100 protein-coding genes and 13 pseudogenes are annotated in these 103,435 nt (G+C 60.5%); 67 read left to right on the top strand and 46 right to left on the bottom strand.

Translation table 11 applies throughout. The annotated features are described in order from the left end of the window. Positions 1-540: 540 nt before the first annotated feature. From P3T25_RS34795 to P3T25_RS34815, 5 genes are all read left to right on the top strand, one after another. Positions 541-819 (top strand): HU family DNA-binding protein, encoded by a 279-nt coding sequence (locus P3T25_RS34795; RefSeq protein WP_429361539.1) that lies wholly within the window; start codon positions 541-543, stop codon positions 817-819. 212 nt (positions 820-1,031) lie between these two features. After that, positions 1,032-1,229 carry a hypothetical protein gene (locus P3T25_RS34800; RefSeq protein WP_429361541.1) on the top strand — a complete coding sequence of 66 codons (198 nt, stop codon included), beginning with the start codon at positions 1,032-1,034 and terminating at the stop codon, positions 1,227-1,229. Positions 1,230-1,481: 252 nt separating this feature from the next. Next, on the top strand, positions 1,482-1,922 hold the full coding sequence (locus P3T25_RS34805; protein WP_429361543.1) for an SET domain-containing protein: 441 nt from the start codon (positions 1,482-1,484) through the stop codon (positions 1,920-1,922). A gap of 20 nt (positions 1,923-1,942) precedes the next feature. Then, positions 1,943-2,137 carry a hypothetical protein gene (locus tag P3T25_RS34810; RefSeq protein WP_429361545.1) on the top strand — a complete coding sequence of 65 codons (195 nt, stop codon included), beginning with the start codon at positions 1,943-1,945 and terminating at the stop codon, positions 2,135-2,137. A gap of 533 nt (positions 2,138-2,670) precedes the next feature. Further along, positions 2,671-2,949, top strand: coding sequence for a hypothetical protein (locus tag P3T25_RS34815; protein WP_429361733.1), 279 nt, complete (start codon positions 2,671-2,673; stop codon positions 2,947-2,949). On the opposite strand, the gene P3T25_RS34820 is transcribed toward P3T25_RS34815, so the two are convergent. Both P3T25_RS34820 and P3T25_RS34825 read right to left on the bottom strand, forming a co-directional pair. After that, positions 2,865-3,164 carry a DUF4148 domain-containing protein gene (locus tag P3T25_RS34820; RefSeq protein ID WP_429361547.1) on the bottom strand — a complete coding sequence of 100 codons (300 nt, stop codon included), beginning with the start codon at positions 3,162-3,164 and terminating at the stop codon, positions 2,865-2,867. The genes P3T25_RS34815 and P3T25_RS34820 overlap by 85 nt on opposite strands. A gap of 196 nt (positions 3,165-3,360) precedes the next feature. Then, positions 3,361-3,477 (bottom strand): annotated as a pseudogene (locus P3T25_RS34825) (IS6 family transposase); the annotation flags it as partial. Positions 3,478-3,621: 144 nt separating this feature from the next. Between P3T25_RS34825 and P3T25_RS34830 the strand changes: the two are divergent. Then, complete coding sequence (locus P3T25_RS34830; protein WP_429361723.1) at positions 3,622-4,422, top strand: alpha-hydroxy-acid oxidizing protein; 801 nt, start codon at positions 3,622-3,624, stop codon at positions 4,420-4,422. A 44-nt stretch (positions 4,423-4,466) separates the two neighbouring features. On the opposite strand, the gene P3T25_RS34835 is transcribed toward P3T25_RS34830, so the two are convergent. From P3T25_RS34835 to mdlC, 4 genes are all read right to left on the bottom strand, one after another. Then, positions 4,467-4,937 carry a cupin domain-containing protein gene (locus P3T25_RS34835; protein ID WP_429361549.1) on the bottom strand — a complete coding sequence of 157 codons (471 nt, stop codon included), beginning with the start codon at positions 4,935-4,937 and terminating at the stop codon, positions 4,467-4,469. A gap of 106 nt (positions 4,938-5,043) precedes the next feature. Beyond that, positions 5,044-6,123, bottom strand: a complete 1,080-nt coding sequence (locus tag P3T25_RS34840) for an enolase C-terminal domain-like protein (RefSeq protein WP_429361551.1) — start codon at positions 6,121-6,123, stop codon at positions 5,044-5,046. After that, the gene (locus P3T25_RS34845) at positions 6,120-7,307 is read right to left on the bottom strand and encodes an alpha-hydroxy-acid oxidizing protein (protein ID WP_429361553.1); all 1,188 of its coding nucleotides are present in this window, start codon (positions 7,305-7,307) and stop codon (positions 6,120-6,122) included. The genes P3T25_RS34840 and P3T25_RS34845 overlap by 4 nt, the downstream gene beginning before the upstream one ends. Positions 7,308-7,329: 22 nt before the next feature. Further along, entirely contained in the window at positions 7,330-8,907 is a 1,578-nt protein-coding gene (gene mdlC / locus P3T25_RS34850) for a benzoylformate decarboxylase (protein ID WP_429361555.1), read from the bottom strand. A gap of 106 nt (positions 8,908-9,013) precedes the next feature. On the opposite strand from mdlC, the gene P3T25_RS34855 reads away from it, so the two are divergent. Then, on the top strand, positions 9,014-9,907 hold the full coding sequence (locus P3T25_RS34855) for a LysR family transcriptional regulator (RefSeq protein WP_429361557.1): 894 nt from the start codon (positions 9,014-9,016) through the stop codon (positions 9,905-9,907). 1 nt (position 9,908) lies between these two features. Here the strand turns inward: P3T25_RS34855 and P3T25_RS34860 are convergent, their stop codons facing one another. Continuing rightward, complete coding sequence (locus P3T25_RS34860) at positions 9,909-10,709, bottom strand: FadR/GntR family transcriptional regulator (protein WP_429361559.1); 801 nt, start codon at positions 10,707-10,709, stop codon at positions 9,909-9,911. A gap of 91 nt (positions 10,710-10,800) precedes the next feature. Between P3T25_RS34860 and P3T25_RS34865 the strand changes: the two genes are divergently transcribed. Continuing rightward, on the top strand, positions 10,801-11,229 hold the full coding sequence (locus P3T25_RS34865) for a nuclear transport factor 2 family protein (RefSeq protein WP_429361561.1): 429 nt from the start codon (positions 10,801-10,803) through the stop codon (positions 11,227-11,229). Between the two features lie 39 nt (positions 11,230-11,268). Here P3T25_RS34865 and P3T25_RS34870 read toward each other — a convergent pair whose 3' ends face one another. The 5 genes from P3T25_RS34870 to P3T25_RS34890 are packed head-to-tail and all read right to left on the bottom strand — an operon-like array spanning position 11,269 to position 15,705. Next, positions 11,269-11,700: a GlcG/HbpS family heme-binding protein gene (locus P3T25_RS34870; protein WP_429361563.1), complete on the bottom strand. Its 432-nt coding sequence runs from the start codon at positions 11,698-11,700 to the stop codon at positions 11,269-11,271. A gap of 28 nt (positions 11,701-11,728) precedes the next feature. Further along, positions 11,729-13,144, bottom strand: a complete 1,416-nt coding sequence (locus P3T25_RS34875; protein WP_429361565.1) for an MFS transporter — start codon at positions 13,142-13,144, stop codon at positions 11,729-11,731. Between the two features lie 38 nt (positions 13,145-13,182). Further along, positions 13,183-14,115, bottom strand: coding sequence for a SphA family protein (locus tag P3T25_RS34880; protein ID WP_429361567.1), 933 nt, complete (start codon positions 14,113-14,115; stop codon positions 13,183-13,185). Beyond that, positions 14,064-14,813: a cupin domain-containing protein gene (locus tag P3T25_RS34885; protein ID WP_429361569.1), complete on the bottom strand. Its 750-nt coding sequence runs from the start codon at positions 14,811-14,813 to the stop codon at positions 14,064-14,066. The genes P3T25_RS34880 and P3T25_RS34885 overlap by 52 nt, the downstream gene beginning before the upstream one ends. Before the next feature lie 52 nt (positions 14,814-14,865). Next, positions 14,866-15,705 (bottom strand): HpcH/HpaI aldolase family protein, encoded by an 840-nt coding sequence (locus P3T25_RS34890; protein ID WP_429361571.1) that lies wholly within the window; start codon positions 15,703-15,705, stop codon positions 14,866-14,868. A gap of 572 nt (positions 15,706-16,277) precedes the next feature. Between P3T25_RS34890 and P3T25_RS34895 the strand changes: the two genes are divergently transcribed. From P3T25_RS34895 to P3T25_RS34905, 3 genes are all read left to right on the top strand, one after another. After that, positions 16,278-16,775, top strand: coding sequence for a DUF305 domain-containing protein (locus P3T25_RS34895; RefSeq protein ID WP_429361725.1), 498 nt, complete (start codon positions 16,278-16,280; stop codon positions 16,773-16,775). Further along, positions 16,772-18,259, top strand: coding sequence for a YncE family protein (locus P3T25_RS34900; protein WP_429361573.1), 1,488 nt, complete (start codon positions 16,772-16,774; stop codon positions 18,257-18,259). The genes P3T25_RS34895 and P3T25_RS34900 overlap by 4 nt, the downstream gene beginning before the upstream one ends. 303 nt (positions 18,260-18,562) lie before the next feature. Further along, complete coding sequence (locus P3T25_RS34905; protein WP_429361575.1) at positions 18,563-18,868, top strand: hypothetical protein; 306 nt, start codon at positions 18,563-18,565, stop codon at positions 18,866-18,868. 91 nt (positions 18,869-18,959) lie between these two features. Here the strand turns inward: P3T25_RS34905 and P3T25_RS34910 are convergent, their stop codons facing one another. The 3 genes from P3T25_RS34910 to P3T25_RS34920 all read right to left on the bottom strand — a co-directional run bounded on the left by P3T25_RS34910 (position 18,960) and on the right by P3T25_RS34920 (position 20,474). Next, on the bottom strand, positions 18,960-19,169 hold the full coding sequence (locus P3T25_RS34910; protein WP_429361577.1) for a hypothetical protein: 210 nt from the start codon (positions 19,167-19,169) through the stop codon (positions 18,960-18,962). Positions 19,170-19,203: 34 nt separating this feature from the next. Next, complete coding sequence (locus P3T25_RS34915; protein ID WP_429361579.1) at positions 19,204-19,335, bottom strand: hypothetical protein; 132 nt, start codon at positions 19,333-19,335, stop codon at positions 19,204-19,206. Positions 19,336-19,628: 293 nt separating this feature from the next. After that, positions 19,629-20,474, bottom strand: a complete 846-nt coding sequence (locus tag P3T25_RS34920; protein WP_429361581.1) for an IclR family transcriptional regulator — start codon at positions 20,472-20,474, stop codon at positions 19,629-19,631. Between the two features lie 114 nt (positions 20,475-20,588). On the opposite strand from P3T25_RS34920, the gene P3T25_RS34925 reads away from it, so the two are divergent. The 4 genes from P3T25_RS34925 (at position 20,589) to P3T25_RS34940 (ending at position 25,216) form a co-directional block, all read left to right on the top strand. Continuing rightward, complete coding sequence (locus P3T25_RS34925) at positions 20,589-22,940, top strand: cytochrome P450/oxidoreductase (RefSeq protein ID WP_429361583.1); 2,352 nt, start codon at positions 20,589-20,591, stop codon at positions 22,938-22,940. Between the two features lie 103 nt (positions 22,941-23,043). Beyond that, positions 23,044-23,700 carry a hypothetical protein gene (locus P3T25_RS34930; protein WP_429361585.1) on the top strand — a complete coding sequence of 219 codons (657 nt, stop codon included), beginning with the start codon at positions 23,044-23,046 and terminating at the stop codon, positions 23,698-23,700. Positions 23,701-23,711: 11 nt separating this feature from the next. Then, positions 23,712-24,626, top strand: a complete 915-nt coding sequence (locus tag P3T25_RS34935) for an NAD(P)-dependent oxidoreductase (protein ID WP_429361727.1) — start codon at positions 23,712-23,714, stop codon at positions 24,624-24,626. Next, complete coding sequence (locus P3T25_RS34940) at positions 24,623-25,216, top strand: HD domain-containing protein (protein WP_429361587.1); 594 nt, start codon at positions 24,623-24,625, stop codon at positions 25,214-25,216. The genes P3T25_RS34935 and P3T25_RS34940 overlap by 4 nt, the downstream gene beginning before the upstream one ends. Here the strand turns inward: P3T25_RS34940 and P3T25_RS34945 are convergent. Then, complete coding sequence (locus P3T25_RS34945) at positions 25,210-26,130, bottom strand: LysR substrate-binding domain-containing protein (protein WP_429361589.1); 921 nt, start codon at positions 26,128-26,130, stop codon at positions 25,210-25,212. The two genes, P3T25_RS34940 and P3T25_RS34945, sit on opposite strands and share 7 nt — an antisense overlap. Before the next feature lie 292 nt (positions 26,131-26,422). Here P3T25_RS34945 and P3T25_RS34950 point away from each other — a divergent pair. The 7 genes and pseudogenes from P3T25_RS34950 to P3T25_RS34980 all read left to right on the top strand — a co-directional run. Continuing rightward, a pseudogene (locus P3T25_RS34950) lies at positions 26,423-26,755 on the top strand (cytochrome c oxidase subunit 3); the annotation flags it as partial. Beyond that, complete coding sequence (cyoD, locus tag P3T25_RS34955) at positions 26,756-27,088, top strand: cytochrome o ubiquinol oxidase subunit IV (protein ID WP_429361591.1); 333 nt, start codon at positions 26,756-26,758, stop codon at positions 27,086-27,088. 76 nt (positions 27,089-27,164) lie between these two features. Then, on the top strand, positions 27,165-27,623 hold the full coding sequence (locus P3T25_RS34960) for a MarR family winged helix-turn-helix transcriptional regulator (protein WP_429361593.1): 459 nt from the start codon (positions 27,165-27,167) through the stop codon (positions 27,621-27,623). Positions 27,624-27,684: 61 nt separating this feature from the next. Next, entirely contained in the window at positions 27,685-28,620 is a 936-nt protein-coding gene (locus tag P3T25_RS34965) for a LysR family transcriptional regulator (RefSeq protein ID WP_429361729.1), read from the top strand. 175 nt (positions 28,621-28,795) lie between these two features. Further along, positions 28,796-30,406, top strand: coding sequence for an MFS transporter (locus P3T25_RS34970; protein WP_429361595.1), 1,611 nt, complete (start codon positions 28,796-28,798; stop codon positions 30,404-30,406). Positions 30,407-30,550: 144 nt separating this feature from the next. Continuing rightward, positions 30,551-31,495, top strand: a complete 945-nt coding sequence (locus P3T25_RS34975; protein WP_429361597.1) for an efflux RND transporter periplasmic adaptor subunit — start codon at positions 30,551-30,553, stop codon at positions 31,493-31,495. Continuing rightward, positions 31,492-33,000, top strand: coding sequence for an efflux transporter outer membrane subunit (locus tag P3T25_RS34980; RefSeq protein WP_429361599.1), 1,509 nt, complete (start codon positions 31,492-31,494; stop codon positions 32,998-33,000). The genes P3T25_RS34975 and P3T25_RS34980 overlap by 4 nt, the downstream gene beginning before the upstream one ends. A gap of 157 nt (positions 33,001-33,157) precedes the next feature. On the opposite strand, the pseudogene P3T25_RS34985 reads toward P3T25_RS34980, so the two are convergent. Beyond that, a pseudogene (locus tag P3T25_RS34985) lies at positions 33,158-33,334 on the bottom strand (TolC family protein); the annotation flags it as partial. A gap of 300 nt (positions 33,335-33,634) precedes the next feature. On the opposite strand from P3T25_RS34985, the gene P3T25_RS34990 reads away from it, so the two are divergent. The 7 genes from P3T25_RS34990 to P3T25_RS35020 all read left to right on the top strand — a co-directional run bounded on the left by P3T25_RS34990 (position 33,635) and on the right by P3T25_RS35020 (position 44,775). Next, positions 33,635-35,164, top strand: coding sequence for an efflux transporter outer membrane subunit (locus tag P3T25_RS34990; RefSeq protein WP_429361601.1), 1,530 nt, complete (start codon positions 33,635-33,637; stop codon positions 35,162-35,164). 117 nt (positions 35,165-35,281) lie between these two features. Continuing rightward, positions 35,282-36,451, top strand: coding sequence for an efflux RND transporter periplasmic adaptor subunit (locus tag P3T25_RS34995; protein WP_429361603.1), 1,170 nt, complete (start codon positions 35,282-35,284; stop codon positions 36,449-36,451). Between the two features lie 9 nt (positions 36,452-36,460). After that, positions 36,461-39,727 (top strand): efflux RND transporter permease subunit, encoded by a 3,267-nt coding sequence (locus P3T25_RS35000; RefSeq protein WP_429361605.1) that lies wholly within the window; start codon positions 36,461-36,463, stop codon positions 39,725-39,727. Positions 39,728-39,739: 12 nt separating this feature from the next. After that, positions 39,740-40,357, top strand: coding sequence for a TetR family transcriptional regulator (locus tag P3T25_RS35005; RefSeq protein ID WP_429361607.1), 618 nt, complete (start codon positions 39,740-39,742; stop codon positions 40,355-40,357). Positions 40,358-40,477: 120 nt separating this feature from the next. Next, positions 40,478-41,566 (top strand): HlyD family secretion protein, encoded by a 1,089-nt coding sequence (locus tag P3T25_RS35010; RefSeq protein WP_429361609.1) that lies wholly within the window; start codon positions 40,478-40,480, stop codon positions 41,564-41,566. Then, positions 41,563-43,143, top strand: a complete 1,581-nt coding sequence (locus P3T25_RS35015; RefSeq protein WP_429361611.1) for a DHA2 family efflux MFS transporter permease subunit — start codon at positions 41,563-41,565, stop codon at positions 43,141-43,143. Before P3T25_RS35010 ends, P3T25_RS35015 begins: the two co-directional genes overlap by 4 nt. 30 nt (positions 43,144-43,173) lie before the next feature. Next, complete coding sequence (locus tag P3T25_RS35020) at positions 43,174-44,775, top strand: efflux transporter outer membrane subunit (RefSeq protein WP_429361613.1); 1,602 nt, start codon at positions 43,174-43,176, stop codon at positions 44,773-44,775. 670 nt (positions 44,776-45,445) lie between these two features. Here P3T25_RS35020 and P3T25_RS35025 read toward each other — a convergent pair. Both P3T25_RS35025 and P3T25_RS35030 read right to left on the bottom strand, forming a co-directional pair. After that, a complete protein-coding gene (locus P3T25_RS35025) occupies positions 45,446-46,639 on the bottom strand; it encodes an IS91 family transposase (protein ID WP_429361615.1) in 1,194 nt (397 codons plus the stop codon). 7 nt (positions 46,640-46,646) lie between these two features. Next, positions 46,647-47,525 (bottom strand): site-specific integrase, encoded by an 879-nt coding sequence (locus P3T25_RS35030; protein ID WP_429361617.1) that lies wholly within the window; start codon positions 47,523-47,525, stop codon positions 46,647-46,649. 1,232 nt (positions 47,526-48,757) lie between these two features. Here P3T25_RS35030 and P3T25_RS35035 point away from each other — a divergent pair. From P3T25_RS35035 to P3T25_RS35065, 7 genes are all read left to right on the top strand, one after another. Further along, on the top strand, positions 48,758-49,036 hold the full coding sequence (locus P3T25_RS35035) for an HU family DNA-binding protein (RefSeq protein WP_110406412.1): 279 nt from the start codon (positions 48,758-48,760) through the stop codon (positions 49,034-49,036). A gap of 203 nt (positions 49,037-49,239) precedes the next feature. Then, on the top strand, positions 49,240-49,446 hold the full coding sequence (locus tag P3T25_RS35040) for a hypothetical protein (RefSeq protein WP_429361619.1): 207 nt from the start codon (positions 49,240-49,242) through the stop codon (positions 49,444-49,446). 184 nt (positions 49,447-49,630) lie between these two features. Further along, on the top strand, positions 49,631-50,128 hold the full coding sequence (locus P3T25_RS35045) for an SET domain-containing protein (protein ID WP_429361621.1): 498 nt from the start codon (positions 49,631-49,633) through the stop codon (positions 50,126-50,128). A gap of 332 nt (positions 50,129-50,460) precedes the next feature. Continuing rightward, entirely contained in the window at positions 50,461-51,270 is an 810-nt protein-coding gene (locus P3T25_RS35050; RefSeq protein ID WP_429361623.1) for a DNA adenine methylase, read from the top strand. An 8-nt stretch (positions 51,271-51,278) separates the two neighbouring features. Beyond that, positions 51,279-52,538, top strand: a complete 1,260-nt coding sequence (locus P3T25_RS35055; RefSeq protein WP_429361625.1) for a metallophosphoesterase family protein — start codon at positions 51,279-51,281, stop codon at positions 52,536-52,538. Beyond that, positions 52,535-54,493: a hypothetical protein gene (locus P3T25_RS35060; protein WP_429361627.1), complete on the top strand. Its 1,959-nt coding sequence runs from the start codon at positions 52,535-52,537 to the stop codon at positions 54,491-54,493. The genes P3T25_RS35055 and P3T25_RS35060 overlap by 4 nt, the downstream gene beginning before the upstream one ends. Further along, on the top strand, positions 54,490-55,422 hold the full coding sequence (locus P3T25_RS35065; protein WP_429361629.1) for a hypothetical protein: 933 nt from the start codon (positions 54,490-54,492) through the stop codon (positions 55,420-55,422). Before P3T25_RS35060 ends, P3T25_RS35065 begins: the two co-directional genes overlap by 4 nt. A 167-nt stretch (positions 55,423-55,589) precedes the next feature. On the opposite strand, the pseudogene P3T25_RS35070 reads toward P3T25_RS35065, so the two are convergent. Beyond that, positions 55,590-55,901 (bottom strand): annotated as a pseudogene (locus tag P3T25_RS35070) (DUF4148 domain-containing protein). Positions 55,902-56,233: 332 nt separating this feature from the next. Continuing rightward, a complete protein-coding gene (locus P3T25_RS35075) occupies positions 56,234-57,502 on the bottom strand; it encodes an ISKra4 family transposase (RefSeq protein ID WP_429361631.1) in 1,269 nt (422 codons plus the stop codon). Between the two features lie 650 nt (positions 57,503-58,152). Here P3T25_RS35075 and hfq point away from each other — a divergent pair. Then, positions 58,153-58,422: an RNA chaperone Hfq gene (gene hfq, locus P3T25_RS35080; RefSeq protein WP_429361633.1), complete on the top strand. Its 270-nt coding sequence runs from the start codon at positions 58,153-58,155 to the stop codon at positions 58,420-58,422. Positions 58,423-58,605: 183 nt separating this feature from the next. Continuing rightward, positions 58,606-58,683: pseudogene (locus P3T25_RS35085) on the top strand (NAD(P)(+) transhydrogenase (Re/Si-specific) subunit beta); the annotation flags it as partial. A gap of 55 nt (positions 58,684-58,738) precedes the next feature. Here P3T25_RS35085 and P3T25_RS35090 read toward each other — a convergent pair. After that, a complete protein-coding gene (locus P3T25_RS35090) occupies positions 58,739-59,260 on the bottom strand; it encodes a hypothetical protein (RefSeq protein WP_429361635.1) in 522 nt (173 codons plus the stop codon). 838 nt (positions 59,261-60,098) lie between these two features. On the opposite strand from P3T25_RS35090, the gene P3T25_RS35095 reads away from it, so the two are divergent. Then, positions 60,099-60,704 carry a hypothetical protein gene (locus tag P3T25_RS35095; RefSeq protein ID WP_429361637.1) on the top strand — a complete coding sequence of 202 codons (606 nt, stop codon included), beginning with the start codon at positions 60,099-60,101 and terminating at the stop codon, positions 60,702-60,704. Between the two features lie 283 nt (positions 60,705-60,987). Continuing rightward, positions 60,988-61,323, top strand: coding sequence for a PepSY domain-containing protein (locus P3T25_RS35100; protein WP_429361639.1), 336 nt, complete (start codon positions 60,988-60,990; stop codon positions 61,321-61,323). A 175-nt stretch (positions 61,324-61,498) separates the two neighbouring features. Here the strand turns inward: P3T25_RS35100 and P3T25_RS35105 are convergent, their stop codons facing one another. Then, positions 61,499-63,241, bottom strand: a complete 1,743-nt coding sequence (locus P3T25_RS35105; protein WP_429361641.1) for a pyrrolo-quinoline quinone — start codon at positions 63,239-63,241, stop codon at positions 61,499-61,501. 309 nt (positions 63,242-63,550) lie between these two features. On the opposite strand from P3T25_RS35105, the pseudogene P3T25_RS35110 reads away from it, so the two are divergent. From P3T25_RS35110 to P3T25_RS35130, 5 genes and pseudogenes are all read left to right on the top strand, one after another. After that, positions 63,551-63,976: pseudogene (locus tag P3T25_RS35110) on the top strand (YhjD/YihY/BrkB family envelope integrity protein); the annotation flags it as partial. 100 nt (positions 63,977-64,076) lie between these two features. After that, positions 64,077-64,259, top strand: coding sequence for a hypothetical protein (locus tag P3T25_RS35115; RefSeq protein ID WP_429361643.1), 183 nt, complete (start codon positions 64,077-64,079; stop codon positions 64,257-64,259). A 392-nt stretch (positions 64,260-64,651) separates the two neighbouring features. After that, positions 64,652-66,142: a DUF4331 domain-containing protein gene (locus P3T25_RS35120; protein ID WP_429361645.1), complete on the top strand. Its 1,491-nt coding sequence runs from the start codon at positions 64,652-64,654 to the stop codon at positions 66,140-66,142. A 268-nt stretch (positions 66,143-66,410) separates the two neighbouring features. After that, positions 66,411-67,541: a hypothetical protein gene (locus tag P3T25_RS35125; RefSeq protein ID WP_429361647.1), complete on the top strand. Its 1,131-nt coding sequence runs from the start codon at positions 66,411-66,413 to the stop codon at positions 67,539-67,541. A gap of 53 nt (positions 67,542-67,594) precedes the next feature. Beyond that, positions 67,595-68,671, top strand: coding sequence for a HupE/UreJ family protein (locus P3T25_RS35130; RefSeq protein ID WP_429361649.1), 1,077 nt, complete (start codon positions 67,595-67,597; stop codon positions 68,669-68,671). Between the two features lie 26 nt (positions 68,672-68,697). Here P3T25_RS35130 and P3T25_RS35135 read toward each other — a convergent pair whose 3' ends face one another. The 6 genes from P3T25_RS35135 to P3T25_RS35160 all read right to left on the bottom strand — a co-directional run bounded on the left by P3T25_RS35135 (position 68,698) and on the right by P3T25_RS35160 (position 72,965). Further along, positions 68,698-69,324 (bottom strand): HupE/UreJ family protein, encoded by a 627-nt coding sequence (locus tag P3T25_RS35135; protein WP_429361651.1) that lies wholly within the window; start codon positions 69,322-69,324, stop codon positions 68,698-68,700. A 3-nt stretch (positions 69,325-69,327) separates the two neighbouring features. Further along, positions 69,328-69,930, bottom strand: coding sequence for a HupE/UreJ family protein (locus P3T25_RS35140; RefSeq protein ID WP_429361653.1), 603 nt, complete (start codon positions 69,928-69,930; stop codon positions 69,328-69,330). A gap of 367 nt (positions 69,931-70,297) precedes the next feature. Next, the gene (locus P3T25_RS35145; RefSeq protein WP_429361655.1) at positions 70,298-70,858 is read right to left on the bottom strand and encodes a c-type cytochrome; all 561 of its coding nucleotides are present in this window, start codon (positions 70,856-70,858) and stop codon (positions 70,298-70,300) included. Beyond that, the gene (locus P3T25_RS35150; RefSeq protein WP_429361657.1) at positions 70,765-70,983 is read right to left on the bottom strand and encodes a c-type cytochrome; all 219 of its coding nucleotides are present in this window, start codon (positions 70,981-70,983) and stop codon (positions 70,765-70,767) included. The genes P3T25_RS35145 and P3T25_RS35150 overlap by 94 nt, the downstream gene beginning before the upstream one ends. A 392-nt stretch (positions 70,984-71,375) precedes the next feature. Next, positions 71,376-71,879, bottom strand: coding sequence for a hypothetical protein (locus P3T25_RS35155; protein ID WP_429361659.1), 504 nt, complete (start codon positions 71,877-71,879; stop codon positions 71,376-71,378). Positions 71,880-72,386: 507 nt separating this feature from the next. Next, positions 72,387-72,965: a hypothetical protein gene (locus P3T25_RS35160; RefSeq protein ID WP_429361661.1), complete on the bottom strand. Its 579-nt coding sequence runs from the start codon at positions 72,963-72,965 to the stop codon at positions 72,387-72,389. Between the two features lie 1,052 nt (positions 72,966-74,017). On the opposite strand from P3T25_RS35160, the gene P3T25_RS35165 reads away from it, so the two are divergent. Continuing rightward, the gene (locus tag P3T25_RS35165; RefSeq protein ID WP_429361663.1) at positions 74,018-75,055 is read left to right on the top strand and encodes a hypothetical protein; all 1,038 of its coding nucleotides are present in this window, start codon (positions 74,018-74,020) and stop codon (positions 75,053-75,055) included. A gap of 621 nt (positions 75,056-75,676) precedes the next feature. Here P3T25_RS35165 and P3T25_RS35170 read toward each other — a convergent pair. From P3T25_RS35170 to P3T25_RS35200, 7 genes and pseudogenes are all read right to left on the bottom strand, one after another. Continuing rightward, a complete protein-coding gene (locus P3T25_RS35170; RefSeq protein ID WP_429361665.1) occupies positions 75,677-77,212 on the bottom strand; it encodes a sialidase family protein in 1,536 nt (511 codons plus the stop codon). 243 nt (positions 77,213-77,455) lie between these two features. Further along, on the bottom strand, positions 77,456-79,780 hold the full coding sequence (locus P3T25_RS35175; RefSeq protein WP_429361667.1) for a sialidase family protein: 2,325 nt from the start codon (positions 79,778-79,780) through the stop codon (positions 77,456-77,458). Between the two features lie 307 nt (positions 79,781-80,087). Further along, a complete protein-coding gene (locus P3T25_RS35180; protein WP_429361669.1) occupies positions 80,088-80,669 on the bottom strand; it encodes a BPSL1445 family SYLF domain-containing lipoprotein in 582 nt (193 codons plus the stop codon). Between the two features lie 237 nt (positions 80,670-80,906). Continuing rightward, positions 80,907-82,230 (bottom strand): annotated as a pseudogene (locus tag P3T25_RS35185) (cation:proton antiporter). A gap of 135 nt (positions 82,231-82,365) precedes the next feature. Beyond that, positions 82,366-82,764, bottom strand: coding sequence for a DUF3175 domain-containing protein (locus P3T25_RS35190; protein WP_429361671.1), 399 nt, complete (start codon positions 82,762-82,764; stop codon positions 82,366-82,368). 161 nt (positions 82,765-82,925) lie between these two features. Beyond that, positions 82,926-83,444: a PRC-barrel domain-containing protein gene (locus P3T25_RS35195; protein WP_429361673.1), complete on the bottom strand. Its 519-nt coding sequence runs from the start codon at positions 83,442-83,444 to the stop codon at positions 82,926-82,928. A gap of 233 nt (positions 83,445-83,677) precedes the next feature. Next, a complete protein-coding gene (locus P3T25_RS35200; RefSeq protein WP_429361675.1) occupies positions 83,678-83,827 on the bottom strand; it encodes a hypothetical protein in 150 nt (49 codons plus the stop codon). A gap of 186 nt (positions 83,828-84,013) precedes the next feature. On the opposite strand from P3T25_RS35200, the gene P3T25_RS35205 reads away from it, so the two are divergent. The 6 genes from P3T25_RS35205 (at position 84,014) to P3T25_RS35230 (ending at position 87,158) form a co-directional block, all read left to right on the top strand. Further along, positions 84,014-84,247, top strand: coding sequence for a hypothetical protein (locus tag P3T25_RS35205; protein ID WP_429361677.1), 234 nt, complete (start codon positions 84,014-84,016; stop codon positions 84,245-84,247). A 208-nt stretch (positions 84,248-84,455) separates the two neighbouring features. Then, complete coding sequence (locus P3T25_RS35210) at positions 84,456-84,752, top strand: hypothetical protein (RefSeq protein WP_429361679.1); 297 nt, start codon at positions 84,456-84,458, stop codon at positions 84,750-84,752. A gap of 167 nt (positions 84,753-84,919) precedes the next feature. After that, positions 84,920-85,468: a DUF4142 domain-containing protein gene (locus P3T25_RS35215; protein WP_429361681.1), complete on the top strand. Its 549-nt coding sequence runs from the start codon at positions 84,920-84,922 to the stop codon at positions 85,466-85,468. A 38-nt stretch (positions 85,469-85,506) separates the two neighbouring features. Next, positions 85,507-85,809, top strand: a complete 303-nt coding sequence (locus P3T25_RS35220) for a DUF1488 domain-containing protein (RefSeq protein ID WP_429361683.1) — start codon at positions 85,507-85,509, stop codon at positions 85,807-85,809. 90 nt (positions 85,810-85,899) lie between these two features. Next, positions 85,900-86,481 (top strand): hypothetical protein, encoded by a 582-nt coding sequence (locus tag P3T25_RS35225; RefSeq protein ID WP_429361685.1) that lies wholly within the window; start codon positions 85,900-85,902, stop codon positions 86,479-86,481. Positions 86,482-86,705: 224 nt separating this feature from the next. Continuing rightward, the gene (locus P3T25_RS35230) at positions 86,706-87,158 is read left to right on the top strand and encodes a PA2169 family four-helix-bundle protein (RefSeq protein ID WP_429361687.1); all 453 of its coding nucleotides are present in this window, start codon (positions 86,706-86,708) and stop codon (positions 87,156-87,158) included. 213 nt (positions 87,159-87,371) lie between these two features. On the opposite strand, the pseudogene P3T25_RS35235 reads toward P3T25_RS35230, so the two are convergent. Together P3T25_RS35235 and P3T25_RS35240 are read right to left on the bottom strand one after the other, a co-directional pair. Continuing rightward, positions 87,372-87,602, bottom strand: a pseudogene (locus P3T25_RS35235) (thiamine pyrophosphate-binding protein); the annotation flags it as partial. A 112-nt stretch (positions 87,603-87,714) separates the two neighbouring features. Continuing rightward, positions 87,715-88,611, bottom strand: coding sequence for a YihY/virulence factor BrkB family protein (locus tag P3T25_RS35240; RefSeq protein ID WP_429361689.1), 897 nt, complete (start codon positions 88,609-88,611; stop codon positions 87,715-87,717). A 143-nt stretch (positions 88,612-88,754) separates the two neighbouring features. Between P3T25_RS35240 and P3T25_RS35245 the strand changes: the two are divergent. Further along, positions 88,755-88,987: pseudogene (locus tag P3T25_RS35245) on the top strand (glycogen debranching protein GlgX); the annotation flags it as partial. 8 nt (positions 88,988-88,995) lie between these two features. Here the strand turns inward: P3T25_RS35245 and P3T25_RS35250 are convergent. Beyond that, positions 88,996-89,142 (bottom strand): DUF3096 domain-containing protein, encoded by a 147-nt coding sequence (locus P3T25_RS35250; RefSeq protein ID WP_429361691.1) that lies wholly within the window; start codon positions 89,140-89,142, stop codon positions 88,996-88,998. A 155-nt stretch (positions 89,143-89,297) separates the two neighbouring features. Further along, a pseudogene (locus tag P3T25_RS35255) lies at positions 89,298-89,375 on the bottom strand (IS6 family transposase); the annotation flags it as partial. Here P3T25_RS35255 and P3T25_RS35260 point away from each other — a divergent pair. From P3T25_RS35260 to P3T25_RS35285, 6 genes and pseudogenes are all read left to right on the top strand, one after another. After that, positions 89,343-89,741 (top strand): hypothetical protein, encoded by a 399-nt coding sequence (locus tag P3T25_RS35260; protein WP_429361735.1) that lies wholly within the window; start codon positions 89,343-89,345, stop codon positions 89,739-89,741. The pseudogene P3T25_RS35255 and the gene P3T25_RS35260 sit on opposite strands and share 33 nt — an antisense overlap. Positions 89,742-89,912: 171 nt before the next feature. Next, positions 89,913-90,281 carry an SMR family transporter gene (locus P3T25_RS35265; protein ID WP_429361693.1) on the top strand — a complete coding sequence of 123 codons (369 nt, stop codon included), beginning with the start codon at positions 89,913-89,915 and terminating at the stop codon, positions 90,279-90,281. Positions 90,282-90,632: 351 nt separating this feature from the next. Further along, a pseudogene (locus P3T25_RS35270) lies at positions 90,633-90,896 on the top strand (transposase); the annotation flags it as partial. A gap of 2 nt (positions 90,897-90,898) precedes the next feature. Beyond that, positions 90,899-91,183, top strand: a pseudogene (locus P3T25_RS35275) (DUF3597 domain-containing protein); the annotation flags it as partial. A 1-nt stretch (position 91,184) separates the two neighbouring features. After that, positions 91,185-91,348: pseudogene (locus P3T25_RS35280) on the top strand (mechanosensitive ion channel); the annotation flags it as partial. A gap of 225 nt (positions 91,349-91,573) precedes the next feature. After that, positions 91,574-91,828, top strand: a complete 255-nt coding sequence (locus P3T25_RS35285; RefSeq protein WP_429361695.1) for a hypothetical protein — start codon at positions 91,574-91,576, stop codon at positions 91,826-91,828. A gap of 49 nt (positions 91,829-91,877) precedes the next feature. Here P3T25_RS35285 and P3T25_RS35290 read toward each other — a convergent pair whose 3' ends face one another. Further along, positions 91,878-92,048 carry a hypothetical protein gene (locus P3T25_RS35290; protein WP_429361697.1) on the bottom strand — a complete coding sequence of 57 codons (171 nt, stop codon included), beginning with the start codon at positions 92,046-92,048 and terminating at the stop codon, positions 91,878-91,880. Between the two features lie 151 nt (positions 92,049-92,199). Beyond that, positions 92,200-94,125 (bottom strand): SulP family inorganic anion transporter, encoded by a 1,926-nt coding sequence (locus P3T25_RS35295; protein ID WP_429361699.1) that lies wholly within the window; start codon positions 94,123-94,125, stop codon positions 92,200-92,202. A gap of 211 nt (positions 94,126-94,336) precedes the next feature. Between P3T25_RS35295 and P3T25_RS35300 the strand changes: the two genes are divergently transcribed. From P3T25_RS35300 to P3T25_RS35315, 4 genes are all read left to right on the top strand, one after another. Further along, positions 94,337-95,521 carry an acyltransferase family protein gene (locus P3T25_RS35300; RefSeq protein WP_429361701.1) on the top strand — a complete coding sequence of 395 codons (1,185 nt, stop codon included), beginning with the start codon at positions 94,337-94,339 and terminating at the stop codon, positions 95,519-95,521. 140 nt (positions 95,522-95,661) lie between these two features. Further along, a complete protein-coding gene (locus tag P3T25_RS35305) occupies positions 95,662-95,853 on the top strand; it encodes a DUF3008 family protein (protein ID WP_429361703.1) in 192 nt (63 codons plus the stop codon). A gap of 160 nt (positions 95,854-96,013) precedes the next feature. Beyond that, the gene (locus P3T25_RS35310) at positions 96,014-96,679 is read left to right on the top strand and encodes a protein-L-isoaspartate(D-aspartate) O-methyltransferase (protein WP_429361705.1); all 666 of its coding nucleotides are present in this window, start codon (positions 96,014-96,016) and stop codon (positions 96,677-96,679) included. A 473-nt stretch (positions 96,680-97,152) separates the two neighbouring features. Beyond that, entirely contained in the window at positions 97,153-97,518 is a 366-nt protein-coding gene (locus P3T25_RS35315) for a hypothetical protein (RefSeq protein ID WP_429361707.1), read from the top strand. Between the two features lie 437 nt (positions 97,519-97,955). Here the strand turns inward: P3T25_RS35315 and P3T25_RS35320 are convergent, their stop codons facing one another. Next, on the bottom strand, positions 97,956-98,675 hold the full coding sequence (locus tag P3T25_RS35320) for a hypothetical protein (RefSeq protein WP_429361709.1): 720 nt from the start codon (positions 98,673-98,675) through the stop codon (positions 97,956-97,958). A gap of 626 nt (positions 98,676-99,301) precedes the next feature. Further along, the gene (locus P3T25_RS35325; protein ID WP_429361711.1) at positions 99,302-99,436 is read right to left on the bottom strand and encodes an entericidin A/B family lipoprotein; all 135 of its coding nucleotides are present in this window, start codon (positions 99,434-99,436) and stop codon (positions 99,302-99,304) included. Between the two features lie 176 nt (positions 99,437-99,612). Between P3T25_RS35325 and P3T25_RS35330 the strand changes: the two genes are divergently transcribed. Further along, a complete protein-coding gene (locus P3T25_RS35330; protein ID WP_429361713.1) occupies positions 99,613-99,924 on the top strand; it encodes a hypothetical protein in 312 nt (103 codons plus the stop codon). Positions 99,925-100,175: 251 nt separating this feature from the next. Here P3T25_RS35330 and P3T25_RS35335 read toward each other — a convergent pair whose 3' ends face one another. Both P3T25_RS35335 and P3T25_RS35340 read right to left on the bottom strand, forming a co-directional pair. Further along, on the bottom strand, positions 100,176-100,373 hold the full coding sequence (locus tag P3T25_RS35335; RefSeq protein WP_429361715.1) for a hypothetical protein: 198 nt from the start codon (positions 100,371-100,373) through the stop codon (positions 100,176-100,178). Positions 100,374-101,078: 705 nt separating this feature from the next. Beyond that, the gene (locus tag P3T25_RS35340) at positions 101,079-101,264 is read right to left on the bottom strand and encodes a hypothetical protein (protein ID WP_429361717.1); all 186 of its coding nucleotides are present in this window, start codon (positions 101,262-101,264) and stop codon (positions 101,079-101,081) included. Positions 101,265-101,786: 522 nt separating this feature from the next. Between P3T25_RS35340 and P3T25_RS35345 the strand changes: the two genes are divergently transcribed. The 3 genes from P3T25_RS35345 to P3T25_RS35355 form a co-directional block, all read left to right on the top strand. Continuing rightward, positions 101,787-102,350 carry a TetR/AcrR family transcriptional regulator gene (locus P3T25_RS35345; protein ID WP_429361719.1) on the top strand — a complete coding sequence of 188 codons (564 nt, stop codon included), beginning with the start codon at positions 101,787-101,789 and terminating at the stop codon, positions 102,348-102,350. 228 nt (positions 102,351-102,578) lie between these two features. Continuing rightward, a complete protein-coding gene (locus tag P3T25_RS35350; RefSeq protein ID WP_429361721.1) occupies positions 102,579-103,181 on the top strand; it encodes a short chain dehydrogenase in 603 nt (200 codons plus the stop codon). A 105-nt stretch (positions 103,182-103,286) separates the two neighbouring features. Then, on the top strand, positions 103,287-103,435 hold a 149-nt coding region (locus P3T25_RS35355; protein ID WP_429361731.1), incomplete at its 3' end, for an SDR family NAD(P)-dependent oxidoreductase.

The raw sequence follows: 103,435 nt of genomic DNA on the forward strand, positions 1-103,435 counted from the left end.
CGGGCTTCCGTGCCAATTTCGACTTTCGCTAACCGGCCGCTTACAAGGGGTATCGGGCAGCAATCACTCAAGAAATTGCCCGCTAGTGCCACGCGGTCTGCAAATGCCGCGGAATCAGGGCTGAGCCGCGCTCCGAACGGGTAGCCGACGTCCACACAACCTGGCGGCCGCGATGCGGCCCGGAGCCCGAACAGGACGCAGGGCCCTGAGAGAACAAGGCGCCGACCGGCAGAGGACGTTCGTTAGATGTGGTCGTCAACTAGCGTAATGACGCAAACACCCACCGCATCGGCACGCCGGTGTGTCTCCGGAAAGGTCTGCGGCCGACTACTTGTCAAATCAATGTCGCTGATACGGCCGATCGACAGCAGGTGAGACCCTGTGCGCTGACCCGGCTTCATGGCGGCGTCTTGAGGCGGCCACGCTTCGACGTGCGCGCCTTGTCTGTGTCGTGATCGAGTTCGAGGGCGTGCCGATTGCGCAAGGGCACGCCGATCGGGTAGTGTGACGACATCTCCACAACCTCAACGAGGAAAAGCAATGAACAAACAGGAACTGGTAGATGCAGTGGCCGCTAAGACGGGCGAGAGCAAGGCGGCAACCGGTGAGGCGATCGATGCTGTGATCACGGCGATCACCGGCGCGGTGACGAAGGGCGACACCGTCCAGCTGATCGGCTTCGGATCGTTTTCGACGGGCGCGCGCGCTGCGCGGGTGGGCCGCAATCCGTCGACCGGCGCCGAAATCCAGATCCCTGCCGCGAAGACGGTGAAATTCACGGCGGGCAAGGCGTTCAAGGATGCCGTGAACGGGCACTGACAGCGAGCTTCAGCGCTGCCGGCAGCACATTGCCGGCAGCCTGACATTGCGAGACCGTCGCCTTGCCGCCGGTTGCCAACGCGCGCCAGGGTGATGGATTGCTCCGGAATGGGCCTGGACTCGCCGCAGTCGAACCTGGTAGCATCAGGTCCAGCGATGCCGCAGACGTATTGCGGTCCTGCAACTGGCTGGATGCCTACATAGATTGTGGTATGGAAAATAAACGATCACGGAGTCGCCGGGAAGCGTTGTGTCCGCCGATCGGGGCGCTGCTGCGCTACCGGGTGCGCGTCGTCGCCGAAGCGCGGGGACAACGGGCGATGATCGAATCGCTCGACACCACCGGTCGGACATTTGTCAGCACCGTCAAGTGGGACGGCCTGCGCGAGCTCGGCGCCCAGCTTTTCTGATCCCGGACGCCTTCGCGCGGCGACCTGAAACCGAAGCTGCGTTGTTGCGACGGGAAATGTCTTGTCGAAGTCCCTCGCCAAAGTAACCGGCAGTGATCATCCGAACAGTCACGGGTGGTCCCGGCGCACGACCTCTCCAACTTCAACCTCGCGAGCGGGACCGCTAACCTGGCTATGACTCGCACGTACGAAGCAGTGGATGCAAAAATTTGCCGCTTCTATACTGATGCGGATATCAGTCAAGGGAACAGCATGCGGCGCGTGATTGTCCGGCGGTCTTCAGTTCACGGAAAGGGTGTATTTGCGATGCGACCGCTCGCAGCGGGCGAGCGCGTGCTTGAGTACAGGGGTGAATTAACGAGCTGGCGGGAAGCGGTGCGCCGGCACCGGCGTGAAGGCGTCGTGGGACACACGTTTCTTTTTGGTCTGTCGGACGGGCGCGTCATCGACGGCAGCCGCGGTGGCAACAGCGCACGATGGCTGAACCACGCGTGCGCGCCCAACTGCGAGACCATCGAAGACGCTGGGCGCATCTTCATCCACACGCTTAGGCCGATCGAGGCCGGTGAAGAACTGTTTATCGAATATCTGCTGGCCACTGACGATCCTCTGGATGAAGACGTTCGGGCGCAGTACGCATGCCGGTGCGCCGCGGCGGACTGTCGTCACTCGATGCTGGCGGACGCTGCGTGAGCAGGGTGGCGGAGGAGGTAGTGGGCAGCATCGCTATCCCGAAAAGCGCCGATGGCTCGAAGCGGGGGAATGATGGATTTGTCCGGATCGGCGTGGATGTGGTTTTTCATCCCGACGTGCTGAAGCCACCGTTGCCAAAGGGCGATGCATCCGACCGTGGTCCTGGCGCAAGCACGAGGAAACAGATGTCGCTGGATCCTGACGATTTGTGGTGACGTCGACGCCTGCGCGTATCGTCGACAGATACAGGGGAGTGGCCTTATGCAGAAGCGGAAGTTCGCACGAAAGAGCGCAGGGGAAGTGAATCTGCCGGAACTGCTGGACCGGCTTGAACTGGCACTGACTGGGACGCCCGCGCGCACGTCCGTCTGTCGAGCGCTGTCGGATCTGAACCGGCGGCTCGGCTCGACCAGCGAGAAAATTGCTGCACGGCCCGGTCGATCCCCGTCCCCGCGACGTAGGCGCCAAACCGCCGTCGAATCCCTGTCGCTGTTTTCGTGAGTCTGTGAGGAGCCGCGACCTGCTGGTTTTATCTTTTTCGTCCAAACAGGGGAGGGAAATGCGCGGCGCGCCGCCTGATCAGTTCACGGAGCGTTTCTCGGTGCAGCGCGTCTTCGCGATTTGGTTGTCTGTCAGTGCGCTCATGTCCGTCTTTGCTCGTTAGAGTGGGCAAGTTCCATCACGCGGCCGAAAAAGATGGGGCATGCTCTCATGCCAGGGTTCCTCGAATACCCCGAGAGAGACCTTCATGGCCAGCCACAATTTCTCGTACAAGAAAGTCAACTATAGCGTTTACGTGACCCAACAAAAGGATGGAAGGTGGGACGGTACCTTCGCACGTATTCGCGCAACTATGCAGCATCCGCGCCAGCGAACCGACTATGAAACGGTCGGCTGGAGTTTGCGGTCAGCATACCTGCGCCTTGTAGCCAGCCTGGCGATTCAATTACCGAAGAAAACGGGCTTCATGCCGGAAGTGCTTGTGGGGCGTCCAACCTGGGACGATCCACTGGACGCCGGGCCGTAACCAGTGTCTTGCCCAACCACTTGCCCTCCGGAAGCGACATTCGTCGGGAAGTCAACCGAGTTCGCATTTGCCGGATTGAAGCCAGCCTTCTCGAGTTGGACGATTTCGTCCTGCACTTGCGCACGGGTTAGGGGCGTGTCCGCTTGTTGAGCGAACGATACAACCGGTACACCGAGCACACCGGCAACGATAACTGCGCGAATAAGGGATTTCATGTTGCCTACCTCCGGAACCTGTTTCCCCTGCTGCGAACAACCTTGTTCGTAGCCAGTAACTGACAACCTTGTTCGTAGCCAGTAACTGCAGTCTAGATAGGGAGGCCGTCCTGGACTAGTGTCGATTTGCGTGAAACATTATTGCGATTTTTGAAAGTAAGATGGGCTGAAGCACGATGCAAGGGTTCTGGCGCAAATACTGACCCTTGCAAATGCGATGCATCAACTCGATGCATGAAATCGTGGTCGCGGCACTCCTGAACCGTTTGAAGCCGAGCATCAGGTTCGTCCTGGAGTTGATGTGGCGATGGTCATGGCCGGGTAACCGGCACGTCTTTGAGCACATTCGATTCCAGCCGCATCGCTTGGTTGACGTCAGCAAGCGGGATATCTCCATAGGGCTGCTTGAAAAAAACAGTCGGCGCCTCTTGTCATTGCGCCAACGGGCCTCAACGGTATTTTCTGGCCGCAGGGTGACATCATGCTCGCCCGCGCTGCCGCGAAATTTGGCATTCCATTTGTACTTTCGACTGCGTCGACTAGTTCAATTGAGGAGGTTGCGCGGGAGAGTGAGGGTGAACTGTGGTTTCAGCTCTATGTTGCGAATCGAAGGCTCGCTGAGCTGTTTGTGAAGCGTGCCCTGAATTCCGGCTACACAACGCTGATTTTGACCACCGACGTCGACGTAAACGGAAAGCGCGAACGTGACATACGCAACGGCTTCGGGCTACCCATGAAGTACACCCTGGGTACCATCATGGACGGAGCCCTCCATCCCGGTTGGTCGCTTGACCTGCTCCGCCACGGCGCCCCACAACTCGCAAACTTTGCCAGTAACCAAGTGCAGGATACGGAGTTACAGGCCGCGCTGATGAGCCGCCAGATGGATGCGAGCTTCTCGTTTGATGACCTCGCGTGGCTGAGAAGCTTATGGCCTCACAAACTGCTCATCAAGGGAATTAGCCGACCAGCCGATGCTGAACGATGCATCAAACTCGGTGCGGACGGGGTGATCATGTTCAATCATGGCGGTCGTCAGTTGGACAGCGCCATTTGGAAGAATCTCCAGGCCATTCTCGCTGATATCAACAGGCAGGATTTGAACCAGGCCGACGGACTGGCCGCACGCATCAAGCAGGCGAGGGAGGCAGCGCTAGCCGATCCAGAAGGACGCAAGCTTGCTCAGGCGTTGGGGTTGCCTGTGCCGGAACCAGCGTTCAAGCCGATTAATTTTGTTCGCAACAAGCGCGCGGCATAGGCGCTGCGAAATCTTGAGCATGACGTCATGGGAGCGACATCGGCTTATTCTGTGCGATCGTTGCCAAGGTCTATTAGAACCTTATTGCGACCGGACACGTATAGCCTCTTGCCTTTGCGGGGGTAATCACAAACGTCGTGCTCCAATCTCTGACCGGCGAGGATAAAGACCAGAGGGTTCTTGCCAGTGTTCGTCAGAGTGTGGGCGGCGCCTTTGCGGGCGAACCCCATGAAATCCCCCGATGCGACTTCATACACCTCGTCGTCAATGGTTGTTTCGCCGATTCCTGAAAGGATGTAGATACATTCTTCTTCATAGAGATGCCGATGATATTCGGTCGACTCGTGCCCGGGCATGAGCGTTACCAAATGAAAGCCGAACTGCGTGATCCCCGTGATGTCCCCAAGCGACTTTTTGAAGCGAACGGCCCTCTCATTCAACGAATGGACAGAACGTTGGGGCGTCATTGCGTCGATATCGGCAGACTTCAGCAACGCGCGTGGTTTTTTCGACATTGTTCTGATGTTGACTTCAAAAATGTTTTTTGCGGATCACGTTGCACCTGCTGATCTGCGAGACGGATCAACTTGATTCGCCCGCGTTGGTCCACGCGGACGACGGTCAAACCAGGAAACGGTCGACCTCCTTCTCCCGCCAGATGATTCCCGCGCCGGGCGCGTCTCCGAAATGCGCATCGCCGTTCTTGAACTGCAGAACTGGCTCAACGATCGGGCCGGCGAGATCCATGCGTTCGAGCAAGTGGCACGTCGGGCTGACCGCCAGCAGATGCGCGCTGAATTCCTGAAAGATGTGGCTGGACATCGGCAGGCCATGTTGCTCGGCCAGAGCGCTTGCCCGCAGCCATCCGCTCACTCCGCCGATCTTCATCAAGTCGGGCATGCACAGATCGCAGGCGCGTGCCGCGATCGCCTTGGTCATATCCTCGGGACCGAACCAGTTTTCGCCTAGCTGAACGGGAATCTGCAATGCGTCGCGTAGGGTCGAATGTCCCACGTAATCGTGTTGCAGCGTCGGCTCCTCGATCCAGGCGACGCCTTCCTGTTCGAGCGCCTTGCCGCGCCGCACCGCGTCGGGCACCGTCAACCCCTGGTTGTAGTCGACCATGATCTGAACCGCGTCGCCAACCACCTCGCGTATGGAACGGACGACTTTGAGGTCGTGCTCGAGCGTTGGATAGCCGATCTTCGTCTTGATCGCCTTGAAGCCGGACGCGACTGCGTCGGCCGCCCGCTTCTGGGCGAGCTCGACGCCGTCCATGCTGTGGCTGTCGTACGCGGCAAGCGGCCGTGCCGTGCCGCCAAGCAGTTCGACGAGCGGCAAACCGTGCAATTTGGCCTGGGCGTCCCACACGGCCATATCGATGCCCGCTGTCGCCATTCGGACGAGGCCCGTATGGCCGATCAGCCGGAATCGGGACTGCATCAGCTGGTCGATCGCGTAGGGCGCGAGCGGCATGTCTTTGACGACCGCCGCGAGTTCCTCGACCATCTGCCGAACGGGTTTGAGCGCGAGCGGCGTGTAGGTGAATAGGTAGGATGTGCCAGTGACGTTCGCATTCGTCTGCAGGTCGATCAGCACGAGCGGCGACGTCGCCACCGTGCCGACTGCGGTCTTGACCGGATATTGCAGTGGAACGTTGACGGCCCGCGCGCGCAGGCCGGTGATGCGGATGTCGGTCATGATGCCTCGAAAAGGTGAGTGAGCGGCGACGGCGCAGGCGCGCCGCCATCTGCGTTTGGCCCGAGTGGCCAGAGGAAGTCCCGCGACAGTTGGCCGATGTCAGGGCAGCCAATCTGCGCGAGTGTGGTGTCGATCTCGCTCTTCAGCATCGACAGCACGGCTTCGACGCCGCGCTCGCCGTCGGCGGCGAGGCCATACAGCGTCGCGCGGCCGAGCAGCACCGCTTTCGCGCCCATCGCGATCGCCTTCACGACGTCGGCACCGCGGCGAATGCCGCTGTCGATCAGCACGGGCGCCGCGATCCGCGACGCCGTCGCACCGAGCGCTTCGAACGGCGCGACTGCGCTATCGAGTTGGCGGCCGCCGTGGTTCGACAGGATGACGCCGTCTGCACCCAGCGCTATGCAGCGCTCGGCGTCGTCGGCACGGCTGATGCCTTTGACGAGCAGCCGGTGCGGCCAAAGATCGCGCAGCCATTGCAGTCCTTCCCACGAAAAGCTTGCGTCCATCTGCCGGCTCATCAGCGCGGCCTGAAGTTCGGTATCCGTAGCATCGGTGCTCGCGAAGTTCGCGAGCTGTGGCATCCCGTGCCGCACGAGGTCGAGCGACCAGCGAGGGTGCAGTATGCCGTCGAGCAGCGTGCGCGGGCTGTACCGCATCGGCATTCCGAAGCCGTTGCGCAGGTCGCGTTCACGTTTGCCGTTGACGCCGACGTCGGTGGTCAGAATCAGCGTCGTGTAGCCGGCGCTCAGCGCGCGCTTCACCAGCGATTCCGCAAGCTTGCGGTGGAGGACGTAAAGCTGGAACCAGATCTCGCCGGTCGCGGCCCTGCCGACGGCTTCGATCGACGTGGTCGATGCGGTCGACAGCGTGAACGGAATGCCGAACTTTCCGGCCGCGCGCGCGAGCACCAGGTCGCCGTCCGGCCACAGGATGCCGTTGAGGCCGGTTGGCGCGATGACGAGTGGCGCCGACAGCGGTTTGCCGAACGGCGACGTCCGGATATCGCGCCGGCTGACGTCGACGAGACGGCGAGGCTGAAACTTCACATCGTCGAAAACGCGGCGGTTGTGGTGCAGACCGATTTCGTCCTCCGCGCCGCCATCCAGATAGTCGAACACGATTCGCGGAAGACGCTTGCGGGCAAGTGCGCGGAATTCCGCGACATTGACGGGGTGGTTCATCTCTGTCTCCTTGCGCATGCGCTCAAGCGCGCGTCTCGACTTCGATGAGGAAAGGTTTGTTGCTGCCAAGCGCCTGCTCGAGCGCCGCCTTCAACGACGCGCCGGAATTCGCATGCAGTGCATCGACGCCGTAGCCGCGCGCGAGTGCGCAAAAGTCGAGACCCGGCACGTCGAGGCCCGGGACGTCTTCGACCTGCAGGACGCCAGCGAACCAGCGCAATGCGCCGTATGTGCCGTTCTTCATGATGATGAAGATCGCGGGAATGCCGTATTGTGCCGCGGTCCACAGCGCTTGGATGCCATAGTTCGCAGACCCGTCGCCGATCACACCGATGACCTGACGTTCCGGCTTCGCGAGCTGGATGCCGACCGCCGCGGGCAGTGCGAATCCCAATCCACCTGCGGCGGCGAAGTAGTAGCTGCCGGGCTCGGTCATGCGCAGCCGCTGCCATAGGAGGTTCGTCGTCGACGTCGATTCGTTCACGTAGATCGCGTCGCGCGGCGCGATGGCGTCGAGGATATCGAACACACGCTCGGGCGCGAGCGGGCCGGGCAAATCCGGCGCGGAATCAGGACGCGATAGTGTGTTGGGCATCGGCCGCGCGCTCGGCGCCACGGCTTCACTCAATGCCTGCAGCGTGGCGGCGATGTCGGCGATGATGGCATCGCCCATCGGCGCGCGCGTCGCTTCGTTGATGTCGCACGTGATCGAAATCAGCCGGGCGCCCTTGGGGAGATAGTCGCCGGGCTCGTACTGGTGATAGCGGAACACGGGCGCGCCGACAACCAGAATCAGGTCATGGCCGTCGAGTAACCTGCTGATGCCGGCGATGCTCGCGGGGAGCAGTCCGCGGAAGCACGGATGGGTCGTTGGAAACGCGCAGCGCGGCGGCGACGGGGCCATCCACACCGGCATCGCAAGCTTCTCGGCGAGCGCAACGCCAAAGCTGTTCGCATTGGCGGCATCGACGTCGGGCCCGACGACGAGCACCGGGTTTTCGGCCTGCTCGAGCGCGTGCGCGAGCGAAGCCAGTGTTTGCGCGGACGGCAGTCCGGCCAGCTCGACGCGGCGGCGGGCGAGATGCTCGACGCCGCGTCCGGCTTCCTGCTGCCAGTCATCGTACGGCACGGACAGATAGACGGGCCCGGCTGCAGGCGTCGCCGCCGTGTGAATCGCGCGGCTGAGCGCGAGCGGAACCTCCTGTGCGCTGGCGGGCTCGCTGCTCCACTTGACGAGCGGGCGCGGGAGATTGGTCGCGTCGATGTTGGTCAGCAACGCTTCGACGCCGATCATCGAACGCACCTGCTGCCCGGCCGTGACGACGAGCGGCGTATGCGAGTTCCACGCGTTCGCGAGTGCGCCCATCGCGTTGCCGGTGCCGGCGGCGGAGTGCAGATTCACGAGTGTGGGCCGGCCGGTCGCCTGCGCGAAACCGTCGGCCATGCCGACGACAGCGCCCTCATGAAGGCCGAGGATGTACCGGAAATCGGCCGGAAAATTCTTCAGGAACGGCAGTTCGTTCGAGCCCGGATTGCCGAAGAGGGTAGTCAAGCCTTGCGCGCGAAGAATGTCGTGGCATGCCTGGTGAACGGTCGTCATTGCAAATCTCCTAGTCAACGCGTTCATCCTAGGAGTCGGCGAAAAATAAATCCAATCACCATTTTTTTGTTGTAAAAATAGATGTTGTCTATATTTTGATGCCGGCATGACGACCGACCTGAACCTGATCCGAACCTTTGTGGCCATCTACGAGACGCGCAGCGTGAGCGCCGCGGCGAAGCGGCTGAACATTACGCAGCCGTCCGTGAGTTACTCGCTGAACCGGCTGCGCGACTTGCTGCAGGATCCGCTGTTTACGCGCACGCGTGGTGGCATGGTGCCGACATTCAACGCGACGCAACTGTTCGATGCGTTCAAGCGCGCGCTCGACGACATACATGCGGCTATCGTGGCGACACGGCAGTTCGACCCGCGGCAATCGAGCCGCAGTTTCCGTCTCGCGTTATCGGACCTGGGCGAGCTGCAGTTCTTGCCTTCGCTCGTTCGCGAATTGCAGGCGAGTGCGCCGTCGGTCGGATTGGAGATCGTTCAACTCGACAGCGAGCGCATCGCCGGATGGCTGCAAACCGGCAGCGTCGATGCAGCAGTCGGAAACCTGCGGTCCGTCGGGGGGCAGACGCGCAAAAGGGCGCTGTTCACCGAAAGCTATTCATGCCTGCTCAGCGCGTCGCACCCGTCGATCCGCGACGCGCTGCCGCTCGACGACTACGTGTCGGCCAATCACGTGGTCGTAGCGCCGTTCACCGGTCACCACCTCGTCGAGGACGTACTGTCGGAGATGGGGCTGACGCGGCGGATCACGCTGCGCGTGCCGCACTTCACGAGCCTGGTGGCGGTGATCGAGTCGACCGATCTGCTGCTGACGCTGCCGACCCGCATCGCGCGCGCGTTCGCAAGCGACGGCAGGATGCGCGTCTTGCCGCTACCGTTTCCGACGCCGACCTTCGAGGTCAATCTGTACTGGTATCCGCACACGGAAGACTCGGCCGCCCAGCAATGGTTCTGCGACACGGTCGCGCGTACATTGAGCCGTGTCTGAGCTAGTCCCTTTGCAACATCGACCCCAGAAGTCTCGCCAGAGCGGGTTCGGACAGCATCTTCTCGCCTGCGTCCGGCAGCGATGAAATCACCTTGGCGGATTGTTCGATATGCGAGCGGGCAGCCTCGCGCGCAGCAGCGGTGTCGCGGCTCGCAATGGCGTCAACCAGATGTTGACGATGTTTGGCCATGCGTTTCGTGATCTTTCGCCAGGTCTCGTATGAGTCGCCAGTGAGTTCTCTTGCGAAGCCGATTTGAACACTGGAGAGAAATCTGCAAAGCGCGGCAAGCAGTACATTGCCCGACGCTTTGGCGAGCGTGTCGATAAAGAGCCGCAGACCTTCCGCCACCGCTTCGGAATCTGTTCCTTCGTTGATCTGACGCAGTGCCTCTCGCATCGCCTCAAGGTCCTCCTCGGTGGCTCGCCTGGCGGCAAGTTCCGCGGCATAGCCGTTGAGCGCACCCATCACGCCCAACACCTCCGCAATGCCGACGCGTTCGAGTTGCATCATCGAAAGAAGCGATACGCCAATGAGCTGGTCGGCGTCAGCCGTCACATACGCGCCGCTGCCATGCCGTACTTCGACCAGTTGCGCCGTTGTCAAGCCGCGAATGGCTTCCCGGATCGTCGGGCCGCTCACGCCATAACCTTCCGCGAGCTGCTTCTCGGTTGGCAGCTTCGTGCCGCGGGTGAGTTCGCCGTCGAGAATCCGGCTTCGCAAGTCTTCGAGAATCTGTTCGGCGGCATTGCCGCGGGCAAGTCGACGTGTTGGCTGCCAGGAGGGTTCAGTTGGTGTTTGCATGGGTGCTTTCCTTTTTTGCTGGACCTGCGTCTGGCATTACTATACTCTACAAGTCACCTTGTGACTTTGTTAATGTCGGTGCGAACGAACAATGAGCGGCCTTGTCACCCAGAACGAACTGCAATCTATCGAGCGGCTTTTCAGCGATTTCGCCTGGTTTGCCGACCGGTGCGACTCCGAAGCGCTGGCGAACCTGTTTGTGCCGAGCGGCGTGTTGTCCGTGGGCGGCCGCGAGTCGGCGGGCAGCGACAACATTGCTGCCGACTGCCGCGAACGCTTTGCCGTGTCCGATCGCAAAACCCGCCACATGTGGTCGAATCTGCGTGTGGAGATGCCGACCGCCGACACTGCGAGAACCACGGCTATCCAGTTGACATTCGAAACCTCCAGCGATGATACGCCGGCCCGCTTGCGCGTGAATGATGTCATCGACGAACTGCGCAAAGGCGCGTCCGGCGAATGGCGGTTTGTCAGCCGCCATATTCGTTGTGAAATGGCGCTGGCGTTGCAGCACCAATAGCCGGCCGACAAGAGAAGCAGTCTGGCCGGCCGGACCGCTTTATCCGACATCCGCCTTCAAACCCGCACGGGCGATGCCCGCCACTGCGCAGACTTCATCTTTCTCCGGGTGATCGCCGCTGACTCCCACCGCGCCGATCACATGGCCGTCAGCGTCGCGAATCAGCACACCCCCGGCAGCCGGAACGATCCGGCCCGCGGAGATGTCCGTTAGCGCGGCGAAGAACGCTGGAGCCGCTTCAGCGCGCTGCGCGAGAGCGCGGCTGCCGATCCCCATGCCGAGCGCGCCCCACGCTTTGGCCTGGGCAATTTGCGGCCGGAGGATGCCGCTGTTGTCTTCCCGTTTGAAAGCGACCAGATGGCCGCCAGCATCGAGCACCGCAACGGACAGCGGCGCGCAAGCGGATTCGCGCGCCGTGGCGAGCGCAGCATCTACAATCGTGGTGGCCTGATGCAGCGACAGGGTTTCCATGAATCTTCTCCTTGTTGAAACATGTGGATCAGTGGGGGAATGCCTCGCTACCGGACGCGCGTTTGAGCGGTCCTCGCGTGACGGAGTGTGAGAGCGTGTCCTCATGAACGCCGTCGTGCGGCTGCAGGTTCCTCGTGCACCGTTGTATCAGTCGTCCCAGCACGAGTACGGCCAGTGCGGCGCCCACCGAGGTTGCACCTGCGATCGCAAAGAGAATCGGCGGCGCGACACCGGCGCCGAGTAACACGCCGCCCAGGACGGGTCCGGCAATCGCCCCGGTGCGGCCGATACCCATTGCCCAGCCGATGCCAGTAGCGCGCAGGCCGGTTTCATAGAACACCGCGCACAGGGCCACCGTACACATCTGCGCGCCGATGCTGAAAGCACCGGCGACAAAGCTCGTCAGATACAAAAGCCCAGGCGACCATCCGACGAGGCCGATTGCCGAGATGGCCATGGCGCCAGCAAGATAGGCGCAACCGATTACGCGCGTCGGCCCGAAGCGGTCGGCGAGACGACCGAGCATGATGCATCCGGCGACCGCGCCGAGATTGAGCATCGCGACGGCCAGCACGGCCTTACCGATGTCTAGCCCATTCGTGCGCGCGACAACCGGGATCCAGTTGATCAGGAAGTACGTCAAAAGCAGGCTCAGGAAGAACGCGATCCATAGCAGGAACGTCGCGGTAGCGCGTCCTTGCGTGAAGAGGCTGGACACGGGTGAATGTGGCATTGCCGCGCGATAGTCCGATTCGCCGTTCCACAGCGACTCGGCATCCAGCCGCCGCAGAATCCGCGCGATGGCGGCGTGGTCGTTTTGCAGCGCGAGGTAGCGCACCGATTCCGGCACCAGCAAGATGAACACAGGGAGAATGATCAGTGGCAGCATGCCGCCCGCGATGAACACGCTCTTCCACCCGAACGCCGGAATCAGCAGGGCCGAACCGCCGCCGCCCAGCACTGCACCGAGCGGAAAACCGCAGAACATTGCGCCTACCAGTGTGCTTCTGAGCCGCTTGGGTGCATATTCCGAGGTCAGTGAAATGAAACTCGGCAGTGCGCCGCCGAGGCCTATGCCTGTGATGAACCGCAATATCGAAAGCGCCGCGGTGGAATGAGCGAACGGAGTGAGCAGGGCGGCGACGGAAAAGACGAGCACGGCGCATGACAAGGTGACCTTACGTCCGAAGCGATCACCGGCCGCGCCGAATGCCAGCGCCCCGAGCAATCCACCGAGCAGTCCCGCGCCAAACACGGGACCGAACGCCGATGGCGCCGCGCCCCAGGCGGCCATGATTTCAGGCGCTACAAATGCGATCGCCTGGGTGTCGAATCCGTCCACCATCGCCACCAGTCCGCACAGTAGAAAAATGATGATCTGCAGACCCGTCACCCGCCCTTCGTCGATGATGGATTCGAGATCCAGTTTGCCTGTCGGTTGCATGTATTACTCCATAAACGGACGACATCCGGTCGTGGACATCAGAAGCGGAAGTTCAGATTGGCGAATACTTTGTATCCCTTCGGAATCGTTGCGCGATTCGGCCCAGGATTGCCGCCCGACGCGCTGGCGCTTACGTCTTTGGTCGCCCAGAGATTCAGCACGACCGGCCCGAAGTCGTAGCCGACCAGGCCGCCCACCGCGAAAAGGCTGTAGCTGCTCACGTTGATCGCGTTGTGATAGAACGCGCTCGACGTATCGTTGGTCACCTGGCCGACATACGACGCGACCGGACCGACCCGCCATTTCCCGAAGGCTTTCGTGGCGACGAAATCCGCGTGAAGAATATCGCCGGTGCGGTATTCGGTTTTCGTATTCGGCGTGTTAATTTCAAGCGAGAAATTGGCCGTCAGATTCCACCCGTCTTTCAGATATGAGAACGCGAGCAGGGGCTGTACGATCCACCAGGGCGCACCCGGATCACTGAGCCCGTTGGGCCCGGAGATGGTGCCGTCCGGAACGGTGACGCCAATACCAGTCTTCACGAAGAGCCCGGTATTGCCCAGTGCCCAGCTCAATTGCACAGGCGCGATGAAAGTGTTGCGCACGCCACCGCTTTGCACGTTCAATGGAGCGCCGGCGTCGGCCATTGTGAACGGCTGCACAATCAGGGCTTCGTAGCGGGCGCCGAAAAAGGTCCAGCCAGGCGTCCAGAGGACGCCCGTGACCGCTGACGCCACGCGGATCGGCGTCGCACTGCTGGGATCGCCAGGACCGTAACGGTGTGCCTGGGCTGTATAGACTTCGTTGAAGCTGTAGAAGCCGGGCGCGGGCGTGGCGGCGGTCATGCCCAGAACCACTCCGGGTGGCATCGACCAGCCAGGGTAGCCGGCTTCGTAGGCGTGCGCTGCCTTGCCGCCCATCATGGCGGCCCCTGCGAGCGCAACGCACCAGGCATATTGACGTGATTGCATGAATGTCTCCTCCGTATCGGCCTGCTTCTTATCGAGCGGCTTCTTGTCTCGCGCCGACTTGCCGTGCGGCGGGTGCGGTGTCGGTATCGCTGGCGCGACCCGGCGCCGGCATCGGGGCCGACGCGGGCCTCGTGCGTATGAATGGCTGTGTTAGCGGATCTGCTTCGCTGCGTGGCGTCGATCATGCAACCGCACAACAGACACGGTTCGTTCGAACGATTGCTCCACGCGTGATTGGTGCCGCGGATCACGACGGTGTCGCCTGGCTGCATCAGTACTTCGTCGACGTCCGTCACCAGGTAGATCTCACCCTTGATGCAGGTGAGGCAGTCGAGGGTGTCGGTGCGGTGCATGCTCGGGTGGCGAGCCAGGTCTTCCGCGCTCGGCTGATGTTTCTGCTGCACCTCGAGGTTCAGCTTCCTGAGTTGCTCGACGTGATGTGCCTTATCCGCGGTATCGGGCGGAATCTCGAGCGCGCGAAACAGCAGGCCGCCAGGGAAAGGCTCACGCGTTGTCACCTCGTTTGCGCGGTCCCGTTCAATGCTGTTGTCCACCGGGACCTCGCGCGCGCTCCACAGCGTTGCACGATAGAAAATCCCCGGGTTGTGCTGGACATTGGTGGCTTCGTCCAGCAGCACGGCTGATTTGCCGTCCGCATTCGGACCTACGACATAACGCTTCCAGTTCCATTTGGTCATTCAGGTTCTCCTTGATCGGGTCTGTGCCGGGATGCAACCGGCGGTGCTGGTATCAGTCGGGAAAGGCGCTGACCGGCGCAGGCGGACGTGTGAAAGCCGACCCTTCAATGCCGACATTGAGCGAGGCGACGGTCTGCTCGCAGAAGCGCCGGAACCCAAGCGTGTCGAGGCCGAGGCAGAAAATTCGCACCCCGTCGTCGAGCGACTTGCGGCAGGCCGCGGGCGAAGGATCGAGAACCGGTCCGCCGATCACCGCGACACCGTGCTTTTGCGTCGACCGCAGCACTGTCCGGTAGGCCTCCTGAACGCGCGGGCTTTTCATCATCAACGTGCCTTCGTTCATCGCGTAGGCAAGATCGCCCGCGCCGAAGACGATGATCTTCACTGCGTCGAGCGCGCAGATTTCGTCGATGTTCGCCACCGCCTCCGGATGCTCGATCATCGGAATAAGCGCGACTTCCGCGTTGTTCCATGCGGTGTACTCGTCGAAGTTCCTGAACGCGTAACGGGCCGCGCGGGTTGCCGGGCAAATGCCGCGCTCGCCGATCGGAGGGAAAAAGGCGAACTTCGCGGCATCCTTGACGTCTTCCGCCGAGCGAACCATCGGCAAAAAGATACCCATGGCGCCGGCCTCCAGAGCACGACGAATGCCGGTTTCGTCGGAACGGTCCGGCACGCGCACGAAGGGCGCGAGGCCCGCGCGCTCGGCAATGCGCACGCTGTTTTCCAGCGCACGCACGTCATTACCCGAGTGCTCACCGTCGATCATGACGAAGTCGAAGCCAGTCAGGCCCATCACTTCGATAAGCGCCGGATCGCCCGTAAAACACTGCATGCCGAGCGGGATCTCATTGCGCTCCAGCATTTCCAACAGACGGTTTCGCATGAACATCAGATATCTCCTGCGTAATTTGAAGGTGTAAATGGGCTGGCGGTGCTTTGTCTAAAAACCAAGTCACCAGGTGACTATATCACCCAAGAACAGGAATTAAACGACGGATGGGGTAAACGATGAATTGCGGAGGACGATGCGATTGCGGGTGTCGTCCGACCAGCGACGTGCGAGAAGCCAACACGGTCGTGCGATTTTTTTGCAGGGCTTTGTTCAGTTGCGTGAACACACCAACGGCACGGCGACTTGTGTCGGGAACCGGTGGCACGCGGGCACTTGCGTCGCAGGCTGGGGATAAACCGATCTCACCCAGCTCTAGAATCTGGCCGACTAACGCGCTGGCTTCGCTCGGGCGAGCTTGCGGTTAGAGCGGCGTGGGGCGAGCGCATTGTTTTTTGCTTCTGGAGGGGGGCGCTGGAGGGGTAGGTGAAATGTCGCTCCTGGCGGCATGCGTAGTCTGACGAAAAATTTGCTGAACAACAAAATTAGTTCTCGACGTTCGGAATAAGGCGGCGCCCGATGGGTTCACTCCATTGAAGCATGTGCCAACACGAAAAAGGAGGGACACCCTTATGCCAGTCTCGATACGTTTGTCTGTCCCAGTGGTACTGAGGGCGGCCGTTGCACTTGCCATGTCTGGAGTTGGAATACTCCCGTCGTTCGCCGCTGGACCGCAGGCCGCAAGCTCAGACGAGGCGCCGTTTCTTCAAGAGAATGACGCCGCGATGACGAAGATGATGGCCGACATGTCGATCAGGCCAACGGGCGATGTTGACCGGGATTTCGTCGCGATGATGGTGCCTCACCACCAGGGCGCCATTGACATGGCACAGGCCGAATTGCGCTATGGACGCAGCGAGCAATTGCGTCGCATCGCGCAGGAAATCGTCGTCGAGCAACAGCAGGAGATTGTTGCGATGCACCTCGCGCTGGGTCAGCCCCTGCCGCCGTCGACACCCGCACCAGACCAGCAAGAGCCTGCTTCCTCATCCAAGGGGGACGCACACGCGATGTCCCACCACGGCATGCAGATGAACATGCTGAACCACACGCAAATGGAGCCGCAATGAAACACACGTCCCTTCTTACTTCGGCGCTGACCATGGCAGCACTGAGCGCAGCCCAGTTCGCATGGGCTGGACAGGCCCCCGGTTCGTCGTCCGACCCGGATATTCCCGTCAGCCACCATGACCGCGTCTATGCCGCCGAGCAATTCTCGAATACCGTCTCCGTTATCGATCCGGCGGACAACAGGGTGGTCGGGGTGATTCGTCTGGGAGACCCGTCGCCAGGCAATTTCAGCCCGTTGTACAAGGGCCAGTTGCTCGTGCACGGCATGGGGTATTCGCCCGATCACCGCACCATTGCCGTGGTGTCCATCGGCTCGAACTCGGTCTCCTTCATCGATACGCAGACGAATGCAGTCAAGCACGTCACATACGTTGGCCGCTCGCCTCACGAAGCCTTCTTTACGCCCGACGGCAAGGAGGTTTGGGTGACTGTGCGCGGCGAAAACTATGTGGCCGTGCTTGACGGTACAACGTATGAAGAAAAATCCCGGATCACCGTGCCGGCCGGCCCGGGCATGCAGATCTTCTCGCCAGACGGGAAGTATGGCTACGTGTGTTCATCGTTCAATCCCGAAACGGAGGTCATCTCGGTTGCTGACCACAAGATTGTCGGCACGGTGAAGCAGGCAAGCCCCTTCTGCCCGGACATCGCTGCGACCCCGGATGGCAAGCAGATATGGTTTACGCTCAAGGATGTGGGCAAGACCGAGGTGTTCGACGCGCGGCCGCCATTCGGGCTGATCAGGACACTCGACACGGGCCCGATTACGAATCATGTGAACATCGTGCATAACGCCAACGGTACGTTCGCCTATGTGACCGTCGGAGGCCTGAACCAGGTCAAGGTGTTCCGAACCGACGACTTCTCGCAGGTCTCGACGATTTCCGTCGGCAACCTGCCGCATGGGCTATGGCCGTCCGGTGACGGCAGCCGTATCTACGTCGGCCTTGAAAATGCCGACGCGATGACCGCCATCGATACGCTGACGAACAGGGTAATCGCGACCGTGCCCATCGGCCAGGCGCCGCAGGCTGTCACCTATGTACCGAATGCGGTCCCGGAAGGAGACGGCACGCAAAATACGCAGCCGCTCGGTCTCGCTGGGCAGAGCACGCACTTGGTCCTGGTTCCCGTGGGCTCGGGCAAGTCCGTGGACGTCGCTAGCGCACCCACGACTGTCGCATTGTTCGACCAGGGTCTCGTGCAGGTCCTGCAGGCGGCCGTCACTGGCCTGCAGCCAAAGCAACCGTATGTGCTGGGCCTCGCAGACAACGCTGACGGCACCGGCAACATAGAAGCGCTGGCGAACTTCATGACCAATCCAGCCGGCTCCGCGATTGTGAATGCGCTCGGGCAGATCCGCCAGTTGGTCACGCCCGGCGTGGGCACTGCCGGCGACAGGCACCGTTACCTCGTGATTGCGCCGCAAGTTTCAGGCAAGCCGGGAGTCCCGGTACAGGTCCAGGCGCTGCTCGCGTCGTAGGTCAATCTCGCTGCGTGCGTCACCGGCCCAGGCGGAGTTCGGTGACAGTTGAGTTTTGCAGCAGCGTGTCGGTTGCTCTCTGGTGGCCCGAAACGACCCGCTGGTACCTAAGCTCCCGCAATCCGCCAAACAGCCCGCCGAATACCCCTCGCTTCGCCCAATTGATTTCCACGTCCCGCGCTACACTTGTTTCCACAGACGAAACAGACTCGAATTTGACCGCCATTTCGTCGAAGTCGCAGGCAACGCCGGGGCAGTTTAGTCCGAGGCCCTTTCGGTTCCCCCATTCTGACGGATGTCAATATGATTCCACTCGGTGCAGCATCCACGCTACTCAGCGGCGTGAGCAGCGTCATCCGTTCCGGGCTGTCGGCGCTGACGGGCCAAAGCTCCGCAAGTGAATCAAGCCAGTCGAGTTTTGCGGCACACCTCAAGACCGCAACGTCACAAACCAGTCTTGGAAAAAGCGAGCATCACCATCACGCATCTGGCGCACGGAGCGCGATAAACGCATTGGCAAATTCCTCGCCATCGCCGTTACAAGGCGCGCCTGGTGCCGGTATGAAACCGGGTGTCGCGACCGGCTCCGTCATCAATATCAGTGCCTGAACGGGCACCGAAGGGCGACTGGATGGCGCATTGGCAAAAAGCGTTGCCCTTAAAGGAGCCGCGCAAAAATCGTCGCCTCCTGGTAACTCGTTCAATGAATCAAGCCCCGGGTGCTGAAGAGACTATGCGAGTCCATCCAGTCGTACGATCCACTGCTGTGGGCCCACGCCCAGTTCCTTGCCGCTTCACGTTTTTTGCCGACTGCCTGTGCGACCTCTTCGGAGGACGAACCTTCGTCATACTTGTCGTTCGTGCGCTCAGCGCGGCCGATGTTTCTTGAGTTCGATGAGTCGTAGTTCATTGCGATTCCTGATTGAGATTGCTGTCAACGCGCATCAATCCTGCTCCACCAGCTCGTCGTGCATCGACGCAGCGAGAAGCTCGGCGAAGCGCTCAAGCGCCGCGACTGAGCCGTGCACTGTGCGGTACTCCTGACGTCCAATCTTCGCGTCAAGAACCACTGTCATTCCCGATTTCCGAGCCAGGTCAAGGATGTCCATCTACTGCTCCACATCGTTGAATCATGTGATTCAGTTAGCACTCTGATGCGCGTGAACGGTTTGTCCACACAATCCATTCTAAGCACTATGCGCTGGACATCAACGCAGCCACGGTGAATTCACAGTTTTCAAAACGACAACAATAGAGACCGCAGCCGGATGCGGCGAGGTCCGATCCGCATTCCGAACCGTTGGGTCGTGCGCGACCGAGAAAAAGATCTGCACGTCGGGGGGCAGTCCAGGTCCAATATGGACGCGTATCAGACGCAACCAGAAAATGCCTTGGCGTGATCCGGCACATAGCCGAGCGCAGCACTGATCGTTTCAGCTTCCTTGCGCAAGGCTGTCGCAATCGGACCGTCAATCGAGGAGTCGAACCCACCCGTCGCCCCCAGCGCAGTGAGCGACGCGCAAAGGTGCCCGTTGGCATCGAAAAGCGGCGCGGCGACTGCGCTTATTCCCTTCAGATTCGTATCTTTGACCGTGGCGCAGCCCACTGCACGAACCTCGCGTTGCAGCTGTCCTATCGGATCGGTTGGATCGAGTAGCGCGCGCAAGTCGGCGGGGGCGCGCGCGAGTTCTTCTTTCGCCAGTTTTCGAACTCGCGACTCATCGAGCAAGGCGAGAAAGAGTCGCCCTGTCGCGGACCAGAGTAACGACATGACCGAGCCCGCGCGCACATTCACCGTGACAGGTAACCCCGGCTCCTCGAAGCGGATGATCGTCGGTCCGTGATTGCCCATTACGGCAATGAAGCACGTCACTTCCAGGCTCTCGCGTAAGCGCACCAACGACGGTTCGGACAAGCGAATGGGGTCCGCCACGCGCATTGCTGCAAGTCCGATGGAAATGCACTGGGGTCCCAGGCAGTACTGCTGCGTTGCCGCGTCCTGAGTAACGAAAGACTCTTCCATCAGGCTCGCCAGGTAGCGATGGACTTTCGCCGGATTCTCGTCCAGGTGGGCGGCGAGAGCGGTCAGCGTTGCACGTCCTCCAAGGGCGGCCAGCTCTTTGAGTACGAGCATCCCGATGGACGCAGACTGCACGCGTTGCCGGCGGTCCCGCGCAACGCGTTCACCAGCCTGCTTTTGAGAATTATTTTCCATTTCGTCATCTTAGCCGATCGGGAGCGGCAGCCGATATGGCAAGGTTTACCCGTATCTCTTGATTACGCATTGCGTATTATAGTTACGCAAATGACATCACATCTGGAGAAGAGCATGGCCGCAGTCGCACCTGATCTCGGTGTATCGAAGTGTCCTTTCCATGGCGCGGCGCCTGACGCCGGGCTTTCCCCCGGCGGTTGCCCGGTGAGCGCACGCGCCGCCGCATTCGATCCGTTTGAGGACGGCTATCAGCAGGACCCGCCCGAATACGTGCGCTGGGCCCGTGAGCAGGAGCCGGTTTTTTACAGCCCAAAGCTCGGCTATTGGGTCGTCACGCGCTACGACGACATCAAGACGATCTTTCGCGACAACATCACTTTCAGCCCGTCGATCGCGCTCGAGAAAATCACGCCCACCGGCCCCGAAGCGAACGCGGTTCTGGAGTCATATGGCTATGCGATGAACCGCACGCTTGTGAACGAAGACGAGCCAGCACACATGCCGCGCCGTCGTGCGTTGATGGATCCGTTCACACCGGAGGCGCTTAAGCACCATGAACCGATGGTGCGCGAGCTCGCGCGCGAGTACGTAGACCGGTTCATCAACGACGGCCGCGCCGACCTTGTCGACCAGATGCTGTGGGAAGTCCCGCTCACGGTTGCGCTGCATTTTCTTGGCGTGCCGGAAGAGGACATGGACACGTTGCGCGAATATTCGATCGCGCATACGGTGAACACGTGGGGCCGCCCGAGGCCGGAGGAGCAGGTCGAGGTCGCGCATGCGGTCGGCAAGTTCTGGCAGTTCGCGGGCAAGGTGCTGGACAAGATGCGCGAAGACCCGTCCGGCCCGGGCTGGATGCAGTACGGCATCCGCAAGCAGAAGGAACTGCCCGACGTGGTGACGGATTCATATCTGCACTCGATGATGATGGCGGGCATCGTCGCCGCGCATGAGACGACGGCCAACGCGACCGCCAATGCGATGAAACTGCTCTTGCAGCACCCGCAGGCATGGCGTGACCTCTGCGAGGACCCGAGCCTCATTCCCAACGCCGTCGAGGAATGTCTGCGCCACAACGGATCGGTCGCCGCGTGGCGTCGGCTGGCGACGAAAGACGTCACCGTCGGCGGAATCGACATCCCGGCGGGCTCGAAGCTGCTCATCGTGACGTCGTCGGCCAATCATGATGAGAATCAGTTCGCGGATGCCGACCTCTTCGATATCCGCCGCGAGAACGCCAGCGATCAGTTCACCTTCGGTTATGGCTCGCATCAGTGTATGGGCAAGAACCTTGCGCGCATGGAGATGCAGGTCTTTCTCGACGAGTTCACACGCCGGCTGCCACACATGCGGCTTGCCGAACAACGCTTCACGTACGTGCCGAACACGTCGTTTCGCGGGCCGGAGCATCTCTATGTGGAATGGGATCCTGCACAGAATCCCGAGCGCCTCGATCCGTCCGTGCTGAAGCCGTGCGCAACGGTGCGAATCGGTGAGCCATCGTCGCATGCGGTGAGCCGCGCGGTGCTAGTGGAACGCGTGTCGGCGTGCGCGGATCGTATCGTGCGTGTGAGGCTCGTATCCCCCGACGGCAAGCCATTGCCGCGCTGGGCGCCGGGTTCGCATATCGATGTCATCTGCGGCGACACCGGACTCTCGCGCCAGTATTCGCTTTGTGGCGATCCGCGGGATCGCAATGCCCTCGAGATCGCGGTGCTGCGAGAGCCGGAGAGCCGCGGCGGATCGGCCTGGATCCATGCCAACGTCAAGGCGGGCGATGTACTGAAGATTCGCGGCCCGCGCAATCACTTCCATTTCGCTGCGGATGCGCGCAGAGCGATCTTCATCGCGGGCGGCATTGGCATCACACCGATCAGCGCGATGGCGCGAGAAGCAAAGGCTCGGGGTATCGACTACACGATTCATTACAGCGGGCGGCGCCGCGCATCGATGGCGATGTTCGACGAACTGGTCGCGTTGCACGGCGAACGCTTCCATGTGCACGTATTGGAAGAAGGCTCACTCAACGATTTCGCGTCACTCTTCGCGCAACCGGACGAGCACACGCACATTTATGCATGCGGCCCGGCGGGGATGCTCGAAGCGGTGGAGGCGAGCTGCGCGCATTGGCCGGAAGACGCGCTGCGCGTAGAGCATTTCGTATCGACGAAGACCACCCTCGACCCTTCGAAGGAACATGCGTTTGAGATCGAACTGAAAGACTCCGGCCTTGTGATTCCGGTCGCCGCGGATCAGACGGTGCTCGCGGCGCTGCAGCAGGCAAACATCGACGTACAGAGTGACTGCCGGGAAGGCCTGTGCGGGTCGTGCGAGGTACGGGTGCTGGCAGGCAAAGTGGACCATCGCGACATGGTGCTCACACGCGCCGAGCGCGAAGCGCACAACCGCATGATGACCTGCTGCTCGCGCTCGTGCGGCGGTGAGCGGCTCGTGCTCGAACTGTAAAACGCGCAGCCGGTTTAAGACTGCCGGCGCATACGGGCGAGCCCCGCGATCTGGCAATCTCAGTTCCGGGGGAACGCTCACAACTATTGGTAAGGATGCCGTAATGTATAAACTGATGAAATGGGCCGATCAACTGCTTCCCGGCGCGAAGACGATTCCGGAGGTACCCGCACAACACTCGATGGTCTATATCGCGTCGGGCTCGGCTCTCGTCAATGGCGTGGAACTAGCCGCGGGCAAGGCCTGCTATGCCGAGGAAATCCTGACCGTCGAAGCGAGCAACATGGGTGCGGAATTGTGGCGATGGGGGCTGGTTCACGAGGACGGCGGCCTCGGGTTGTTGAGCGGTACGGGTGTGTTGTCCAGGCTGCGAATGGCACGCCGCGTAAAAATGTTCGAGATGATGCCTACCTCGAAATGGCTATTCCGACTCGATTGCATCGTCGGGTTCGAAGGCACAACCGGACTGCACTCCCATCCCGGTTCGGGAATTCGCTGCTTGATCGAAGGCGATCTTCGGACCGAATCGGAAAAAGGGGAGAACACGGTCAACACCAGACGAGGGGATGTCTGGTACGAGGAAGGTGCCTATCCGCTTGTTTCGACGGTGCGGGACGGGGCGAAAACCACCTTTTTGCGCGGAATGATTCTTCCTCCGGAGTATTTGATCTACGGCGAGACGGCGACATGGATTGAAGGGGCCAAGGCCAAATATGCCGAGTGGAAGCCGTTGGAGCAGCGGGTCGTCAGTCTGCGATAGGGGCATTGAAAATGAACACTATCCAACACGTCGGCTTCATCGGCCTCGGGCGCATGGGCCAAGCGATCGTGCCGCGGCTTCTGGGTGCCGGTTTCAGTGTCACGGTATGGAATCGTACCGCCTCGCGGTGTGAGTCTGCTATTTCGGCGGGCGCCACGCTTGCGGAAACCCCCGAAGCGCTCGTACGCACCAGCGATCTCGTGTTCACCATGCTTCACGATGACGCAAGCGTGGTCGACCTCTATGCGCGCCTCGCACCTGTGGCGGATGGCCGTCGATTTCTCGAAATGAGCACGGTGCGGCCAAGCACGCACCGCCAGGTAGCGGGTATCGTCGCGCGACATGGGGGCGTTTATACCGACGCGCCCGTTATTGGAACCGTCGGGCCGGCTCGGGCCGGCCAGTTGGTCAGTATGGTTGGTGCGCCGGCGAGTGACGAGCCGTTACTGGGACCGGTTCTCAAGGCCTTCTCCCGCAAACAGTGGTGGCTGGGATCGGTAGGGTTGGGCGCGGCGATGAAGTTGTCGCTGAACTTGATTCTTTGCAGCTACTGGCAGTTGCTTGGCGAGAGTTTGGCGTTGGCCGAGCGTAGTGGCCTGCCGCGCGAACTCATGCTCGAGGCAGTGATCGACAGCCCGGCCGCGCTTGCCATGTTGCCGGCCAAAAAAGAGGTCGTCCTGAGAGGGAATTCGACCGCGGCATTCGACGTGGCCGGCCTCTACAAGGATATGCACGCGATTGCCGCCGAAGCTGCGGCCCTTGACGTGCCGATTCCCGGGATGCAGGCGGCCATGGCTCAGGTCATGCAGGCGATAGGCCAAGGCTACGCGTCGCGAGATGTGGCGTCTCTGACGCCTTACTTCATCGAGGCGGTGAATGCCGCCGGGCAGCAGCCCAAATCTGAATCTTCGCGGAAGGCATCATGATCACCGACCATCAGCCCACATTTACACACATCGGCCATTCCACGGCCGAAGACTGGCGCGCCCTGATGGCGCATTACAACGATCACGTCTCCCGATTGCCCGATCGGATCATGGCGCACATGCGGTTGATGGCGGGTGACTTCGGCGGCTTTCCCGAGGACCGCCTTACCCACTCGCTGCAAACCGCTACGCTCGCCTATCGCGATGGGCGTGATGAAGAATACGTTGTCTGCGCTTTGCTGCACGACCTGGGTGACCTTCTGGGATCCTTCAATCACCCTGACTTTGCAGCGGTCGTTCTTCAGCCGTTCGTGTCCGAGGCGAACCATTGGATGGTCAAGCACCACGGAATTTTCCAGGGATACTACTTCTTCCATCACCTGGGCCTGGACAAGAACATGCGCGACGAGCATCGTGACAGTCCGTACTTCAAGCAGACCGCCGAGTTTTGCGCGCTCTACGACGGTGCAGCCTTCAATCCCGATCTGGAGTGCATGCCGCTGGAGGCGTTCGAACCTATGCTGCGCCGGGTCTTCGCGAAGCCAGGAAACTCCGGCGTGTACGCACGGATGCAGCCGAGCGGTCAGTGATCCGAAGTCGTGCGAGGCTTGGACGCGGGGGCGCCTTTCAGGCTGCGTGCGCAGTCCATGTAGGCACGGACTGCGCCGCTCGTCTCGTCGGCTCGACTGAGTCGGACGAGTTCTGCGAAATTGGAGATGCCGGAGAGGGGCCGCGTGGTCAATCCGGGCATCGCCATCCTGGAGAGCACAGCGGGAATCACCGCGACTCCCAGTCCGGCAGCCACCATGGCGAGCAGAGCGTTCGTGCTTGATGCGCTTTCGATGATGCGAACATCGTCACCCAGGATCGCACGCACCGCCGCGACGGATCCCTCCCCATCTTTCTCACTCACGGGGAGGATGATTTGCTCGGCTTGCAGGTCCCGCGCCGAGACACGCCGTTTCGAAGCAAGTGGATGGTCGTCCGCCACCGCGACGGCGAGTGGCCAGCGCCCCACGCGCTCTGCACGAAATCGTGAATCACTAGCCAGGAATACGCTCGGGCCATAGGTGACGTCCAATTCGCCGTTGAGCAATGCTTCGGCCAGTTGTTGCGGCGGGACTTCGTCCAGGTGCACTTCCACTTCCGGGTAAAGCTGACGAAAGCGCCGCAAGTCGTCTATCAGTTCGCCGCCGTAGACGGCGGATCCGACAAAGCCGATTCGCACACTGCCGATTTCGCCCTTCAGCGAACGCTGGACGTCCGAACGCACCCGGTCGGCTTGCGCGAGCAGACGCCGCGCATCCGCAAGCAAAATGCTGCCGGCCTCGGTCAGTACCACGCGCCTGCTGGTGCGCTGGAAAAGCGGCCCGCCGAGTTCCTCCTCCAGCGAACGAATCTGCATGCTCAACGCAGGCTGCACGATGTGGAGGCGTTCTGCCGCGCGTCCGAAATGCTCTTCTTCTGCGACGGCAACGAAATAGCGTAGATGGCGAAGGTCCATGTTAATTCCCACGATCAGATTAGCTGATCAATCTGTCAATTCAATCTATTTTACATCCACCTGCAAACAGGCGAACCTGTCGCTCGAAAACTCAATGAATTTCGATAACCGGGCAGAAGCTATGAAAGCTCACCATGCTGCACGAACTTCGTGCGTCGCCATCGCCATGTTAGCGATCTCGTTTCTTTCTGGATGCACCCAGGGCGTGCTCGATCCGAAGGGCCGCGTGGGTGTTGCGGAGAAATCGCTGATCGCAACGTCGACGTGGGTCATGCTGATCGTCGCTGCGGGGGGCGCGGTGCTCGGCTGGCTCGCGGTGACGTTCGTGTACGGCGCGGCGTTTCTCGAATTGGAGCTACGCGAGTTCTCCCGTCTGATCGCGGAAGGCGCAGGCCCGGGCCGCAGCGCGTTTTTGTCGTCGTTCTTCACGCTGGTCGGCGCGCACGGCTTGCACGTGGTGCTGGGCCTGCTGTGGATGGTAATCCTCGCGGTGCAAATGTTCCGGCGCCCGATGCTGACCGAGCGCGACATCCGACGCCTGACGTGCTTGAGCCTTTTCTGGCACTACCTGGATATCGTCTGGATTTGCGTGTTTACCTTTGTCTATTTCGTGAGCGTCATCTAAATGGCTCAATCGCATGGTTCCAATGGTGACGCTGCTCATGGCAGCGTCGGCGGCTATATCGCCGGGTTCGTTCTCTCCGTATTGCTGACGGCTGCGTCGTTTGGGCTCGTGCTGGGCGGCTTACTGCCGCCGCACACCGAGCTCGTTTCGCTCGCTGCGCTCGCATTCGTGCAGATCGTCGTACACCTCATTTACTTTCTTCATATGAACCGCTCGTCGAGCCAGCGCTGGAATGTGCTTGCATTCAGTTTCACGGTACTTGTGGCGGCCATCGTTATCGTCGGCTCGCTCTGGGTCATGCACAACGCCAGCTTGAACATGATGTCGCGCTAGGCCGCGCTTCGTAACGCTCGTCTTCCCGGGACTCGTATCGCCTGAGACGGACGGCGTGTTTAATACGTGAAAGACAATGGCAACTCCCAATACGACATCGCGGACCGATTTCGACAATGCCGAAATCGGCAGCGATCTTCTTCACCTCGTTTCCCGAGCCAATGCCGTGCTGGCAAACTCGATCTCGCGGCGCACGATGCAAGCGCTGAATATCACGGCAGCGCAAGGGCGTTTGCTGTACCTGGTCGATCGGTACGGACTTTCGCATGCCGGCGAAATTGCGCGCGAATGTAATGTCGACCCAACCGCGATTACACGCCTGATCGAACGTCTCGTCAGAAACGGCTTCCTCACACGAGCACGTTGTGTGCTGGACCGGCGCATGATTCGACTCGTCCTGACGCCGCAAGGCCAAGCCGTAGCTGACCAGATGCCAGCGATATTCACGGATGTCTACAACGAAGTGCTGGCCGACTTCAGCCCGGATGAGCATGCCTTCTTCAAGGCGATGTTGCGTCGCCTTCTTGCTTCGTGAGGCATCGTCAGGGCCCGGTTGCGCGTTGAACCGCTTCTCGCAGCAACTACATTCTTCTGTCATGCAATTTCCTGACCTCAATCTTCTCTTTGCCCTTGACGTGCTGCTCGAAGAGGGATCCGTCGTGGCCGCCGCGCGCCGCATGAACCTGAGCGCGCCGGCCATGAGTCGCACCCTGGCGCGCATTCGCGAGACAATCGGCGACCCCATTTTCGTCAAGGTCGGGCGCAAGATGGTCCCCACACCGCGCGCGCTGACGTTGCGAGAACAGGTCCATCAGTCGGTGCAGAGTGCACGCCGGCTGCTAGAGCCTGAGCGTGAAGTCGATCTGCCGACTCTCAAACGAGATTTCAATCTGCACGCGAACGATGTCTTCATCAGCGCGTTCGGTCAGGCCCTGATGGAGCGGCTTTGTGCCGAGGCGCCGCACGTGCTGCTGCGCTTTTCTCCAGAGCAGGACAGGGAGGACACGGTGCTGGAGGACGGCAAGGTCGACCTGTACATCAGCGCTATGCGTCCGATGGGTACGGACGTTCACGTCCAGTCTCTATTCACGACGAAATTCGTGGGGATGGCGCGGGAAGCGCACCCCATCTTCGATCGCGAGATCACGCCGGAACGCTTTGCACAATACGAACAGATCAGCGTATCGCGGCGTGGGCGCCCGAACGGCCCGATCGATGTGGCCTTGCAGCGGTTGGGCCTATCACGGCGAGTGTCCCTCGTGGCTCCGACGTTCCATTCCGGCGTTTTCATGCTCGGAAGTTCGGACTTGATCCTGACCGTACCCGAGCACGTTGCGTGGGCGGTACGGCGGATGGGTTTGCGAGCGCGGTCGTTCGAGTTGCCGCTGCCGCTCGAGACGGTGGTTGTTGTAGAGGCGTGGCATCCGCGATTTCAGAGCGATAGTGCGCATCAGTGGCTCCGACGCATCATTCGCGAACTGTGCGCCGGTCACGTGAGCGGCGCATCCGGCGTTATGTTGCCTGTGCAATGAGTGCGTTTGACACACGGCAGTAGTGCAAAGATTTCAATTTTCGTATTGATCCGCCATACCTAGACTTGCCGCATTCATATGTGGTCTGCAGAAGGGGAACGGTGAAGTCTATGTTCATGCCGATCGACGCCATTGTGGCGTCCATGCTGTGGCGGGTCGTAACGTGGCGGCGGACATGAACAATGTCGCGCTTGCGCTCCGGCACACCGAGTCTCCTTCGAAAGCTCCCGCCAGTGCCGCTTCGCCTCCGGCGTTTGGTGCGCGAATTCTCGTCGGCATGGGTGGCATTCTCCTCGCAGTTGTGATCGCGCAGATCAACGACCACGTGACCGAAATCGCGATGGGCGATATCCGCGGCGCCATGGGGATCAGCCATGACGACGCCTCCTGGCTATCCACGCTTTATCAGGTTACCCAAGTGTCGGCAATGATGTTTGCTCCCTGGTGCGCGACGACATTCTCCCTCAGGCGCTTCACGATCAGTGTGGTGGCGGTGTTTGCCGTGCTGGGGCTCGTCTTTCCGTTTGCCCTCTCCACCAGCGCGCTTTACGTATTGCGCGTGCTGCAGGGCTTCGCCGGTGGTTGCCTTCCGCCCATGCTGATGACGGTCGCGCTACGTTTCCTGCCCCCGGGGATCAAGCTGTATGGGCTTGGCGCCTACGCGTTGACCGCTACGTTCGCCCCGAATCTCGGCACGCCGCTCGCCGCGCTGTGGACTGAATACGTTGACTGGCGATTCCTGTTCTGGGAGATAGCGCCGCTCGGCTTGCTTTCCATTCTGATGGTCTCCTGGGGGCTTCCGCAGGACCCTCTGCGTCTCGAGCGCTGCAGGCAGTTTGACTGGCGCGGGGTGTTACTCGGATTTCCTGCGCTCGGAATGCTCGTCGCCGCGTTGGGGCAGGGCACGCGACTGGGCTGGACGGACTCGCCGCTGATCTGCATGTTACTCATTGGTGCCGCGATCTTGCTCGCGCTGTTTCTGGTGAACGAATGGTTCCATCCGTTGCCGTTCTTGAAGATCCAGTTGCTGGCGCGGATGAACCTGACCCATGCTCTGATCACACTCGGCGGTGTCCTGCTCATATTCGTCGCGGTTGCGAGCGTTCCCGCAGCCTATCTTGCCGAAGTGAAGGGTTATCGCCCCTTGCAGAACACACCCCTTTCATTGTGCGTGGCGTTGCCCCAACTGCTGGCGCTGCCTTTGGTCGCCGCCTTGTGCAACATTCGCGCGATTGACTGCCGCTGGATTCTGGCCACGGGCATCGGTCTGATCGTGTTGACGTGCGGGGTCGGCAGCTACCTCACGTCGGACTGGGTGCGTGACAACTTCTACGTATTGCAGATCATTCAGATCTTCGCGCAACCGATGGCGGTCATTCCGCTTCTCATGCTGGCCACCAACGGAATGGCGCCGGCCGATGGGCCGTTCGCCTCCGCGTGGTTCAACACGATCAAGGGGCTCGCTTCGGTTGTGGGCACAGGCGTGACCGAAGGATTTTTCGCCATGCGTGAACATTTTCATTCGAACGTGCTCGTTGACCAGCTAGGTAACCGGCCGCAGGCGCTGGTCATGGCAAACGACGGGTTTGCCCGGGCGACAGGATTACCTCACCACGCCTTTCTGCCGCTTCTCGACGAGCGGATACGGGAGCAGGCGATGGTCCTCGCTTCGGCCGATGTCCTCCGGCTGATGGCGCTCGTTGCCGTAGCGCTGATTGTGCTGATTCCGGTGATCGCCCCGCGTGTTTATCCGCCCCGTGCCGCCGCCAGCAACCCGACCCGATAACGTCTCGTTTTAGCCATGTCTGAATCCATTCAAAGAAGAAAGCTTTATATCGCTGCCGCCGCCGTCCTGATCGTAGTTGTGGTGTCGGGAGCGGTCGCAAGATTTGTCTTTTCGTCGTCATCGCAGACGACCGACGATGCCTATGTGGCCGCCGATTTCACCGTGGTTTCGCCGCGCGTGGCCGGCCAGGTCACGGTCCTCTCGGTCGATGACAATCAGGTTGTCCACCAGGGCCAGCTGCTCGCCCAGATCGACGACCGGGACTACAAGGCGGCGGTCGCTTCCGCGGAGGCGAATGTCGCAATGGCGAAAGCAGCCATCGACAATGCGTCGGCGAGTCTGGTCCAGCAGCAGTCCGTCATCGAACAGGCGAATGCCGCGCTGACCGCGGCCCGCGCGAACTATACCTTTGCCCGGGCTGACTACAACCGCTACACGGACCTGGCGAGTCACGGCGCGGGAAGCGTCCAGAACGCGCAGCAGGCACAATCGCGCATCGATACCGCGCAGGCGGACGTTTCGCGCAACGAAGCCACAGTGAAGGCCGCTCGCCAGCAGATCGCGGTTCTACAGTCCGACCGGGAGCGAGCACAAGCGGCCCTCGAACACGCACTGGCGGCACTGGACACCGCCCGTCTGAACCTGCAGTGGACACGTATCGTGGCGCCGGTCGACGGCATGGTCGGCCAACGCTCGGTGCGTCTCGGGGCCTATGTCACAGCGGGAACGCCACTGCTTGCGGTGGTCCCGCTGCAGCAAGCCTTCGTTATCGCCAATTTCCAGGAAACACAGCTAACTTCGGTGCGTCGCGGAGAGGCGACCGATATTCACGTGGATTCCCTTCCAGGCGTTGTGCTGCACGGAACGGTGGACACCCTGGCGCCGGCCACCGGCGTAACTTTTGCCGCGATCGCACCCGACAACGCGACTGGCAACTTCACCAAGGTGGTCCAGCGCATTCCGGTGAAGATCGTATTGCGTCCCGGGCAGCCTGCATTGCGAAGACTTCGCGTGGGCATGTCGGTAGAGGCGACCATTCACGTGGGAGGCTTGCGTGTGGACGAAGGCGGGGAGGGCGTCGCACGATGAGCACGCTCAGGGCCCGAATCGCCGCAGGGGCGCTTTTGACGGCACTTGCCGGGTGCACCGTCGGTCCGGATTATCACGAGTCAAAGGCCGTGCTGCCAGCACAGTGGACCGTCCACGCGACCCAGACGCTCCCGGTCAATCGCAGCCGCACTGTACCGGACGATGTCGACGCGCGCTGGTGGACAGCGTTCTCGGACGCGCAGCTTTCCTCACTCGTCGAGCGCGTAGCGGGCGCGAACCTCGATGTCAAGGTCGCCACGCAAAGGCTCATGCAGGCGAGGGCGGCCCGTGGCATGACCGGTGCCGACGCACTGCCCGCGCTGCAGGGCTCGGCGTCGTATCAGCACGCGCGTTCGAGCCAGAATGGGCTCGTGGACATCTCCGGGTTGAACGGCAGGAGTGACTATAACGTCTGGCAGCCGGGAATCGACGCTTCATGGGAGCTTGATGTTTGGGGACGCGTGCGCCGCGAGATCGAATCGGCTGACGCGTCGGTACAGGCAAGTGCTGACCTCCGTCGTGGCGTTCTGCTGTCGGCGTTGGCCGAAACGGCGTCCGATTACATCCAGCTGCGGGGGGTGCAGGCACAACAGGCCATCATCCGCCAAAACCTCGAAATCGCACGCGAGAGCCTGGCGCTGACGCAGATTCGCTTCGCGGACGGGGTGGCAACGCACCTCGAAGCCGCACAGGCTGCAGCGCAGGTCAGTGAAATTGAGGCACGTCTGCCGGTGCTGGAAAACCAGCGTGTCCATCTGGTCAACGTGCTGAGCTTCCTGCTTGGCGAACCGCCGCGAACGTTGGAGAGCGAACTTGATACCCTGCATCCCATTCCTCCTGTGCCGCCTCGCGTGCCTGTCGGACTCCCTTCACAGCTGGCGGAGCGTCGTCCGGATATCAGGGAGGCGGAAGCGCACTTGCACGCGGCGACAGCCGATATCGGCGTGGCGGTCGGAGACTTTTACCCACGGATCACGCTGTCGGCAAACCTGAGTCTTCAGGCCATGCATTTCGGCGATCTTGACGAGTGGAGTTCGCGCATGTTCGGCGTGGGTCCGGCGCTGACCGTGCCGATTTTCGACGGCGGCCGGCTGAAAGGACAACTCGAGCTGCGCAAGGCACAACAGCGCGAGGCAATGATCGAGTACCAGCGTGCTGTGCTCAACGCGTGGCATGAGGTTGACAACGCGATGAGCGATTACGGCACACGTCAGGACAGGCAGGAGAAGCTCGACACCGCCGTAGTGCAGGATCAGGTGGCTCTTGAGAACGTTCGTCGGCAATATGTTGCGGGCGCCACGGACTTCCTGAACGTCCTCGCGGTCCAGCGGGATCTGTTAGATACCCAGCAGGCGAAAGTCGTCACCAACACAGAAGTTTCACTCGCGCTTGTTGGCCTTTTCAAGGCACTGGGTGGCGGGTGGGAGACCTCCTTCCCAGTGTCATCTTCGGTGAAGCGCGACAACCCATCAGACTACTCGAAGGCAGCGGCTTACGCGCCCTGAGCATGACCGTCCTGGCGGCAGCGCCGCCTGAGGAAACTCCACGTTGACCGCTTCTGCGAACGTGCTGCTATTGCACGTTCGCATAGCACCCTCAATTGCCCCCCTCAAAGATCGGCACAGTAATCGATGGGCCGATTGCAAACTGATGGAAGGCTCAATCTCCCAGCTTGCTGAACTGGAGTGCCTGCCGACTGGCACTGCCCGAGAGGCTGATTCTCGGCTAGAAGTCTGCTTTTGCGACTCCAACTTCCACGGTTGCCTGATGCAGCCTCACCTCCGCCTCTCGAATGTCCGGTCGGCGTCGCGCCCGTTCTGACGGGATGCCGATAGGGACCACCCGTACGAAATAGCGTGGATGGCGAAGATCTATGTTGCTCTGATTGATCAAATTTACTGATCGATTTGTCAATTCAATCTATTTTACATCCACCTGCGAACAGGCGATCCTGTCGCTGGACAACGCATAACGGTGCAGGCGGGCTCGCTCGCCGGCGAGCGTGCGTGACACGTCCTCGCGGCTCGTGTTTGCATCGGTCATAACGGCCAATGAAGGCATACCGGGCATCGTTGCCGCTCCCGGACTCGCTGGTTGCGCCAACTCGCCCTTCGGGCGACCCTTACGAATAGGCTAAACATGAACGTTCTTTGCAGCTTGCGCGATGGCGCGCCGCGATGTCGCTGGCGCGCTTTCCGGCGTGTCGTGCTTTGCGGTTGCACGGTTGCCGCGACGCTAATGACCGCGGGTTGCGCCGTGGGGCCGGACTACCGCAAGCCGACGATCGATATCCCCATAGGCTTCAAGGAGGGTGTCGAGTGGCAACGGGCACAGGCTGATCCACAGGCAACGCTCTCGAGCACGTGGTGGCGCGAGTATCACGACGATACGCTGACGCATCTGGTGGAAGAGGCGCTCAAGGCCAATCAATCGATCGCGCAAGCGGAGGCGGCGTACCGGTTGGCGCAGGCCACCGTGGCCGCCGATACCGCGGGTCTCTTTCCGACGATCTCGGCCGGCATCTCGGGGGCGCGTGCGGGAGCGGGTTCTGGCGCAGGCGCGGCAAATGGCAGCGCTTTGAATTCCGGAGTGCACAACACCGTCACTGCGGACGTCACCGCGAGCTGGGAGCTCGATCTATGGGGGCAAATTCGCCGCGAGATCGAATCGAGCAAGGCGAGTGCGCAGGCTAGCGACGCGCAATTGGCCGGGCAGCGTCTGTCGATTGCCGCAAGTGTCGTGAACGATTACTTCGAACTTCGCCGGGCGGACGTCGATATCGACCTGCTCGAGCAACAACAGCGGATCGATGCCGGCATTCTGGATATGACGCGGGCGAGTTACGCACAAGGCGAGTCGTCGAACGACAGCGTGCTGGCCGCGCAGGACAACCTGGAAATCGTGATCGCCGATCTTCAGACGACGAAGATCTCGCGCGAGCAGTATGAGCACGCGATCGCGGTCCTGACCGGCGTGCCGCCGGGCAAGTTTTCGGTCGCGCCTGAACCGCACTATGCCTTCGTCGCCCCAGCCGTTCCGCTTTCATTGCCTTCGCAATTGCTCGAACGGCGCTATGACGTTGTGAGCGCCGAGCGCACGGCGGCATCGGCGAACGCGAAGATCGGCGTGGCCAAGGCGGCGTTCTTCCCGAACCTGACGCTGTCGGCACAAGGCGGATTCCAGCATAGCTCGCTCGCCAATCTCTTCTCTGTGCCAAACCGCTTCTGGACGCTTGGTCCCGAACTGGCGGGGACGATTTTCGACGGAGGCGCCCGGACGGCGGCCGTGAACGAAGCTCACGCGTCGTACGACGAAGCGGTGGCGGCGTATCGCCAGGCGGTGCTGTCCGCATTCGGGAGCGTCGAGGACAGCCTGTCCTCCTGGAACCATCTTGCACAACAGGAACATGCGTTCGCGGATATCTATCAGCGCAACAAGCGGCTGTTCGAGAGCGAGCAGGCGCAGGTGCAGTTCGGCACCGCAAGCCAACAAAGTCTCTTGACCCAGCAACTTACGTTGCTGCTGGCGCAACAGAACCTCGCGGACACGCAGGCGTCGCTGACGTTGAGCAGCGTGACGCTGATCAAAAACCTGGGCGGAGGATGGGGATGGGATGAAGCAAAGGAGGCTCCTGCTGACGTCGCCACTTCTTCCGGGAGCAGCCGCTGACAGCATGCCCGGCAAGCTTGCGCGCTGTTCCCGTTTCTCGATCTTGCTCACACGGTTTCGATAATGTCACTACTTCTACGCTCACGCCTATCCATTGTTTCCATCGGCCTTCTCTCGTTGTTCGGCTGCGGCAAAAACGATCCACCGCCGGCGCCGCCAGCGCCGCAGGTCGGCGTCATGCAAGCCGAACCCAGCAACGTACCGCTGAATCACAGCTTCGTCGGACGCTTGTCGGCCTATTACAGCGCGAATGTCACAGCGCGGGTTTCGGGCGTGCTGACGAAGCGCCTCTACACGGAGGGCAGTGAGGTCAAGGCAGGACAAACGCTGTTCCAGATCGATCCCACCTACTACCAGACGGTGCTCGACAATGATCTTGCCACGCTCGCCCAGGACCAGGCGACCTTCGTCAACGATCGCACCACAGCCGAGCGTTATCACAAGCTGCTGCCGATCGGCTCCGTATCGCAACAAACGGTGGACGATGCCGACGCGGCTCAACGCAGTGCTGCTGCCAAGGTCAAGGCAGACGAAGCCGCCGTCGAAGGCGCGCGTGTGAATCTCGGCTATACGAAGGTGACCTCGCCCATTACCGGTATTGCCGGTCAGCAACAGGTGACCGGCGGCGCAGTTGTCGGGAACGGAACGACCGATGCGGGTTCCGGCGGAACATTGCTTGCCACGGTCGAACAGGTCGATTCGCTCTATGTGAACTTCACGATCAGCGCTGCCGATCTGATCACGCTGAAGCAGGCCCAGAGCAAAGGTGATGTCGCGCTCGTCGCGCAAAACAAGACCACCGTCCAGGTCATGCTGCCTAATGGCACGCCATACGACCAGCTCGGCACGCTGGATTTCACTGATGTTTCCGTGAACTCGACTACCGGTGCGGTCAGCCTGCGCGCGCAGATACCCAACCCGCAGCATCAACTGCTGCCGGGAATGTATGTATCGCTCAATGTTGACCTTGGCCAGCGTAACGATGTGTACCTGGTGCCCCAACAAGCCATACAGCGCGATACGGTCGGTTCCTACGCCATGGTGGTGGGCGCCGATGGCAAAGTGGTCCGCAAGGATGTCGATACCAACGATAGCTACCGTAGCGACTGGATTGTGACGGGGGGGCTGGCGCCCGGCGATCGAGTGATCGTCACAGGTGTACAGGGCGTACGTGAGGGGATGCTCGCCAAAACCACACCTTGGCGAGGTACCGAACAAAACACGAGGTTGTCACAGTCCGGCCCGGCTTCGTCACCGGTCGGCCTTCGTTCCGGCAGTAAATCGTAGGGGGATCTCATGTCACGTTTTTTTATCGATCGGCCTGTCTTTGCCTGGGTGATTCCCATTCTGATCTGTTTGTTCGGTGCCATCTCGCTGCTGCACCTCGGGGTTGATTCTTATCCGGACATTGCTCCACCCCAGGTGACCGTGACGGCGACCTATCCAGGGGCAAGTGCCTCGACGATGGAATCAACGGTCACGCAGGTGATCGAGCAGCAGCTGACCGGCATTGATAACCTGCTGTACTTCAGCTCGGCATCCAATGGCAACGGGACGGCCACCATCACGCTGACCTTTGCGCCTGGAACCAACGCGGACATTGCACAAGTGCAGGTGCAGAACAAGGTGGCGCTCGCGCAACCGCTGCTGCCGTCCGAGGTGACGCAGGAGGGCATCGTCGTGGCGAAGGCGAGTCCCGACATTCTGATGGCCGTCAGCTTGCAATCGAGCAACCCTGCCGTCGATACGGCGCGCTTGAGCGACATCATTGCCTCGCGGATACAGCCCGTTGTTGGCCGTATTAGCGGCGTGGGCAATACTTTCATGCTGGGCTCGGAATACGCTTTGCGGATCTGGCTCAATCCCGACAAGCTGCAAGGCTACGGTCTTTCGACTTCGCAAGTGATGAGCGCCGTCCAGGCTCAAAATGCCGAGTTCGCCACCGGTTCGGTCGGCGCGGATCCGGCGGTCAATGGCCAGGTCTTTACGGCAACGGTATCGGGCGACAGGCTGTTTTCCTCGCAGCAGCAGTTTCGCGACATCATCCTGCGGACGAATACTGATGGCAGCGTGGTCCGCCTGAGCGATGTCGCGCGCATCAGCTTCGGGGCGCAAAGCTACGGCACCTCCGCCTCGTACAACGGCGAGGCTGCGGGCAGCCTCGCCGTCTACCTGCTGCCCGGCGCGAATGCGCTCGACGTGGCCAAGGCCGTCAAAGCAGAAATGGCGACACTGTCTCGCGATTTCCCTCCCGGCGTCACATGGACCGTGCCGTACGATACGACGCCGTTCATTACGGCCTCGATCACCGACGTCGTGCATACGCTCGTCGAGTCGATCATTGTCGTGTTCTTCGTGATGCTGCTCTTCCTGCAGAATGTCCGGGCCACCATCATTCCGACGCTCGTCATTCCGGTCGCGTTGCTCGGCACGTTTATCGGCCTGGCGGCGATGCACTTCTCGCTGAATCAGCTCAACCTGTTCGGGATGGTTCTCGCCATCGGCATCGTGGTGGACGACGCGATCGTCGTGATCGAGAACGTCGAGCGCCTCATGCGTGAGGAAGGTCTCAGTCCGAGAGCGGCCGCGCGTAAGGCCATGGGTCAGATCTCGGGGGCGATCGTCGCGATTACGGTGGTGCTCGCTGCGGTGTTCGTACCGTCCGCGCTGCAGCCGGGCGCGACCGGCATGATCTATTCACAGTTCGCGTTGACCATCGCCGTATCGATGGTGTTCTCGGCGTTCCTCGCGTTGTCCTTCACGCCATCGCTGTGTGCTGCGTTCCTCAAGCCTTCGCACCACGCAAGCTCGAACGTCGTCTTTCAATGGTTCAACCGCGGGTTCGACCGGTTCGGCGCCTTATACGTGGGCAGCGTCGGCCGGATTGTCCGACGCGCGCCGCGCTGGATGATTCTGTTCGTCACCCTTTCCGCATTAGCCGGCGTTCTTTACACGCGCCTACCGACGGCGTTCGTCCCCGATGAGGACCAGGGCTTCATGCTGGCGGTTGTCAATCTGCCTTCTGGCGCGACGCTGTCGCGTACCCAGGAGGTCATGGACGAAATCGGCGGCAGGCTCAAGAAGAGCCCGATCGGCAAGGATATCGATGGCGTCCTGGCATTCCAGGGCTTCAGCTTCGTCGGCCAAAGCGAAAACGTCGGCATGGCGTACATCAAGCTCACCGATTGGAGCAAACGTTCGCAAAGCGCGATGCAGTTGATCCCGCAGGCCAACAAGATAGTGCACGGCATCGACGGCGCGAGGATCTTCATCGTCAATCTGCCCACCATACGTGGACTGAGCCAGTTTGCCGGCGTCGATATGTACCTGCAGGCGCGCAACGGCCAATCGAGGGCCGAGCTCACGCAGGCGGAAGGCAAGTTGCTGGCGCAGGCGGGCCAAAACCCGAAGCTTTTTGGCATTCGGCCCAACTCGCTCCCGGAGGCACCACAGCTTCAGCTGGCCGTGGACCGGGTTCAGGCGCAATCGATGGGGCTGTCGTTGCCTGATGTCTATAACAGCATTCAAATGGATCTGGCGCCCGTCTACGTGAATGAATTCACGTACGACGGACGTGTGAAGCGCGTTTTCCTCCAGGCTGATGCGCCGTTCCGGATGGGGCTCGACGCGCTGGGGCACATCTACACTCCGAGTGGCGTGACGGGCACGTCGTCTGGCTCCAGCGGCGGCACTGCCGGCGTGAGCGGTGCGGGAACATCGCCGAGCGGTGCGTTGAGACCTGTCAATCCATCGGTGAGCAACAGCGCCATCAGTCCGTACAACATGGTGCCGCTCTCGAGTGTCGTGAAGGCAAAGTGGGATGTCGGCCCACAGGCGCTCTCGCGCTACAACGGCTATTCGGCAGTCGAGATCGTGGGCATGCCGGCGCCAGGATACTCCACCGGCCAGGCGATGCAGGTCCTCGACAACATGGTCGACAAGTCACTGCCGGCAGGCTTTGCCTCGGATTGGACCGGCCAATCCTACCAGGAACTCCTCGCGGGAAATTCTGCGATGGCGTTGATGGCGTTGTCGATTGTGGTTGTGTTTCTTTGTCTGGCGGCGCTTTACGAAAGCTGGTCCATCCCCGTTGCGGTGCTTTTGACCGTGCCGCTGGGCCTGCTCGGAATGTCGGTGTTCTGCAATCTGTTCAAGGTGCCCAACGATATTTACTTCAAGATCGGCATGGTCACGGTGATCGGGCTTGCCGCAAAGAACGCGATTCTGATCATCGAGTTCGCCATCGACGGGCAGGCGAAGGGTATGACGCTTTTCGAGGCAGTCACGGATGCGGCGAAGCAGCGTTTCAGGCCCATTCTGATGACATCGATGGCTTTCATCGTCGGCGTGGTGCCGCTTGTGCTGTCCAGTGGGGCGGGTGCCGCGTCGCGTCATGAGATCGGCACCGGCGTGATCGGCGGCATGCTGTTTGCCACGGTCTTCGGTCTCTTGCTGATTCCGGCGTTCTACGTGACGGTGCGGCGCCTGCTAGGCGACAAGCTCGATGAAGTGACGCGCAAGCTGCGTCATGTCGAGAGCACCGATACCGTAGCCGATTCCTGATCACGGTCAGCAATGAAGCGCACCAGGAGAGAAGCGCTCGAAACGCGAGCGCAAATATTGAAGGCTGCAGAACAGGTCTTCGTCGAGCGTGGCGTGTCGCGCGCCTCTCTCGGTGAAATTGCCGATCTGGCGGGTGTCACCCGTGGCGCGGTCTACTGGCACTTCAACGACAAGATGGCTTTGCTCGAAGCCTTGTTCGAAGATGCTTCGCTAGCGGACGATCCGTTTGTCATGTCATGGTCCGAGGGGGAGCGCGATCCGTTCGGGCACCTGGAAAGAAGGCTGGCCCGGCTTCTGGCCACGGTGCTATCGGCCGGTCCCTCGCGGAGCTTTTACTCGATCATGCTGATGCACTGCGAGATGTCCACTGAAACCGAATGGATCTGGAGTCGCTTGCATGCCATCTGGCGTTGCGCCGAGCACCAGATGGCACGCGTCCTGAGGGCAGCCATCGCTCACAACCAGCTGAGTGCCGAGCTGGATCCGTACCTCGCGGCAACGTTTATTCACTCGACCGTGACAGGGTTGATCATCAGAAGTCTGCGCGAACCGCCGCTGGCCGCAACTAAAGCCGTCGCGCGGTTGATCGCATCGCAAATTCTGTCGGGGATTAAAGGTTCCCCAAGGTGACGTCTGAGCGGCCGGCTGGTGCGGCAGGGCTGACCACATTATTTTCACCCGCAATGAAAAGCAGGGGTGCGGGAGCTTGCGGTGGGCGCAAGCCGGCCCCTCAGAACAGGAGTTGTACTCATGACCGATGTACAGACGCAGGAGGACATTCAGGCGCAAGCCACTCGCGCGCCTCGTTCCCGCAAGAACAAGATCGTGGTTGCGGCGATTGCCGGTGGCCTTCTGGCTGCTGCGGGCATCGCGTACTCCCTGCTGGGCGGCAATGGCGTTTCGACTGACGATGCCTACACTGACGGGAGGGCGATCACCGTCGCCCCCCATGTGGCTGGCTATGTCGCTGCGCTCGACGTGACCGACAATCAGTTCGTCCGTCAAGGACAGGTCCTCCTCCAGGTTCAATGCACCGATTACATCGCGGCGCGCGCTCATGCGCAAGGCGATCTCGAATCGACTGAAGGGCAGCTGGCTTCAGCACAATCGGAACTGGAGCTCGCGAAGATCAATTATCCTGCGCGGTTCGTTCAAGCGCGGGCTGCACTTGCCACGCGGCGCGCCAACCTTTTCAAGGCACAGTCAGAATTCCTTCGTCAGCACGAAATTCCGAATGAGGCGACAACATCGCATGACGTCGACTACGCTACCGCTGACCGGAACGCGGCTGAATCGCAAGTCGAAGAGGCCCTCGCACAGAAGCGCATCGCCGAACCGGTCGACCTGAACATTGCTGACACCGAAGCACACGTCAAACAGCTTCAAGGTGAAGTCAAGCGAGGTCAGGCCGATCTGGAGCGGGCAAACCTCAATATCGGCTGGTGTGACATCCGGGCGCCGCAAGACGGATGGGTGACCAAACGGGAAGTGGAGAAAGGGGACTACGTCCAGGTGGGACAGCAGCTATTCTCCATTGTCAGTCCCGAGGTCTGGGTTACGGCGAACTTCAAGGAAAACGAACTTACGCACATGCGTCCGGGGCAGCATGTATCGATTGCCGTCGATGCCTATCCTAATCTGAAGCTGAAAGGGCATGTCGATAGTCTTCAGCTCGGTTCAGGCGGCAGGTTTACCGCTTTCCCGGCCGAAAATGCCACGGGCAATTTCGTCAAGATCGTTCAGCGGGTCCCCGTCAAGATTGTGATCGATTCGGGCATGGATCCAAACCGGCCTCTTCCTCTCAATCTCTCGGTCGAGCCGACAGTGGAGTTGCGATGAGCACGGTCGTACAAACCCAGGCCGCGGCCTGGAAGCCGCGAGCCAACCCATGGTTGATCGCGGTTGTCGTGACGATCGCCGCCTTCATGGAAATCCTCGATACGACGATCGTCAATGTCGCCTTACCTCACATCGCGGGCAGTCTGTCGATTAGTTCCGACGACGCAACCTGGGCGCTTACGTCGTACCTGGTCGCCAACGGCATCGTGCTCACCATCTCAGGATGGTTAGGAACAGTGTTCGGAAGAAAGCGATACTTCCTCATTTGTATCGCGATGTTCACTGTCTGCTCGCTGCTATGCGGCCTTGCGCAGAGCTTGCCGCAACTGATTGTGTTCCGGCTACTCCAAGGATTTTTCGGGGGCGGCTTGCAACCGAATCAGCAAGCGATTTTGCTGGACTCGTTCGAACCCGAAAAACGCGGGGCAGCCTTTGCGATTACGGCGATTGCAACCATTGTGGCTCCCGTGCTTGGTCCTGTCCTTGGCGGGTATATTACGGACCACGCGTCGTGGCGTTGGATCTTCTTCATCAACATTCCGGTAGGTGCATTCGCCTGCTTCGCAGTTGGCGCCCTCGTGGAAGACCCACCGTGGGCAATCAGACAGCGGCGATCAGTCGATTACGTCGGTTTGTCGTTGATTGCGCTCGGCCTGGGCTGTATGCAGGTCATGATGGACCGCGGCGAAGACGAGGGATGGTTCGGGTCTCCACTCATCTTTCGATTGGCACTCCTTTCGGGTATTGGTATCACGGGCGCTGTCATCTGGTTGTTGAGCGTAAAGAAACCAGTTGTTGATCTGCGTGTGTTCAAGGATCGAAACTTCGCAATCAGTTCGATCCTGATCATCGGCATGAGCGTCATCCTGTATGGGACGTCGGTGCTCATACCGCAATTTGCCCAACAGACGATCGGGTACACCGCAACCTGGGCCGGGCTTGTCCTCGCGCCCGGAGGCGTGGCGATCTTGCTGCTGATCCCCCCGGTCGGTCGGCTGATGAAAGTGGTTCAACTGCGCCATGTCATTGCGATCGGTTTTGGCGTCATGATGTTCGGGCTTTGTTATAGCAATACGCTGACGCCTTCCATTGATTTCCGCACATTGGCGATCATGCGTTGTGTTCAGAGCGCTGCACTTGGATTCCTGTTCGTCCCAATCAGTATCATGTCTTATCACAGCATGCCGAAATCGTTGAGTGCGGACGCAGCGGCACTGTTCGTGATGCTGCGCAACGTGTTCGGTTCAATCGGCATTTCAGCTAGCACCGCGCTCGTCTCGGAACGCATGCAGGCTCGCCAGGCCCATCTATCGACATGGTTGACACCCTTCAATAAGTCGTTCAACGAACTCGTCGCCCGGAACGAGGCGGCACTGCGCTCTCTTGGCTGGGCCGCAAACACATTGCATGACGAAGCGGTCTCGCTTGTGTTCAACAATCTCAAGCTCCAGTCTGCCGTGCTGGCGTATGCCGACGTTTTTATCTATGGCGCTGCCCTTGCTGCTGCGATGATTCCGCTAGCGATGCTGCTGTCACCCGTCAAAGATAGCGGCAAGAAGTCCATGCCGATGCATTGATGGCATGTTCTATTATCGAGAATCAACATCATGAATTTACGTAAAGTTCAAATAGTCGCGGCGGTCATGTTGCTCGCCGGATGCACAGTCGGCCCCGACTTTACGCGGCCGGAATCCAAGCTTCCGACGAACTGGTGCTCTTCGGCGTGCGAGGCGACCAGATGGGAGCCGAGTCGCGTGACATCGGAGCCGATCACTTCGGCCTGGTGGACATCGTTCAACGATCCTGAATTGGTGAAACTGGAGGACGCTGTTGCTAACGCTAACCTTGATCTCAAGGCCGCATCCCTCAGGCTTGCCGAAAGCCGCGCGACGCGCACCGTCACGGCAGCGGACCGGTATCCATCCGTTGAGGGCAATGCTGGCGTAACCCGCGAGCGTACGAGTGCCAATGGCGTATTGAGTTCCGCGGGCACGCTGGCTCGCGCTCCCAATGCGGCGACGGCCGCAAACGGGAGCGGCGGGGCGGTGACGCCCAATCGAAGTAGCGATGCGTCGCCCTTTAACGTCTTTCAGGCCGGTTTTGACGCGTCGTGGGAACTGGACCTCTGGGGCCGGGTGCGCCGCGAGGTCGAGGCTGCCGACGCATCCGTCGATATTCAGGCAGATGCACGCCGCGACCTGTTGTTGTCGACCCTGGCCGAAGTTGCGCGCGACTACATCCAGCTGCGCGGCATTCAATCCGACTACGCCATTACGTTCGAGAACCTGAACGCCGCCAAAGACATTGAAAGGGTCACACGCGAGCGGAATGCTCACGGACTCGCGACCGAGTTGGATATCGCTCAAGCAGCGTCCGAAGTATCGAGAGAGGCCGCTCTTGTCCCTCAACTGAAACAGCAGGAGGAAGAGACCATCAATCGCCTTAGCTTCCTGCTTGGCGAAGCCCCTGGTGCGCTGCGAGCTGAGCTTGAATCCAACAAGTCGGTGCCGCCAACGCCACCGGTGGTCCCCACTGGCATCCCGTCCGAACTGGCGCGACGCCGGCCGGACATTCGAGAGGCGGAGGCAGCCCTGCACCAGGCAACGGCGAAGGTTGGTGTCGCACAGGCTGACTTCTATCCGACCATCACACTCTCCGGCAGTGCGAGCCTGCAGGCATTGCAATTCAGTCAGCTGGGAGATTGGGCCTCCCATCAGTTTGCAATTGGTCCATCGATCAATTTGCCGATCTTCGAGGGAGGGCGATTGAAGGGTACGCTGAACCTTCGCAAACTGCAGCAGCAGGAAGCGGCAGTCAATTATCAGAGTGTCGTGCTCTCGGCCTGGCACGAAGTTGATAATGCGTTGACTGCGTATTCGTCGCAGCAGCTCCGTCGCAACGAACTGGAAGCAGCCGTCGCGGACGATAAAAGGGCACTCCGGCTGGCTCAGGCCCAATACGTGGCCGGTACAGGCTCATTTCTTCGGGTGCTCGATGCGCAGCGGAGCCTCCTTGCGGGGCAACAGGATTTGAGCGACAACGTCACCGATATCTCCACGACGCTGGTCGCTTTATACAAGGCACTTGGCGGCGGGTGGGAATCGACATATCCCGAAGCGGTTTCTGTGGATATGACGCCGTCTGCTACCGAAACTGCAGCAGCAGTCTCCGGCGATCGGACAAGTGCTGTCGCCCCAAACGACCGCTAGCAGAACCGGTCGTAAGCGAACATCTCGGTGAATCTGAGAATGGCCGTTGTATCCTGCGGAAGCTGCCGTCTCGGCGCAGTGATTCGGAGGTCGGCTCTGGAGTCGAAAGCACCCATTCGGTAAATGTGTAAGCGGCCGTTCGCAGCAGCTGATTGGCGAATGGCTGGCCAGTTGCCCATAACGGCCACCCACCCACCGACGAGCGAACGCCGGCAACGGCCGAAGAGGGGGGCGCCCGGCAATCCAGCAGACGGCGCTCGTGGTCGGGCCTAGGTTATTGCAGTCCATGCTCGCGAAAGTCCCTCTGGCCTTTGCGGCGATAACCCAGAGGATTGTTAGCGGAACGGGAACGGCGCAATGGGTTGGTCGCAGGCGCGGCGAGCGAGCCGTTCCCGTTCCGCTAACAATTCGTTGAGCTAAACCGCTCCACTGGTGGCGGCTATGGGAATTGAATCGGCGTGGCGATGGTTGTGACGATCGGATGCGGGAATCGAAGCGTGGATACGGGAGGGTCTGGGTGCACGATTCGGCCAGGAACGTGCGGCCGCAGTGGTTAGCGAACAGGTTATGCCGCACGTGAAAGGTAGGCTGGGACCGCCGCGGACATGCGCGTCCAGCGGACCCGTGAGGACGTGTCGGTTCCAGCCTACCAGCGGTGGCGATGCGGGCTTCATGGGTGGTTCGGCGGTGCCCGGGGTGACGCGCCAGGCAGGAGGCATTCGACGCAGACCATGTGACCGCGTCTGCAGACCGGACAGTCGCGCAGCGATCGGCCGGTCAACTGGGCGTAACGGTCGCGGTAATCAGGTCTGGACGTCATCCGGATTTCGGCAGGCGGTACGCCAAGCAGGTGCCGGCACGCAGCAATGCGGGTCGCGCGCAACCGGTTGCTGAGCAGCCCGTAGTGACGAATCCGTTGCAGCCCGTGCGGCAGTACGTGTAGCAGGAAGCGGCGCAGGAACTCGTGAGCATGCAGGCGCATTGCGCGTGGCCTACCCGGATGGCGATAGTCCTTCCAGCGAAACGTCACATGCCCGTCGGTCAGACTGAGCAGGCGGTGGTTGGAAATCGCGACGCGGTGCGTATAGCGGCCGAGATAGTCGAGTACCTGCTGCGGACCGCCGAACGGCTCCTTGGCATAGACGACCCATTCGGTATGACGCGGACCCGACAGATAGCGGGCAAATTCGCCGGGCTCGGACAGATGGGCCAGTGACGCGAAGAAACCCAGGGCGCCGGCATCGAATGCGCGTTGCAACCGTTCGAGAAACAGTCGCCGGAACAGGCGCGAGAGCACCCGTACAGGCAGGAAGAAACCAGGCCGGCAGGCCACCCAGCGCGTGCCGTCGGCAGCAAGGCCGCCGCCAGGGACCACACAGTGCAGATGCGGGTGGTGCACCAGATTCTGCCCCCAGGTGTGCAGGAGCGCGATGAAGCCAATCGTGGCACCGAGATGCCTTGGGTCCGCGGCGATCGTCTGCAGCGTTTCGGCGGTCGCCTGAAACAGGATGTCGTAGACGGTGCGCTTGTTCTGGAATGCAATGGCCGAGATTTCCTGCGGCACGGTGAACACCACGTGGAAGTACGGCACGGGCAGCAGGTCTGCCTGGCGATGGTCGAGCCATTCTGCGCGGGCGAGCGACTGGCACTTCGGGCAGTGCCGGTTGCCACACGAGTTGTAGGCGATGCGCTGGTGTCCGCAGGCGTCGCACTGCTCGACGTGACCGCCCAGGGCTGCTGTGCGGCACTGCTCAATGGCACGCATGACACGACGCTGCTCGCGGTCGAGCGAATCGGCGTGCAGATGCCGGTATGCCGGGCCGTGACGGTGCAGGATGTCCGCCAGTTCCAGCTTGGCCTTCATCGGGGGCTCAGACGTGGTCAGCCGGCGTTTCGGGTGAGGTCTGCGAAGTGTTTGGGGGCAGCCGGTCGAATGGGCTGGTCGTCGCGCAGATCGTGCTGGTCGCGACCTTGAGATATTGCGCCGTGGTGGCCAGGCTGCGATGGCCCATCAGCAACTGGATCACGCGTACATCGGTGCCGGATTCGAGCAGGTGCGTCGCAAATGCATGGCGCAGCGAATGCGGTGTGATGGGCTTGCTGATACCGGCACGGCGACGGGCGTCCTGGCATGCCTGTCGTACCACGCTCGCGCCCACGGGCTGATCCGGGAACCGGCCAGGAAACAGCCAGTACTGGGGGCGGCCAATGCACCAGTAACTGCGCAGGATCTCCAGCAGCCGTGGCGAGAGCATCACGTAACGGTCGGCGTGCCCCTTGCCCTGTTCGACACGCAGCACCATTCGCTGGCTATCGATATCGCTGACCTTCAGCCGGGTGGCCTCAGAGATGCGCAGGCCTGCGGCGTAGGCTGTCATCAGCACGGTACGATGCTTGACGCTGCGGATCGCTTCAAGGAACTGGGTGACCTCCTCCTGACTGAGGATCACCGGCAGCCTGCGTGGTCGCCTCGATCTGGGGAGCTCCTCGACGGACCAGTTGCGCTTGAGCGTGACGTTGTACAGGAAGCGTAGCGCCGCGGTGGCTACCACCAGCGTGCTCGATGAGCGTCGCTGGACCTCAATCAGGTGCACCTGCCAGGCGTGCACCTCTTCCGGACCCAGCAGGTCCGGGGACCGCCCGAAGTGCTCGGCAAAGGCACGCACCTGCTGGAGATAGGCGCGCTGCGTGTTGGCGGCGAGGTTGCGCACGCGCATATCCTCGGTCATGCGTCGACGTAGGGGTGTCATGGTGGACTCCGCTCAGAAGGGACGGGGCAGCAAACTGCACTGCCATCGTCCCACCCGAGGGGAGACACTCCATGAACGGTATCGAAGACGCCGGCGCCGGCCGGCCACCTGCTACCGCGTCAGCGGTTTCGTTCAACGCGGGTTATCAAGCCAATCGATGTTTGATCAAATGCACGTCTGACTGAGTTGATTTTCGGCGTTAGCGTGCGCGTCGTTCTGCAGGCTGGTGGCCCATTCGTTTTTCCTTCGAGCCGAGACCGGTGCGCAGGGATCTTTGAAATTTTTTCCGGGTTGCTTCGCTCAATCTGAAGGGGTAGATAATTGGGGCTATCTACCCCTTCATTTGCGGACATTAATTGACGGGTCAATGGATTTCGCGCTCACACAACCAATTTTGTTACTAGTTTTCAAGTAAATTTGTTTCTATCGCCCGGTGCGGCCCGTCGATCAACGTGATTGCGCTGAATAGTCTGTCCCGCTGCTATGCCGTGCTGGTCCGCCATCGGGAGCGCGCGACGTTACCCGCGAGCCGTGCCTCGCCACCGGGAGCCGCGCCGGGCCTTCACGATCGATAAACAGCCGTTAATCAGCTGCGACGATCGCTGGGTCTCACCATCGGTGCGGACATAGGGATAGGGGAGCGCGTTTTACCCACTGATTTGCGGACATAGCATCGTGCAGCGTCGCAGCGTCGCAGCGCCTCAGGGCCGCGATAGCGGCAACCCCGACCGCACATTGCGTTACAAAATCGCTTGCAACCCGTCTGCAGAGTGGTAACAAAATTGGTTGACGTCGAAAGCGCGCCTACGCCTATCTGCGAAGGTCACCACGGGAATGGTCCGTCGCGTACCGCTAATAACAAATTTGCTTGTGCGAGCGGGCGACGTCGCCGATGGGACCTGGCGTGATGACGCGGCGCGCGTAACCTGAGGACGCGGGACTGGATTTGTCGCCACAGCGGCGAAGCGCGCGGCTACGCGCAATAGAAGACGTTGAAAACGCAGAGACGTGCGACCCTCGGGAACGACTGGACCTCCGGGGAGTTGACGTTTCGCGGTCAGCGTCCTGGACCGGTGCACGGGCCAGATTCCCCCAGACGACTTCTCCCGGTGCTTGCCCGGCACGACAGGACGACGTGCCTGTCGCGGACCACATGCCGCTGCGTGCCGATTGCGCAAAGGCGCGCCGATCGGGTAGGGTGACGAGATTTCAACCACAACGAGGAAGTCACAATGAACAAGCAGGAACTGGTGGATGCAGTCGCCGCGAAGACCGGCGCAAGCAAGGCGGCCGCCGGCGAGGCGATCGATGCGTTTATCGGCACGGTCACCGCGGCCGTCACGAAAGGTGACACCGTGCAGCTGATTGGCTTTGGATCGTTCTCGACGGGGGCACGCGCCGCGCGCGTCGGCCGCAATCCGGCGACCGGCGCCGAAATCCAGATCGCGGCTGCAAAGACGGTGAAGTTCACGGCGGGCAAGGCGTTCAAGGATGCCGTGAACGGCGCCTGAGACCGGACGCAGGCCGTCGGCCGGATGTCTGCGCGATGGCGCGGCTGCCAGCAGTAGCCGCTGCAGGAACTGGCGGCAGCGACGGCGCGGCGTGATCGGGCGGGGCCTGAACCCCGGCCAGCCGGCCTGGTAGGATCAGTGCGAGATGCCGCGACATACTGCGGCCCCCTTGCGATTCGCTGCACATCTATATAGATAGCCGCATGGAAAAGAAACGATCGCGGACCGGGCGCGAAATCTCGTGCCCAACGATCGGCGCTTTACTGCGCTACCGGACGCGCATCGTGCGCGTCATTGCGGAAGCCCGCGGGCAACGCGCGATGATCGAGTCGCTCGACACCACAAGCAGGACCTTCGTGAGCACCGTGAAGTGGGTCAGCCTGCGTGAGCTCGGCGATCAGCTTTTCTGAAGCCGGATGTATTCGCGGGTGAGCGGTGAATCGCTCCGGGAGGCCAGCGGATCAAATACCTCGACTCTCCAGTTCTGATATACGCGCCGACGCCCGATCGTGGCAGGTGCGTGCTCATCCGATCACTCTGGATGGGGAAATTTGCTACTCGTATACTGGCGCTAACATTGGGAAAGGAAATTGTATGAGGCGCGTAGTTGTCCGGCGGTCTCCAGTTCACGGCAAAGGCGTGTTCGCCTTGCAGACGCTCGCGGCGGCCGAACGCGTGCTTGAATACAAGGGTGAAATCACCTCGTGGCGCAATGCGGTGCGACGTCACCAGCATGAAGGCGTCGAAGGACACACATTCCTTTTTGGCCTGTCGGACGGGAGGGTGATCGACGGCAGCCGTGGCGGCAACAGCGCGCGCTGGCTCAATCATGCGTGCGCGCCCAACTGCGAGGCCATCGAGGAGGAGGGACGGATTTTCATCTACACGCTCCGGCCAGTCGACGCAGGCGAAGAGCTTTTCATTGACTATCTGCTGGAAATCGACGATGCCGTAGACGAAGCGGCTCGTGCTCAATATGAATGTGTTTGTGCGTCTGCCGGGTGTCGTCAGTCTATGCTCGCTGACTCCGGGCGACGGGAGCGAGGCGGGGCAGTCGCCAGTTCCCCATTTGCGATGCTCGATACGGGCTGAGGCGGCCGCCTCCATCCGGAAATGCACGCTCCTGATACCCATTCACGCCAAAGAAGCGGCGCCGGCGAAAAGCAGAGCGTTCTGAATTAGGCAACCGATGTACTGCCCCAGTCCGGAAGCCCGCAGCGCCGCGATCGATTGAAACAATCGCGATGTCGCGTTCCCCGTAATCTCTGCTCCTCGCGTCATTTGCGTAGCCATGCCGCAAGCGCACGTGGGTTTGGTAAACTTGCGCCTCCCGATACGAAAGACCGTGGGCTCGCCCTGCGAAGTTAGGGAGCGGGTTGAGGCCTTGAACGCAACGATGATCGACAAAATTAAAGGTGAAGCCGGTGCAGCCCTACGAACTTTCGCGGTCGCCCATCCGTTGGGCTGGAAGTAAGCGGAAGCTCCTTCCACAACTTGCGGCGCTCGCGCCTGAAACTTTCCAGCGATACGTGGAGCCGTTTTGCGGCTCGCTTTGCTTTCTCGTCGCGCTGAAGCCAGAGCAGGCCCTCGTAGGTGATATTAACGAAGAACTGGTCCACTTCTACCGCATGATTGCGTGGCGCCCAAAGGTAGTCGCGCGTATTACGCACGCGTTCGCTTGCGATGCCGAGACCTACTATTCCCTTCGAAGAGTTGATCCGAGCGCGCTCGCCGCAGAAGAACGCGCTGCAAGGTTCCTCTACTTAAATCGTTTCTGCTTTAACGGCGTCTACCGTACGAATCGATCGGGAATGTTCAATGTCGCCCGCGGTCAGCATATGGGAAAAATCCCAGATCCGGGCGAGTTGCTGGCGTTCGGGCGACTGATGAGGAATGTCTCGGTTCGTCGTTGCGACTTTGAAGACCTGGTCCAAGAGGCCGGACGTGGGGATTTCGTCTATCTGGATCCCCCGTACGCGGGTCGTGACGTACGAGATCGTGGAGAGTACGGCCTTGGCGCGTTCAAAATGAACGACATGGAGCGACTGCTTTCGGTGGTCGAAACCGCGAGCCGCAGGGGGGCGAAAATTCTTCTTTCATACGCTGACCTCCCGGAAGTGCGCAGATTGTTCCGAAAATGGAATGTCACACGCTTGGATGTGGCGCGAAACGTCAGCGGTTTCACTGCAGGTCGCACTTCAGTGTCAGAACTCATCCTGCGGAATTACCGGTAAATAGTCCCATGACAGTTGATAACAGAGCAGAAAAGAGGATCCGGGTCGCAGTTCTCTCGGACCTTCATTATGACCGTCCTTTAGGCACGCAGCCTTCTCGCCCGTCTATTGCTCGCAACGGTCCTGCCGGTGATCCGATGCAGGCGCTGCTCAACAAGATTGCCCAATCCCAAGGTGATACGCAACTGCGTGCAGATTACCTTCTGTGCGGTGGTGATATCACTAACAAGGCGAATCCGGAAGGCTTTCTAGAAGGGTGGCGAAAACTGAAGGAGCTCCAGAACGCTTTGGGAGCCAGACATCTTCTTGCTGTCACAGGCAATCACGAGGTCAACTCGCGGGCTGGCGAGAAGGACGATGAGGCCGGAAACAGTGAGCGGGCCCTCGATCCTCTCGCCGTCATTCAGCGCCATGCAGACTACCCGTCGACCACCTTTGCGGACGGTGACCAGCGTTGGGTCTACTGGGGGCGCGGATTTCTTTTCATTGAAGAGCAGGACATCCTGTTTCTCTTGGTGAACTCCAGCCACTTCCATCCGACCACGCGTCAAAATGAGTTTGAGCGCGGCCGCGTAGGCGATGTCGCTTTGCAGTTACTCAGGCAGGAACTGAAGCCTCGGGTGGAAGCCAACAGGTCAAGGGCATTCATTGCGCTGATGCACCATCATCCGATTCCTTATGAGCCGCTCGACATGGCCGAGGACCGGATCAATATGTACAACGGTTCACAATTGATGGAATCGTTGCAGGAGACGGGCGTGAGTTGGCTCGTTATACATGGGCATAAACATTTTCCGCGCCTCATCCCCTCGCAAGGAGGGATGGGCAGCCCGTTTGTGTTCGCCGTAGGTAGTTTTGGTGCGTTTCTTGACGGCGATCTTGCGTTAAAAACGCAGTTGCAATTCTACATAGCGGAGATAGAGTTGCAAGATCAAACACTCCGTCCGAAGGCAAAGGGACACGTACGAGCGATGTCGTGGAGTGGGTCGACTTGGGCATACAACAATGTAGAGACCGGTGGATTGCCTGATCGATGTGGCTATCAAGTTCCCGGATTCGACCTTGAAAACGTCATCGATAAATTGGCACAAATTTTGGCAGCAGATACGAGGCCATATCTAAGTTGGGACGAGACGCTTCAATGTGTGCCAGAACTTCGTTACACACAGCCAACTGATGCACGCTTCCTACGACGCATTTTGGAAAGCAGGGGTATTGGTGCCACGTGGCCAGATGGTGAATGGTTCCCGACTGAGGTTTCGAAATGAGTGACAATCCGACATCCGGCGGAGACGTTTTCAACGCCCGTGATCTCGCACCACCTGAAGTCGCTGCGAGATTCTTGGCGCCACCAGCATTTGACCGATTGCTCGGTAGGCCTCATTGCATTTTAGAGGGTCCACGAGGCAGCGGGAAAACTACGTTGCTAAGGATGCTGACCCCTGAGGCATTTGCGCTTTGGCGGCAACATGTCCCAGGAGAGAGTATTGAGTTCATCGGAGTGTTCGTTCCGGCTGACGTCCGTTGGGCAAAGCAACTTTCATTAAGAGTTTCTCGGATCGTCAATCCGATCGCGAAGGATATTGTCCAGCAGTCTGTGTTTTCGGTGGCTGTTAGTCTCGCACTGGTCGATACGCTTGAGCAATGCTCGAAGCTTGAGCCGCAATTTGGTTCTGCGCAACCTTCACTATTTTTTGCAATAGATAGGCAACGTCAAGCGGATGTAGTTGCGGCGCTTGCCATCGTATGGCAACTCGAGGTTCCGGTGTTTTCGTTCAACGGCATACGACTGGCGTTGCGCAAGCGTCAGCATGAATTGAACGGCGTTGCCGCCGAGCTGGCCGAGGGCACGGATCTTAGACAAGTACGTCAGGAACATCCTTACGTGACGAGTACTTGGTTGGATAACTTGGTAACAGCAGTTGAGAGCGTTAACGATGCACTAGAGAGGCCCAATCAACTGTGGGCAATATTGCTTGATGAGCTCGAAATTGTCCCGCCCGGCCTGCTGCAGACAATCGTTGACGCTTTGCGGTCGACATCGAACAAGGTGCGTTTCAAGCTGGCTTTAAGCCCGACCGGCTCCGACCTAATTCCATTGGGACAGGCAGGAGCCTCTAGCTCTTTTGAGGATTACAGGCCAATCAAGCTTTGGTACGAAAAAAAGGGAGATGCTCGAGCGTTTGCAAGCAAGTTGTTCGTTGCAAGTCTTGGACGAGCACTTGGGGAAGACGTCGCCCCCGAAAGCTTAAATGCAATTCTCGGGACTAGTTGGTCAAGCGACAACGCGACGGATGATGCGACTGAAAGTTCTACGGACCTAGGCGATTCAGCGATCGAAACGCCGGCAATGCAGCGTGTACGTGCAACCGCTTTCTCTGCGCTTTATGCAAAGGATGAGTCTTTCCGTCGATTGCTTGACGAGCGCGGAATCAATCCGAGAAATCCACCATATAAGGATGCAACACCTGAGGGGATTCTCGTTCGCAAAATTACGCAGATCGTGTTGCACCGCGTTCGTGAGATCGAATCGTACACATTTTCGAACGGCGTGAAGAGAAAGGGCGGTAGACGTAGTCCGCACGGATATTTCGGCTTTCCGAACATCATAGATCTTACCGAAGGGAACCCGCGATGGGTACTAACCTTAGTCGAGTCACTTGTCGCGGCAAGTAAGGCAGACGGTCATGCCGTCAGAACGCAAACTGTTCAGTCAGTTGCGATTCGAGATTTTGTCCAGCAAATGTCGTCGAAATTAATGGTATATCCGGTGAAGGCGGCGTCGGGCGGAAAGCGATGGACTCCGTATGATTTTGTGCGGGCACTAGCGAGTTCAATTGAGGGCGCGATCTTTGAAGGCCCCTTTGTTACGGATCCTGCAATGTCTTTTTCGATTGATCAAGCGTCGGTCGATCAATTTGATGAATACATCAGGACGGCGATTGACCTTGGGGCATTGGTAATAGTCCGCCGAGGGGGACCCGCGCCACTGGCCGCTGCGGGGAACGCTCAATCCCTCGTTGGGGCGCGAGTGAGATTAACCTATCGATTGGCTCCCGAATTTCGATTGCCGCTGTTGTATATCAAAGAGCAAAAGATGAGCACTGCATTGCGTGGTGGCGAGTTGCTTGTGTTCGCTGAAAAGGGGCGCGCCAGCTCGGCCGGTACTTCGGCGCTTGGCGAAGAACACGACAATCGACCGGTGCAAGGGAGGCTGTTATGAGCTTCAACTTGGACAACATGGTCGATCTCGATCTGGAAAAGTTGAACTCATGTGACTTGTTGATTGTCCCGCAGACAAGCGAACCTAGAGGGGAGGTCATTTCAGGACGTCTAACGCCGCTCGATCACGAGGTTTGGATCATCGGACAAACCGGAGGCGTGCATGCTTATGACGAGGAAGACCGCCCCAACACAGCTCTTGGTAGTCACTTATCGGTCGACAGCGTACGCACGAATCTTGAGCAATGGATGCGCAATCGTTCCGATCAAACGCCGACGATTGTGGTCGACGTTTCATGCATGTCTCGGCCGATTATGGCCGCGACGTTCGAGGCAATTTTTCGAGCCGCGGTTAAGGGTAGCTTGAATGTTGTCGTGGGTTATGTTATCGCGGCATATTCTCCGCCACCGACTCTCCTCCCTCCCAACGAGGACATTAAGCCAATAAGCGAATTTTTCGCTGGCTGGCCGAATGACACGACTGCGTCGACGGCGTTGATTGTTGGTCTGGGATACGAGCGAGCGAAGGCTGAAGGAGCGTGCGAATATTTCGATGCCAGCGAGACTTGGGTCTTTGTTCCGCGATCTCCGATCCGCGAGTATGACGATGCAGTTACCACCAATAATGATTTTCTCTTGGCGCGGGCGCGTAGACGTGAGCATTCGATCGACTACAAAGTGGACTCACCCACGGAGGCACTTGGGCATCTTGCGACGAGAGTGACCAACCTGCTATCGGGAGCGAACCTAGTCCTGTTGCCTTTTGGACCGAAAATATTCTTTGTTCTTAGCCTGCTGATTGGAGCTATTTTTCGAGAGGTAGGTGTATGGCACGTTACTGGGGACGCGGAGATTGCTAAAACATATCATCCGCCCTCGGATAAGGTGGTTGGATTCCGAATGGAGCTTTCGCCGCGCCAGAGCGACTAATTTCGCTGGCGCGCAAACGGGAGTTTGTAGTTTGAACCTAAGCTCTTGCTACGCATTGAGCGCGGACCCTCGGATGATTTCAAGCAAGCACCAAGGGATCACGGCCGCGATGCGACGTACAGTAAGTACGCGCTGAGCCTGGAGTGGTCCGCATTCGCCGTGGCGTCTCAGCCGGGTTGAGGCTTCGGGCACTCTGTTTGGAACCAGTAGTCGACCAGGCGTTGTGCCGCTTGCAGGTCACCCGGGTAGTATGGATCGTCATGCCACGGTGACGGGTTGTAGCCCGCTTTCCTCAGGGCAGCCAGTTCGCTCTGGTGTTGCGCCATCGTAGAGGGTGCATTGGTCCTGAGCGCCGCCAGGTCGCGGCACTCTGTGGGACTGAGGTGGGGCCCGGTGTACGGCGTGTCGCCGGCGGCACAGGCGGCGAGCTACAGTACCGTAGCGGAGAGTATTGATGGTGTTCCAACCGCCCTTGCCATAATGCTTGTCCTTCCCTACGATGGCGAGCCCGTCTGTTGGTATGCCGCCGCGCCCGGCGTCTCGTCGTCACAAGTCGTTTCGTCCTTCGAGTGACGATGCCGTCTTGCTGCCGGCCGATAGCTGCGTGTAGCTGTTGGTGTCCGTTAATTCTGGGAGTGGACAAAAACTGGGGGAGGGGGGCTCATTGTCGAGCGACCTCTGGCGATCTGAAGTGAGGGAAGCGCTTGGCGAAACACGTCTCCGGCCTCCCGTCGAGCAGTTCCACTCGGGTTTGCAGTAGGTAGTGAGCGCCCTTCAACGACCAACGCATTTGTTGACGTTTCGTGAGCCGTCAGTTTATCAAATGATTCATGACCGATTCGGCCGAGGCCGACGATACCCGACGGCCGTTCATACGTGCTTGTTGATAGTCGATAAGATCGCTGCGATTGTTCACAAGGAAGGTCAATAATCGAGCGGCCGCGCTACTCGCCGTGCCGGCGCCGAGACCATAGAACTGTGGTAAAGATCCAATCTCAAGATTCAGGGAGGCGATGAGCGTACGTAGGATCTCGATTGCCGCGTCGCCCCGGCCGCGCCACAGCTTGTCGCGCACGCGATTTATTAGTCGCTCGCATCGCCGCATCACCACCGGTCGCTGGTAGAGAGGAAATGTGTATGCGCAGAGCGCCGACCGCACAGCGTGAAGTTTCATGCCGATGTGAAACCAGTCAAGAATCCGCGGTGCGACGCAAGGCGCCACTGAAGTCACTAACGATCGCATACCCCGAGCACCATCTGTGACCACGTCGACCAAAGTAGAACGGACCCAGCCACACTGGTCGAGTGCAGCAGCGATAAGCACGCGCGTCAGGCTTGGACGCTGGAGAGCACATGCGAATCGTCGAGCCGCTATCCCCTCACACTCGACACGTCCCGCGATAACTTCGAACCTGCGCACCTCTTCGAGCGGCACCGCCGTGACTACCGTGCCGTCAATTGCGAGACGCAGGTGCTTCGCTCCACCACGGTGTTGGGTTCCCGCGAACCACCCAACGTGGAACTGGTCGTTTTCAATGTGCTCCCCGCAGTTGAGCGTCTCTTTGCGAACAGTTGCGTGAGACAGGGTGTGCAACCCGGTGAGATCGGCGACATTGCGTGCCGCAGACCGGTAGGAAACGGCAGCGCCTTGCTTCGCACACAGGTATGCAAGCTCCGGCGTACGTCGTCCCGGTAGCAAACTTTCTATCGGGCCCTCGGAGAATCGAAGATCCGCTGAGTCATCGTTCTCGTCGAGCGGCTCGGGGGTGCACAAGCACGATATCACCCGGGGCACTCGAACTTTGACACTGCCCAAGGCGGTCGCAAACACCCGCGGGCGCCAGTCTTTTATACGGCGGTATCGCCCGCAATGTCTGCAGCGGCGGCGTCGAGCATCGTAGGCGCGGATCTGGTCCTGAGCCACCACTTGTTGAAGACTGGAAAGGAGCCTTCTTGCCTCAGACATCGACAATCCGAAGTCAGCCGGGGTCGCTCCTTCGAGCGGTCGCTGAAACCTGGCCAACGGCACATTCTCGTCGGCACCGTCCCGCTGCAGGTAAATCGTCCAGTGCATATCCATCCGTCACCTCGCCGAACGGGTGTCGAAGGTAGCTTAGGGCAAAACGCCGCGCTCCCCCAATTTTTGTCCACTCCCATGAACACGGCTAGCAGCAATTCTGAACTCCAACACGTGCCGATGTACTTTTAAACAGGTCAGGTGCCATCGTGCGGGAAAATCACGGTTGCTCTGTGTTTTTGCTCACATTTCGCCTGAGGAAAGGCCCCACCGGCTGCCTCGGCGCGTAAGCGCTTTCGTTTTGCACGCGGCGGTCGCGTCGGGTCGCGGGTGACGTTAATGCGTTCGGCGACTGTTACTATTTCGGGGAGTCTTCGTCCTGCAACTCATCATCTTCATCGGTCTGTATCATCGTCGGACCGTCGGTTGCGGGTGGGTCGCTGGCAGGAACGGTGTCCTTGACCGTCGGGTCGATTTTCCCCTCGCTTTTTGGCGAGCCCGGGTTGTGTTCGCTCGTTGAGTTCCGCACTTGCATGCTCCAGAGTCTATTTACAAGATAACGGGCAGTTGCTACGCCTTAACCCGCTCGCTGCTGCCAGACGGTGGACCACATCTCTCGCTCACAGAGCAATTCCGACCTGGCGTTTTCCCGGCGGCTGGGTCGGCTTATCGAGAGCTACAATGCAGAAGGGCTACCGACAAGCGAGAACAACATGTCCAATCAGGCTGACCTTCAATATGAATTCCTGCAGTCGCTAGCCACGGGAAAGACATTGGCAAACGTCTACCTGATAAACGGAATCAGGCTCAGTGGTTATCTCGTAGCGTTCGACACGTACGCAGTCATGCTGGAATCTGCGTCAGGTCGCCAGCTTGTCTTCAAGCATGCAATCTCGACCGTGATGCCCGGTACAGGTGACCGGGTGACACGGTCACCTGTACCCGAAGCGGCAAGCAATCGGGTGACTGCCTCACGCGCCTAACACATGCGCCCGGAATACAGGGGCAACTCTTCATTGCAGGCCCCGGGCCATGCACCTCTCCATTTGCCTCGACCGCATCTGCGCAAACGCGCCGACCCGGCACCGATGCGCATCGCGGCGCTCGCTGGCCTGACCGAATTGTGGTGAACGTAGCGTGGCTCTATCGCACGTCCATTGAAGTTTCATGCAGGTGACCACGTGAAGTACGCGATTCACCCGGTGGCCGGCCGCGTGCCCAGTCACATAAATGTGCTGCTCGCGTAAGCCGAGGTGCCCTACGACCAGGGCGTTGGAAATGTAAGACACCAACAGTGCGTCAGGACGTCGACTCTGGCCCGGGCCAGGGCCAACCTTTCTTTTCGCTGGGCGCATCGCGACGCGCGGCACGCGGGACCTCGCCCGTCACCTCGGGCGGAGTCGCCTGACTTCCGGTATCGTCTGACGGTTCGGCCATCTGGTCCCTTTTCACCTTGAGAAGCCCGGTCCCGAACCACGCCACCTTCTTCTGGATGTGAGCGACATACGCGCTCCAGCCTTCAGCGTTGCCATCAAAAAGGTCGTGCTGAACGGTGGACGCCAGCGCATTCCGGTTGAGCTCAGTCTCGAGTAGCTCCTTTGGCCATAAGAAGAACGCGCTGGCGGCGCGTGCGCTGAATTCGGCAACTGTCATCGTTGGCGCAAGCGCCCGGAGGAACGCGAAGTCCTGCAACGAATTCTCTTTCTGCGCGAGCTGCGCCACCGGTGCGTCCGGGCGACTCGTCCTGGCCAGACAGTGCAACGCTTCGAGAATGTCTCCGAGATGGAGCAGCAGTTCTCGTCTATCAAACCGGTCGTCCATTGCGGTATGTCCGTTCATCGTGTCCCTGTTTCGAAACGGGCTGTTTCGGAGCAACGCCTCGTCCAGTCGCCCCTTATTCCGGCGAGTCTTCGTCGAACAGCCCGTCATCCTCGGACTGCAGGATAGGGGCAGGCAGTCGCTCAATGCGCCAGCTGCACAGGAGTGCTGCGGGCAGGTTTGGACGGGCGGCGGCCGGCCATCGAGCCATCACTCTGCCCTAAGTGGAGACGGGGCCGCGCAACGAAGTGCTGCAGAACGGCTAACGGCGGTGGCCGCCATTTTGCGGGCAGGTACTCCGCATCCGTTTCTCTGGCTGCCTGTTTCCAAAATTGTACGTCCCGTCCTTCCGGGGCACCAGCTTGTTTCCACCCGGGGTCTGGTCGTTTATCCGATGGCCACGATGAATGAGTGGCCCCGGGCGAGCCCGGCGCGTGGACACATCAAGCCGAATCGAATCGGGGTATGAGTGGGGACCACGGTCAGAAACTGGGTCCGCGGTTGGGCAGATTTGCCGCGGGCGTTATCGTCGTTGTGTCGAAGACCAGCCTCAAAATTAAGCGTATTCGTTATCGAGAGGCAGAAACCGCTTATATCTCGGTTTTCCTATGCTGTATTACGTGCACGGTGAAGGCTTTAGTGCGGGCCAGGCATGGCAGTCTCCATGCGACCGTATGCTGCTAACAGATATCTCGGCTGGCGGACAACAGCATTCCGACGGGAGGCGAACGAGCTCGCGCGGCCATTGTGGTGCAAGCGGGCTGGGCCACGTTCCGGTTTATGTCTATGACTGTTTTGGCCTGGCTGGTTTTGTAACGTTCGACTTTTTGGGGAGGCGGATATGCGCGAAACCAGAACAGGCGAGGCCCGCTTAACTGTCGTCGCTGTTGCCGTTTCGGTCGGCCTGCTTTTACTTCAATCGGCCGTTGCCCAGGAGCCTGGCCCTCGCACAGGACGACATGCAGTCGGTGTGAAAGCCCTTCGGCATATCCAGGCACGCGTCGCTGGGATAGACCCCTTGTACAACACCGTGACCTTGCGCGACATGGCGGGCGAGATGGTCGTGTTTGAAATCAGCCCGGACATCGCTGACGTAAAGAAGTTACAACTCGGGGACACGGTCAATATTGCTTATAGAAACGCAATTCTGACGCACGCAGACAAAGTGGCATCGAATGGCATCCGCGAGCGAATCGAAACCGAAGTCATGCAGCCGGCGTCGAATGGAGGGGGCAATTCGACCCGAAACGTGGAGTTCGTGGCGACGGTACTGAAAATCGACCGGAAGAACCGCAAGGTCATCCTGCGCGGCCCGACTCAAACACAGGAGTTCGATGTCGCCCCGGGTTTATCGCTCGACAGCCTGAGAGTCGGCGATTCTGTTCGCGCGGAATTTATCTCTGCCGTTGCCGCTTCGGTTGTCCGGGTCGCGACAGCACCTCAGTAAGCAGTGTCGCCAGGCAACCATCTCTTCAGCTGAGGGCTCGGACGGTTCGCTCGGCTAGCCGCATCTTAGGCGGTTGCGAAGAGACTTTGCGGATAGCGAGCCCATGCCGGGCAAACGGACGCAGAGCAGTGGTACCGCCTGTGTCAGGCGAAGCCAATCGTCTTGAGGTTTGGTAACGGCCCGGCTTTTAGGCGCCTGCTGCGTGCAGTTATGCAACTGGGCGGCTCTACCATAAGGAAACCTTAAGGTCTCACATGTCAGCTTCGTACTGAAGGAAAGCTACATGGGGGCTGATATGCGGATATTTCTCGGAACGGGATTGGTATGTGGGTTGTTGATTGCAAGTCTTTGTGCTCATGCATTCAGCGGACAACAGTTCGCCAAGGATGCGAAGGTTGGCATCGCGCAGGCGCGCTCTATCGCACTCAGGGCACACCCCGGCAAAATTGTCGATGAGGAACTGGAAAAGGAAGTCGGGGGCAGCGGATTGCGATATTCCTTCGTTATCCGCACGGGACAAGTGAAGCAGGAGGTCGGCGTCGACGCTCAGGATGGGGCGATTCAGCTGGCTGTGGTCTCTGGGAAGGTCGGCAAGACAGGCGTCACGGGGCATCCATGAGTACGTTAGTGGATCGGGCCGCCTTTGCGCACTTCGCGCACCTCACGCATTCGCGGACCGCCGGTCGCCGGTTGAACGCCTTCGCGACTGGTCACTGGCAAGATGTTTGTGGCTGAACGGCTCACTGGGCGCCGCGATCCGGAAACCTGTTTTCACTGACGACAATCCTCCGGTTTCAGTGCAACGGCCCAAATACCGCGACGCCATTCGTCGCGCCGACATACACGTGACCGTGCGCGATCATCGGCGTGATGAACTTGTTGCCGGCGCCGAACGCGTCGCGCGCACCGGACCGGGTGCTGTCGTACAACTCCCGACCGAGATCGCCCGCGTCGAAGGCATGCAGGCCGCCCGTGGCCCCGTTCTCAGCCGCCCAGACGATGCCGTTCGTCGTTCCGCTGGCCGAGATGCTCGGCGTCGCGCCCGGATAGGGGAACGTGCCGGGGCTGCGCGACGACGGCGTCGTCGCGAGTCGTGCCGCGCTCAGGGGGAAGGCCTTGAGATTGTCGCCGACCGCGCCGAAGTACACGACGTTGTTGTAGTACGCCGGCATGCCGAAGACGCCCCCAGTCAGCTGGCCATCGACTTCCTGCCAGATCAGGTTCGCACTGGCGTTGAACCTGCCCATCGCATCGCGGTTGACCACATAGATTTTCGAGTCCTTGCCCGCACCCAGCGCCAGATGGCGGATCGCGCCGCTCGCATCGACCAGGTCCGGCAGCACCAGTGCGCCGCCGGAACCAAGGTCCGCATCCTGTCCCGACTGGGCAATCGTGTCGAAGGTCGCGAAGTAATCGGCCACAGCGAGTCGTGGCGACATCGACAGCCTGAGGAACGCATTGCCGTAGTCGCCGTTCGCCGGGAAACCCTGCGGGTTCAGCGTCGGGTCGAAGGTGCCGTTGGCATCGAGCAGATATAGCGAGGTGCCATCCGACGCCATTCCGGCGCCGCTCATCCAGATAGAGCCTTCGCTGCCGTTCGGCGTCAGGTTCAGTGTCCCCGTCTGCATTAGCGTCTGGGCGTCGTAGGCCATCACCCAGCCGCCATAAGTCCCCTGATCACAGTGTGAAGTCCAGCCAAGATAGACGTTGCCGTTGACGAGGGTGAGTGCCTGCCGCTCTGCGTATTGCTGCGGGTCGAAGACGGTGACGCCGTTGGTGCTGTTCGCGCCGGTGCCGGGATAGGTCGCCGCGATCTCGGTTGGGCCGCCCAGCATCTCGGCGCCCGTAGCGAGGTCGACCGCGTGTAGCCGCTGATGGATGCCGCCGCTCGCATCCTTGCTCATTGCGACCGCGTAGAGCACACCGTTCGCGCCGCGGGCTCGATCGATGACGGGCGTTGCGGTAATGCCGATCTCCGGTGTGATTTGCCCGCAGTGCCGGTCGTCGCTCGTGGTTTCGCTGGCGCCGAGCAGCGAGCGTTGCCATAACTGCGCGCTGGTGTCTGCGTCGAACGCGTAGACGCTGCCATGTTCGGTGACGACATAGACGACATTGTGGGCCACCCCGCCGATGCTGAGGTTGCTGACGTAAAGCGGCTGCGCATCGACCTTGCCGTCTGCCAGCAGAAACGCGATCTTGCCGAAGCCTGACGCATTGACGTTGGCCGGCGTGAGGGAAGTTTCGACAAGGTACTGACCAGTGCGCGCCAGGTCATTGTGGTAGGTCAGTACGTCGGTCGATGCGGCGGGATTTCCGGAACTACCGGTGCCGCCTCCAGAACCTCCGGTGCCACCGCCCGAACTCCCCGCACCTCCGGTTCCCCCACCCCCGGTTGTTCCCGCATCGACTGTCGTTCCGCCGCCACCGCCGCACGACACACACACGACCGCAAGCAGGGTGAGCAACACGCGCAGCAACCGGGACTGGATGCAGGAATGGTCCCCGGCGGAATTGCCGGAATGTTCGGTGCGATCCATGTGAACCTCCCGAGGATCAGTTGGATGGGCGGCGGCCACAATGTCGTCGACCGGTACAGTTGATCCCGCGTAACTACACCGTTGCTGCAGCAAATCTCACGCCCGGAATCAGAGGGCGCGAACGTCGCCCTCCGCGGTGGACACACCTGCGCGAAACGAACGCCACCCCGGTCGTTGTGATCGTCCCTATAGTGAAGGAAGTGACGGAACGTAAAGGAAGACGATACAACCCGGGTTCGGGTCCGGGTTGTCCCACCGGGCGACACCGTGAAGATAAACCCGTTCATCCATTCTGTCAGGCAGCCCAACATGCGCATGATTGGCCACCCCGCCCAGCAAATACTCAAGCACCCAGGTGCCTTCGCTGCACAGACACTGAGAGCGTTTCGCGCGAACCAGGGGCTGCTCCTGGCCGGCGCGGTTGCCTACTATGCGTTGCTGTCGATCGTGCCGCTGCTTATCCTGATCGTTATCGCGCTGTCCAGCGTGATTGATCCAGCGGAACTGCTCGATACGCTCGGCCGCTACCTCGAGTGGCTGGTGCCCGGCCAGTCAAAACCGATCATCGCTGAGCTGGCCCACTTTCTTGACCATCGCGAAGTACTGGGATGGGCGCTGGCGGTGACGATGCTCTTTTTCAGCTCGCTCGCCGTGCTGGAAAATGCAATGTCTGTGATTTTCATTCACCGGGTGGTGATCCGCCGGCGCCGCTTTCTCGTCTCCGCCTTCCTGCCGTGCAGGCTGCCTCGTGGCTTCAGTCCGCCTTAATAGGCCCGACAGTTCGCCACCCCCGAACCCCATTTTCGCAATGTGGTGAAGGTCCGCGGAGTCATGTTTGTCAGGCATCGAACTCCGGCAGGAGATGGCAAGCCAGACGTTCGCGTCACAAGCCTTTCATATTCCCATCCGTGCAGCAACGCCCGTCAAGACGGCCGGTGCCGGCAAGGCGTGCGACACGCGAGACTTCGTCGAACATTGCCGCGCGCAGCGTGACGACGCACGTGGCACGCAGCGATGAGTGCCGGGATGGCAGGCAGTGCGAACGATGGCAGCACTTCGCGGCACGCGAACTGCCATGTGAGCCAGGTCCTCTGGACACGCATCGAAGAACATTTCTGCTGGAGCATCACCGTTCACCGGATTTGCCAGACCATATATCGAGAGATGAGGTGCGTCGATCAGCACTTCGTGCTGACGATAGTGTGGCCAGCAAGCTGACGTCGCGAATACTGGGCGCGATGCCGCGAGAGCGACGCGATGAGCCGCCGACATGCACATGCCACGCGGCACCATCCCGCTACGTGCCTGCGGGAAATCCATATCGCAGCAACGAATCTTGCCTATAGTGAGACAGTGTCCTCCTTCCTGTGACGAACCGCCGTTCCGGCGTCGTATCTTTGAGGAGTTGCCATGCTTACTTCAGGATTTAATCTGCGGCCGGTCTACCTCGCATCGAAGCAGGTACTCGCCGCCGGAATTCTATTGTGTGCCGCCGCGAGCGTTGCTTACGCGTCGAGCCATCGCGAGGCGCCGCTGATTGCAACGATGCCGAAGGTGGATGGCACCGACTTCTACATGTTCAACAGCTATGAGCCGAACCGACACGGCTATGTGACGCTGATCGCGAACTACTCGCCCCTGGAAGACGCCTACGGCGGCCCGAATTACTTCGCCCTCGACCCCAAGGCGCTGTACGAAATTCACATCGACAACGTGGGCGACGGCAGAGCGCACCTGACGTTTCAGTTTCGTTTCAAGAATACAGTCGGCAACGTCGCGCTGAACGTCGGCGGCAAGCAGGTGGCGATTCCGCTCGTTCAGGCGGGCCCGGTGTCAGCGGGCGATTCATCGAAGCTGAACGTTAACGAAACGTACACGCTCAAGGTATTGCGTGGTGCCTATCACGAAGATTCTGAGGAAGTGGTCACGGGTCCGGGCGGCATCACGACGTTCACCAAACCAACGGACTTCATAGGGACCAAGACGTTTGGCAGCGTAAGTGGTTATGCCAGCTACGCGCAGCAATATGTGTACACGATCAACATTCCCGGGTGCGGTGCTCCAGGGCGCGTTTTTGTAGGCCAGAGAAAGGAGTCGTTTGCGGTGGCGCTAGGCAAGACGTTCGACTTGCTCAACCTTGATCCGCTTGGTCCCCGAAACGGTAACGCGAACGATCTGTCCGACAAGAACATCACCTCGATCGCGCTCGAGGTTCCGGCCCAATGTCTGATTGGCGGGCGCGGCGGCCCGGTTGTTGGTGGCTGGACGACGTCAAGCATTCGCAAGGAGAGGCTGAGCGATGACGACGCGGCAGGTATATCAGAGAGGGGGTGGACGCAAGTTTCCCGGCTCGGGATGCCACTGGTCAACGAACTCGTGATCGGCTTGAAGGACAAGGACAAATTCAACAATTCGAAGCCCGCGAACGATGGGCAGTTTGCGGACTATGTGACAAATCCCACGCTTCCTGCGTTGATCGAGAGTCTTTTCCCGGGGGCCAAAGCGCCTACCAACTTCCCGCGCCTCGATCTGGTTTTCACATTCCTCACAGGATTTCAGGGACTCAATCAGCTGAGAACGGTTACACCATCCGAAATGTTGCGTCTGAACACGTCTATTCCGCCCACACCCAAGGGCAGTCAGAAGAATCTGGGGGTCCTCGCCGGCGACAACGCGGGCTTTCCAAACGGACGGCGGCCAGGGGACGATGTCGTCACGGCATCACTCAGGGTGGTGATAGGAGTGCTGTGTACATTCAACAAGCCTGGAATCTTCGGCTGCTCGCCGTCCGACGCTCCGGCCGGAGCGGCTGCGCTGACAGACGGCGCAGCCATCGACGACAGCGTATTTGACAATTCCTTTCCCTATCTGACCACGCCGATCCCGGGTGCGATGAATTGATAACCGGGCAAGCGCAACCTGAATGGGTCGCAGCAGACCATGATGCGGCGCGGGGTTCACCCTGTCGCCGCATGGCAGACCGAGGCGGGCCATGGCGCTAAAAAGATCGACCGCCCTCAAGGTGCTACGTGCCTATCGTTCGAACCGGCCGCGTGTCGTTAAAAGGGAAACGAATGTGCGCCGCATCCTTTGCGTATCGTGCCTCTTCGTTGGACTGGCAGGCGCGTTGGTGAACGCGGCTCCCGTGCGGCCGCAACAGGACTCACAGGTGCTGGAAACGCTCCCGCCCCGTGCGCACGACGCACTTAACTCGGCCATTGCGAGCATGCACGCAGCCCTCGCTGCGGGCGGTCAGAACTTCGACCTGGCGGCTGAGCTCGCGAAGCGCCACCTGGAGCGTTTTCGACGCGATCAGGACCCGCGCGACCTGGGCCAGGCCGAAGCCGCAATCGAACCGTGGCTCCGGCAGCCAAACCCACCGCCGCGCGCATTGGTGTTGCGTGCGAGCGTCCGGCAAAGCAACCATTTCTTTGCGAGCGCGCTCGACGATCTCGACCTCGCAATTCACACCCAGCCGGACAACGTGGATGCGTGGCTGATCCGTGCGAATATCCTGCAAGTGCAAGGTCGCTACCTGGAGGCCCGGGAGAGTTGCGGTCGGCTCATCCTGATGAATACCGCCGTCGCGGGGATATGCCTCGCCAATGTGGCAGCGGTCAGCGGCAGGCCCGAGCAGGCTTATCTCCTTTTGCAACATCTTGCCGCGCAGATACCGCCGACCGATTCGCTCTACGCCTGGCTGATGGTCAGTCAAGCCGAAACGGCGGTCTGGATGGACAAGCAGGAAGCCGCCGAACAGTTCTTCCTCAAGGCGCTGGTCGCCAATCCGCGCGACGCATACCTTAAAGCAGCCTGGGCTGACTTCCTGCTCGACCGGAACCGGCCCAGGGAGGTCCTCGCCCTGCTCGCGGCCGACATCCGAAACGACAACCTGCTCCTTCGCCTGGCGCTGGCAGAGAAACAGGCGGGGCTGAATGCTGATCTGGCGCCTCATGTCGAAGACTTGCGAAGCCGGTTTGCGGCATCCGCCGAGCGGGGTGATCGCGTGCATCTGCGCGAGGAAGCCATTTTCAACCTGAAACTCCTTAACGACCCGGAGAAAGCGCTCAGCCTGGCCGAGGCTGACTGGCAGGTGCAAAAGGAGGTCGCAGATTGCCGGATCCTGATGGAGGCGGCGATCGCCGCCCGGCAGCCTGCCCGCGCCGCTCCCGCGATGACGTGGCTGAAGACCGCGCGATTGCGCCATCCGGTCTTGACATCACTCGAGGCGCGGCTGGCAAGCCTTGGTTTTGCGACCGGGTTCGCGATGCAGGCGATGCGCGGCGAGCCGTCTGCATGAAACCGCGAGCGTCCGGGTGGGTTGCTCTCTTCATGTTGTGCTGGGCTGCCGCGGTGCAGGCGCACAAGCCGAGCGACAGTTATCTGACGCTTACGGTCAGCGACAAAACGATTGCGGGCCGATGGGATATCGCACTTCGGGACCTGGACAATCCGCTTATCCTCGATGCGGACGGGGACGGCGTGCTGACGTGGGGCGAGGTCCGCGTCCGCGAAGCGGACATCAAGTCGTATGCCTTCACGCGGATCAAGCTTACGAGTGACGGGCGAGCGTGCGCGATTCATCCAGGCGACCTGCTGATCGACCACCACAGCGACGGCGCGTACGCGGTGCTCGAATTCGACGTGGCCTGTCCAACTCGACCGATCCGGCTTGGCATCGACTACCGCTTGTTTGCCGACGTCGACACGCTGCACAAAGGACTCGTACACGTCGTGAGCAACGGCGCTACCACGACGGCTATTCTTGGGCTCAGTCGTCCGACCGAGATCCTGGACATACGCGGGAAGGGAGTCGGGCGCGCCTTCATCGATTTCGTTGGGGAGGGCATGTGGCACATCTGGCGCGGCTTCGACCATGCCTTGTTTCTCCTGTCACTGATGTTGCCGGCAGCTTGCGTGTTGCACGGGAAAAAGTGGTTTCCTGCCGACTCATCGGGTGCCGTGTCGATCGATGTATTGAAGCTTGTCACCGCGTTCACGGCGGCGCACGCAATCACGTTGTCTCTTGCCACGCTGCACGTTATGGCGTTGCCGTCGCGGTGGGTGGAAGTGGCGATCGCCGTGACGATCCTGCTTTCTGCGCTCAACAACATTGTTCCGCTGGTGCGCAGGCGCCGTTGGCTTGTCGCGTTTTCTTTTGGCTTGATCCACGGCTTCGGCTTCGCAAGCGTGCTGACCGATATGGCCCTCCCGACATCCCTGCTTGCGGCTGCCCTTGCCGGGTTCAATATCGGTGTGGAATTGGGGCAGATCTCGCTGGTCCTGCTGCTATTGCCCATTCTTTACATCTATCGGTCAAGTCGTTGGTTTCGCCTGGCTACCCTGTACGGCGGATCAGCAGCCATCTCGGTTTTCGCGACCCTGTGGATTTATGAACGAACGACCGGGCTGACAGTGCTTGCACTTTAGATGCCATTGACGGCTATGGAGATGCCCTAGGAGAGAAGCAACGCACGTTGAGTGAGACTGAGAACGAGAAGCCCGATTGCTGCGGCCCAGCTGCCCGCGACGCGTACGGCGATGGCGATCCAGGTGGGCCGTAGCCGCAGCAGGAACGAGGTCGCCGCAATCGTGTAGGCGATCAGGATGAAGCTCGCGACCACCATGCCCGCTATGAAAACCCCTGGGCGGATTTGACCGATGATGGCTGATCCGTTTGCGTACCCGTGGGTCAGGCCGAACCCGACCGATAGAATCAAGATCAGCCATGACGGCAACGTCAAGGCAGCCGCAAGGAGGGAACCCAGCAATACGGCTGAGACAACGTTAAGCAGGAGAACACCACGCAGATCCGGAACTGAAAGCGCAGTGCACGCGCCGGCCGCCATGGCGGCCGGAAACGCCCAAAGCACGAATTCACACCGTTTCAGGCCGTTCTGCCCTGCCAGCGCGCCGAGCACCAGCATTGGCAATACATGTTCCGGCGACGTCAACGGATGCAGCATCCCGGCGTAAAAGTCGCCCGCGCCCTGGTACACCGAGTGTGCTTCGGCTGATGCAAGCAACATCAGCGCACTCAGACCGGCAGCAGCTTGCCGGACCATCCGGTGCAATGCGCGCATGCGTCACGCTCCCCGAATCGCATACGTGAGGAAATAGACACCGCAGCCGGAGATGAGGGCTCCGCCTGCCCGCAGTGCGTAGCCGCCCGCCTTCCAGCGATTGACTGTGCCGGTCAGGATGCCGAGTGCATGAAGTGTGCCGGTGGCCGCGACGAAGCCAATCGCGTAGGTCATTGCGTTCGCGGACCCGGGCAGTTCCGCACCGTGTGCGTGTCCGTGGCAGATGGCGAACACGGCAACCAGCAGACCCGCAATCCAGAGCGGCGGCGTCAACGCAAGTGCCACTGCCGCACCGAGCGCCAGTGCCGATAGCGCAATGCCGACTTCGATCCCCGGAATCGGGACGCCCAGGCCGCCGAGAACAGCGCCGAAGGCCATGACGATCGGGAAGGTGACCGGCAGCACCCAAATCGCCGGCCTCCCCAGCTGGGCACCCCACAATCCAACTGCAACCATCGCGACGACATGATCCAGGCCGGAAATCGGGTGTCTGAACCCGGCGAGCAGGCCGCCGGATATGTCGCCTTGGCCGATATGTGCAAATGCGATAACCGGAACAAGACACCCATACCCGAATACAAGTACCGCGTGGATTGCGAGTCGCATCCGGAAAGCCATGATGATCCTTTCGAGGTGTCTGCACCCGCCTGACAAAGGACTGAGCACGCATCGAAGTTAGCTATTCCCGGCTTAGTCAAGTCATCTGCTGGGGCGTCATCCGTGGACTATCCGGCGTTCCCCAACACTATAGGTCGCCTGCAGCGAGTCGCCAACGGCGTTGGTGCGCGGATCGGAATCTGGGAAGATTATGAGGCAAACTTCCGGCTTGCCAGCTCCTGCCGGAATTCAATGCCGAACAGACACAACGCTGCGCGCCGGCACCGCATGCCGACGATATCGTTCGGGGTGACGATCTGGCGGGCCTATAAAGACGGACTGAAGCAACGGGGCGGCCTGGCGCCTTTGGGCACCCCTAATTATGGACTGCTCTTCGATCGGTGGGCTTGTCGGTCGGCATCCCGGTCTCGGGCGGAAACGCCTCCACGTAAGCAGCTACTGCGCGCATATCCTGTTCCGACATGTTGTTGCAGACCGCCTTCATGATTGCACCACGGGGCCTGTCTTCGGTGTCCTGGTAGACCAGCAGCTGCTTCACGACATAATCCGCATGTTGACCAGCGAGGCGAGGAAATGGACCCGCCCCCTCGCCGTGCTGGCCGTGACATGAAATGCATGCCGCCACGCCCTTGTCCGGCAGGCCGGACGCAAAAATCGTCCTCCCCTGGTCGATGAGCATGCGATCGCCGGACTCACCCCGAGCCGCGGCCTGATCCGAAAAATACGTGGCAATCTCCTCGATCTGCGCGTCGCTCAAGTGAGTAAAGCCCCACATGAATCGTTTGGCATTCGGATCAGCTCGGCTATGAGTCTTGAAGTCCGTCAATTGGTCGATAAGGATTGCCGCTGTTGACCCGCCAGCTTGGGAAACATCGGCGACACCGAGACGCCGTTCGCGCCATGACAGTTTGAGCAAACCTGCAAAGCGATTGTCTTTCCGGCAACCGCCGGGTTGTCGATCGCGCGGGACCGTTCCAGGTCGTGACAACCCGACCCTGCAAGCAACGTCACAAGCGATATGAATCGCGTCACGTTATTCATGTCGCGAACCGCCAACCGTCGTCACCGCCTTGTGGATCGACGCCGCTGCACGACCAGGCACAGCGCCATCCACTCATGGTTAAACGACTCGCGTTCGCTTTTTATTCCGTGAGCACGAAGGTTCGTTCTACGAAAAGCTGCTTGCAGCAAGACTCGGTGGATCGGCAAGTTTTCCGCATTGGGCGATCCTGCAAGTTGTTGTGATCCACATGGATTTTCAGAATCAAACAGGCAGATTTTGTGCGGAAGGTACGAGAACCGCTAACCACGGCGAGCCTGCTTCCGTGGCTTTGTCGACGGAAGGGCGTAAAGGCGAGCGTGAGTGCGACGTGAGGCGACGTTACACTGTGAGTGAATAAGGAGTACCTGGCAACGGATCGCGAGCGTCAGCCTCAACTCGCCGGAGGCGGCGGTGGCGGCAAGCCTGGGGGCGGCGGTGCATAGGGCCGTGTGCCCGGCGCGATCATCATGCGTCCGCGGACCGGAATGCGATCACCGACGGCATACATGCACTGGAGGTACGAGTAGTCGTAGCGGCGCTGCACGTCGTAGGCCGAGCCTTGCGCGGCACCCGCGCCAAACGCGCTCCCCACAAGCAGGCCGGCACCTGCGCCCACGGCCGCGCCGGAGCCTCCGTTGAACGCCGCACCCGCGGCCGCGCCGAGTGCTGTTCCAATGGCAGCACTGCCCACCGCGCTTGCGGTCGCCGCCTGGTTGGCTGACACCCCGCCCATCTGTTCGAACGCAAATTGCCGGCACGTGGCGTCATCCGCCCGGAACTGGTCGAACGTCTTTCCCGTACCGGCCAGCGCCATCACGCTCGGCGCAGTTGGCAGGACGGAGCACGCGCTGACCCAGGCCAGCGAGGCGATCAGGACAGACCTTGAATAGCTCATATGGCTTTGAAAATCCGTCTGACCGTCAACGGGACGGTGCCGGCTGCGGAGACACTTCACGCCACCCGCCAGGGCACTGCTTCACGTACGGGTAATAGGCCCTGGATCCCTCGCAGTAATACCAGGAGCCGCTCGACTGGCCCGGCCCGGCTGACGGCTGCCCTTGTTCGACATAGTTTGTTGGGGCAACGGGTACGGCGACGATGGGCTGGTAATAGTACGGGAGCGGAGCGACCGGATAGTAGAAAGGGATACCCACACCGACAAAGACCCGGGTGTGCCCGGCATCTGCTGACCCGCATGCGCACGCCGCGGCCAGCGCCGTCAGCGTGACGCAAATCTTCAGGCGTTTCACGACGAACTCCTCACTGGACGCTTTTGCCATCAGCTTGACGCCGACATCGCCACCGGCTAACACCGACCGGCAGCACTGGCTTGCATAGTTCGATCTTCAGTTGCCCCCTTTTTGGCTATCCGAGATAAGAGTTGGGAACAGGAAAAGTTGCGCTAGTGCCGTCGCATTCCGCCGAACCCGTGCATGCCACTGGACATGGGTATGCCACCGGATCCGTGCATGCCACTGGACCCGCGCATGCCACCGGACACGGGCATGCCACCGGACACGGGCATGCCTACGCCGGGGAATGGTCCACGGTGAAAGCCCGCTCCCATTGGCGCACCGAAGTGGTTGTGATCGAAATGGTGGAAATGATCAAAGCGATCGAACCGATCGAAGTGACGGAAATGATGGAAATGATGGAAACGATCGACAAAGATGAAGCTCACGCCCCCGCCGATGAAAAGCGGCGGCCCCCAATACCAGGGGTCGGGATACGGGTAGGTTGCGACCGGGTAGACCGGCACGCTACCATCAGGGCTTTGCACGATCTGCCATGTCCCGTCACTTTGCCGGCACGCACGTCCGACGATCTGCTGCATCGTGCCGTCGATCTCTGCCTGGCCGCTGAAAGCGCGGCAATCGGCGCTGTCGGCTGGCACGGATGAATCGTAATATGTTTGCGCGAGTATCGGCGCAGAAAAGCCGAGACAGGCGAGGCCTATCCCGAAACGAAGTAGGTGGAGCATGATCGGCTCCTGCAGTGATCCCCGACCGTTCGACGCGCGGCATCACCGGTGTCGCGTGGCACCTCGGTTTGCTTGCACAAATTCACACCGAGGCGGTAGAGACTTGCCGCTTGAGACGTGGTTACCTGCTGATTAAACGATGGAGCACGCCGGATTATTCCAGGTCCATGTGTAACGTGGACCGCGTCAAGGAAAGCGTCACGCAACAGCATGGTGAGCAATTCGTTTGCGGCGAGTGATAGGTGTCGATACCCCACTTGAACCTCGACGAATCTTCGGGACAGATCTTTCTGCCACGTTATTTCGTTTGGACCGTAAGTAGGGTTGTCAACGCTATTCGCGACTCGCACGAAATCACGGACCTGTACAGACGGCATCGTTAATGTGAGCTACGGCGGTCCAAGCTATACTGCCGGGCGACGCGCGAATGACGCCATTTCGGTCGTCACGGGACGATCGCGAAATCACGTGTGGACAACGGTGCTGGCAGGCCGATTTTGAAAACTGTAAGACGCCGCGATTGCATTTATCGCGCGTGATCGATGTATAGAAGCCGGGGTCGGCCGTTTCAAGGCGCGCGACGATGCATACGCGTTACTTGTCCAGCCGGTTAAGGAGTCAGCTTCTTAAAGGGCATTTTGGCCTCTCCTCCGGGAACTGAAAAATCCTCCGTTTTCCCTGCGCCGGGACGGGGTTGTCGCGACATCCCGCAGCCTGTAACACGTCCGACATCGGCGCGACGGGCACAGCGGGTCGACCCGCGCCCGAGCAGCTGATGCAGCAGGTGGTCGATGCGAGCGAAGTGTTCAAGACGAGCTGCACGGCGTACGGGATATTTCAGTTGGATTCATCGGTCGGTCGTATTGATGCGATCCGCCAATCACTGGTGTGAGCAACGCCAACGTGTACCAACTGCTCATCGCACCACGACCCGGCGAGCTTAAGCAGTGGATCAAGGTCTATTGAAAGGTCAATGACGAGATTCCGCCCGCGATCGCCGCGCTCGAAGTAGAGTTGCGCACGTTGATGGGCGAGGTGGAGGAGCCGCAAACATGAAGCGACGCACCCTGGTGATTCTGGCGCTGGCAGGCGGCGTTACGTCGACCTCGGCGCATGCACAGGCACCCGTGCCGAAGGCCAGCACGACCTCTCCAGCAAGCGACGCAGAGATGGCCTCGGCGCTGGAAACTGGCGCCGCTTCACCGACGGGTAGCGTAGCGGCCGCGGATCGCGCAGAGTCTGCGACACGTCCGGTTGAGCCGTCGCCGGCGCGGGCGGCGTCAGCCGGACGAAGCGCTCAGCCGCCGACCCGCAGCGAGACGGAAGAGTCCGAGTCCGACGAGTATTGGTACCTGGGGGGCGGTCACCGGATGAAGATCAGCGACACGCTGCTGATTGCGTTGGTCGGGCTGCTTACCCTCTTTACTGGCTTCCTGTGGCGGTCGACGTACAAGGTGGGGCGGGACGCCCGTGCGGGTGTCGCAATCGCCAGGCAAGCGGCAAAGACGGCCGCGGAAGGCGCGCTTGCCGCGCACCTGAGTGCAGAGGCCTCGGTCGCAGCCGGGCAGCCGCGGTGGATCGTCTCCGACATGCGCCTGCTGCTGGAACACATGAATCCCGACACCGCGCGACGCGGCGGCAGGTTAGTCGTGACGTTGACCAACCACGGTCACACGGCCGCCGAGGTGACACGCGCAGCGTTGCGCTGGAAGCTCGCGGCGCAGCTCGACCCGAAGCCGCGCTATCCGGTCGGCGCTATCGACGACCCCGGCGCGTTAGGTAACGTCGTGAAACAGGGTGAATCGTACAGCCTTGCGGAATCCTTAAGCCTGAGTGACGACGACCTGGAGCGCATCAGGCGGGGCGAGACAAATCTGTGGATGTATGGCTACGTCGCCTATCGCGATTTCCTCGATCGCCACTGGCGCAAAGGGTTTGTCGGCGTGCTCGATCCAACGTCGACCCGGTGGTATCCGGCCAGCGGCAACGGTGGCGGAGCGCTCCGACAACCGGGGGCCTTGGCCGGCGCTGAAGCCTACACGTACACTCTGCCCGACGGGACTGACGAAGCACCGGCGTCGGGACGATGAGCCAACGCATCCTGAAAACCACCATCGAGGGCGGGCCTCCCAAGTTTATTCAACTGTCGGGCAGTTTCTGGTACGTTCCACAATCGAGGAGAAGAACTCGAGATTGACAACCGGAAGCACGAAACTCGATGCAAATAATGCTCTACAGCTTCTCCAAAGCGACCCCGTGGCCAATAAGAAAACGATCGATAGTCTCATTGCTTCTGGGTTAGTTCGATTGAATACCCCCGTCAAAGAGCAAGCCGAAACCTGTCTTCGGAATCCATCCCGTACATAGAAATTGCAGCCGGTGAATTCGGCGACCCTCTGTACAGCTTTCAATCAATTGGCCCCCGCGGGCAGCACGCCCCTAACGTCGAGCGTCCCGCGTACCATTTTGCAATGCTCGGTACGGAAACAGAGGTAACGGTCGCCCATCAGATCCGAGGCGCACCGCCACCGGCGCAGCGCGATCCATCGCCGTCGATACGGTGGATCGCGCACGCCGCTCACGCTCACGCACAGTTGCGCACGTCTATCCGAGGTAGTCTTGCATCCCGCGAAAATGCGGACGCCGATGTGCAGCCGCCGGGACGACAGACGTCAGCACGTTGGCGAATCTTCACACTCCGCGCTGGTCGCCTATCCTTTGCCTTCAAGACGCTTTACTTCCTGTTGAGCTACGTGCGCCACCATGGCCATGGCTGCTCTCTGAATGCCGATACCCCCGGGGCTGGCGACAAGCGTGGCGATCCGCTGGATCGCGACACCCAGCAGAATATCCAGTTCGGGGCCCCAAGGCGGAATATGTACGATATGCCCGCCCACGATCTCGTCGCCACCGCCGTCCTGAATGATGCCGTCCAGAATCTGGGCGACCTGCCCATACAGGCCGGGCGGAATGCCGACATGTGCGCGGGACCGCACGATGTCAGTCCAGAGTTCCTGGATACCGGTTCGCGTGTCCGTCCAGAGCGGATAGAATCCCCGCGTGCTGGCGTCCAGCCCGAAGTAATCGCCGATGAAGGTAACGTTGGAATCTCCATGGGACCACGGTGCGTCGATGGCCGGATCCCATGGCTGGTCTGTCACGGTGGCACGATCGAACGAGATCCCGCCATTGATCGACTGGGCGATGATCACGTCGATGAGCGGCGTCGACGGCTTGGGTCCGAATTCGTAGAAGGCACACCCGATCACGCCGTTGGGATCGGTGACGATCTGCGGGTGAAAGTGCTGCAAACCCGAGGGTAGCGGTCCTGCCAGCAGCGGCTTTCCCGAGAGACCGGTGGGCCAGCTGGCGCCACCATCAGGCGACACTGCGCAATAGATACGGGACACGCCTTCGCGGAAGTCGGCCCATGCCACGGCGACCGTGCTCCCGAAGACGCTGGCCGATGGGATCGTCAGCACGCGAAAGTTTCCGCCCGGAAACACCGGCCACCCATGAGGGGCCGGCAATCCGGCATTGAGCGTCGTCACGCCCGCGGCCGGCGATACCGCTGGCGCAAAACTGTCGCCCCCGTCCGTCGACACGATCATCTTGATCTCGCTTCCCGCGATCCAGACGATATAGATGTCACCGTTGGCCGCGATTCTTATGTCCGGTGAAAACGAATCATTGACGAGCACCGTGCCGGCGGGCGTCACGCCAGGTCCCGCACCGATCCAGGTCGCGCCATGGTCTGTGGTGCGTGCGAACCGCATGTCAGATCCGTCGTCCCAGACTGCATAGACGCGGCCGCGAAACGGACTCGACGGATTCGTGTCTCCCGCCGCCCACTGCTTGTCATCGCCAGCGCTGTTGTGGATCGGCAGTGGAGCGCTCCAGGTCTGTCCGCCATCCGACGACTGGTAGATCACGATACCGACAGTGTCGAAGGTCGGCGGATTGTTGCCCGACAGACCGACAAGATAAACGTTTCCCACATCGTCCCAGGCAAGCGCAGGGTCGGTGAGAAGCGTAAAGCCGGGTAGCGCAAGAGCGGCAGAATCATGCCATGAGAGGCCGCCATCCGTGGAGTATTCGGTGGCCAGAATGAAGTCGTAATTGTGAATGTCCCGGAACTTCTTGGATCCCGCCACGATGTGCTTCGGGTTATTGGGGTTGACCGCGATATTGCTTTCGCTTCTCGCGTTATTCACGCTCGTATCGTGCGTGACCTGGATATTCGACATGATCCCCCCTCATCGGTTATTCGAAAGTCGAGTGATCGCCCGGCGCGAAACCTTCATTCATGGGGTGGTCATTAAGACACGACCAGCGGCATGAAAAGGCCCCGGGCGGTAACAGCGGGCCGTTGGAGCTCGACAGCCCAGCTCGGAAAAGGTGCCTCGCAAATTCAGGTGTAAACAACGGCGCAGGCAGGCCGATTTTGCAAGGTGCATGCAATAAAAACTGGCATTCGATGGTGCGCGGCGTCATCGCCCCGATTTGCGCGCCGAAGGAGCACGTTGTTTCCGTTCGTGGTTCGCCTGCTTGACGTGGCCGCGAACGAGCTCGAGGATGGCGCTGCCGGTGGTGACATGGCCGTCATTGCGCTGGAAGATGGCCAGCTTCGTCGGGGCGTCTAGATCGAATTCTTTGGGAAGCTTGACCGACAGCTTCAGGCGAAGCGTCTGCCCTGGTTCAACCGCAAAGCCGACTCCAGCCACTCGATGGGTCAGGTTCCAATGCTTGCCAGTAAGCTTGGCGCCGTGCATGTGATTCCTGTCAGGTACAGGCGGCTTCTCCCCCTTCCTGGGCGGAAGCACTTCGAGAATCATCGGAACGTCGTCGAGCCGGTAGTCCTTGTGGACGATGACCTCGATGAGCTTTGCGTGACTGTATGGGCTGCCGATGATGAAGGGCAACTCGATCAGGTTCTCGGCGTCGGCAAAGACATGTGCGTATGACAGGTTGCGCTGACAGACGTTGTTGTCGCCCCAGAAGTAGCTGCCGTAATCGCACGTACCGGGCGCGACCAGCAGTGGCGCACCATCAAGGCCGCCTGCGGAGTCGTTGTTGTCCCCGCGCGCTTCGGCCAGGAGGCATGGGTGCCAGGTCCCCTCCTGAGGAATCTGGGCGGCAGGCCAGCGAATGGGTCCGAAGATACGGGTGGCGCCCACCGCCAGATTGATCGGCGCACTCTCACCGAGATACAGGTGTCTCTGCTGGTCTGCAGCCGTCTGCCAGTCGCCCGGATACCAATCCTGCGGATAACGAAACTCCAGCCCGGGCAGCGCATCGAGCGCGGGATAGTTGCCAACGGTGACAGCGAGCGTGACATTCTCTGCGGGATTGGGCCCGAGGTTGGTGATCTTGCCGTAGATGAAATGGTCCGTCACACCGTCGCGCAGCAAATCCTGATCAACCCAGACGGCGTTGCCGTCCTGCTGCCGGCGCACGATCAGATCCGGAGCCTCCCAATGATTGCCGGGTGACGGTACCGCGCCTGTGTCGCTCGAGGAGTCCCTGATATAGACGTTCGCGGGCCGGACCGCGACGCGCGCGGTGAACATTTCCTGGGTTCCGGTGCGAGTGTCCATCCAGAACGGGAAGAACCCGAGCGGGCTCGCGGCCAGACCGAAGTAATCGCCAATGAAGGTGACGTTGGGATCTCCGTGCGCCCAGACGGCATCCACTGTGGGGTCCCACGGCATCTCGGTCACCGTGGCCCGATCCACGAAGGTTGCCGCGTTGTCGGCCGACGCTGTCAGGACAACGTCGATCAACGGTGTCGTGCCGCCTCCCTTCGGCCCGAAGAGATAGAAATCGCAGCCGACGTCCCCCTGTGGCGTGCAGGCAAGTTGCGGCTGGAACTCGTGTTGATCAGGGGCAGAGACAGCGCCGCCGCTCAACAGCGGCATGCCGGAGCCACTGCCCGACTGCCAGACGGCGCCGCCATTGTTGGAGCGCGCATAGTAGATGCGGGCGACTCCCTGTCGATAGTCGGCCCAGGCAACAACCAGGTCGGTCGCATTGACGCCGACACAGGCCGTCGCGACCGTCGGCGTCCGGAACGTCCCACCGGGTAGCTGGCCGGGCAAGCCCGTGATTCCGCTCGCCACTGTGGCCGGGTTCGAGAACGAATCCCCGCCATCGGTGGATTTGACGAACTGAATGTCGGCGCCGGCGATGAAGAAGATGTAAATGCTACTGTCCGCGGCCACGACGACCTGGGGTCCGAACGATGTCGGAGCAAGCGAAGTTCCGACCGGGTTCGCTCCGGTCCCACGCCAGCTGGTTCCGTAGTCGATGGTGCGCCCGAAGAGCAGTCCACCCGGTCCGTCCCAGGCGGCGTAAACACGGCCATGATAGGGGCTGCCGGGATTGGTATCGCCCGCGGCCGACTGCTTGTCATCGCCAGGCGCCGAGTGAATGAGGTTCGGAGCGGACCAGGTCAAACCGCCGTCCGTAGACTTGTACACCGCTATGGCCATCGGCTCGGCTCCCTGAAACGGCAGAGCGACGAGATACGCGCCTCCGACATCATCGAAGGCGACCGTCGGATCCGAAACCCCGTCCCAGCCCGCGAGGAGCCCGAGGGGCGCAGCCTCCTGCCACGATCGGCCCGCGTCGAATGTCGAATACGCGGCGAGCGAGAACGCATAGGTGTGCGGGTCGGTGAATCGTTTGGACGACGCGACCATGTTGTACGGATTGGTCGGATTGACTTCTATCGTCGATTCACTTCGGTCATTGCTGGGGCTGGCATCGCAGGTGACGCGGATGTTGTATCTTGGTCCAAGAATGAGCGGGAGCATCGTTCCTCCTACGTAACGCCATTGGCAGTAGCCCTGCTATTTTCTTATCCACCTCGGGAAATAGTTTTGCATCCGTGGTCGATACTCGGAGAGGGATTGGACTACGAATCCCCGTTGTTGTTAGCTCTAAGACGAACTGACCCGGCTGGATTCGCAGTCGACCACCGCAAATTTTTCGATGACCCGGGCGACCCCGATAGGGGAGCGGTGGTCGGCAGGCATCACGCACGGTGCGGGCGTTCTCGCGTACGCATGTATAGCGTCTTGCGCCGGCCGAGCTGCCGCTGTCGTGAGATCGGGCCTGCCATCAGATCCGAAGCCGCGTGATCTTGGTGCCTTCGAGCGACACGCCGGCCATCAGGCCGGCATTGGTCAGCACGAACGCCTGCACCGGCGCGGTTGCGGTCGACGTATCGATATTGCCGTTCGCCCCCACCTTCGCCACTGCAACGGTGGCGTCGGCACCGACTGCCCAGCCCTCGCTGTTGCGGAACCGTTCGAGCGCATCCTGTGTCATGAAGAGGTAGACAATCGACTTGGACTGCCCGCCGATCTGCAACCCGAAGGAGCCGCCGGCCGTGCTGTAGTACCCGGCCGTCTGGCCGCCAACACGCAACGCGCCTTCTCCGTACTGGCCACCGATCCAGAAGCCGGCCTGGATGACGGATGGAAACACCAGCACGCCGCGGGCTTTCGACACGAGTTCGTGCGAACCGTTGACGGTGGTGTAAAGACGCGCGAGCGTCGCGTCGACACCGGCGTTGATGGACTGGCGTTTATCGGCATTGTCTGAAGCCTTCGACGCCGACGTGGTGGTACAGCCAGTGAGCCCGAGGCTGCTTGCCGCGATCGTGACACTGCTGGTCAAGATGAACTGTCTTCTGCGCATGATCGTTCTCCTGCATTAGCAAACGGGATTGATGCTGCTCAGGTAAGAGCCCAGCGTATTGGAAGACCCGCAGCAGCGGCAGTAGGGAAGCCTTACCCACCACTTTTATGTTATGAGCATCAATCATGCCGTGTGCATGTGACTGGTGGCCAGCCGCATGACCTGAAGCCGTCAGGATGCCGGCCTCGTCGATTGACGATCGAGCAGATCGAGGCTCGCGGGTACGAGTTCGCGCGGCTAATCTTCGCTGCCCCGCAGCCGGTGATACCAGTTCATCAAGGGCGTGGCCGAGACGCCATGTATTACTACCGACGTCGCGACAACGGCCAATGCGAGCGGCACCAATGGTGCGATGTCCGCAGCGGCGCCGTGCTCGAGCGCGTACGTGAGATAGTAGAAAGAACCGATGCCGCGAATCCCGAACCAGCTCATCAGCCGTCGCTGGGTATGTGTCGCGTTCGATCCCAGCAGCGACAATTCCACCGACACCGGTCGCACCAGCACGAACAGCGCGACGGTGAGCGCGACCGTTTGCCATGTGAACAGCGGCACTTGCAGATTGGCGAGCACGTTGCCGACCATCGCCATCACCGCGACTTCGGCGATGCGTTCGAGTTCGATCGTAAAACCGAGCACCGATTCCGTCATATACGCATGCGCTTTGCTCGGATTCGTTGCGGTTGCGTCGATGTCTTCGGAATCGACCGTGCCGATTGCCTTGCGAGGCGAAATTCCCCCGCTCGCGCGATGCTCGACGCGGCGCATTGCGACACCCGCTGCGAACACCGCTAAAAAGCCGTACGTATGTGCGAGTTGGGCAGCGCCGTACGTGAGTTCGATCAGGCCGAGCGCGAAAAAACCTTCGAGGCCGAGTGCCTGCGCATGGCGCGTGCGCAACCATGCAACCGCGTGCGTCGTGACCCAACCGAGCAGCCCGCCGATCGCGATGGCGCCGGCCACGCCCCACACCATGCTGCCCGCGAGCGTGAAGGTCAGCACGTCGCCGGCATTGGCAGCAGGCGCTGCGCATAACGCGAGGCCCAGCATCGCGAAGGGTAGTGCAATGCCGTCGTTGAGGCCACCTTCGCCGGATAGCGCGAAGCGCAGCAGATCGTGGTCGCCAGGGATCGTGCACCTGGACGTCGTGAGCCAGCACCGGATCGGTTGGCGCGAGAATCGCCGCGAGCAGCAAAGACGGGCCCCAGCCGAGTTGCAACGCGAAGACGCCGACGAGCGTCAGTAGTGGAACCGTCGCCAGCATGGCGAGGAAGCCGAGCCGCAGCGGCACGGTCCAGAGCTTCTCGAGGACTCCTAGCCGCAAGCGCAAACCGATCGCAAACAGCGACACCAGCAGCGCGATTTCGGTGATGGTGCGAAGAAGGTGCGCGTCGGCGGCGATATCGAGGCGCAGCAGACCAATGCCCGGCGACCCGAGCGCGTAACCGGTGGCCAGGTAGAACATCGCAGCGCTACAGGGCAGCCGACGCAAAGTCGTCGCCGCAATGCCTATGAAAACAAGCACAGCACCGACGATGAGAAACCAGAGTGATTCTTCGTGCATGAGCATCCGCTTGAGGCTGGCGCGCGAACATTGCACGCGTTGCCGGTTGAAAGGCGCCCATTCCGCGCGATGCCCGGCCGCGCCTGCGCGTATGGCATCGGACGCTATCGGACCGATGGTGCGCGCGGTGGCGCCTCAAGGCGAACGTCCGAACGCTTCGCGTAATTTGCGCTTGGCCTGTTGCAACGTATCGCAGCGCGTCTTCGGCAGATTTCTGCCCGCGCGGTTGATATAGAAGTTGAGCATCGACATCGCGGACTGGAACGGCGTGCCCTTGCGGCGGCGGCTCTGCGTCGACGAACGTTTGAGCGACTCCGCAATCGACTGCGCGCTGCCGGTTTTGAAAATGTTGTGCTCGATATCCATCGCGTCACTGGTTTCCATTACGTGATGCGACCATTTCTGTTCACTCTTCGTGGCGCCGTTTTTGACGGTCTTCGCCTTGGCGTGCGCATGCGCCCGCGCATGCCGCTGGCGCGGCGGGCGTCCCGCCTTGCCGCGCGCGACTGGATGTTTCGGTTTGCTGGCGGCCATGGTTTTGCCTCCTTCGTGTGAAGTCGCTTGGCGGAGTGCTTCGTGTGTTTCGCGTGCTCAAAGCGAAACGCGCCGGACATCGCGTTGAAGGATTGCCGGCAGATCACGGTAAGCAAGCCCCGAACCTGAAGCTGTAGGACCAGCCTGCAACAGCGGCCGGATTACAGTTTCAGGCCGCCGGCCTCCGGCGCATCCGACGATCCGGCTGGAATCTCGGCGACGCCCAAATCGTCGCGCCGGTTGAACGGATCGCGTCCCCAATACGGCTCGCTGCCGTAGTGCTGATGCACGGAGGTGGCCCATGTCTGATTCGCCATTGAACGCCAGTGATCCTTGTCGAAGCCCGGCGCGTTTTTCACGCACTCGGCTGTCCTCGCCAGTACGAAGCGTTTCTGTTGCGTATCGAGCGTTAGCGCGCGCAATGGAATGGCCGGCAACCAGTCGCCGATGCCGAGAAAGCCGCCGCTGGCATACGCGATGCGGCCGGAGCCGACGTCGAGCATGACGTCCTTGATCTTGCCGATGTCTTTGCCGTCACTGCTGAGCACCTTGTTGCCGTCGAGGGCCACCGCCGCCATCACGTCCGGTCCGGGGCCGTCCACGCTTGCGCGGACCTTGCCGACGATGCGTGCGCCCTGGCTCTGGCGCAGATTGTCTTGCGTCTGTATCTGGATCGGCATGACCTTCCTCCTCTACAGGTTGGGTGTATGGCTGATGCACCAACGGGCGTTCCATCGGTTGCACAACCGCTGGCAGGGGACAGCCCGCGACGGAATTCGATGCGCGGCGGTACGGCGCGCGCAAAGGAGGCGGGCCGGATTGCAATTCTTTCGTATGAGTATCCGAAGAGAACTGATGAATCGTCGACGCGCAGGGGCATGGCCGCTTTGCGCGTGGTCGGCACCTCGGGTGCCTAGCCGTCTTCGCCGACTTCAGTAGGATCGGGCAACTCGGGCAGATTGCGGCTGTCGTCCGGTGGTGCCGGTTGGGCCTGATCGTCTTCCGATCCTGGTGTATTGAAGACCTCGTTGGATTTCGGCGTGGTTTGCATTGTCTTCTCCATAAAGACTCCGATGCACGAAGACGACGCACGTCGCGTGCCCATGTTCTACACGCCCGGCATCGCCGCTTTTTCAGAGCGTGCGCCGGGAAGGCACACGCCTTGCTCAGCGACTGATGACAGCAGGCAACATTTACGCTGCGCGGCGAATGCATATTCACCTACGGAGACTTCAATGAAGGAGGGGTGATGAAGCAGCTAACTAATCAAAGCACGGGCAAACAACTGCTGATGGTGGCGGCGCTCGTATTGTTGACGGCTGTCGGCGGCTGCAAGCGCGCCACTAGCAACAGCAGTGGCGTGATGGACGGTTACGCGGCCACCGGCAGCACCGCTGACACGAGTAGCGGCGCGGCCGCCGCCGCCCCCGATAAGGCGAGCACGCAGGCCGCAGCGGCCGCGGCGTCAGGTGCCAGCCAATGAATTTGGTCTGGCGCCGATTTGCGGTAAGGCGGGCTGGGTTGAAATGCCTCATGATCAGGCAGACGCAGGAGCGGCAATATAGGCAGGTTGAGGAGGTGGACAGGCGCGGACATGCTGCTCCGGCTGTATCGACGCAATCGATGCAAGCGGCCCGGTTCTCGGGCGGGGGAGAATGAACGCATGCGTTTGCATCGGAGGAGGTGCAATCATGGACTCAAGAATCCATTACCAGATGAATATCTGCGGTGGCGATTTCAAGCACGTCAGAGAATGCTTCCGCGACTGGAAATCGCAGCCGCTCGTGTATCGCTGGAACCAGCGGATGTTCGAGGGAAAACAGGAAGTGCGTCCTCTGTCCGGACGTGTGTTCAACGACGGCGAGGTCGCGCACCGGGCCCTCGAGCGCGTGTGCGGACCGCGTGATCGCTACGCGTTTGCCGCCGAGATTCGCGACGGCGAGCGCGACCTGTGGCTAGTGATGGCAGCGTTCGAAGAAGAAGCTTGAGGCGGCCCGCACGCTGCATCTTCTTTGCTCGCGGCGGGTAATCGGCGTGCTCAACGAGCCCGCCTCGCCGTGCGCGAGGGCGCCGCATGGCCTGCATTGACCGCACGGCGAGATGACAGCGAGGCGGACCTGCGTTCCGGTGAATACGTCGACCTGGGAGAAAGAGCATGAAATCCCGATACTTCCTTCAAGTGATGGCTGCCGCGCTGGGTGTTGGCGCCGCTTCGGTCGGCGCGGTGTACGCGCAGACAAGCGATGCAGCGACGGGCGCCGTGAAGCTGTCGGCGGCGGACCAGCAGTTCGTGCAGGATGCCTCGCAGGCCGACGCGACCGAAATCGCGGCAAGCAAAATAGCGCTCAGGAATTCGAGCGATCCGCACGTCAAAACATTCGCACAGCAAATGATTGCCGACCATACGAAGCTCTCGCGCAGCATGGACGCACTGGCTGCCAGCAAGGGTCTGGGCGCGACGCCGGCCGCCGATTCCGCGCTGGTCGGCAAGCTGCAAACGCTCAAGGGCAAGGAGTTCGATCAGGCATACGTCGAGCAGATCGGGGTAGAAGCGCATCAACGAGCCGTCGACCTGTTCCAGCAGGAGAGCCAGAGCGGCACCGACGCGCAACTGAAGGCCGCAGCCACGCACGCGCTGCCGACGATCAGACATCACCTTGCGATGGCGCAGCAACTCGCTGGCGCAATGAAGAGTGCGTCATGATCGCGTGTTAGCCGCGGTCGGCCTATGAGGATGCCCTTATGCATATCACCTTTCCCGACGACCAGCCGGTCTTCGACGGCGCGAATCTGACAGTGCGCTTTGCGGCGCGCGTCAATGGCGCGCTGGTTGAGTGCACGATAACCGCCGAGGCACTGGAAGATCATTTTGGTGCAGATTCGGCGCTGGAACCAGCCTTGATGGCCGCCTTCGACAACGGCCGCGATCGCATCCGTTCCGTTTGCACGGAAGCGCTCGGCCAGAACGGCGGAAAAAGCGTGGTGCTACATAGCGGCCTGTTCAGAGTGGAAGGCATGAACCCCGATCGCGGCACCACGGCATAGTTCCGACGCGTGCCGCTGCATGCGCCTGAACTCCGTGCGCGGTGCGGTGGCATAGTCCGCATCGGCTATTCAAGGATGGAAGGAGGCCATATGTCACTCATTGTCGCAGCGCGCTTTACGACATTTCCCGCCGCTGAAGACGCGGCGCAACGGCTCTTCAATGCGGGTTTTGTCGAAGACGACGTCACCCTGTTTTTCGTCAATCCGCGCGGCCAGCACGCGCGTTTTCAACTCAGCGGCGACACCAGCACCGACGCGAGCGCGAAGGAAGCGCCGAAGGGCGCTGGCATGGGCGTCACGATTGGTGCGGTGGTGGGCGCAGCGCTCGGCGTCGGAATCTTCGCGACGTTTTCGTCGCCGCTTCCTGTGTCGCTGATCGCGGCCGGGGTCGGGGCGTATGTCGGGTCATTGGTCGGCGCGATGTCGCGCACTCTCGAAGCCGGCAAGCCCGGGCATCGGGTGCCCTGTTATGAAGAAACCCGTGACTCCGGTGTGCTGGTCGCCGTCCACGTGTCGCCGGACAATCAGCTGGATGCCGCACGGGTGCTGCGCGACGCGGGAGGCGCGACGATCGAACGCGCGACCGGCCGTTGGCAGCAAGGGCGGTGGGCCGACTTCGATCCGCGCAAGCGGCCGGAGCCGCTCAGCGAATTCAACGAGAAACGCGCTTGATTCAAGGGAGCGGTTTCAAATACCGAGTGCAACGGCCGGGCGTTTTTTCGCTGAAGTTTTCAACAAAGTGGACGACAGGAAGGCCCGGCATTTTGTCGGGCCGTTTTGCATTCGGGGTGGTCGGTTCCGGGCATATCGCATGCGGGCAGACCGATGAACTCCGCTGCTACTTGAAAAGGTGCGGCGGCGGAGTTCACGTTTGACGAAACTCCTGGAGGTATTGAATGGCTACGAACGTTGTTTCCGTGCTGAACGATCTGATCGAAACGTCGAAGGACGGCGAGATGGGCTTTCTCAAGGCCGCCGAAGACGCACATGACGCGCAACTGAAAACGCTGTTTCTGTCGCGGGCCGAAGACTGCGCGCGCGGCGCACGTGAATTGCAGGATACGGTTCAAGGCATGGGCGGCAAGCCCGAATCGCACGGCAGTATGAGCGGCGCCCTGCATCGCGGCTGGGTCGACGTGAAGTCGGCGGTAGCGAATCGCAGCGACCACGAAATCCTGGCCGAATGCGAAAAGGGGGAGGATGTGGCGAAGAAACGCTATCACGACGCGCTCGAAAAGGATCTACCGCTGGACGTACGCAGCATCGTCGAGCGCCAGTATCAGGGCGTGCTGCAAAACCATGACCGCGTGCGCGATCTGCGCGATCAGTACGCTGCGCTTAAGCATTAGTCGGCGGTAAGCGGCTGGGGCCCTGACGGGTGCTGGTTCGGAAACCGGACGGATTTCTGTTCCCTCAAGCCCCGGCCGAAGCCGGCAACTCTGAGCAGGCGAAGGCGGCTGCGCCGCCGCGCGGACAGAAGGCTTGATGGCCCAGCGATGCATTGCGAAATGATCGACCGCAATCCCACGCTCGGCCATCATTTCATCGAGCTGACGCAAGCCAGACGGATATGTGACTTCGTGCCGGTAGTGGCCTCCGAGCGCGGCGCGGGCTTGCTGGGCGGCGATGGCGAGAAGCGGCATGTGTTCCATTCTGGCGTCGTAGAGGCCGGTGATCAAATGGGAGGCGCCGGGGCTGGACGTGGCGATGCATACACCAGGCCCGCCGGTGAATTTGGCGTGGGCTGCGGCCATTTCCGCATGGCAGACCGGAATAAATTCGATGGCCAGCGGCTCGCCCTCATTGCGCTGTTTTGCGTGGTTTTTCCGCCGCGAGGAGCGTTGGCATCCGAACTTGTCTTGAGTAGAAGAGCAAGTGGCGTTTCTTGTTTTTCGGGCGAGGGGCTCAGGCCGTTTTGATTTCCTGCGGCGGCGTCCCAGCCGGCTCGAGTCCGAAGCGTTCGTATTGCGAAATTACCTGTGCGCCGAACAGAAGCAAGGTAGCTAGCCACTCGAGGCTGAACAGGATCACAATCGCCATGGTCAGCGAACCATAGACCACGCTGACCTGAGACAGTGTTGCAAAGTACCAGACCAGCACATGTCGCGTAATCTCCCACAATACGGCGGCGACAATCCCGCCGAGCAGCGCGTGCTTGAGGGACGGTCGCCCAACCGGCATGACCATATATATTGACGTCAACACGAAAATCTCGCCCGCGAGGCCGAGCAAATACAACACGACGCGCGACAATCCCTGCAATGAAACATGCAAGCCGAATAGTTCGACGCCCTCGGCCCCGACGGCCTCCAGCCCGCTCGATACGAACGTCACGATCAACAATCCAACGCCGAGAAAGAGGATGTAGCAATAGGGCAGCAGTGCGGAGAGCAAAAAATGCCGCCGACGCACCACCACCCGGTGTACGAAGATCAATGACATCGCATTCTCGAGCACTGTGAACGCAAGCGAGCTGAAAAAGATCATCGTTAGCAACAGGACCCAGCCGATCACCGCGCGATGCGCAAGAAAATTGGCCAGCTCCTGCACCAGCGCTTTGGATTGCCCTGGCACCAGCCATTGCAGCAGATGACCCAGTGCCGCCAGCAGTACGTGTTGCGGCACGAGGCGCGACAACACGATCACGATCATCAGCGGCACAATCGACAATAGCGCGTAATACGCTACCGCCCCCGCGAGCAGCAAACCCTGGTTCGCGCGGAATGCTTTCAGCGTCTGCAGAAAAAACCTGCCGGGATGTCTTGCGACATACAGCGCGTGCTCATCAATGATGGTTTGCATGGCTCCCCACGCCGCGCGTTGCCGGACCTGCCGGAAAGGCAGCCAGTTTCAGCGCTTATCCTGAACTTCAAGCAAGAACGCGGCCATCCCGGGATGCGCAAGAGATCGCACAGGCCGTCGAAGCGGGAACGCAGTTTGCCTAAGCTGTCTACGGTTATCGGGTCCACGGCCTCTACGAGCCCGAAATAGGTCATCGCTTCAATCCGAACAGACTGTTGTTCGACCCCCTACGCAAAAAGCCCATATTGGTGAGCTCAAATGGACGCCGGAAATCTTCGGCTATACGCTCGATTCAGAAGAAGGCGACCTGTCATTCGACGAGCGTGACAGCCCCTCATTCGTGGCCGGAGTACCGCAACGTGTTTTTTCATGGACGGCTTCGGGTCAGTGAAGGTGCCCCCCGAACAGCCCGAGCAGCCCGATGACGATCAGGTAGATCGCAACGATGTAATTCAACAGGCGCGGCACCACGAGAATCAGAATGCCGGCGATCAGCGACACCAGCGGGCCCGCGCTCGGGAGAATGTGCATGTCCCCTCCGTGAGAGTGAAACCGATAGATAGACACAAACCTGCCCAGCGTGCGTTGCTCGTTACAGCGACTTGAGCCTAGTGACCTTCGTACCTTCGAGCATCACGCCGGCAATCAATCTGCTGTTTGGCCAACGGACCTGAGGAGCCGCTTACGAAATACCAGCACACTGCGCAACTGATGACCGCCACCGGAAAACGATGACCGTGGTACAGCGATTTTGCATTCTTCATCATCTGATTTTACTCGGCCATCTCAGCAACGTGCCGTCCAGTCACTATGCGCTGGCATCGCTGCCGGACCAGTTCAATACCTTCATCTGGATTGGTGGAACGCGCGCCGTGACGCCGCTCGAAGCTGTTTCCGCGACGGGGACGAACGACACGTGGCCTTTTGGCGAACGCGGCCCGTCCTGCCGGATGGGCCGAAAGCGTCTGGAGATCCGGACGTCCGCACATGCCGGTGTTAGTTACGTGGGTAGTCTGGTGCCGGCATGGTGTGCCCTGACGCGTGCTCATGCGTGCATTGGCCACCGGGTTCACCGCCGTTTCGCCTTAGCCGTCGAAATCGATCTGTGCTCGCGATACGGCTTTCCGTAGGCGATCGTCGAGCCGCGGTCGCTTTCTGCAGGCGCACGATACGATGCGTGGGCTGCGGCAGCTAACGGTACCAGGCACGATATCCGCTTTGCGTTGCCGGTAGTCGTTCAACGCCGTCCACCGATGGCATCGTCGGCAGATGCGCCATAAGGCGCCGATGCAGTTGAGTTTATGGCGCTCGCAACCAAGCACATCGAGATCGGTGTGGCTTACGCCGTAGCGGGAGCCGGCACATTCCTGACCGCTCTCGTAGGCATCGTGTGGTATGACACAGGCGCCTGGCTCTGGAATGGCACCGACCCGGTCGAAAATATCTTCCTGCGTGTAGAACTTTCATCGCGAAGCCGTGTAAGGTGCTCCGTGTCAACCGACAAATTGCAAAAGGGATCGCGCGCGACTGCATTCGCCAAAATGCCGTGTGGTTTGATCCGTCACCGCGGTGACGCCACAGTTCGAACGAAGGAAGAAAGAAACAGCCGCCATGCTCGCAATGCGAGGGCACGACGCTTGCGCATAGTCGTCTATATTTGTCAGGATTGAACGCGCCCCATCTCGCACGCAAGGTTGGTTCTGGGAACAGCGACCGGCACTGGGAAATCGTCGAAGCCCTGCGCGCCGAACCGGGTTATGCGGACTACCAGGTACGTTGCATCGCTATCGGCTGGAAGATCCGAGCGACACGCGGCTGCTATTGATGTCCTCGTTCCTGACCGATTACCCGTTTGCAGGCGCGTTGTACCCTGACGCGCTCGACGCTATCCGGCATCTTCGGAGCCAGGGACTGGCAGACATTCGTTCCGATGGCGATGTAGCAGTTCCGTCGCGCAAGATCGGGCGCTCGAGGTTGTTAGACGCAGTCGATGGCCGGGTGCTGATCTATATCCGACTGATGTGTCCGACGAAGAATGGAGCTTCGCGGCACCCTATCTGACGCTGATGGACGTCACCGCGCCGCAGCGCAAATATGAGTTTCGCGACATGTTTAATGCGTTACGCTGGATCGCGCGGGCCGCACCACCCTGGCGAATGGTACCCAATGACTTCCCGCCTTGGGAACTGGTGTATCAGCAGACTCAGCGCTGGCTACAGACAGGCTGTGTCGAGAACATGGTCTGCGATCTGCGCTGGATAATACGGGTCGCACAGGGACGGCAGAGGCCGCGCTAGCGCCTGCGCCTCTGACCGACGTCGACGGTCGCGGCCGTGATGGACCAACTCGTCGGCGAAAGTGGCGAAACGCTGAACTGGCGCACATCGATCGTCGATACGATGAAGGCGCTCGGTGTCGACAGCAGTCTCGAACGTCGCAAGCAGCTTGCCGAGGAACTCAAATATGACGGTGACGTGAACGACTCGGCGAGCATGAACGTCTGGCTGCACAAGCAGGTGATGCTGGCGCTGGCGGCGAACGGTGGCAGTTGCCGCCCGATCTGGCGGGCTGAGTTCGCCATGGGACTGCGCGCAATGGGTATTGCTAACGAAATCGTGCAACTTGCATTCGCCCTGGTGTTGGGCGGGATCGCGGTAGCCGTGGCGCTGTCGTTCGGGATTGGCGGACTGAAGCGGCCGGCAAGCTGCTCGAACGCTGGTTCGCTACCGGGCCGTAACGAGCTTAGATAGTTTCGATCAATGTGCCCGCGGAAGCCTATAAGGCGTAATCGTACCTTTCGTGCGAAAAGTGACGGCGGTTTTGTCGAAGAAACGACTATGATTCAAAGGATTGCGTTGCCAGCATCCGAGTGCCCTCATGGCTTGGTCCCGGCCGTTCTGCGATGGCGCGAGTCGGGCACGCGTTTCGCGACGGGCTGGCAAAGAACAATCTGGAGAAGTCGATGAAGCCTCGTCACGCACTCGCGGGGCCCGGTACGGCCTTTATACTCTTGATCTCGACGGCCTTCGCGGCCACGGCGCAGGCTCAAGCCGTCGCGCCGCAGCCGGAAACCCCGATGGTGAAACCGCCGCCCGCGGCGGCTTCAGGCGCAGCGAGCGCGACCAATCCTGACAACATGCCCGTGAAGAGTCCGGACAAGCCGACCAACGACAAAATCCTAAGAAGCTTGCCCGCCAGCGCGGCGAACGCAAAATAGGCGGGTCTAGGGATTGACTTTAACGCTCAGCGCCTTCTGATGACGATGCTTAGGGCCGCAATGGAATCCAGCGAGTGGTGAGATTGGCCGGTTCCGCATCCTGAATTCGCGAGATAGCGAGACTGACGGCCAGCGCCTGACCGGAGCCCTTACCGCGCGAGCGGTCCTTCGGCCATTTACCTCCGCTGGAACGCTCGCTCGTGAAGACATTCGAATGCACGATTCATCCTGACACCGGATACTCGCGCCATCTGCTTATTGGAGCACTTGTCACGATGTCGTCACCAAACTAGAGGTCAGCGAGGCAACTCGCAACCGGCGCGCCATGTACACCGGCATAAATACCACACCGCCTTGCTGGCGCGACACGCCTACGCCTCATCCTCCCAGTCGCGCCATTCAACCGGATGGGACTTCAGATAGCGGTTCACCGCCTGCCCGACAGTAGGAAAGAAGTGTTGCTCGCCGATCATCCCGAACAGGCCGTAATGTTTCAGGCTGTCCTTCACAGGTCCCTTCAACTCCGCGAAGCACAGCGTCACGTTCAATGCGAGCAGTTCGTCATGGAGTCGGGAGAGCGTGTCGGCGGCGCTGAGGTCGACGTCTGTCACCGGTTCAGCTGCGATCACGATCCACGCGGTTTTCGTCGGCGCTTCGCGCACTGCCCGCAGCATCCGCCCGCGAAAAATCTCCGTGTTTGCGAAGAAGAGCGGTGCATCCCATCGCAGCAGGACGAGCCCGGGAATGCGGCGGGCCTCCGGATGGCGGACGACATCGTGATAGCCCTTCATCTGCTCGACGCGACCAAGCACTGCGGAATACGGACGCCACCCACGCCATAGGAACCCGAGAACCGCGAGCGCAAGCGCAACGCCGATGCCGTTCACGACCCCGATCATCGCGACACCGACCAGACAAACGATCGATTGCACGAACTCGGTCGGCCTTAGTCGATAAAGCCGGCACACGCCGCGCACCTCGAGCAGCCCGAGACAGGCGGCGATAACGACCGCGGCAAGGGCTGCCTGCGGGGTGTTACGCAGCGCCTGTGGAGCGAACAGCAGCAGCCCCGCGACGATCAGCGCGGCGACGACACCTGTCGCCTGCGTCTTCGCCCCCGCAGCCTCTGCGACCGGTGTGCGTGAACCACTCGCGCTCACAGCGAACCCGTGCGCGGTGCCCGCCGCGATGTTCGCGAGCCCGAGCGCGACGAATTCCTGGTTGCGATCGACTGTATCCCCGCTGCGCGCCTCATAGGTGCGTGACAGGACGCTGATATCGGTGAACGAGACGAGCGCAACGGCGGCAGCGCCGCCGAGAAGCGCCGCCCATTCGTTGAGTGCCAGAGCCGGAATGCGTAGCGCCGGCAGCCCTTGCGGCACGTTGCCGACCACCGCCAGCCCGAAGCGCTGTGCGAGATCCAGCACGGCGACCGCAACTGACGCGCCCGCGACCGCGATCAGCACGCCGGGCACCTTCGGCAAGTAGCGCCTGCAGCCCAGGATCACGACGAGCGTCGCCACGCCGATCGTAACGGCCAGTTCGTTGGTCTTGCCCGCGACGACGCCGCTCACGAGTTCGCGCACCTGCTGCGGGAATGAAGCGCCGTGCACCTGGAAGCCCAGCAGCTTGGGGGTTTGTCCGAGTACGATCGTCAGCACGATGCCGTTGAGATAGCCGTAGCGGATCGGCAGCGACAGCAGTTCGGTGACGAAGCCCAGCTTGAGCATGCCGACCACCACGCAGATCGCACCGGACAGTAGGGCGAGACCGCCTGCGAGGGCAAGCGCGTTCTCCGTATTGCCGTGCGCAAGCGGCGCGACGCTCGCGGCGATCAGCGCGACTAGCGCGGAGTCCGGGCCTAGCACGAGGATCCGGCTCGGTCCAAAAAGGGCGTAGGCAAGCAGCGCCGCGAACGACGCATAGAGCCCGGATACGGCGGGCAAGCCGGCGGCTTCCGCGTGGGCCATCCCCGCAGGAACGAGGACGGCGCTCAGGCTGAAACCTGCCATTGCGTCGTGAGGCAGCCATGCCAGCCGGTAGTTCCGTGCCACAGCCAGCCCGTTGACCCAGCGCGATACGATACGCACGGCGTGATTCGATGACCGCTCGGGCTTACTGGTGTCGGGTTTCACGGGGCAGCGCAGTGCGAACCAGAGCGGCTGGTGATCGGAAATGCGGCTCGCAGTGATCCACCCCGCAACCGTGAAGCGCGGCTTCGGGTCCCCGGCAAGGAAATTGAAATCGGATGCGAACGGTTCGTCGAGCCATTGCTGATGATCGCATGAACCGGCCATCGCGGATGGGTTGGAAGCGGAATCACTCGGAGTGGTCGCGGATCATCGACGTTCACGGCGATGCGTCGCGGCACCATCGATCGAATCGCGCGTGTTGCGGTCCGCCGCCCATCTTGTAGCAAAAAAAGTAGGAACTTCCGCGAACCGCGCCTTGTCCACGAAGCTCGCGGCCGCCTGATCGGGCGGCACGAACCGCGAGGAGGAAGTATCGATGGAAAAGGGACGTGTTGCCGCGCTCGACGCCGGTCGGGCGCTCGCGATCGTCGGTGTCGTTGCAGTACACCTGTCGTTTCAGTTTCCCAATTTGCCGCACAGCGTCACGCTGCTGGCGCGCATGGGCCAATACGGCGTGCAGCTGTTCTTCGTAATCAGCGCGATCACGATCTTCATGACGCTTGAAGCAGACCACGGACGTTGCACGGGCGCACGGCATGTCACATTGCGTTTCTATATCAAGCGTTTCTTTCGCATTGCCCCAATGTATTACGCCGCGATCGCCGTGTATGGACTGATCAGTTACGGCGCGACATGGTCAGGCTACGAACCCGCATGGGTGCTCGGCGCTCACGGCGCAACGGATATCCTGCTCAACGTGCTGTTTCTGCATGCGCTGTCGCCGACCGCGATCAACAACGTGGTACCGGGAGGGTGGTCGATCGGTGTCGAGATGCTGTTCTATCTGATCGCGCCGCTGCTGGTTTTTGTCGCGATGAACTGCACGCGGTTGCTGATCGCGACAGCGTTCCTGCTGGCACTGTCGGTCATCGCGTTGTCAATCGGCGACTGTCACGGCACGCTCGACTGTCATGTGACGAATAACTCGTTCAGCTATTTCTGGCCACCAGTGCAAGGGCCATGCTTCATTGTCGGAATGTGGGCGTGGTACGCGTTCCGCTCGCATCTGACGGGCGTATCCAGCGTAACGCGGAGCACAGCGTGGCTGATTTTTTTGCTCGCCTCAGGTTTCGCGCTCGCGACGGCGACGCTTGGTGTGTGGCTCGCGAAAGCACCTGAACTCGCGCCGGTCTTCGCCGCGTGCAGCGCAGTCGCGTTTCTGTTGTTCGTCTGCTCGCGCAGCCGCCGCGCGCCGGGCGACGATGCGCGCGGTGCGTACTTCCGCCGCTGTGCCGACGCGCTGGGCCGCGAAAGCTACGGTATCTACCTGTGGCACTTCATCTGCGTCTACGCGACCCTGCACTTTTTCGAGGGTGTGTTCGGGCAGAGCGGCCGGGAGACGTCGCTTGTGCTTTTCGTCGCGACAGTGCTGGCAGTGCTCGCCGTGTCGTATGCGTTCTCTCGCGTCTCCGACCGGATGATTCAGGGACGCGCGACGCGTCTGTCGCGCAGCATCCTCGCACATGTCGACCGGCGCTTTCACCGGAGTAACCGAGCGTGACGATCTCGACGAGGTGGCGTGATGAGCTGTACGTGCAGAGACCCTTGAGGCACGTCAGTTGCTGACAGGCAGGAGGGTGGTCCGCGACAGGACTGTCGGTGGATCGATAGCTAGTCTTTTAATTTGCAGGGGTGGGTCAAATGCCTGCGAAATCGAAAGCGCAACAGGTGGCCGCCGGAGTGGCGCAGGCCGCAAAGAAAGGGGAGAAGCCGGAAGCAGAACTAAAGGGTGCGGCGAAATCGATGTATGAGTCGATGAGCAAGGAACACCTTGAAGAATTTGCATCGGCCAGCCAGAAAGACAAATCAGCCCATAAATCAAAATCGGAATAAAAGAGTCTGCCGGGCGTGTGAGTCGCAATCCGGCGGTGGGAGCGTTCGGTGGCGAGATCGTCTCCGAGGGCAGTTTCGGTGCGCAAATCTGCCTGAGAAAATGCGAAGGTCTATGCAGTCCTGGGGCAGCGAGCCGCTACAGGAAGGAGGGAGAAAAACAGTGCATGAAGATTTGGCGGAGCCGCGAGAAACAATGATCGAGCGGCAACTGGTCGCGCGCGGCATCGCGGAGCCGCGCATTCTCGACGCGATGCGGCGCGTGCCGCGCGAGGCATTTCTGAGTCCCGATCTGCGCGAATTTGCTTATGCGGACGCAGCCCTCCCGATCGGAGCCGGCCAGACCATCACGCAACCGTTCATGGTCGCGCGGATGCTGGAGGCGGCGCGGCTCGAGTCGGACGACCGTGTACTGGAGATCGGCACGGGTTCCGGCTACGCGGCGGCCGTCCTCGCGGAAATGGTTGCACACGTCGATACGGTCGAGCGTCATCCACAACTGGCTGAGAGCGCCAGCGACCGGCTCAACACGCTCGGCTACGGCAACGTGAACGTCTACACCGCAGACGGCACACTCGGGCTGCCGGCGCTTGCGCCATTCGATGCAATCGTCGCCACCGCGTCCGGCCCGGGTGTGCCGCCCGCGTGGAGCGCGCAACTCGAGATCGGCGGCCGGCTCGTGATGCCAGTGGGTCCGGATCCGGAGCATCAGCGGCTGATCCGGCTGACTCGCGACAGCAGCACGACTTATCACGAGGAAATGCTCGACCTTGTGCGTTTTGTACCGTTGATTGGTGCTCAGGGTTGGGGCGACGTCGCAGGGCAGTGAGTCAACGCGGGCGCAGACATCATCCGAAGCCCCAGGGAAGAGACGGACTGACGGTTACCCCTCCACGATCCGAAGTGCGTCGGGTCCGCTCTATGCCCGTTTCACTTCGTGCCCATTCAGTTCCAGCAACGTGCCCAGTGCCTCCGTGGCGTCCGCGTTGTCGTCGACAAGGAGGATGCGCATTGGCGTCAACGTGCGCCTCGCGGTGATTGGCGCTTCGCCCGCCCTTTCGCAGACTATCGGGAGTTGCAGGGTGACTTCCGTCCCCCTGGACTTCGCCAGCGCTCGCAATCGTAACAGTGCCGTTGTGTGCCGTTACCAGATGCTTCACGACAGCCAGTCCAATTCCGAGTCCACCTTCTGCATGCCAGCGAGCCGACGCCGACTGGGCAAACATGTCAAAGACGTGTGGCAGCAGTGAAGTGTGGTAACTGTACCGTCGTAGTAAACCTGAGAAGCGGTGCAAAATCCTGGTGCCTTCAGCCAATGTCCGCAATTGGGCCGAACTCTGCCGGGTACGCCTGACTCGATTTCTGCTCGGAAGGATCTATCGATCGCGCCACGTTACTGTCAATGCAACCGGTCCGGCGGCGGCAGGACGCGACCCGGACAAATCGGCCAGCGCGGCAGCCGAACTGATGCGTTCGGTCAAAGGCTTTGTCGGCTACACCCTCGCACGCAGCGGCGATGGCGGATTCTCGGTGACTGTTTGCCAGGACAAGACAGGCATTGACGAAAGCGTGCAGAAGGCGAAGGACTGGATCGCGAAAAACGCCGGAAGCACGGGAGTGGGCGCGCCGGAGATATCGGAGGGACCAGTCCTCATCCACCTGAAGTAACTTTGCCTTGCGACTGGCAGCGCGTGAGTTCAGCGGGCGGATTGGGACGTACGCAACCGGCCACACCGTCCACTCCTCACGTCCACGTCTTGCCGGGTTCGTCCAGACCTGCCTTTTGCAGATCCTCCGGGCTCTTGACCATGCGGCACCTCTGGCTCTCATGCCGCCTGACATGCATTCAACGGACCCACGTCCGTACTATTCAGAAAAGCGGAGCGGGCAATCTGTTTTCTTCTTCATCGAGCGGCGAGTCGCGAACAAGCCGACGCACGCGACTCATGTCAAACGTTGAACGGCTGCTTCGGAGGAGACTGACCGGCCGGAGGAGGTCGCCCTGCGCCGGTCGCGACCGGCGCGCTACGGCCACGCCCCGTCGTTGGTCAGAGGCGCTTTCGGCGCAGTGACGCTCCGCACGCCGCTGCTGTCGTGCGCCCGCGTTAATCCAGGGAACTCGCCAGAGCGCGCAGAGTCTGGCTCGGATGATCTTCAATGGGGGAACCGTGCGACACGAGAATGCGCTTCAGCGACTCAAGTTCTGCCCATTGCAGAAGCTGAACGCGCAGCGCCTCTTTATCCTCGATGAGGATCAACTTCACCGGCTTCGGAATATGCGGCTCGTCCCCCGCGAATCCCATCACGCGCAGCAACCAGCCACCGAACCCGGATTCATGGCGAATGTTACCGACGAGATCGTTCAACACCAGCGTCGTGCCGTTCGGCGTGCGTATGACGAGCGCTGCCTCATGTCCACGCGTTCCAGGGACGGTCACGAACTGCACATTCGGATCGCCGAAGCTGGGGTCCGTCGTGTCGACGTGCACCGCTTCTTCCACCTTCGTCCGAGAGCCTTCTGGCGCAACGACCTGCATTGACGGGTAGCGCTCTTTCCAGACTCTTGCGTCCAGCCGATGATGGTCGTTGGGCACCACCAGAAACGCGGGCCGCCCGTATTCTTCGAGCGCTTGCATCTCGACCTCATCAAGCGCAATTGCGCTGAATACGACCAGTCGCGAGTCGTTCAAACGCGCCACGGTCATGCGTCGTGGGAGGTCGGTGAGCGGCATATGGAGTTCGCCGGTCACCGTGAGGACGTTTTCGTCGACTTCTGTGAGCTTGCCATGCGGCAACACTTTCCACTGCTGAAAAGGCTTAGTCATCGTCGAGCTCCGTTTTGCGGGCAGTCACTATAGACGTGGAGTGTGGGCGCAAGCCGAGGACAGTCAAGCGGATGGTGTGAATTGCGCTCGTGCTCATGCCAGATATCGGCGTAGTCGACGAGGTCGAAAGAGTATAAGCGTCGCCGTGGTCCTGACTAACCCTCACTCGGGCTGCGATCGACTCTTGCGTGCGCGCGGGATTCATTCGCGATCGGTTCTCGGTGGCCTCAATTGCCGGTCCAACATCCGCCAACGGGTCCGCGAGGCATAAGTCGAGACCGGCCGGGTGCGGCCAACAGTTCGAGCCGCACGAAGATAATTTGTGACCGTCCGCTAGCGGACCCACAGCCTACGGTCGCCGGTGATAACTTGACTTTTCCGTTCATCGGCCTGTTAAGAACAGAATCTGCGCCGCACGCTCGCGGTGAGCGCGTCGCTGTCGGTCAACAGATGGGCAGTGTCGTGCGCGCCGTTGTGAGAGGATAGGGCGATCACCGAGCGCCACTGAAAACGCGGCCCGTAGAGGCGCCCCGTTTGCTGCGATGATTGGGAGCGAATGGGTTTGTTGAGTTCGGCTCCTGGCTTCGGGGCTTGATTTCGTTGGCGCACTCGCTCAGTTGGCTCCCTTACTTGGCTTCCTGTGCCTCATTCTTGATCGCCTGGCCTCCCTTCGAAATGTCCTGGCCTGCGCCCGCCATCGTGTTGCAGCCGCCGAGAACTGCGGTACCAGCAATCAGCATCCATGCAATCAATCGAATCATTATCTTCCCCCTGTTCAAATCAGGATCGGACCAGATTAATTTTAGACGAATTTGCCGTCGGTGCTGCCTGTTTCGCCTGTTGGCATCGTTTGACCCGGCATCCGTTGAAGCTCGTTAATTCTGCTAGGGGTTCCCTTTGATTATGCGTTTTCCCGGGGTAGCACGATCTTGGTCTCATGCCGATGCGCTCGTGGAAACCGGCGGTTTGCCCTGTTCCTTTCATTTCGGAAAGCGTGGCATTACCCGTCGATTGGCACGTCGAACCGCGTCCGACAACCTGGGCATTTGAATGGCTCGAAGTTACCTGGCGCCAGCAATGCCGCGAGCGACTGCTCCTCGCCAGCGAGGTAGCAGACTGGGCACGGAAACGCTTCGTGCGATCGAAGCCGGTGCCACCGATCGACAAACCGCTGAATGTCGATCGGCTGGGTGCCGTTCGCTTCGAGGTGGTCGAGAAGCACGTGGAACAGAGCGGGGCTTTGCATTGAGACCTCCGCAGCAATTTCAAGCCATCGTAGCATCCGTCAGCCATGCGCGGCTGAATGATCAAGGCGCGCCTGCATCTGTTCGAGAACAGCCTGATGTTCCCAGCGGCTCACCCGTCGTTGAAGTCAACGCGAACTCCATCAATTGCGTAGATGGACACCGCGGGTCCCGTCGTGAGTCTCGAGGATGGCACGATCAGTTCATGGGTTGACTCGCTTAGGGCGCGGATTTAGCCGCGCGTGGCGCGGTCGGATCAATTGTGCATGTCCCGCACATACGCTCGGCCATTTTCTGTGATCAGACACCCACCGTGTGGGGCCGCCGAAATCAGGTCGCGCTCTTCCAGTTCGGTTTGGATGTCCCATTCAACCATGAGAGGTGGGTCGCTCGCCGCGCGTTGGCTGAGTTCCAGAAGCGTTTCTTGCGCTTTGGTGCTGAGCTCTTGTGCCATGGTCGTCTCCTTCCAGGTCTTCAAGGAATTCTAGTGTGAAGCAACGTCCGATCCCTTTCACTGACGCAAAAGCGAGTGATCGCGAAGTCCACAACCATCAAAGGCCGGGGTGGCAGATCTGGCAGGTGTGTGGTGAAGGCGGTTGAGCTTACCTCGGGAGGCCTGCGCGCCACCGGCGCTTTTCTGGCTCGCTCCTCCGGCCGGGTAGGCCTCACATCTGGTTTCTGTTCGTCAGGTCGTGTTTGCTACACGCTTCCTTCAGACCCCACCTCGCGACGACGCCCTTGCGTTTCGCTAGTCCTTCACCATCATCAGGTTGGACAGGGGACTCGCACCCCCAAGCTGTGGCCCATCTTCGGCGCACAAAAAAAAGCCGCAGACATTGCTGCGGCCCGAAACACACACGTCGCGCAAGGGGCGCTGACGTGGGTTCCATCGTACACATCCGCGTTTCTGAAGCAATCAGGTGTCTCGTCTGAATATATGCGAGAGGCCGCATTGCCGCATCTACCGTGGGGCGCGGCTATGTTAATCGCGGCCGCAGGCGTTGCAGAATGGCAACAGGGCCAGTCGTCCCGCGCCAGGATGATGTAACCCGGACTGTCACTTGGCCGGGGTCCTGGCTGGCATATCGCAGTGCCGTATCGATAAATCAGTGTCCGGGCTGGCAATGTTGCCGTCCCGCGCGTCGATCCACTCAATCGCCTATTGGCGCGCAACCTCGATCGCCTCGTCCTGATTGTCGAACCGGGCAAGATCGCGCTCGATGTGCATTTCCGCGTCCGCGTCGTCGACAGGTGACGCGCGGATGACCCGCGCATGTGCGAAGAACTGACCAAACCAGAAATCCGGGGTTGCGTCAATGACCCAGCCGCGGTACTCGAACTCCATGATTACTCCGATACCTGGCTAGTCGGAATTCGAACAGACAAAGCATGGATTCATCAGGCTGAATTCGCTAAGCCTCCAAGGTTGAATTGCCGACGTCGGGGACGACGAGCAGGCAGCACGTTGTCTTCGGGCCGCAATACTGTTATAGATCCGCGCCAGTGCTTCGGGAGCCAGTAGCTGTCGTTCGGCCGCGTGAGCAAGTGGTCACTCATGTGACCGATCTACCTCGCAAGTCGCCGTTGAAGGGAAAATTAAAAAATGTGCGGCTACGACTCCTGAAAACGCAGGGCAAATCAGCTCGTCTGTGTAACGCAAAAAACACGGGTTTTGAACCACGCCCCTGACGCTTATGGAACATCGGCCGACGAGTGAACAAAGGACGAGCCCCTCAGAAGCGACTTCAGCGGCAACACCAAGGCTGTCAGGATCAAGGGCCGAGGCTGGCAGGAAGCAAGCCGGAGGCTTGACAGGTTTGCCTATCCTCTCTCATACTAAGTTGGATGACTGACTTAAGGCACAAACATGGCTAGAACAAATAGCGATAAACGATCGAGGCTGGTTAGTGCGGCAGTGGACCTGGCGTACCAGAACGGGTTCGGCGCCACCTCGCTTGCCGACATCGCGCGCGAGGCCGAGGTTCCTGTGGGCAACGTCTATTATTACTTCAAGACCAAGGACGAGATTGGCGAGGCGATCGTCGAGTCAAGGCTAGCGCAGCTGTCCGCGCAGCGGCAGCGATGGAGCGAAGCCGGATCGCCCAAGGATCGGCTTTGCGCCTGCGTCCAAGGCGTCTTCGAGAACAAGGATTCCTTGGCGCAGCACGGCTGCGCGGTCGGGACGTTTTGCTCCGAGCTCCACAAGGCGGGCGGCCCGATCGCCACCAGATCGACCGAGATCTTCGCTCAACACCTGGCCTGGATCGAGAGCCAGTTTCGGGCACTCGGGAAGGGGAAAGATTCCAGCGGCCTTGCGGTGCACCTGCTTTCCGCCATGCAAGGCGTTTCGGTCCTGGCTCATACCTTTCATGACCCCGGTCTTGTGGCGACGGAGACCAGGCGCCTCAAGAGTTGGATACAAAGCCTGTGAGACACCGGGCGGGCTGAACCCGCAGGCCCACACGGCGAAGCCGGAAGCGGGCCGAGCAAAATGCCCATCGCAGTGAGTTAGGAAGCTGACATCAAATCGGAGTGGTAAGGCAAGAATTCATCTATTATGGACTACCATTTAGTCAGTTGACTGACTTAAATACACCCAGTCATTGGCACTGAATAATTTATGACACAACAGGTCCTAAGCGGGCAGAACGGAGTTTTTATGAAAATTATTTTGATTGGCGCAAACGGAAAGATCGGCGAGCTGGTTCAAAAGGCATTGGCGGGTGCTGGCCATGAGATAGTCAAGGTCGGCCACAAATCTGGCGATTTTCAAGTCGAGATCGAGAACCGCGAAAGTGTCAAGGAGCTTTATCAAGCCGTCGGCTCGTTTGATGCCGTGGCCATTGCAGCAGGCCAAGTCGCATTTGCTCCGCTTTCGGAACTCACCGCTGAAAAGTGGCAGTTCTCGTTGGGAAGCAAACTCATGGGTCAGATCAATCTGGTTCAGGAGGCGATCCCGTTCATCAAAGAAAAAGGATCCTTCACTTTGGTTTCGGGCATTCTCAATGACGACCCGATCATCGCCGGCGTCGCGGCTTCAACCGTCTCGGGCGCGCTGGAAGCTTTTGTTCGGGCTGCCGCAATTGAGCTTCCTAAGGGACTGCGTATCAATGTAGTGAGTCCCACGATGCTAAAAGAATCCGAATCTCAATTTGCCCAGTTCTTCACCGGCATGATTCCGGTCGAAGGATGGAAAGTTGCACAGGCCTACAAACGCGCTATCTTGGGGGCGCAAACTGGCCGCGTTTACAAAGTTGAATGAGCTTACCCAGCGTTTATTCGAAGACCGCCCATCAACGTTCTGAGCCGTCTCGTCGACTTGGAGTGCGATTTGTAAATGGTCACATAACTTGGGAGGTATTTAATTATGAAACTCACGAGCAATACGATTTTGATCACTGGCGGCGCCAGCGGCATCGGTTACGAACTCACCAAACAACTCACAGCACTTGGTAACACGATTCTTATTACGGGCCGCGACCAAGCTAAGTTGGACCGTGCGAAAGCGGCCTTTCC

This window comes from Paraburkholderia sp. GAS32, from assembly GCF_050434225.1.
GTDB classification, from domain to species: Bacteria; Pseudomonadota; Gammaproteobacteria; order Burkholderiales; family Burkholderiaceae; genus Paraburkholderia; species Paraburkholderia madseniana.

Coding starts and splice junctions, on each gene's coding strand:
- P3T25_RS35160 (WP_429361661.1), bottom strand. CDS start 72,965: ATGCTCCACCTACTTCGTTTCGGGATAGGCCTCGCCTGTCTCGGCTTT.
- P3T25_RS34880 (WP_429361567.1), bottom strand. CDS start 14,115: ATGCAATCACGTCAATATGCCTGGTGCGTTGCGCTCGCAGGGGCCGCC.
- P3T25_RS35000 (WP_429361605.1), top strand. CDS start 36,461: ATGTCACGTTTTTTTATCGATCGGCCTGTCTTTGCCTGGGTGATTCCC.
- P3T25_RS34945 (WP_429361589.1), bottom strand. CDS start 26,130: ATGGACCTTCGCCATCTACGCTATTTCGTTGCCGTCGCAGAAGAAGAG.
- P3T25_RS34805 (WP_429361543.1), top strand. CDS start 1,482: ATGCGGCGCGTGATTGTCCGGCGGTCTTCAGTTCACGGAAAGGGTGTA.
- P3T25_RS34915 (WP_429361579.1), bottom strand. CDS start 19,335: ATGACAGTGGTTCTTGACGCGAAGATTGGACGTCAGGAGTACCGCACA.
- P3T25_RS35190 (WP_429361671.1), bottom strand. CDS start 82,764: ATGGCCGCCAGCAAACCGAAACATCCAGTCGCGCGCGGCAAGGCGGGA.
- P3T25_RS35180 (WP_429361669.1), bottom strand. CDS start 80,669: ATGCGCAGAAGACAGTTCATCTTGACCAGCAGTGTCACGATCGCGGCA.
- P3T25_RS35120 (WP_429361645.1), top strand. CDS start 64,652: ATGCTTACTTCAGGATTTAATCTGCGGCCGGTCTACCTCGCATCGAAG.
- P3T25_RS34885 (WP_429361569.1), bottom strand. CDS start 14,813: ATGACCAAATGGAACTGGAAGCGTTATGTCGTAGGTCCGAATGCGGAC.
- P3T25_RS35020 (WP_429361613.1), top strand. CDS start 43,174: ATGAATTTACGTAAAGTTCAAATAGTCGCGGCGGTCATGTTGCTCGCC.
- P3T25_RS35055 (WP_429361625.1), top strand. CDS start 51,279: ATGACAGTTGATAACAGAGCAGAAAAGAGGATCCGGGTCGCAGTTCTC.
- P3T25_RS35225 (WP_429361685.1), top strand. CDS start 85,900: ATGTCACTCATTGTCGCAGCGCGCTTTACGACATTTCCCGCCGCTGAA.
- P3T25_RS35285 (WP_429361695.1), top strand. CDS start 91,574: ATGAAGCCTCGTCACGCACTCGCGGGGCCCGGTACGGCCTTTATACTC.
- P3T25_RS34870 (WP_429361563.1), bottom strand. CDS start 11,700: ATGGAAACCCTGTCGCTGCATCAGGCCACCACGATTGTAGATGCTGCG.
- P3T25_RS35005 (WP_429361607.1), top strand. CDS start 39,740: ATGAAGCGCACCAGGAGAGAAGCGCTCGAAACGCGAGCGCAAATATTG.
- P3T25_RS34960 (WP_429361593.1), top strand. CDS start 27,165: ATGGCAACTCCCAATACGACATCGCGGACCGATTTCGACAATGCCGAA.
- P3T25_RS35335 (WP_429361715.1), bottom strand. CDS start 100,373: ATGGCACAAGAGCTCAGCACCAAAGCGCAAGAAACGCTTCTGGAACTC.
- P3T25_RS34840 (WP_429361551.1), bottom strand. CDS start 6,123: ATGACCGACATCCGCATCACCGGCCTGCGCGCGCGGGCCGTCAACGTT.
- mdlC (WP_429361555.1), bottom strand. CDS start 8,907: ATGACGACCGTTCACCAGGCATGCCACGACATTCTTCGCGCGCAAGGC.
- P3T25_RS35230 (WP_429361687.1), top strand. CDS start 86,706: ATGGCTACGAACGTTGTTTCCGTGCTGAACGATCTGATCGAAACGTCG.
- P3T25_RS35150 (WP_429361657.1), bottom strand. CDS start 70,983: ATGAATAACGTGACGCGATTCATATCGCTTGTGACGTTGCTTGCAGGG.
- P3T25_RS35250 (WP_429361691.1), bottom strand. CDS start 89,142: ATGCACATTCTCCCGAGCGCGGGCCCGCTGGTGTCGCTGATCGCCGGC.
- P3T25_RS35175 (WP_429361667.1), bottom strand. CDS start 79,780: ATGCTCCCGCTCATTCTTGGACCAAGATACAACATCCGCGTCACCTGC.
- P3T25_RS35155 (WP_429361659.1), bottom strand. CDS start 71,879: ATGAGCTATTCAAGGTCTGTCCTGATCGCCTCGCTGGCCTGGGTCAGC.
- P3T25_RS35330 (WP_429361713.1), top strand. CDS start 99,613: ATGCCGATGCGCTCGTGGAAACCGGCGGTTTGCCCTGTTCCTTTCATT.
- P3T25_RS35340 (WP_429361717.1), bottom strand. CDS start 101,264: ATGGAGTTCGAGTACCGCGGCTGGGTCATTGACGCAACCCCGGATTTC.
- P3T25_RS34865 (WP_429361561.1), top strand. CDS start 10,801: ATGAGCGGCCTTGTCACCCAGAACGAACTGCAATCTATCGAGCGGCTT.
- P3T25_RS34895 (WP_429361725.1), top strand. CDS start 16,278: ATGCCAGTCTCGATACGTTTGTCTGTCCCAGTGGTACTGAGGGCGGCC.
- P3T25_RS35265 (WP_429361693.1), top strand. CDS start 89,913: ATGGCGCTCGCAACCAAGCACATCGAGATCGGTGTGGCTTACGCCGTA.
- P3T25_RS35195 (WP_429361673.1), bottom strand. CDS start 83,444: ATGCCGATCCAGATACAGACGCAAGACAATCTGCGCCAGAGCCAGGGC.
- P3T25_RS34900 (WP_429361573.1), top strand. CDS start 16,772: ATGAAACACACGTCCCTTCTTACTTCGGCGCTGACCATGGCAGCACTG.
- P3T25_RS35320 (WP_429361709.1), bottom strand. CDS start 98,675: ATGACTAAGCCTTTTCAGCAGTGGAAAGTGTTGCCGCATGGCAAGCTC.
- P3T25_RS35140 (WP_429361653.1), bottom strand. CDS start 69,930: ATGCGACTCGCAATCCACGCGGTACTTGTATTCGGGTATGGGTGTCTT.
- P3T25_RS34910 (WP_429361577.1), bottom strand. CDS start 19,169: ATGAACTACGACTCATCGAACTCAAGAAACATCGGCCGCGCTGAGCGC.
- P3T25_RS35015 (WP_429361611.1), top strand. CDS start 41,563: ATGAGCACGGTCGTACAAACCCAGGCCGCGGCCTGGAAGCCGCGAGCC.
- P3T25_RS35010 (WP_429361609.1), top strand. CDS start 40,478: ATGACCGATGTACAGACGCAGGAGGACATTCAGGCGCAAGCCACTCGC.
- P3T25_RS34820 (WP_429361547.1), bottom strand. CDS start 3,164: ATGAAATCCCTTATTCGCGCAGTTATCGTTGCCGGTGTGCTCGGTGTA.
- hfq (WP_429361633.1), top strand. CDS start 58,153: ATGTCCAATCAGGCTGACCTTCAATATGAATTCCTGCAGTCGCTAGCC.
- P3T25_RS34965 (WP_429361729.1), top strand. CDS start 27,685: ATGCAATTTCCTGACCTCAATCTTCTCTTTGCCCTTGACGTGCTGCTC.
- P3T25_RS34855 (WP_429361557.1), top strand. CDS start 9,014: ATGACGACCGACCTGAACCTGATCCGAACCTTTGTGGCCATCTACGAG.
- P3T25_RS34835 (WP_429361549.1), bottom strand. CDS start 4,937: ATGTCGAAAAAACCACGCGCGTTGCTGAAGTCTGCCGATATCGACGCA.
- P3T25_RS35100 (WP_429361639.1), top strand. CDS start 60,988: ATGGGGGCTGATATGCGGATATTTCTCGGAACGGGATTGGTATGTGGG.
- cyoD (WP_429361591.1), top strand. CDS start 26,756: ATGGCTCAATCGCATGGTTCCAATGGTGACGCTGCTCATGGCAGCGTC.
- P3T25_RS35045 (WP_429361621.1), top strand. CDS start 49,631: ATGAGGCGCGTAGTTGTCCGGCGGTCTCCAGTTCACGGCAAAGGCGTG.
- P3T25_RS35215 (WP_429361681.1), top strand. CDS start 84,920: ATGAAATCCCGATACTTCCTTCAAGTGATGGCTGCCGCGCTGGGTGTT.
- P3T25_RS35165 (WP_429361663.1), top strand. CDS start 74,018: ATGAAGCGACGCACCCTGGTGATTCTGGCGCTGGCAGGCGGCGTTACG.
- P3T25_RS35035 (WP_110406412.1), top strand. CDS start 48,758: ATGAACAAGCAGGAACTGGTGGATGCAGTCGCCGCGAAGACCGGCGCA.
- P3T25_RS35300 (WP_429361701.1), top strand. CDS start 94,337: ATGGAAAAGGGACGTGTTGCCGCGCTCGACGCCGGTCGGGCGCTCGCG.
- P3T25_RS34905 (WP_429361575.1), top strand. CDS start 18,563: ATGATTCCACTCGGTGCAGCATCCACGCTACTCAGCGGCGTGAGCAGC.
- P3T25_RS34970 (WP_429361595.1), top strand. CDS start 28,796: ATGAACAATGTCGCGCTTGCGCTCCGGCACACCGAGTCTCCTTCGAAA.
- P3T25_RS34920 (WP_429361581.1), bottom strand. CDS start 20,474: ATGGAAAATAATTCTCAAAAGCAGGCTGGTGAACGCGTTGCGCGGGAC.
- P3T25_RS34980 (WP_429361599.1), top strand. CDS start 31,492: ATGAGCACGCTCAGGGCCCGAATCGCCGCAGGGGCGCTTTTGACGGCA.
- P3T25_RS34815 (WP_429361733.1), top strand. CDS start 2,671: ATGGCCAGCCACAATTTCTCGTACAAGAAAGTCAACTATAGCGTTTAC.
- P3T25_RS35240 (WP_429361689.1), bottom strand. CDS start 88,611: ATGCAAACCATCATTGATGAGCACGCGCTGTATGTCGCAAGACATCCC.
- P3T25_RS35210 (WP_429361679.1), top strand. CDS start 84,456: ATGGACTCAAGAATCCATTACCAGATGAATATCTGCGGTGGCGATTTC.
- P3T25_RS34860 (WP_429361559.1), bottom strand. CDS start 10,709: ATGCAAACACCAACTGAACCCTCCTGGCAGCCAACACGTCGACTTGCC.
- P3T25_RS35260 (WP_429361735.1), top strand. CDS start 89,343: ATGACCGTGGTACAGCGATTTTGCATTCTTCATCATCTGATTTTACTC.
- P3T25_RS35040 (WP_429361619.1), top strand. CDS start 49,240: ATGGAAAAGAAACGATCGCGGACCGGGCGCGAAATCTCGTGCCCAACG.
- P3T25_RS35325 (WP_429361711.1), bottom strand. CDS start 99,436: ATGATTCGATTGATTGCATGGATGCTGATTGCTGGTACCGCAGTTCTC.
- P3T25_RS34930 (WP_429361585.1), top strand. CDS start 23,044: ATGTATAAACTGATGAAATGGGCCGATCAACTGCTTCCCGGCGCGAAG.
- P3T25_RS35295 (WP_429361699.1), bottom strand. CDS start 94,125: ATGGCCGGTTCATGCGATCATCAGCAATGGCTCGACGAACCGTTCGCA.
- P3T25_RS35060 (WP_429361627.1), top strand. CDS start 52,535: ATGAGTGACAATCCGACATCCGGCGGAGACGTTTTCAACGCCCGTGAT.
- P3T25_RS35200 (WP_429361675.1), bottom strand. CDS start 83,827: ATGGAGAAGACAATGCAAACCACGCCGAAATCCAACGAGGTCTTCAAT.
- P3T25_RS35305 (WP_429361703.1), top strand. CDS start 95,662: ATGCCTGCGAAATCGAAAGCGCAACAGGTGGCCGCCGGAGTGGCGCAG.
- P3T25_RS35105 (WP_429361641.1), bottom strand. CDS start 63,241: ATGGATCGCACCGAACATTCCGGCAATTCCGCCGGGGACCATTCCTGC.
- P3T25_RS34800 (WP_429361541.1), top strand. CDS start 1,032: ATGGAAAATAAACGATCACGGAGTCGCCGGGAAGCGTTGTGTCCGCCG.
- P3T25_RS35090 (WP_429361635.1), bottom strand. CDS start 59,260: ATGGACGACCGGTTTGATAGACGAGAACTGCTGCTCCATCTCGGAGAC.
- P3T25_RS34940 (WP_429361587.1), top strand. CDS start 24,623: ATGATCACCGACCATCAGCCCACATTTACACACATCGGCCATTCCACG.
- P3T25_RS35170 (WP_429361665.1), bottom strand. CDS start 77,212: ATGTCGAATATCCAGGTCACGCACGATACGAGCGTGAATAACGCGAGA.
- P3T25_RS35075 (WP_429361631.1), bottom strand. CDS start 57,502: ATGGATATGCACTGGACGATTTACCTGCAGCGGGACGGTGCCGACGAG.
- P3T25_RS35135 (WP_429361651.1), bottom strand. CDS start 69,324: ATGCGCGCATTGCACCGGATGGTCCGGCAAGCTGCTGCCGGTCTGAGT.
- P3T25_RS34795 (WP_429361539.1), top strand. CDS start 541: ATGAACAAACAGGAACTGGTAGATGCAGTGGCCGCTAAGACGGGCGAG.
- P3T25_RS34875 (WP_429361565.1), bottom strand. CDS start 13,144: ATGCAACCGACAGGCAAACTGGATCTCGAATCCATCATCGACGAAGGG.
- P3T25_RS35030 (WP_429361617.1), bottom strand. CDS start 47,525: ATGACACCCCTACGTCGACGCATGACCGAGGATATGCGCGTGCGCAAC.
- P3T25_RS34845 (WP_429361553.1), bottom strand. CDS start 7,307: ATGAACCACCCCGTCAATGTCGCGGAATTCCGCGCACTTGCCCGCAAG.
- P3T25_RS35350 (WP_429361721.1), top strand. CDS start 102,579: ATGAAAATTATTTTGATTGGCGCAAACGGAAAGATCGGCGAGCTGGTT.
- P3T25_RS35220 (WP_429361683.1), top strand. CDS start 85,507: ATGCATATCACCTTTCCCGACGACCAGCCGGTCTTCGACGGCGCGAAT.
- P3T25_RS35205 (WP_429361677.1), top strand. CDS start 84,014: ATGAAGCAGCTAACTAATCAAAGCACGGGCAAACAACTGCTGATGGTG.
- P3T25_RS34925 (WP_429361583.1), top strand. CDS start 20,589: ATGGCCGCAGTCGCACCTGATCTCGGTGTATCGAAGTGTCCTTTCCAT.
- P3T25_RS34990 (WP_429361601.1), top strand. CDS start 33,635: ATGAACGTTCTTTGCAGCTTGCGCGATGGCGCGCCGCGATGTCGCTGG.
- P3T25_RS35025 (WP_429361615.1), bottom strand. CDS start 46,639: ATGAAGGCCAAGCTGGAACTGGCGGACATCCTGCACCGTCACGGCCCG.
- P3T25_RS34890 (WP_429361571.1), bottom strand. CDS start 15,705: ATGTTCATGCGAAACCGTCTGTTGGAAATGCTGGAGCGCAATGAGATC.
- P3T25_RS35345 (WP_429361719.1), top strand. CDS start 101,787: ATGGCTAGAACAAATAGCGATAAACGATCGAGGCTGGTTAGTGCGGCA.
- P3T25_RS35065 (WP_429361629.1), top strand. CDS start 54,490: ATGAGCTTCAACTTGGACAACATGGTCGATCTCGATCTGGAAAAGTTG.
- P3T25_RS35095 (WP_429361637.1), top strand. CDS start 60,099: ATGCGCGAAACCAGAACAGGCGAGGCCCGCTTAACTGTCGTCGCTGTT.
- P3T25_RS34935 (WP_429361727.1), top strand. CDS start 23,712: ATGAACACTATCCAACACGTCGGCTTCATCGGCCTCGGGCGCATGGGC.